The organism is Enterococcus sp. S53 (genome assembly GCF_016516865.1).
GTDB classification, from domain to species: Bacteria; Bacillota; Bacilli; order Lactobacillales; family Enterococcaceae; genus Enterococcus_D; species Enterococcus_D innesii.
This window is the reverse complement of record NZ_JACVUH010000006.1, coordinates 1-115,343: the sequence shown is the minus strand read 5'-3', so window position 1 is coordinate 115,343 and position 115,343 is coordinate 1. Positions and strand designations below refer to the sequence as shown.

Here is a 115,343-nt window from a genome sequence, read left to right as displayed (position 1 = left end):
GTTCTTGTTTTATACAAATTGTTTTATAAAACGAAACGCGCAGTTGCCGCCGTTGGTACGATGAAGCAGTCAATCAACGAAGAAGACTAACCTCAACCATTACAAAAAGGAGTGTTTCACCATGGATAATAATCAATTGATTATTGAAGCATTGAACAAATTAGTAACGAATATCAACGAATTGAATGAAGAAATGCATGCCATGAAAGAGGTCACCGCAACAATGACCCATGAACAGCTTGCTATCGATCATCAATTACGCGACATCAAATCGGTATTGATCAATGACAATCTGATTGGGTAAATTGTCATAAGGCTTGAAAGGAAACAAGAAACAGGAATGAACGCTTTTTTTTGAGAATGTTTCCTGCTCACTTACTGGTGGTAGAAAGATTCACATGAGAAAAGCGTTTTTTTGATGCACAAAAAAAGAAAAGCGAACATTGGCAGATTTTGTACAAGAAAATAAGCAAGAAAAATTGTAGCAGTCCGCGCTTGTATGCTATAGTGTGTCTGGGTAGCAATACCTAAAAAAAAATCAGAGTAGGAAATAAAGCGTCAAGTGCTGAAAGGATGGGATGTTGCCTTTCGGACGAAGAACGATCATTCGTTCGCGGTTTTATTTTCGCATTCGCTGCATGAATTTGTAGCAACTCTAAAAGGAGATGCTCGCTATGAAAAGAAAAGTCGATGCACACATGATTGCGGTCATGGGACTTTTGATTGCCTTAATGGTGGTCTTGTCGCAAATCTTGGGGTTTGAAACCTCCTATATCAAAATCACATTTTCCTTTGTACCACAGCTGATCATGGGTATGCTGTTTGGTCCGTTTTGGACAGCAGTTGGCTCCTCATTAGCCGATATCGCAGGAATGGTGATTTTTCCAAAATCAGCCTACTTTTTCGGCTTTACCATCAATGCCTTCGTTGGTGGACTGATTTATGGCTACTTCTTTTATCGGAAAGAAGTCACATTAAAACGAGCGGCGATGGTCGTCTTGTTAAATACACTTTTAATAACCTTGATCTTAACACCGATCTGGTTAGCTATGATGCTGAATATTCCTTTGACAAGCTGGGCGATCTGGTCGGTCCGCTTGCTAAAAGCAGTCATCATGTTCCCGATACAAACTGCGTTGATTTACATCGTAGGGCGTGCGGTACCATACAAACGGCTGATCCGACGGTTCGTTTAACGAGTAAAAAAGAACGATAACATCCATTGAAGTGAATCATCTGCGAATATTTCGTCAGTGGTTCACTTTTTTCTTTCTAAGGATTGGCTTAATCATTCTCAATAACTTGTTTAGAGGGGAAGGGGAACCTATGAATAAAAAAGGACTCGCTATGGGACTGTTTCTTTTCTTGGTCTTAGCAGCAATGGGAGGGATGAAGTGGATGATAGAACAGCAAAAACAGCAAACCGAAGAGCCAGCCATGATCCAGCAAAGCAGCTTGAGGGACGAAACACAGGAAGAAAGCAGGGAAAGTCAGGAACCCACCTCAGTTTCCACGTCAGCTTCTGTTTCAACTTCCACGCAAGAACAGCCAGAAGAGGCAATAGCAGAAAAAATCGCCACGATGAGTTTGGAGGAAAAGGTCGGGCAATTGTTTTTTGTGCGTGTGCCAGAAAGCAATCAAATCGAAGAGCTTCAAAAGTATCACTTTGGTGGCTATCTGTTATTCGGCCGTGATACCGAAAATGAGACGGCGGAGAGCTTGAAACAGAAAATTTCAGATTACCAAGCAGCCAGCGCCATTCCGCTGTTGATCGGTATGGATGAAGAAGGGGGCACAGTGACTCGCATCAGCCGCAATCCGAACCTTACGGATCAGCGTTTTCTCTCACCACAACAGCTGTATGCCCAAGGTGGATGGTCAGCGATCGAAGAAGATACAGCAAAGAAAGCGGAAATTTTAAAAGCTTACGGCATCAATGCTGGGCTGTTTCCCGTTGCCGATGTTTCCACTGATCCGCAGTCCTTTATCTACGACCGAACCATTGGCATGGATGCGCAGGGCACGAGTGCGTTTGTAGAACGTGTGGTTCATGTTTTACAGAAACACCACGTTGGGTCTACCTTGAAGCACTTTCCTGGCTATGGCAACAATCGTGACTCGCATGTCGAAATCGTCACCGATGACCGCCCGCTATCTGCACTGCGGGAAACGGATTTTCTGCCTTTTGCCGCAGGGATCAAAGCTGGTGCCGACAGTATTTTGGTCGCCCATACGATCGTCAATAGTATCGATAAGACCGTACCCGCCTCTATTTCAAAACCCGTGCATGAGCTGCTGCGAAATGAATTGCATTTTAAAGGGGTCATCATGACGGATGACTTGGATATGGCAGGACTTTCTGAGTTCATTCCGCAAAAAGAAGCCGCATTACAGGCGTTGCAGGCGGGAAATGATCTAGTGATCTCCTCTACCTATCAAGAACAGATTCCTTTTGTAGTACAAGCGGTTGAAGATGGCCGCTATTTAGAAGCTGATTTGAATGCTTCCGTCAAACGGGTCTTGCTCTGGAAAGAAGCATTGCATTTACTTTAAGAAAAAAATAAACCTGCTGTTTCCTCCGTGTAAGAGAGTCGTTCTCTTACTGAGAGGAAGCAGCAGGTTTTTTTAGATACTCTGAGCCAGTGCCTCTAATTCTTTGGCAAAGGCTTCTTGCCCAATAAAACGCAGATAATCCAGTGCTTTTTCAATCGTGGCCATTCCCAGCATACGATCTCCTTGAAACAAGGCGTAGATGCCTTCGAAATAACGAATCATCAAGCGGATACGATCATTGTCCGGCGGCAGGTGATCGGCTAGATACGTCAGCACATGCGCCAACTCGGCAGGTTTTTTGCGATCGATAAACAAGAAAGCCGCATTCGTCAGCAATTTTGTGTAGATTTGATAATTAATACTTAACGCATTGCTGTAAAAAATTTTTTTATTCAGGTGTTTCATTTGATACAAGATGTACTCGTCAGAAAAGAGGAAGAGCAGATTGGTAAATAAGGAGATTTCAAATTTTCCCCACGTGTCGATGCGTTCCAAGTATTTCTTGATGGTCGCTTCGATGATGCACCGTTCTTCCTCGTCGGTAACCACGCCTTTTTTCTCTAAAATCAAAAAGAATTGACTATACAGGACATAATAGAAGAAATCCTTCGTGGTTTTATACAGCGCTTGGGCTTTGTTAATCAAAGAGAGGACTTCAGAATACTTGCTTTCATAGTAAGCGGTGGTCAACTGTTTGGATAGCTGCTTTTTCTCGCTGACTTGATTGTCATCCAAGCGATACTCAAATTCCTCCAAAGTGACATTTAAGCGGTCCAAATACTGGTGCAAAATATCAAAGGCGATGCGGTGCCCTTTTTGTTCAAAGGTTGCCAGTGTACTGCGTTCTGAAATGTTCTCAACCAATTTTCGCTGTGAGATATTTCGTTCCGTTCGTAACTCTTTTAACAAGTCATTGGCCTTCAAAAAATCCCTCCTAAAAAAAGTGGACGGAAAAATAGTCCAAATATGTTACAGCTTTATTTTGCGGGTAAACTTGAAGAAAGTCAATTAAAGGAGGAGAAATGGATGTTTGATTTTTTTAGTTTTCCCTGGGAAGTTGTAGAACTAATGGCTAACGTTTTTTCTTTCTTCAAATAATCGATCCTTTGTGATTGGTTAGCAATTGATTTTTTAACAGGAAAAAAGTATAAGTGGTTTCACGTAATAAGTTACTGTTCATTCGTGCATTCAAACGCCCTCTCCCCAAACAGCTTACCCTGTCAAGGTGCGTAGGTTTGCCGAATCCCTTTTAAAAAAGGAGCAAACACAACAGCGAGTGATTGCTCTTTTTTTGTTGGTCAAAAAACCTGCATACGGCATCGCAACAGTCAGTTTTGTTTTTTCTTGAACATTGGTTCATTCGGATCAGAATAGTAATCAGGATTGAATTCATCATCGATCGATACCCCGAAAAGAGAGACGAGACTGGGAAGAACCCCAATCACGCCGAGGGCGACTGCAACTGGAAGGTAGAACTTTTTGCGCTTGTACCACGGAAGCTGCGATTTCTTTTCCATAGGAACTCCTCCTTTTTAAATAGTGTAGCATGTTCTGAGTTGAGTGTGTTAATAATTACCTTCAATATTTAAAAATATACTAAAACGGTATGTCTGATGGGATAAAAAGCTTCGCTAGGTAAATCTAGGGAGCGTTCGTTTTTGTCATTGTTGCCAGAATCAAGTTTTATAAAAAAGGAACCGAGTAAGAAAGCCATCCTTCTTACTCGGTTCCATTTTATTGTAAGTAATCCTTGGTTTGGTCCATCAAGGTTTGAAAGTCTGATTCGTTTTTTCTTATCGCCTCTGTTAGGGTAAACAAATAACCGTTGGGGTCTTTGATGGTCATTTCAAGGGCATTCCAAGGCTTTTCCATCAAAGGTTCCACGATCCACTTTTCGGGAATTTTCTGAGCGATATTCTGAAGATCAATCATCGCTACATTCAAAATTGCCCCATCGCCAACAGTGAACGAGTCTGCGGCAATCAGCATCAAATCTTGGTAGTCAGCAAGACGCAGATGGTCCATCGTCACTTGATTTTCTTGATTGCGAAACTGATACAATGACTGGAAACCCAAGATTTTTGCAAACCATTTTGATGATTGTTCAATATCTTTTGTCTTCAATTGATAAAACATTGGCATAACATATACTTTCATTTTGACACCTCCTCTTAATTAGAGGATACCGCTTGACGCAGCGTCAAAGTCAATAGACATTTTCGTATTGAAGCAAAGCTTGAGAATGGCGTTTCTTTGGCACTTAAGTCAAGGAAAAATGGGCAATAATTGTTTGACTCACTTCATCAGGTGATAAGTGGGTATTGTTGATTTTCAGCGAAGGAATCGTTGGAAAAAGGGTAGCTAATTCCTGTGGCAGACTTTCTAAGCGATAGTTTTCAAACGAAGACAAAAGCTCGTTTCTAGAAAAATCCAGCGCTCTTTTTGACGGCTTTGCGGCTAAACGGTCCTCATGGCAATTGCGCTTTAAGCGTTCCTCAATATCAGCCACTAGTTCGATAAAATAGACCTTTTGCTGGGCATCGGTAAATAGTTGGGCGATCTCTTGTAAAAAAGCTAAATCTCCCGCTTGATCGAAATCAATCAAGACCGTAAAAATGATTGATTTTGTCGTATTATTGGCTTCATTTTGAACAAAGGCTTTGAAGAGTTCGATCCGTGTTTGATTAGACAAAGCGAATGCTGCGGGACTATAGCCGAGAAAGTTCGCAAAAAGATCAATGGTCTGGTGATTGAATAAAAGCTTTGCATCCAATCGTTTTTCCAGTTCTTTGCCCACAGTCATTTTCCCTGCGGCTTGTGCGCCAATCAAGACGATCAATGACATCACAACACATCCTTTTTATCAATCGTAACAAAGGTGGTTTGCAATGTAAATCAGTTCTTGTGATCATTTAAATCATGACGTAGGCTAGGGGAAAACTGAGGAGCTTAAGTGTTCGTGGACCAAAACCCAGTTTCCTTCGATCTTTTCAAAAACATTCGTGGCTCTACCCGAGCCTTCAATAAATTCTTCTTTCAGAAAACCTTCATAGTGATACGTATAAAGACAGACTGCGGATTGAGCAGATTTGTGGAGCCATTGTACATCTGAAATATGATAATGTTCGTCTTTGATTAAGTCCCAAGCATTCTCAAAGTATTGGCAAATTTCCATAGGTGTTCGACAGGTTGCATCAGAAAAGTAATAGATCGCCTGTTTTCCAAGGAATGGCTGGACTTGACGAAAATCGTGGGTATTGGTTGCTTGAATATAGCCTTCAAGAGCTTGTTCCGGTGTGTGGATACGCGCACTTCCTTTCGCAAATGGATAAGGATAGTGTATCAAGGAAACCGAAAACTGTGAACCCTTCTTCTCACTGACTATGTAAATAAGAAACGTCGGAACTTCTCCGACAAAGGGAAGAAAACCATGCAGCACAAAAGCACAGTCTGGAACAACAAAATGACTAGTAGATTGATCGTTTCAAATCGTGAATAAAGATAGAAGTGGATCAGCCATTCGAAGACATTGACAAAGACTAAATAAAGGTAGTGCGCTTTTTTGACTTTGCAGTTTTTTAACCAATAATAGCTTAAGTAATAATCTAGCAAGATCATCAATAATAGAAAAAGTTTGCTGAAAGCCGTCAGATTGTCATGCTGCGAGGCGAGTTTTTGAAAAAACAGCAAAAGGGTTGGTGTCGGAATATAAATGATCAATAAGGATAGGAAAAAATAGACAATAAAGGGCATAGTCATTCCTCCAACCTGTTATTAAAAAAACATAGATAAACTAACAGATTTATTGAGAGCCGTCAACTGGTTTTTTATCGGAAAATTCGATAATGATAGGTAGCATTGCTTGGAGGAAAAGGTTCAAAGGATAGTCGTTGGTAGCAAAGGATGATCGCGAGATATCCAAAAGAAAGACTCCCTTTTACGAGAAAAGGGAGCGGAGGAGCTGCTTCATAGGGTATATTTATGCCCATGTCTCATTGAGTTTATCCGCATAAAACAAAAGTGCCTGTCGGTAAGACTGGATGTCTGGATCGCTAGAGGTTTCGGCAAGCAGGGTCAATAATCGTTTAGTGGCTTGCTCATACTCGGCGAGATTAAACAGTGTCATGGCATAGAAGGTTTGCAAAGCATGATTTTTTGGATACTGCTTCATCGCTTCTAAAAACACTTCTTCGGCTTTTTGATAATTGCCGAGGGCACGATAGGTGCTGCCTAGACCTAGGTAGGCATCTGGCAAGTCTTTTTCTGATAAACCTAACGCGATTGCTTGTTCATAGTAAGGAATTGCCTGTTGCTCTTCCCCTAAAAGATCATAGCTCCAAGCCGTTTGGTACTGCACAAAGGCATCTTGGGGATTTTCGGCAGCTAATTGAATCAATTGTTCATTTGATTGTTGCAGTTTTTTTTCAGTCCGCAGTTGGATCGCAGCAGCTAGTCGTTCATTCATTGGTTGGAAGCTCCTTTTCAAATAGTAGAAAATGACTTAGATAACTTGCAAGCATAGCTAAGGGGAAAGATCTGCCCAGCTTTCACCTGCAAAAGAAAAACCGCATGCTTCATACAGCTTGTAGGCTGGCTGGTTTTCAACCGTCACTACCAGATAAAGGTGAGTGAGGCCCATGGCTTTTGCTCGTTGGTTCACTTCCTTCATCATCAGCTTGGATAAGCCGTTGCCTTTAAAGGCTGCGCCCATAACAACAAATAATAGCAGGGGAAGCTCTTGAAACGTGCTGGTTACTACGGCACCGATAGGATGATCATCCTTTTGTAACTGAAAAGAAAGCTCTGGAATCAAGGGGCCGTATTTTCCGTCAGCGGTCTCTCTCAGCTCTCTTTGCCAGTCAGCAAGCGATTCCCCTTCGTCATCTGTCGTTTCATGATAGGCGGAATAAAAAAGTTCTGCGACACTTCGAGAATTCGGGAGAAACGGCTCAAAAGAAAGGGCGGATTCTTGTAAAGCTTTGGGGGCATGTTGTAAGTCACAAGCCATAATGATTCGTTTCATAGAAGCACTCCTCTCAGCTCGTTTCATTTATTATAGCAGAGCCAAGCTTTTTCACGCTCGTTTTTTTCTAATGAAAGCCCAGATCCAACGACTTCCTTCGTAGATTGCAGTGAAGACAGCTACCAGAAACAAAAACGACATGTAGTGGATCAAAAAAGCGAGCTGAAACCATAAGCCATAGACCATCGGCAGGACGACAAGCAAACAAAGAACCAATTCGATGTTTCGCTTTCTTCTAATTTGAAACCAACGTTCATCTGACATCCTTTTTTCCTCCTGTTCATTCTTTACACACACACTTCGTTAAATCTCCATCTTTATATAAAATAATCGATATAGTTGTGATATTTTGATTAAAAAACTAGAAAATTGATTTATTTTTTGGTAATCTTGAAGATAAGATTAGAAATAGCTGTTGTTTTTTATTTTGACTGATTTTCCCACGAAAGACAAGGTGAGCACAATGGAAAGAAAACCGATGTATTTAAAAAATGGGCTTCCTTTAACAATGGAACCAGGTAAAATTTACACATGCCTTTATCGAGGCGGTTATTTCATTTGTGAAGAAAAGGGCCAACCGCTGCCACCGATAAAAAGAGAAGCGAAATAAGCGAACTTCTCACTTAAGATTTGTCAGGGATCGAAAGGGTTGTTGGAACTGTTATCTCCTTTTGGGTACCAATCAAATGATGTCTAGCATTTTCAAAAAATCTCAACGTTCTTCATTCATACCATTCGAAGTCTTAAATTGATTTTGACCGATTTCAATTTAGTAAGAACAATCCGATCCCTGGCAAATGTTAGGTGGAAAGTTGGGCAGGTAGTAAGTGAATCAGTAATAGGTGAAAAACGGTTTTTTCTCACAAAAGATGATTTCACTTGAATAGAACGCCGTTTTTTGCTATAATAGTCCAGGAATTGAAAAATAAAATAGACAAAGGTTGAGCATTTTTTATGCTTCAAGGATCAGGTTTGCCAAGGGGTGAGGCAAACATTCTTGGAGGAATGCTGGCCTTTTTTCATATCAGCATACTTCTTCGTGAGGTATGCTTTTTTTGTTTATTTTTCAGTTGAGAATACAAATCATTATAGGAGGGGAATCGATGAGAGAAGCTTTGACTCGTTTACGAGAAGCAGAAGAAGCCAATGAACAGCAATTGCGCGCTCTGAAAAAAGAATTGCAGTCGGAAGAAGCGCAGCAGCAACAAGCATTGCAAGAGCGATCAGCCGCTTTGGAAGAGGCGCTTGCTCAAGAACAAGCAACAATCGAAGAGCAGTTGCAACAGTCACTAGCAGCACAAAAGCAGCAGCTGGCAAAAGAGAACCAGCAAGTGTTAGATCGTTACCAAAAAAATATGCAAAGCTTCCAAGAGCAAGCGGTTCAACAGATCGTTGAAGGAGTGATCGGGACTTATGGCAGTAACCAAACTAAATAAACTAACGTTGATCACCCCGAAGCACTACCAAGAAAGGTTATTGGCGAAGCTGCAGACGATGCAGTTTGTTGAAATCGAGAACGTATTTGAGCAGGAAGCCAACGAAACTTGGCTGCGGGAATTTTTTGCAGGAGCCACCCCAGAAGGTGCTTCTCATCAACCAATGATTCGTCGACTGCAAGAAGCGATCCGCTTTATTCGTCAAAATGGTGATGCGAAAAAAGGCACGGAATGGCAACGAGATGCCTTGCGGCTGTCGGACTTTGAAACAAGCTTCGATGAAGCCGCAGCATTAACGGAGCTGGTTGAAGTCGAGAATTTGCAGGAGCGCTGGGTAGAGACGATCGAAGCGATCGAAGCAGCGACGCAGTCGGAAGAATGGGCGACACAATGGCAAAATCTTGACGTACCCTTGGAGATCGAAGCGCCTGCACATACAACTTTTTTTGCTGGGAGTGTCGAAGGCCCACGCTGGGAAGATCTAGCTGAAGCCTTGCGTCAATTGGAAGAGGTTCATATCGAAGTGATCTATTCTGAACCCAAAAAAGTCAATTTCAGCTGCCTGTTTTTAACAGCGATCGAAGAGCAAGTGTTCCAATTGTTTCACCGATATGGGGTGAAGAAAGAAACTGGCTTGACATCCGAATCACCAAAAGTGGTTTTGCAAAATGCGAAACAAGCCTTGACCTCCTTGACGCAGCAGCGCAAAGAACTGATTACAGAAATCAGTCAGCACAAACAACGGCTGATCCTGCTGCAGCAAGCGGAAGAACTGTTTTTGACTCGTGAGAATCGGGCAATGATGCAACAGCGCTTAGCAGCTGGTCAGACCTTTGCCCTCTTGCGCGGCTGGATCGAAGAAAAGGATCAGCCGTTAGTGGCGGAAATGGTCCAAGAATCCTTTGCCAACGAGATTTACTATTCATTTGAAGAACCCACTGCAGAGGAGATCGCTGCCAATCAAGTGCCAACGAAGCTAAAAAACGCCTCGTTTATTCAACCCTTTGAAATGTTGACGGAAATGTACAGCTTGCCAAAATACGATGAGATCGATCCAACCCCATGGATGACGCCTTTTTACTATGTTTTCTTTGGTATGATGGTGGCTGACTTAGGTTATGGTGCATTAATGGCTGTCGCGACCACGATTGGGCTACACGCCTTGCGTTTGCCCAAAGGGACCAAACGGTTTCTGAAATTGTTCCAGATTTTGTCTGTGCCAACTATGATTTGGGGCGCAATCTACGGCTCCTTCTTTGGTGCTACATTGCCCTTCCAACTTTTATCGCCCTCCGAAGATTTTATGGCGATCTTTGGTCTATCCATGATTTTTGGTGGCATCCAACTGTTTACAGGCCTTTATTTAGCAGCCAAAGAAAATATCCGCAAAAAGGATCTTTTAGGTGCAGTCAACGAAGGCTTTGCGTGGCTAGGACTTTTGAGTGGTCTTTTAGTGGCAGCCGCAGGCAATCTTTTGATCGATGTCCCAGCACTAACAACCGTCGGCTTGATTTTAGCAGGCTTTAGTGCCTTATTGATCATCGTGGTACCAATTCTTAAAGGGAAAACCAAAGTGGGCGGCTTCTTTTTAGGCTTGTATGACTTATACGGTGTGACCAGTTACATCGGCGACTTTGTCAGCTATAGCCGCTTGATGGCATTAGGGATCTCTGGTGGGAGTATCGCAGCAGCCTTCAACTTATTGGTGGGCTATTTGCCGCCAGCCGCTCGTTTTTCTGTAGGCATTCTCTTATTGGTTGTCCTACAAGCTTTAAACATCTTTTTATCGTTACTGAGTGCGTATGTGCATGCCGCTCGTTTACAATATGTAGAGTTTTTCGGAAAATTTTTCACTGGTGGGGGGCGCCAATTTGAAACCTTTAAGCCAAGTGAGAAATACGTTGATTTTGATAAAGAAAATGGAGGAGACAATAAATGATTGATTACTTAATTAATAATAATGGTGGTATGGTGTTTGCAATTATCGGAATGGGGATCGCTACGATCTTTTCTGGGATCGGTTCAGCCAAAGGGGTGGGCCAAACTGGTGAAGCAGCGGCAGCCTTAACGACGAATCAGCCGGAGAAGTTTGGACAAGCCTTGATTTTACAATTGCTTCCCGGAACGCAAGGACTTTACGGATTCGTTATTGCGTTTATGATCTATGGTAGCTTAAGTGGTGAAATGTCGACAGTGACTGGTATGGCGTACTTGATGGCCTCACTGCCAGTTGCCTTTACTGGCTTATTCTCAGGAATGGCCCAAGGGAAGGTCGCTGCAGCTGGGATTCAAATTTTAGCGAAGAAACCAGAGCATTTCTTTAAAGGGGTCATGTTCTCAGTAATGGTTGAGATGTATGCCATCTTGGGCTTTGTTATTTCTTTCTTACTTTTAGGAACGATTTAAAGGGGGCGAAGGTATGGATGCAATCGACAAAATGATTGCTGAACTAGACCAAGAAGCGCAGACAAAACGGGAACGTTTGGCTGCCGCTGAACGTGCTAGGATCAGTGAAACGATGGCACGTGACTGGGCGAAAAAAGAGTCGGACTTGCAGCTTCGTGCCCAGCAAGCAAAAAAGCAAGCCGAAAAAAATTATCAGCAAGCGCTGAATCGCCAAGCAAGTGCCGCTAAGCAGCAGCAAATGGTGAAACAAAACGAATACCTGACACAACTTTTTGAGCAAGCGTATCAACAAATGGTTGCCTGGACGCCAGAAGAGCTGCAGTCATTTGCTGAAAATGTGCTGCAACAGCTGCCGATCAGCGGGACGGTGACCTTCCACGCTGGTCCTGAGCAAGCAGCCCATCTAGATGCCGCTTGGCTTACGGCTTGTCAATCAAAACTACCGTATCAAATCAAAGCAGGCGCACCATTGTCAGAAGCAGGCTTTTTGGTGGATGACAACGGCATTCAATACAATTTTACCTATCAGGTTTTGCTTGATGAATACAAGAAAGAAACCCGGGAACGGTGGTTGCAGATCATACAACAAGGAGGTTGATCCATGAGGAACTATCATCAATTGAATCCAATCATTCGGCTGAAAGAGATGACGTTGCTAAAGCCGCAAGAAGTCGAGCAAATGATTGCGGCAGAAGGGTTTGCTGAAGTCGAAGCTGTCTTGCAGCAGACCCATTATCAACGCTATTTGAAGCCAGATTTTCATGAACGATTCGAAACCTATCTCGATGAAGAATTGTTAAAGACGATCAAAGAATTGGCCGAGCTGGTTCCTGATCAAGAGATCCTCCGACTGTATATGATGCCTTTTACTTTCCATAATCTAAAAGTCTTGACCAAAGAGTCAGTCACTGGAAAAGATTATGATCATCTACTGATCGAAGATGGTTTTTACACGATCGATGAGTGTCGGACCGCCATCAAAACGGGAACCTCAGAGGTATTGCCTGAGAAAATCGTGACTACGATCCAAGAAGTGCGGGAGTACTTAGAAGGCGGCGCCGTGCTGCAAGGCATCGATATCATTTACGATCGCCGGTATTTACATGAACAACGGCGACTGGCAGATGAAATCAAGATCCCTGAGCTACAAGAAGCTGTCATCAAGATGATCGATCTGACCAATATAACGATTGCCGCTCGTTGTGTACTTCAAAAACGATCGCGCAGTTTTATGGAGGCAGTCTTAGTGAGTGTCGGTAGTATCCCGAAAGAAGAATTTTTAGCGTTTGCGGATGCGTCCTATAGTGACTTTTTAGCCTTCTTATTAGAAAGTGATTATCAGGAAGTATTGCGGCCTTTGATTCATGAACAGGTGATCGACTTTGCTGGCTTGGCACTTTTACAAGACAATTTGATCACAGAAAGCTATGGCCAAGCCCAAACGGATGCTTTAGGACCACTGCCTTTACTCGCATTTTTGAATGCTAAGGTTTTGGAACTGCAAAATCTGCGTATCTTGCTAGTAGGCAAACGCAGTGGCTTTACGGAAGAACAACTCAGAGAAAGGATGCGGCACTATGACTCATAAAATCGGCGTAATCGGCGAGAAAGAATCCGTCATTCCTTTTCAATTATTTGGCTTTCAGGTCTGCTATGCCTCGGAAGAAAAAGAAGTGAAGCAGGCGCTGGCAAAATTAATGAAGAACAGTACGATCATCTACCTGACTGAAAAATGTGCCGAGCTGATTCCCGATGAATTAGCAAAAGTCCAACAAAAAATGACACCTGCAGTCATCTTGATTCCTGATTATGATGGTTCCCGAGGAATCGGCAAGCGAATGATTCAAGAAAATGTCGAAAAAGCAGTTGGACAAAACATACTATAGAGAGGAGCCGATGTTGTGGAAAAAGGAACAATTATTAAAGTATCTGGTCCATTGGTGCTAGCCAAAAATATGGGCCATGCAAGTTTAGAAGATATCTGTTATGTAGGAGATTTAGGCGTGGTCGGTGAGATCATCGAAATGCGCGGCGACGTCGCTTCGATCCAAGTCTATGAAGAAACGTCTGGGATCGGACCTGGTGAACCAGTCGAAACCACCGGTGAACCGCTATCCGTCGAATTGGCGCCTGGGATCATGTCACAAATGTTTGATGGCATCCAACGTCCCTTAGAAACCTTCATGTCAGTCACCCAAAGCAACTTCTTGACGCGTGGGGTGCAATTGCCTGCGTTGGATCATGAGAAAAAGTGGCCCTTTGTACCGACAGTCGAAGTCGGCGAAGTAGTCAGTACCGGGATGGTCATCGGCACCGTGCAAGAAACACCGTTGATCAATCACAAGATCATGGTTCCTCATGGCGTTTCAGGAACAGTCAAGGCTGTTTATGCGGGGGAATTTACCATCGATGAAACGATTTATGTTTTAGATACACCCAAAGGAGAACGGTCTTTCACGATGCTGCAAAAATGGCCCGTTCGTCATAGCCGTCCAGTAAAGCAAAAACTGAATCCAGTCGAACCAATGATTACTGGTCAGCGAGTGATCGACACCTTCTTTCCAATCGCTAAAGGCGGGGCGTCAGCCGTTCCAGGACCTTTTGGTGCAGGGAAAACTGTCGTTCAGCACCAAATCGCCAAATGGGCGGATGTCGATCTGGTCGTCTATGTCGGCTGCGGCGAACGCGGCAATGAAATGACCGATGTAATGAACGAGTTTCCAGAGTTGATCGACCCTCGTAGTGGTGAATCTTTAATGGCGAGAACCGTGTTGATTGCTAACACCTCCAATATGCCGGTAGCCGCTCGGGAAGCGTCGATTTATACTGGGATCACGATTGCGGAATACTTCCGAGACATGGGGTATTCAGTGGCGATCATGGCGGATTCCACCTCACGTTGGGCAGAAGCACTGCGAGAAATGTCTGGTCGTCTGGAAGAAATGCCTGGGGATGAAGGGTATCCAGCTTACTTAGGCAGCCGCTTGGCGGAGTATTATGAGCGTTCTGGAAAAGCGATTTGCTTAGGTTCTGATCAAGAAGGCAGTATCACTGCCATCAGCGCCGTTTCACCATCAGGCGGCGATATTTCAGAACCAGTTACCCAAAATACGTTGCGGGTCGTTAAAGTCTTTTGGGGCTTAGATGCCACCTTAGCGCAAAAGCGTCATTTTCCATCGATCGATTGGTTGAAGAGCTATTCTTTATACGAAAATGAATTGGGTGCCTTTTTGGACCAACAAATGCAAGTGGATTGGTCCAAACAAGTAACAGAAGCCATGCGGATGCTGCAAAAAGAATCTGAGTTGTCAGAGATCGTTCGACTTGTCGGCATCGACGCTTTGTCCGAAAAAGATCAGTTATTGCTGGAAACCACCAAATCATTGCGAGAAGATTTCTTGCAGCAAAACGCTTTTGACGACGTCGATACGTTTACCTCTCGTGAAAAGCAGTTCAAAATGCTGGAAACAATCTTGCTGCTCCACAAAGAAGCGGAAGATGCGTTGACACTAGGTGCGTATCTTTCAGAAATCTATGCAGGAACCGAAGAATTGCGAGACAAAGTGGCACGTATGAAGTACTTGCCTGAAACGGAATTAGCAAAAATTCCTGCTTTGCATCAAGAGATCAAAGCAACGATGAAAGAAATTTTACAGAAAGGAGACCGCACCGATGATCAAGGAATATAAAACGATTGGAGAAGTCGTCGGACCATTGATGGCCGTCGATCGCGTCTCCGGTGTCAAATACGAAGAGTTGATCGAAGTCCGCATGCAAAACGGCGAAACGCGGCAAGGACAAGTACTGGAGATCCAAGAAGACAAAGCGTTGGTCCAAATTTTTGAAGGAACCGGCGGGATCAATTTGCGGGAATCTGCGGTGCGTTTCTTAGGACATCCTTTGGAATTAGGCGTTTCCGAGCAAATGATCGGGCGAGTCTTTGACGGTTTAGGTCGGATCAAAGATGGCGGAGTAGAGATCGTCCCAGAAAAATTTATGGACATCAACGGCGAAGTGATCAATCCAGCAGCGCGGGATTATCCTGATGAGTTTATTCAAACGGGGATCTCATCGATCGACCACTTGAATACGCTCGTTCGGGGACAAAAGCTGCCGATTTTTTCTGGTTCTGGTCTGCCTCATAAAGAATTGGCTTCGCAAATTGCGCGTCAAGCACAAGTGTTGAACTCGGAAGACGATTTCGCTGTTGTGTTTGCTGGCATCGGGATCACCTTTGAAGAAGCAGAATATTTCATGGAAGATTTTCGTCAAACTGGCGCCATCGACCATTCTGTCGTCTTTATGAATCTAGCCAATGACCCAGCGATCGAGCGGATCGCTACTCCCCGAATGGCACTGACGGCAGCCGAATACTTGGCTTATGAAAAGGGCATGCATGTCTTGGTGATCATGACGGATATGACCAACTACTGTGAAGCTTTGCGGGAGATCTCCTCTGCTCGTCGTGAAGTGCCAGGACGTCGGGGTTATCCTGGGTATCTTTATACCAATCTATCCACGTTATATGAACGTGCGGGACGGATTCGCGGCTTGAAAGGTTCAGTGACCCAGCTGCCGATTTTGACCATGCCAGAAGATGACAAAACCCATCCGATTCCCGATTTGACCGGCTATATCACCGAAGGACAAATCATCTTGTCTCGTGATTTGTATAAAAACGGCATCCAGCCACCCATCGATGTCTTGCCGTCATTGTCACGGTTAAAAGATAAAGGGACCGGTGAAGGAAAAACCCGTAAAGACCATGCCGCAACGATGAACCAGTTGTTTTCTGCCTATGCTCAAGGAAAGCAAGCCAAGGAATTGGCAGTCGTTTTAGGAGAATCGGCATTGTCGGAAGTAGATAAAACCTATGCCAAATTTGCGGAACGCTTCGAAAATGAATACTTGAACCAAGGGTATCGCACCAACCGCTCGATTATCGAAACCTTGGAATTAGGGTGGGAATTATTGGCGATGCTGCCAAAAGTCGAGCTGAAGCGGATCAGCGATGCCCTACTGGCGGAATACTTACCGGGAGAGGAGAACAATGGCGCAAAAAACCGTTAATCCAACCCGCATGGAGCTGTCGCGCCTCAGCAAACAATTGGCGACAGCCAAACGCGGACACAAATTATTAAAAGACAAACAAGACGAACTCATGCGTCAATTTATTGAGTTGATCAAAAAGAATGACCGCTTGCGTAAAGAAGTCGAAGAACAATTGCAGCGTGCCATGAAGGCATTTCGCTTAGCCAATGCCACAATCAATGAAAAATACATTGAAGAAATGTTTATTTTACCAGCAACTGAAGTCTCCCTTGAGTTATCCACGAAAAATATCATGAGTGTGGAAGTGCCAGTGATGCATTTTGATTACGACGATACGGTGATGCAAGCGCCGATCGAGTACGGCTTTTTGAATTCCAATGTTCCGTTAGATAATGCGGTCGCCCGTTTTACCGACGTTATGCCGAAGCTGTTGGAGCTAACGGAAATCGAAAAGACCTGTCAATTGATGGCAGGGGAAATCGAACGGACGCGCCGACGCGTCAATGCCCTAGAATATTTGACGATTCCCGAGCTGGAAGAAGCCATTTATGGAATCAAAATGCGGCTGGAAGAAAATGAACGAGCAAACGTAACAAGAATGATCAAAGTGAAGAATAAATCAAAATAAAATGGTATGATAAGAGAAAAAACAAATGCAATAAACTTGGATTACTAAGACATTGGTTTTTGCAAAAGGTCAAAGGAAATGAAAATGAAAAAAAGAAATCGTTTGAAAAAAAAGCTGGCATCGCAACGCTTTTTGATTCCGCAGATCGTCACACTGGTCTTCGTTTTGCTGATATTGGCAGGAACTGGCTTGCTAATGCTGCCGGCTGTCACCCAAAGTGGTGAAGGCACCAACTTTTTAGATGCGCTGTTTACTGCCACATCGGCTGTTTGCGTGACGGGTCTTTCGACCTTGACCGTAGCCGATCATTACAACCTGTGGGGCCAAGGGATCTTGCTGATGCTGATTGAGATCGGTGGGATCGGCTTCATGTCGATTCCCGTCTTCTTTTACATCTTGGCGAGAAAAAGAGTCCATCTTAGTACTCGGATGATTTTGCGGGAATCATTGAATCTGGACCGAATGTCTGGAGAGATCCATTTGGCATGGTACCTGATTCGGATCGCCTTTTTGATCCAAGTCAGTGGGATCATCTTGCTGGCTTTTGCATTCGTGCCCCGTTTTGGTTGGGAGCAAGGCCTTTGGTACAGTGTTTTTCATGCGATCTCGGCCTTTTGTAATGCTGGGTTTGATTTGTTCGGCAACAGCATGGTAGGGTTTCAAAACGACCCATTTGTTCTGGGGGTCGTCAGTTTCTTGATCATCGCAGGTGGTCTGGGATTTCTCGTTTGGTTCGATCTCCTGCATACGGCGTCCAAAAAACGGTCCTTGCATAGTCGCTTGGCATGGATCGCTATGATCGTTTTGGTGGTTTTTGGAACGGCAGGGTTCTTTTTGACCGAAGCCAATTCACAGTTGATCACGGGTGATTCGGTCATCGAACGTTTTTTCCAATACCTCTTCTTAGCAGTCACCCCAAGAACCGCGGGATTTTTCAGTATTGATTACGGACAAATGAGTCAAGCAGGCTTGATGCTGACGATGATTTTAATGTATATCGGTGGGACCTCTGGATCAACTGCTGGGGGATTGAAGACAACGACATTTGCGGTCTTGATCATCAAGATCCGCAGCTTATTGAAAGGGCGCAGTCGAGCGGAAGTTTTTGGTCGCACGATCAAAGAATCTGCTGTATCGCGTGCCTTTACGTTGTTCTTCCTTACCTTGACGTTATGCTTCGTAGCGATTTTCTTATTGTCGATCACTGAGAGTATGCCGCAAACCCCAAACTTTGGGTTGCCAACCATTGCCTTTGAAGTTTTTTCCGCTTTTGGAACGGTGGGGTTGACCATGGGGTTGACGCCTTACTTGTCGGTTTTTGGCAAACTTTTGATCATTTTTTTGATGTTCATTGGTCGAGTCGGCATCATGACCGTTGCTTTTTCATTGATGAAAAAAGCCAACAAACAAGAAGCTGGCTACAAATATCCTGATGAAACCGTGATGATCGGGTAACGAAACAGGGAAACGAAGCACGCTTCGTTTCCCTGTTTTTTCGTTTATTGAAGTACTTCTAACATCACATCTCGTTGGTCATCGCTGACATTTCCCGCATAGTTCGGTGTGATCAAAGATAGACCACCCTCCTTATTTGTAAATAGGTACAGGTTGTGGCTAAAATCAGGATTTCCATTGGAAGTGATCCCTTTTGCAAAGGTCAATTGAGTGTTCACTTTTACGGTGCGAATCCCATTGTCATTTGCTGAAAAGATGCGAATCTCTTTTGTTGCGATCGTATCGACTTGTGCTTCATAGCTTGCGCTGTCGTCGATCGAAATGATCAATGGGCTCGTATTTTGAATCGTGACAGCATCTGGAACATTGACGCCATGGAAATGAAAAGTCAGTGAAGGACCATATTGGGAAAGATCAACGGCATATGGAAACTCATTGGTGGATACTGAGCTTGCTGTCGTTTGCGATGCGTCAGAGTGGTCCGTCGATTGCTGGCTTGTGGTCGAAGTTTTTGAAGTAGTTGTTGACGCTAAGGAGCTGCTTTCAGTCGTTTGCGTCGACGTACTTTGTTTGCTTTCAGTAGACACACGACTCTGGCTTAGCTCGCTGGTTGACTGTGCAGTATCTTTTTCGCTGTTACAACCTGTCAAAAGCCCCAAACTGACGAGTGTTAGTGCCCCAATCAAAGAAAATGTTTTTTTCATCGTTTGCTTCATCCTTTCCTTAGAATACTAGAACATCTAAAACAAGCAAATTATTGTGTCGGAATGCACAATTTTGCTGATATAGTGCTTAAATATTCTTTGGTGTTAAAGCTATTGTAGTATATAATATTGAGAAAGAACAGGAAGATTTTGCTGAATTTTTCGTCAATTCTATCATAAAACGTTCATGAACGCCCGCAGTAGCTGGCTAATTTTGTATAATAAAGTGTCAGCCATACTGGTGAAGCTTTCTGACTGCTTGCGTAACACAGGGATCTAGATTAAAATACCTTGGTATAGAAGAATGGGTGGTGAAGAGGATGGAAAAAGAACGGATGGGGCAATGGTTAGCCTTTACGAATCAGCATCAAGCGATCGAAGCTCGTTTGGAGCAAGCCCTCAAAGCAGAAAGCAATCTGTCTTTGAATGAGTATTACGTACTTTATTACTTAGAAAAGACCCCCAATCATAGCATGCGCCTCAATGATTTGATCGCCCATTTTGATCTGAGTCAAAGTGCGATGTCACGTATGATCATGCGCATGGAAGACAAGCTGTGCGGTGTGATCGAACGGCATTCTTGTCAAGATGATAAGCGGGGGATCTATATTGATTTGACCCAATCAGGGGAAAAGAAACTGCAGCGTTCAAAAGTCGTTTTTGAAAAAGTCTTGGAGGAAATGCTGGACTAATGATGTTTTTCACTTGTTTTCTCCTTGATTCTTTTGTAATATAGATGCATGTGCATGTATATTTTAATGAAGGGAAAAAAGATGCACCGATTTGCTTTAAGGATCTCCTTGAAAAACTAAGCCAGTCAGATCTACAAAGCGAAATGAATCCAATGGAAAAGGTGGGAAACCCATGCGAAATGTAACAGACAAAGCAACATTTAAGCGCGGATTGCAGTTGAAAAATCGAATCATTATGGCACCAATGACGACCAAGATGTCCTTCTTTGATGGGGTGATTACGAAAGATGAGTTGGCTTACTATGGCTTACGCTCTGGGGAAGTCGGAGCAGTCATCACAGCTGCAGCCAATGTCCAAGAAGATGGCAAGGGCTGGGAAGGGGAATTAGGCGCTTACGACGATGCCTTTTTACCTGGATTAAGTAAATTAGCCAGCACCATCAAAACCAATGGGACCAAAGCTATTTTACAGATTTTTCATGCCGGTCGGATGACGGATGACTCGGTCCTACGAGGAACACAACCGATTTCTGCTAGCGCAGTTGCTGCCGAACGACCAAATGCCCAGGTTCCCCGAGAAGTCACAGTAGATGAGATTTTAACGATTATTGAAAACTTTAAAAAAGCTACCGAACGGGCGATCAAGGCGGGGTTTGATGGCGTAGAACTCCACGGAGCCAATACGTATTTGATCCAACAATTCTTTTCTCCGCACTCAAATCGTCGATCCGATGAATGGGGTGGCTCACTAGAGAACCGTTATCGTTTTATTGAGAAGCTCGTCGATGAAGTATTGGAAACAGTGGACCAATCAGGTGTGAAGGAGTTTATCGTCGGTTATCGTTTTTCACCGGAAGAATTCGAAGAACCAGGGATTCGCTTTGAAGATACGTTGTTCTTAGTGGACCAACTGGCAGAAAAAGGATTAGACTATCTGCACATCTCCCTTGCGGATTATACCCGCAAATCGATTTCAAAAGCGTACCAAGAAAAATCGATGTTGGCGTATGTCTATGAAAAAATCGCTCAGCGGGTTCCTTTGATTGGTGTAGGGGATGTCCGAACATCGAAAGATGCCGCGGGCTTGCTAGAACATGCAGACTTTGTAGCAGTGGGCCGGGCATTGTTGATCGATCCTCATTGGGGACAAAAAGTCTTAGACGGTCAAGATGAATTGATCCGCACCACGGTTTCTACTTACGAACGTGAGGAACTCGTATTACAAAACGGCGTTTGGGGTTTTATGGAAAATATGATGCCAGATCGCCTAAATGAAGAAAAATAAGCAGACAACCACCTTTGCCTTGGGCGAAGGTGGTTTTTTGGTAATACGAGAGGAACGATCCAATTATTTTCAATTATTAACATCATTCTTTATAATTGGTGTAATGGTAAGCGCTTACTTTATTTTTATGCTATCGGGGGATGAGGAGAGAATCATATTGGAGGGAGAAAAATGAAAAAAAGTAGCTTGTTCTTGCTAGTAATTGTCACAGGGGTGTTGTTCGCTGGTTGTGGAGGAAATCAAGAAACAGCAGATTCACAAGATTTTGCCAGTACAGATGAGAATACGCTAACTGTTTGGGCTTGGGACACAAATTTTAATATTCCAATTATGGAAAAAGCCGGGGAATATTACAATGCGGACAATGACGCAATCGACCTTAATGTCGTCGAGATGTCCAACGAGGATACCAAGCAAAAAATGGTTTCATCCTTTACTTCAGGGGTCTCCGAAGGTTTGCCAGACATCGTTTTGATGGATGACTATGACGTGCAGAACTATTTGCTGAACTACGAAGGGAAATTTGCAGAATTATCGGAAGACATTGACTTTGACCAATTTGCTCCTTACAAAGTAGCGAATGCGACCTATCAAGAAGGCGTTTATGCGGTTCCTTTTGATTCAGGTTCTGCTGGACTCTACTACCGCAAAGATTATTTAAGTGAAGCGGGGATTGATGAAAGTGAACTTACCAATCTAACCTGGTCCAAATTTGTGGAGATTGGTGAGACAGTTAAAGAAAAAACGGGGAAATGGTTCGTCGCGTTTATTCCAAATCGCGGCACTCATTATATCCAGATGGCGATGCAGTCAGCCGGATTATGGTATTTTTATAAAGACGGAAACATATTCTTGAAAGACAATCCTGCTATTCGTGAAATGCTGCCGATCCTGAAGACGATCGAAGAAAAAGAGTTGGCAAAACCAGTAGATTATTTTGCGCCAGAAGGGATCGGTGCAGTGACGAGTGGAGAAGTGGCAGCAGTCAATTCAGCCATCTGGTTTTCAGCGACGATCCGCTCCGCAGAAGATCAAAAAGGAAAATGGGGCTATACGAATCTTCCTCAATTAGAGACAGTGTCTGGAGCGACACCTTACTCGAACTTGGGTGGTTCTAGCTGGTTGGTGCTCAATGACTCACCAAATAAAGCGTTGGCCATTGATTTTCTTAAACAAGAATTTGCTGGGAATGATGAATTCTATCAAGAGATTTTAGTAGAAAATGGGGCAGTGGGGACTTACCTACCCTCACAAGAAGGAGAAGCTTATCAATATGAGGATCCTTTCTTTAATGACGCCTCAATCTATAAAGATTTTTCCAGTTGGATGGCGGACATCCCCGCCGTTGATTACGGGGTAAATACCCAAGCGGCAGTGGATGCCTTGCGTGGGGGAATGCAAAGCTATTTTGATGGTGCCATGTCCTTAGATGATATGTTGACGGAAGCAGAAAACACCTACAAGATGCAAGTCGGCGAATAGCCGACTTGTGTTGCTTAAGGAGTGATGAATATGCAAAATACGATCAGAAAAAAGCGCCCCAAAAACCAACAAGTCTGGGGATTTATTTGCCTTTCTTTAGTATTCAGTAGTGTCTTTTTGCTGTATCCCATCGTTTATTCCTTATACCTTTCCCTGCATCGTATGCAGGGACTGCAATCGGTTTTTGTTGGCTTCGGCAATTACCTGCGCATGCTGCAGGATACGATTTTTCAAAAAGCTTTACTTAATAATTTTATCTTTCTGATCTTTCAAGTACCAATCATGGTGTTATTGGGTCTTCTGCTAGCGTTTGTTTTGAACACGCCGAAGCTTGTAGGACGCTCCTTCTTTAAATTGGCGTTGTTTCTACCCTGTGTCACCTCGCTGGTTTCCTATGCAGTTTTATTTAAAATGATGTTTCAAATTGGCGGGATCGTTAATCAAGGGCTGCTGAACATTGGCTTGATCACGCAACCGCTAGATTGGCTAAATAATCCGTTTTTAGCAAAACTGACCGTTATTATTGCCCTGTGCTGGCGTTGGACAGGCTATAACATGATTTTTTATTTGGCAGGATTGCAAAATATCTCGGAGGACACTTTAGAAGCTGCTGCGATCGATGGGGCGAATGGATTTCAAAAGTTCTTTTTCGTAGTGATCCCGCAGCTGAAGCCGGTGATCGTTTTTACAACCATCACCTCCACCATTGGGACGATCCAACTCTTTGATGAAGTGGTGAATCTAACAGGTGGTGGCCCATCCAATGAGACGTTGACTGTCGCTCAACTGATCTATAATCACTCCTTTGTCTATACGTCAAATTTTGGGTATTCGGCTACGCTGTCGTGGGTCTTAGTGATCATCATCGCTCTTTTATCTGTGATCCAGTTGAAACTCGCGAAAACGAATCAATAAAAGCGATAGAAAGGAGCAGCTATGAAAGTTACTTTAAGTGGATGCATAAAATATGGATTTTTACTGATCGTCTCGTTTTTTTCGATTTTTCCGTTTTACTGGATGATGGTGGGCTCTACCAATACCGCCAATCAAGTTGCCGAAGGGAAGCTGACTTTTGGGAATCAGCTAGCAAGCAATTTTCAGGTGCTGTTCAGCAATTACGACATCCCATTGATCATGTGGAATTCCATCAAGGTTTCATTGATCACCGTCCTCGTCAGTCTACTGGTCACTTCTTTGGCTGCCTTTGGATTTGAGAAGTTTCGAACGCGGGCGAGCGAAGGGATTTATGCGGTTTTTCTGTTATGTATGATGGTGCCGCTGGCAACTTTGGTGATCCCTTTGTTTAAGATGATGGCAGGAATGCAGCTAGTCAATCAGCACGTGGCGGTCATTTTGCCATTGGTCAATAACCTGTTTCTGATTTTCTTTTTTCGCCAGAACTTCAAGTCTTTCCCTGACGGTATTTTAGATGCGAGTCGCATCGAGGGGGCAACAGAGTAAACGATATTTTTCCGAATCGTTTTTCCTATGATGCGCTCGACATATGCTGCCGCTGCCATCTACGCCTTTATGAACGCATGGAACAGTTATTTGCTACCCTTGGTCTTTTTGCAAAAGGAAAGTCGTCAAACCATGACATTGCTAATTTCCAATTTATCGTCAGCCAGTTACGTACCAAATTATGGCGTTCAAATGCTGGCGATCGTGATTGCAACGATCCCAACGTTGGTATTGTTTTTGTTTATGCAAAAAGGTTTTGTGAAAGGCATGACCGGTTCTTTGAAACTGTAAGTATCAATAACCAGCTTTGCTACTTTTCCATAAGGTTGGGGAAGGCTTGACGTAGGGGATGAAATAGCTTTCCTCAGATAAAAAACAATTGCCTTGAGAGGCATTATTTTAATAAATAGTCAAACAATTCAGAATCATTCATTTTTCTTACAAAAAGATAGCGCAAGTCGAGTTGATTGATAAAAAAACAATCAGTTGTTAGACTTAATTCAGGTTAAAAAAACAAAAAGGGGATGTAATGATGAAAAGAGGATTTAGAAATTATTTAGGTTCAGATGAGCGGGAGGCAGGCTATAATTTGTCTTGGGGGTCTATCTTTGCAGGAGTTGTAACATTTATCGCATTGTTCATGACACTGTCAATGATTGGCTCAGCAATCGGTTTTGGTATGGTGGAACCAACCTCTAATAACCCATTAGATGGTGTTGGGACAGGATTATTGATTTGGACAGTGATTACCTTCGTCTTGGCATTATTCGGTGCTGGTTTTGTTTCTGGTGTTGCTGCTCGACGTGTCGGATTGGTTCATGGTTTCTTAACATGGGCAACAAGTATGATCGTGATGATGGTTATGCTCTCTTACTTAACGATCGGTGCTTTTTCTGTAGTCGGTTCACTTCTAGGAAACGTTGCTTCTGCTGTCGGTAGTGGTGTTGAAACAGTGGCCTCTGGTGCTGGCGATGTTGCTTCAAAAGCCTTCGATGAAATAACAGGAAACATGGAAGACGTCAATACAGATGAATTACAAGCGAACGTCAATGATGTTTTACAAGATACCGATGTTCCTGAATTGCAACCAGACTATTTGCAAAATCAATTGTCTGATGCGACAAACGACATCAAAGATGCCGGCAAAGACATTGCAACCAATCCAAATGATGCTGATAAAATCATTGATGATTTAGCAAGCAAATTACAAGATCGTGCTACAACGATCGGTGATTCAGTGGATGAAGAAGCAATTTCAAATGCGGTCGCTCAAAATACTGATTTAAGCCAACAAGAAGCAGAAGAAGCAACCAATAACATTGTGACTGGTTTGCAAGATGCTTCTGATGAAGCGCAAAAACAAATCGAAAATGCACAACAAAATCTTGAACAAGCCAAACAAGACATTGACCAAGCAGTGGAAGACGCTCGTCAAAAAGCGGAAGAAGCAAGTGATGCAACAGCCAAAGCATCCATTTGGGGCTTTGTGGCAATGGTCTTAGGTCTCGTTCTTACGTCAATCGGTGGGTTGGTGGGAGCAAACTTAGTCAAAACTGCTGACCACGAAAATCGTATCTAATTCACTTCTCACAAAGAGAGTTAGTGAGCCATAAACCAGTGAACAGCGTTCTGCCAAAGACTCAAATGGCAGCAGCGCTGTTTTCTGCTTTTAAACAAGCGGTTAAAAATCCCCATTGACGAGTGATTTTTCTCATGCTACACTGGCTCTGAGGATTGTTACCGCTTTAGGCGGGCTATACCTATTTTTTTGTGTGAAGAAATCTAAAGAAGAATAGGGTCGTTAAAATGAACGTAACAAAAGTGATCAATAACAACATTGTGATTTCTGAGAATGAGGAAAAACAAGAATTGGTCGTCATGGGCAAAGGCTTAGGCTTTAAGAAAAAGCCAGGCGATGTGATCGACGATACCAAGATTGAAAAAGTCTATCTCAGTACACAAGAGTGGAATGTCACAAAACTAACCCAATTACTTTCTTCTATCCCTATCGAACATATTCAAGCAGCGAATGAGATCATCAGTTTTGCAAAAGTTTCCCTTGGGAAAAAATTGAGCGAAAAATTATTTCTGACGCTGACCGATCATATCAATTATGCTATCGAGCGCTATCAAAATGGCATGGAAATCAAAAATGCCTTGCTATGGGAAATCAAGCGGTTTTATAACCATGAATACCTCATTGGCAAAGAAGCGTTATCGATCATCAAAAATCGCTTGGCGATCGAGCTGCCAGAAGATGAAGCCGGCTTCATTGCATTGCACATCGTCAATGCGGAGTTGGATATGGCGCAGGTCAGTCAAGTATCGGAAATGGCGAAGATCATTCAGCATATCCTAAACATCGTCAAATATCATTTTTCAATGGAGCTTGATGAGTATTCATTGAACTACGAACGCTTTGTGACCCATTTGAAATTTTTTGTCCAGCGCTTATTCAGCGGAACAAAGCTCGATGATGCAGGAACCGGCAGTTTTATTTTTATGTTGAAAGACCGCTATATGAAGGAATATGCGTGTGCGCTGAAAATCAGCGACTACATCAACAAAGAATTCGGTAGACCGTTAGAAGAAGACGAATTGATCTATTTAACTATACACATCAAACGAATAACAAGTGCTTAGGATTGTTACTGGATTGGCAGGCTATACCTAAATGAACTCCCAAGGGGTTCGTTTAGGTTTTTTTTTGGTTTGACACACGAAAAGCAAACGAAGGACCAAAATAGGAGGAACGACATGAATTACAAAGAGTTAGCAAAAACGATCATCACCAATGTTGGTGGGGAAGAAAATATCCAAAGCTTGACCCATTGTGCGACCCGCTTGCGCTTCAACTTGAAAGATGACAGCAAACCACAAGAAAGTACCTTAAAACATACACCAGGCATCATGGGTGTGGTCAACAAAGGCGGACAGTACCAAGTGATCATCGGCAGTGATGTTGGCAATGTCTACAACGAAATCACTGCCCAAACCAATTTGACTAGTGATCAAGAAACAGAAGAAGACGATCGGGGACGTGTAGCGAAAATTATCGATACGATCACTGGGATCTTCACCCCGATCTTGCCAGCCATCACGGCAGCTGGGATGTTAAAAGCCGTCCTTTCGTTGCTGGTGGTCTTCAATGTCTTGACGGCAGAAAGTCAAAGTTACCAAATCCTAAACTTTATGGCAGATGCTGCGTTCTACTTCTTACCGATTCTACTGGCTGCTTCTTCTGCGCAAAAGTTCAAAGCCAACATGTATCTGGCGATGATGGTGGGTGGAATTTTACTGCATCCCAACTTCATCGGTATGGTGACAGCAGCCAATGAGTCAGGTGGCGGCATCCATTTGTTCGGTTTGCCGATTTCACCAGTGACCTATTCATCATCGGTGATCCCCATCATCTTAAGTGTTTGGTTCATGTCTTACGTTGAACCGATTGCTGATAAGGTCTCACCAAAAGCAATCAAATTCTTTAGCAAACCGTTGCTGACGATCTTCGTCGTAGGGACGGTAGCATTAGTTGCTTTAGGTCCTCTAGGCTATATGATCAGTGAAGCGATTTCCGCAGGGATCCAAGCCTTAGAAACGGTCAGCCCATGGATCGTTCCGTTATTGATCGGTGCCTTCACTCCATTGTTCGTGGCAACGGGTACCCACTATGGATTGGTTCCTATCGGTATCAACAACCGAATGACCACAGGTTATGATACAGTGATCTATCCTGGCATGCTGGCTTCAAACGTCAGTCAGGGAGCTGCAGCTATCGGCGTTGGTTTCAAATCAAAAGATTCTACGATCAAACAATTGGCATTTTCTGCAGGTCTGACAGGTCTATTCGGCATCACTGAACCAGCGTTGTATGGGGTCAACTTACGGTTTAAAACACCTTTGTATGCAGCAATGATCGGTGGCGGATTTGGGGGTCTGTTTATGGGAATCATGCGTGTCCGCAATTTCTCAGGCGGTTCACCGGGCCTATTGACTTTGCCAAGCTATATCGGCGATGACACCTTACGTCATTTGACCAATGCCTGCATTGGTGCGGCAATCAGTATCGTGGTCACATTTATTGCGACATTATTCTTATACAAAGACCCTGTTACAGAAGAAGCACCTGAAGCAACACCAGCAGACAAAGAGCAAGAACCAACCCATCAAATCAGCGGCGCGGAGATCAAAGCACCTTTAAAAGGGGAACTAAAAAGCCTGCAAGCAGTCAATGACGGCATGTTTTCAGAAGAAATTCTTGGACAAGGGGTAGCGATCGAGCCAACCGTTGGAGAAGTGCTAGCACCAGTCAACGGGACTGTCACAGCAGTCTTTGATTCCAAACATGCCATTGGATTGACCAGTGAGGAAGGCATTGAGCTGCTGATTCACGTCGGGATCGATACAGTGCAATTGAATGGCGAAGGCTATGCCTATCAAGTAGAAAAAGGACAAAAAGTGACAGTTGGCGATCCTTTGATTACATTTGATATCGAGTTTATCCAAGAAAAAGGTTATCCAGTGATCACGCCAATCGTTATCACTAACAGTGCAGAAGTGGGCGACATTTTGACAGCAAACAGTGGTCCGATCACATTTGGTGATCAAATCATCAAAGTGATCGGCTAAAAAAGGAGAATAAGACATGGGATTTACAGAAAACTTTTTATGGGGCGGCGCAACAGCCGCCAATCAATGTGAAGGCGGGTTTGATCAAGGGGGGCGTGGACTTGCCAATGTCGATGTGATTCCGACTGGCAAGGACCGACGAGCAGTCATTACCGGCAAGCGTGAGATGCTTGCCTTTGAAGAAGGGTATTTCTATCCAGCAAAAGAAGCGATCGATATGTACCATCATTTCAAAGAAGATATCGCCTTGTTTGCGGAGATGGGCTTTAAAACCTATCGTTTATCGATTGCTTGGTCAAGAATTTTTCCGAAGGGCGACGAAGAAACCCCTAATGAAGAAGGCTTGCGCTTTTATGAAGAACTGTTTTTAGAATGCCGCAAATACCAAATCGAACCTTTGGTGACGATCACGCATTTTGACTGTCCGATCCATCTGATCAAAGAATATGGCGGTTGGCGCAACCGTAAGATGATTGCCTTTTACGAAAACCTTTGTCGGGCGATCTTCACTCGCTACAAAGGATTGGTGAAGTACTGGCTGACCTTTAATGAAATCAATATGATCTTGCATGCCCCGTTTCTCGGTGCAGGGCTGACCTTTGCTGAGGGCGAAAATGAAGAACAAATCAAATACCAAGCTGCTCATCATGAGTTAGTCGCTAGTGCGTTGGCAACAAAAATCGCCCACGAGATCGATCCAGAAAACAAAGTAGGCTGTATGCTGGCAGCGGCTAGTTATTATCCTTACAGCTGCAATCCGAAAGATGTCTGGGAAAGCAAAAAAAGCGATCGCGGCAACTATTTCTTTATCGATGTGCAATCGCGAGGAGAATATCCAAATTATGGTTTGAAGATGCTAGCGGAAAAAGGAATCACTTTGGAACAAACCGCCGAAGATACGGCTTTATTAAAAGCCCATACCGTCGATTTTATTTCCTTTTCTTACTATGCCTCTCGGGTCGCTGCTTCAGAAGATTCCGGTGTTGAGAAAACGGAAGGCAACTTGTTCCCGACCATTAAAAATCCGTATTTAGAAGCGTCGGAATGGGGCTGGCAGATTGATCCGCTTGGCTTACGGATCACGATGAATGATCTTTATGATCGTTACCAAAAACCGCTTTTCATCGTCGAAAATGGTCTAGGAGCGGTGGATACACCAAACGAAGATGGAAAAATCAATGATGTGTATCGCATCGAGTATTTACGTGCGCATATTGCAGCGATGAAAGAAGCGATTGACCAAGACGGTGTGGAACTGTTGGGCTATACTTCATGGGGCTGTATCGATTTGGTTTCTGCAGGAACCGGAGAAATGAAGAAACGCTATGGCTATATCTATGTCGATCGCGACAATGAAGGCAATGGCACATTAGTCCGCAGCAAAAAACAATCTTTTTATTGGTACAAAAAAGTGATTGCCTCAAATGGGGAAGATTTGGCTTAAGCCAGTTCATTAATGATTATCATTAAGGAAAGAAACGCCAACGGAACAGAACTGCTCAAGGAAGCTGTCTGGTTCTGTTGGCGCTTTTCTTTTTTAATGAAAAAAATTACTCTGTTTCCTCCCGCTGGATCGGCAGCAGCAAGCGAACGGTGGTTCCTTCGTTGATGCGTGATTCTACAGTCAATCCATATTTCTCCCCATAGAGCAGCTTGATACGCTGATCAATATTGTCCAAGCCAATACCCGAATAGTGTTCAAAATGGTTGGCGGTGCTGGTTGGGTGCTCTTCATTGAACCCGATGCCCGTATCGATGATCTCAATTTTCAGACCTTCCTTACTGACGCGAGAAAAAATCTGGATCAATCCTGAATCCTCTTCGGGAAAGGCATGCAGGTAGGCATTTTCGATAATCGGTTGCAAAATCATTTTCGGTACAAGAATATCTTCGCAGCCATCTTCTGAAAAAATCGTTGATTGGATGCGATTGCCGTAACGTACGTTCATTAACACGAGGTATTCTTCCACGATCGCTAGCTCATCCTTTAAGGGGACGATCTCTTTGCGGTTAAAGGTGTGCCGCAACAATTGGACAAAGCTTTCAATCGCTTGGGTGGCGGCTTCTTGTTCGTTTTGCCAGATCAAAAACTTGATGGCAGTCAATGTGTTGTAGACAAAATGCGGTTGGATCTGCATTTGCAACGAGCGGATCTCGAACTTGCGTTTTTCGGCTTCTGTAACCATTAAATGATCGACATAAGATTCCAAGTCCTCTAGCATCAAGTTATACGCACGCCCCAATTCTCGCGTTTCGTACGTCCCGTTGATGGTAACCTTGTCGCTGAAATCGCCTTGTGTGACCGCAGGCAGCTTGGCAATCAGCTGATAAATCGGTTGGGTGATATTGCGGATGATCCAAAATGCCAGCAGACTAAAGAGTAAAATACTGACGACAGAAATCAAAAGAGCTGGCTTGATCAGATTCATATTGCGTACTAGATGCGATTCATCCAAAACATCGTAAAAAGTAAAATGATACGAATAAAGGGGCAGCTGATTGATGCTAGTATCTCTTTTGACCGTGACGAGACGATTTTCAAACGGCTTGCCTAAAAGGCTCGGATCAGAAGTGGAAAGAATTTGATTTTGTTCATTGACGATATAGATCGAGTGAAGACTGGTATCTAAGAGTTGACGATAGATCGAAGAAAAATCGGATTCTTTTAAGAAAATCAGGGCATAGCCGAAAATCGTTTCTTCTTTCATCAATTTGCGCACGTACATCAAGCCAGGGGAGTCGCTGGTGGAGGTGCTCAAGCCTTGATCTAAGAAATAATACTGACTGATGGCGTCATTGTCATTGATCTGCTGGATAAAGGCACTGGCGAGAAAATCATCTACTGATTGATTGCGAACCGCATCGTTTTGAAAGAAAGTGCCCCCGTTGACCCCAATCAACACTAAATTCGAGGGGATGTCTTGAAACAAAGAGCGGGTGTCTTTTAATTGTTCGTTTAATTCTAAAATCGTACGGCCTTGATTCATGTCGCCTTCTAAGTATGTTTCAACGGCTTTGCTTTCATCGACGATATCAAAAATCCGATGGATATTCTCGTTCAGACGCTCATAATCTTCTTGAATTTTTTCCAGTAGTAGCTGATTGGAACTCTGGTACGAGGCAACATAGGCATCTTTCGAGCGACCATAGATCACGACGACAGTTAGCAGACAAACACTAATGACCCCGACGACAACAAAGAGGAAGATCCGACTGAATAATTCATTTTTCTGAATCCATTGGTTGATTTTCATAATTGATTCAACCGCCGATACTTCGATGGGGTGACCTGACATTCTTTCTTAAAGATGCGAGAAAAATAGCTGATATCCGAATACCCGACCGCTTCACTGATTTCAGATAGATTCAGATCAGATTGTGTCAGTAGTTCTTTGGCTTTATCCAAGCGGGTTTTCTTTACATACTCAGAAAAGCTCATTTTCAGTTTCGCAGAAAGAAAAGCCGAAAGATAGGTGTAACTAAAATGAAAGGTTTCAGCTAGTTCAGACAAAGACAGACTTTTGGTGTAGTTGTCTTGAATAAAGCGCTGGATCGCAACGAGTAGATCATCTTCATCCAGCGGTGATAAGGTCGTCAGCTGTTGACGAATATCATCAATGGTCGCCAACAACAAATCAGAAAAATCTTCCAAATACTGCACGTGACCGATGGCATGCAAAAATTCGGCTTTTAAGCGGCTAAAGCGTGGAGCAGTGGGAAATTCTTCTTCCAAGCGGGACAGTAACGTGTAAAAAATACTGCTGGCCTGTTGTTTTAAGAATGTCGGATCGACATTGGATAAGATCATGTCATTAAAATATTCCTCAATTCTGGTGATTCCTAATAAAAAGTTGTTGTCTAACAAAGCCCGTAAGAACTTCTTCGTATCAAAGCGATCACTTTCAATGTACAAAAAGAGTTCTTGTTCTGGCACCAACCGTTGTCGTTTATAAAAAAACGATTGTCCTTGGCTTTTGGCTTTAAGGGTCACAAAATGGTCCCGCAACTGTTCAATCTTTTGAAAGGGCACACTGAGAGTAAAGAAGGCGTCTGGCTCGGTAAAACGCAATTGTTCCAGCGTTTCTTTCAAAGAGGAATAAACATCCATTCCTTCTGGATAACTGATCACTAAGCCGGCATCTTTGTTACTGGTTTGAAAAAAGAGCGTCTTTACCTGCGGTTGTGATTGAGTAAATTCCGTTAATGCATGCAGCAGCTGATCATTGGCACGAAAGCCGCTAAAATTGGTGGTCAAAATTTGGGCTTGCTGTTGCGACTGATCTAATGCAAGGTAGTCCGCCAAAGGAGCCAACGGTTCTTCATACCCTGCTAAATAGCGATTCAACGATTCTTGCAGCTGCGTCTCCTCAGTCACGGAGCCTTTTGTATGTGACAGCTTTTGTGAGATGTTGTGCAGCGTCTTCAACAAGAGTGTCGGTGTCAGTGTCGGTTTTAAAAGATAATCTACGGCCCCATTTCTAAAAGACTGACTGACGTATTGGAAATCATCGTAGCTGCTCAAGACCAAAAAATGGACTTCTGGATATTGTTGTTGAATGATCGTTGTGAGTTGAAGACCGTCCATTTGGGGCATTTTCAAATCCGTGATCACGATGTCGGGATTCAGTTCATGGATCAGCGTCAATGCTTCTTGCCCGTTCGCTGCATCGCCTAAGAGACGGAACCCTTCTTGCTCCCAACGTATCATATGTTTCAATCCATCTCGGATCGTTGCCTCATCATCAACGACTAAGACCGTGCGTAAAATAGTCATGGTATCCCCCCTATATCTCTTCTTTATTATAAACGCTTTCAAAAAAGAAAGGTATTGTAACTTTTTTTTATTTTTGGACAAATTTAGTAAGCTCTTTCATAATCATTGAATACGGTTACAAAATCAGTGTATAGTTAGCCATGTAAATAAAAGGAAAGAGGGATAAAAATGAAAAAACTACTTGCATCGATGGTAACGGCGGCTGCAGTGTTGACTTTGGCGGCTTGCGGAAACAGCAACACAAGCTCTGGGGATTCTGGCGAGTCCTCAAACAAAGTCACGGTCTGGGCATGGGATGAGACCTTCAACATCAAGGCAGTCAATGAAGCCAAAAAAGTATATGAAAATCAAGATGTCGATGTGGAAGTCGTGACGATGTCACAAGATGATATCGTTCAAAAATTAAATACGAGTCTGGCATCTGGAAATACGGACGGACTACCAAATATCGTTTTGATCGAAGACTACCGCATCCAAGGATACCTTTCTTCTTATCCAGATGCGTTTAGTGATCTAACGGATATCGTGAATGAGGAGGATTTCTCCAGCTATAAATTTGCGGTCAATAAAGTCGACGATGTCATTTATGGGGTGCCATTTGACAGTGGCGTCGCAGGACTATTTTACCGCACAGACTATTTGACCGATGCAGGCTATGAGCAAGCTGATCTCCAAGATATTACTTGGGATGATTTTATCAGCATCGCCAAAGACGTCAAAGAAAAAACGGGACACGCTATGATGTCGTTAGACCCAAGCGATCTTGGCTTGGCACGAATCATTATGCAATCGGCAGGCGAATGGTATACCGGTGAAGATGGCTCCACCGTAACCATCAAAGACAATGAATCCTTTAAAGCCGGTCTAACTGTCTTAGCAACATTGTTGAATGAAGGCTTAGTTGAACAAGTTTCTGATTGGGATGGCGGGGTCAATGCCGTTCAATCGGGGAATGTCGCTTCTGCGCCAACTGGTGCGTGGTATTCCAGCACGATTCAAGGCGCGGAAGACCAAAGCGGCAAATGGGCGATCGCTCCAATCCCATCTATCGCTGGCAACAGCAATTCAGTCAATGCTTCTAGCATCGGCGGAGCAGGCTGGTACGTGATCAAAGGGGTTGACGGCGAAGAAAATGCCAAAGACTTTTTAGCCAATACCTTTGCTTCAAATAAAGAATTGATGGGTACACTAGCTACCGAGATCGGTTTGGTTTCAACCATGAATGCTGCAGAAGAAACGGAAGAATATACGTCGGGTCTTGATTTCTACGGCGGTCAAAAAGTCTTCCAAGATTTCTCTCAATGGTCACAAGAAATTCCAGCCGTGAACTACGGCAATCACACCTATGCCATTGAATCTGTCTTGACTGAAAGCTTGCAACGAGTGATCAACGGTGAAGACATTGATAAAGTATTAGAAGAAGCACAATCACAAGTGGAAGCACAAATTGCAAACTAATCGAACAACTTTGCAGAAACTCGTGAGCGATCGCGAGTTTCTGTGTTAAGGGGGAATTACAATGAAAAACAAAACAAAAAATTGGTTTGCAAACGGCAATGCCTTTATTACCTTACCCGTCATTTTTATCACGATGCTGGTCTTTATTCCGATGGTCTCGGCATTGTTCACGTCATTCCAATCAGGACCACCGACAGCGATGACCTTTAACGGTCTTGGCAACTATCAGCGGATGTTGAGCGACTCAACCTTTAAAAAAGCCTTTGGCAATACGTTTTTATACTTATTAGTCCAAGTTCCGATCATGCTCTTTTTGGCGCTGATCGTATCGAACATATTGAATGACAAAAAATTGAAATTTAAAGGGCTGTTCCGCACCGCTTTGTTTTTACCCTGTATCACATCCTTGGTTTCTTATTCCTTGATCATGAAAAGTCTCTTTTCGGCAAATGGGTTAGTCAATAACTTTTTGACACAGCTACACCTGATCGATGCACCGATCCAATGGTTGACGGCCCCCTTCTGGGCAAAAGTACTGATCATTTTTGCCATCACGTGGCGTTGGACTGGCTACAATATGATCTTTTTCATCTCAGGCATGCAAAATATCGATCCAAGTATTTACGAAGCGGCAGAGATCGATGGTGCCACGAAATGGGATCAATTCTTCAAAATCACGATTCCCAACTTGCGTCCAATCATCTTATTTACCACGATCACCTCAACGATCGGTACGCTGCAATTATTCGATGAAGTTCAAAATATCACTGGCGGTGGACCAGCCAATGCCACGACGACCTTGTCGCAATATATCTACAATTTGAGTTACAAATTCACGCCAAACTTTGGGTATGCCGCTGCGGTCTCCTTTGTTATCGTGATTGCGATCGTGATTTTATCGATCATCCAAACGAAAATAGGAGGAAAAGAAAATTGAAAACAATCTCACTCACTTTAAAATACGTCTTTCTGGCGATTTTGGCTTTCATCTCTATTTTTCCATTTGTTTGGATGATTCTAGGGATGACCAATCAAACCTTTGATATCGTTGCTGGAAAAATCATGATTGGGGATCAATTGGTGATCAACTTCCAAAATCTCTTTTCTTCTGATTTGAATTTTACTCGAGCATTAGGCAATTCCGCAGTGATTGCCGTGATTACGACCGTCTTTGCGCTGTTGTTCTCCTCCATGGCAGGGTATGGCTTTGAGATCTATCGGACGAAAACCAAAGACCGCATCTTTAATATTCTCCTGCTGTCGATGATGGTGCCTTTTGCCGCGCTAATGATCCCCCTCTATCGGATGTTCAGCAAGCTTAGCGGCACACCGATCGGAATCAATACCTTCGCTGTCGTGATTTTGCCCTCAGTCTGTACCGCCTTTTTGATTTTCTTTTTCCGCCAAAACATCAAGGCATTCCCTAGAGAATTAGTCGAAGCTGCTCGGATCGATGGCTTGAATGAACTGAGTATTTTCTTTAGAGTTTACATGCCTACGGCTAAAAATACCTACGCAGCTGCTGCAATCATTACGTTTATGGGCAGCTGGAACAATTATTTATGGCCATTAGTTGCCCTGCAATCACCAGACAAACGGACCGTTCCACTGGTTCTTTCAGCAATGGGTGCTTCTTATACACCTGATTATGGCATGATGATGTGCGGCATCGTGATCGCCACACTGCCGACGGCCATCATTTTCTTCGTTTTACAAAAACAATTTGTCCAAGGGATGCTGGGTTCCGTGAAATAAGCGGGGCATCAGCAAACAAATACAAAGTAGAGGGTACGATATGATTCTTTTTGACAAACAATTAAACGTCTTTCATTTAAGCAACGATCAAATCAGCTATCTCTTACAGATAGAGGAAGGGGGCAATGTGGCGCACCTTTATTTTGGGAAAAAAATCGCCCATTATTCTGGTGGCTATCGCTACCCACGCCTTGATCGCTCGTTTTCACCCAATCCCCCAGACAGTAGCGATCGGCTTTTCTCATTAGACACCTCGATGCTGGAGTTTCCTGGTAATGGCTTCGGGGACTTTCGAGAAGCTGCCTACACGATTCGCCAGTCTGACGGTAGCCGAGTCAGCCATTTTGTCTTTAGTGATTACCAGATTCAGCAAGGCAAACCAGCCTTAGCAGGATTGCCTCAGACCCATGGGGCCGACGACGGCATCGAAACACTGATTCTGTTCTTAAAAGATGATGTGGCGGGACTCGAGCTGCAGCTGTTTTACACGATTTTTGAGGAGGCGGCAGTGATCGTCCGCTCAAGTAAAATAATCAATCACGGAATCCAGCCTGTTACCATCGAACAGCTGGCGAGTCAATCCCTGGATTTTCCTAACCGGCCCTTTGATTTGATCCACTTGCCAGGGGCGTGGGCGAAGGAACGCCAAATTACCCGAGAACCCATCCATCGCGGCATCAAGCGTTTAGACAGCAAGCGGGGTTCCAGCAGCCATCAGCAAAATCCCTTTGCCGTCTTGCTGGAACCTAATGCTACGGAGTTTGCTGGGGAGTGTTTTGGTTTTAGCTTGCTATATAGCGGCAATCATGAAACCATCATCGAAAAAGATCCTTACCAACAAACCCGTGTGATCATGGGGATCAACAGTCATCAATTTGCCTGGCAATTGCCGCCAACTGAAAGCTTTCAAGCCCCAGAAGCCGTGATTGCTTATAGTGAGACTGGCTTGAATCAGCTGTCAGCCACCTATCATGATTTTTATGACGAGCATTTGATTCGGGGCAAATACAAAAAGCAAGAACGGCCGATCCTGATCAATAACTGGGAAGCAACGTACTTTGATTTCAATGAAGAAAAGCTAGATGCCCTCGTTGATGAAGCCAAGGAGCTGGGAATCGAACTGTTTGTTTTGGATGACGGCTGGTTTGGTCAGCGAGAAGATGACCAAACCTCATTAGGCGATTGGTTTGAAAACGAAGGCAAGCTGGCTTCTGGCTTGGCAGGATTTGCCCAAAAAGTCCATGACAAAGGGCTGCAATTCGGGCTTTGGCTGGAACCAGAAATGATTTCTGGTGACAGTGAACTAAACCGACAGCACCCTGATTGGCTGTTACAAGTACCCAATCGCAAACCAGCGCTTAGCCGCAGTCAGTATGTGTTGGACTTTTCTCGGCAAGATGTCAGAGACCATCTCTATCACCAGTTAACCCAACTGTTTGATACGGTTGCCATCGACTATATCAAATGGGACATGAACCGCAGTCTGTCGGATGTCTATTCCTTGCTCCTCGATCCTGCCCAGCAAGGGGAAGTCGCACATCGCTATCTGCTGGGCTTGTATGAATTTCTGGAAAAACTGACCACTGCCTATCCAACGATCCTGTTTGAAGGCTGTTCTGGTGGCGGTGGGCGCTTTGATGCTGGCTTCTTGTATTATATGCCGCAGATTTGGACCAGCGACAACACCGATGCCATCGCCCGCCTGAAGATCCAATACGGAACCAGTCTGGTCTATCCGCCATCCACCATGGGTGCCCATGTCTCAGCGATCCCGAACCATCAGACCCAACGGGCAACGGATCTAGCGATTCGTGGCAATGCTGCAATGTCTGGCTTGTTGGGCTATGAGCTTGACTTGACACAGCTGACACAAGAAGAAAAAGCGCAGATCAAAGAACAAATCGCTTTTTATAAAAAACATCGGCGCCTGCTGCAGTTGGGTCGCTTTGTTCGACTGCTCAGCCCTTATGAAGGCAATGACACCGCCTGGCTGTACGTTTCCCCAGATAAAAAAGAAGCGATCGTCTTTTACTTCCGAGTCTTAGCCGAAGCCTCTGCACCATTGGTTACTTTAAAACTGGCTGGCTTAGATCCTGACCTTACCTATCAAAGTGGGGAAGAGACCTTCGGTGGCGATGAATTGATGCAGCTCGGGTTATATATCGATCCTCATTTAGCAGGGGATTACGCCACGCAGCGGTTTCATTTTGTTGCAAAAGCGCCTCACGAATGAAAATCAGCGTCCCGTCAAAGCAACATGTTTTGACGGGACGCTTTATTGTGCTGCCGCAAGCTTTTGGCTAATGATCGGCAACTGAGAGGTTATTTTTGAACAAATGATTTATTTTTTTCTCGAGAAGTCGTATGATGAAGGAGGAGGCAGGCAGTTTGCTTCTGACAATCAATAAGAGGAGGGTGTTCAACATGGACGAACAGCCACTAGGCAAGGAAACAGAAGCAGGGTTGATTGCTGCAGGATATCGGAAGTATCGTGGCGAAGCGATCGATATTTATTACAACAAAGAGATCTGCACCCACAGCGGCAACTGTGTGCGGGGCAATCCCGCTATTTTTGAAGTTGGACGGCGCCCATGGGTGATTCCTGATAACGGGGAAGCAGCGCAAGCGGCACAAGTGATTCACACTTGCCCCAGCGGTGCATTAAAGTACATATTAAAGGAGGAAGAACCATGGAAATCTTAGAAGAAAACACTCGATTTGTGTTAAAAGACGGCGACAAAGAAATCGGTGAAATGACGTGGTCGGAAGCGGGCGAAACGCGCTTGATCATTGACCATACCTTTGTCGATCCCGCTTATCGGGGCCAAGGTCTGGCCGAAAAATTAGTGGCAAAAGGGGTGGAAAAAGCCCGCAAAGAACAAAAGAAAATCATTCCATTGTGTCCTTTTGCCAAAAAAGAATTTGAACGCAAGCCAGAATATGCTGATGTTTGGAACCAATAAATAAAAAAGACCCCCGTCAGCTCAAGCAGGTACCTTTGAGCTGACGGGGGTTTGTGGTATGGCTGCTCAATGTTGGAATTGAGCATGGTACAGGCGATAGTAATAGCCTTGTTCTGCCAGTAATTCTTCATGGGTTCCTTGCTCCACGATTTGACCGGCATCCATCACCAGGATCTTGTCTGCTGCTCGAATCGTTGATAAGCGATGGGCGATCACAAAGCTGGTTTTGCCTTCCATCATTTTCAAGAAAGCATCTTGGATTTTTTTCTCAGTCAGAGTATCAACCGAACTGGTTGCCTCATCCAAAATCAGCATGGGTGGGTTGCTGATCATCGTACGGGCGATCGTTAATAGTTGCCGTTGCCCGTCAGAGATCTTGATCCCTTGATGACCGATCGGTGTATCTAGTGTTTCTGGTAGGCGCATCACATACTCATACATATAGGCATGCTTTAAGGCCTCGTAGATTTCTTCATCTGTGGCAGTGTCATTGCCGTATTGCAGGTTTTCTCGTAAAGAGGCATCAAAGAGCCACGTATCCTGCAAGACCATTCCGAAGCTTTGCCGTAATTCTTCTCGTTTCAACTGACGAATATCGGTGCCATCGATCTTGATTGCCCCTTTATCGACATCATAGAAACGCATCAGTAAATTGACCAGCGTCGATTTACCAGCACCAGTTTTTCCGACGATCGCGACGGTTTCTCCAGGTTTTGCGGTAAAAGTGAAATCTTCAATCAATTTTTGACCAGGATCATAAGCAAAAGAAACCTCCTCAAAGGCAATCTCGCCTTTGATCTCACCCAGTGATTGAGATTCTTGGTCATCGGCTGTTTCTGGCTCTTGATCCAATAGCTCAAAGGTTCTGGAAAGTCCAACTAATGCCGTTTGGATCTGGGTGGTAATTCCCGACAATTCAATGAATGGTTTCGAAAACTGACTGGAGTAGATCGTAAAGCTGGAGATCACCCCAACCGTGACAGCCCCTGAACCAGAAAAGTAAAGCAGACCGCCGACAAAGCCGACTGACAGATACGCCAAGTGATCGACGAATCGTGAAAGGGGATTGGTCAAAGAAGAAGAAAACTGTGCTTTTTGCCCCCGGACATTCAATTCTTGGTTGATCGTTTCAAAACGGTTTTGGTTGATGGTTTCTCGATCAAAGGCTTTGACGATTTTTTGATTGCCGATCATTTCCGTAACAAAGCCAGATATTTCGCCGACGATTTCTTGTTGGCGAGCAAAATGCGATTGAGACGTTCGTGCCACGATCCAGTTGACCAAAAAGATGATCGGGGTCGAAACCAATACGACCAACGTTAAGGGCACACTCATTTGCAGCATGACGACTAAGGCGATCAAGACGACCGAAATACCAGAGAACAACTGGTTAAAGACTGCAGCGACGGCAATGGAAATATTGTCCATGTCGTTGGTAAAGCGACTGACGATGTTGCCGTGGGAGTTTTGGTCATAATAGCGCAACGGCAATGTATTGAGATGGGCAAAGCCTTTTTTACGTAAGTCGGCGACGGATAAATACGCCACGCGGTTGCCTAGTCGCTGGATCAACCATTGACTGACCACAGTCACTAAAACCACTCCGGCAAACAAGAGCAAAATGCGATAGAGGGCGCTGAACTGCACTTGATCGGCACCTATCAGCTGATCGACGGCTTGACCGATCTGATACGTCATATAAACCGAGGAAACACCAGCAGCGATCCCGAGGACAACTGCTGCCCAAGTTTCCTTCGCGTAGGCAGTCAAATAAGGGAGGTAGCGACGAAAGGCCGACCAATCGAATGATTTCTTTTTCATGCTTCTTCCTCCTCTGCCTGTGATGCCACGATTTCTTGGTATTCTTTTGACGTTGCCAGCAGTTCTTCATGGGTCCCTTTGCCTACCAAATTCCCTTGGTCTAAGACTAAGATCTGCTGCGCATCTTGGATGGAGCGAACCCGTTGGGAGATGATGATGACCGTACCACGAATGCTTTCTTTTAAAGCCATCCGCAAATCAAGATCGGTTTGATAGTCAAGGGCACTTAGAGAATCATCCAAAATCAAGATATCTGGTTTAGCGATCAATGCTCTGGCAATCGTTAACCGTTGCTTTTGTCCTCCAGAAAAGTTCTTGCCGCCTTCAAAAATCGGGGTATCCAATTGCTGCGGCAAGGCTTCAACGAAGTCGCGGCTTTGAGCGATTTCTAGTGCACGCCAGCACTCTTCATCGGTGGCATCTTTTTTGCCCCATTGCAAGTTTTCTCGAATCGTTCCCGTAAACAGCACGGCGGTTTGAGGCACCATGGCGATTTTTTGGCGTAATTGCTGTAAAGGCCATTTCCGCACATCGTGTCCGTCAACGATCACTTTGCCATCTGCCACATCGTAGAAGCGGGGGATCAATTGGGTCAAGGCAGATTTCCCACTCCCGGTTGGTCCAGTGATACCTAAAATAGACCCCGGCGCGACTTGGAAATCAATGTTTTTCAAGGCTAATCCGTATTCTTTTGAAAAGCGGAAATCAACGTGCTCAAAGCGAATCGCTCCGACGTTGTTTTTCGGCTGATCCATGAAGACTTCTGAAAGCTCATCGCCGATCGACGGCTCAGTGGCTAACACTTCGTTGATCCGTGAACCAGATGCTGCCGCACGGGTAAAGATGATCACTAAGTTGGAAACCACGATCAACGCTAAGAGCATTTGATTCATGTAATTGACCAGTGCCAATACTTGTCCTTGCTGCAAATTGCCAATATTGACCTTGAATCCACCGATATAAAACAACGCGATAATGCCGACATTCATGATCAAGGTGGTGGCAGGCGTCAATAAAGCAGAGAGATTTGTGACCCGTAAATAGACGTCACTTAAATCATCAGTTGCTTTATCAAAACGTTTCGTTTCCGTTTTTGTGCGGGCAAAAGCACGAATCACCCGAATCCCGCTTAAATTTTGACTCACTAGTTCGTTCAATTCGTCGAGATGAATTTGAACTTTCTTATATAATGGCACGGTTTTGGCGATGATCCAGAATAAGACGATACAAAAGAGCGGTAAGACGAGTAGGAAAATCAAGCCAGCTTGCCAATCAATGACAAAGGCCATAATCACCGAACCGATACTTAAAAAGGGCGCACGGACCACCAGCCGAATCAGCATCGCCAAAGCAATCTGCATCTGATTGATGTCGTTGGTCATTCGGGTGATCAAGGTATCCGTCCCGAATAAGTTTAGTTCGCTATGGGAAAGGGTGTTGATTTTTTTCATCAAGCGATTGCGTAGTTCCGTACCGAAGCCTTGAGAAGCGACGGAAGCATAATACTGGCAGATGACGGCACAGACCATGCCTACCACGGACATCACGATCATCCAGATCGTCATTTCAACGACCTTCGACCAATTGTTTTGCCGTAGCCCCTCATCGACTAAAGCGGCCATCTGCAAAGGCAGGACCAATTCAAACACCGCTTCTAAAAATTTGAAAAACGGACCAAGAATAATCTGCTTGCGATAATCCTTGGCATAGCGTAACAAGCTAATCATAAAAAACCTCCTAAATTATTTCGGATGAGCAGGATGTTCACTGGCCAAACAGGCAAAAACCAAACTATCGGTCCATTCCCCCTTGTTCCACCAGTCTTGGATAAAATGTGCTTCTTGGCGTAATCCAATGCGTTGGCAAAGCTTAGCTGAGGCCTGATTGCGGGCGTCTAGCGTCGCTTGGACCCGATGGATCTTCTGACTGGCAAACAACCAGCCCAACAATTCATTCAATGCTTCTTGAGCAAACCCTTGTCCGCCAAATGACGGATGGAAGGCATAGCCGATTTCAACGGAAGACGGTTGACCAGTAGACCACACCGACAAATCGCCGATGACCGTTTGGTCGTGTAGTACTGCCAAAGAAAGACCTGCTTGGTCCGCCAAGGGTGCTGTTGACACTTTTTGGCAAAAGCCGCAGCTGCCGTTTCTTTCTGCCAAGGCTCATGAAGTAAGAAACGGCAGACTTCCGCTTGCTGATAAATAGCAAAGGTATCGGCAAAATCACTTTCTTCAAACGGACGGAGCAGTAAACGTTCACTTGCAATAAAACCCATAACAGCCTCCAATTCTTTAGGGACATCTTACCATAGAACGAAATAGCCGAAAACATCCCCTGAAAAATCTATTCATTTTCTTGCAAAAAAATGTAAATCACTTGAAAAGTCTTTTTCTAGGAAAACGAACCTTGCCAGTTGCTGCTCATTTACCACGACTGCCAGCGAGCAAGAAAGGTTTTTTGCCAATCTCCCAAGGGCAAGATCACTCGCTGCATTTGAAAACGGTAGGTTTCCCCTTTATAAGTAAAGCGAATCGGGACGAGCATCCCTACAACAGGATCTTTGTGCTGTTTTTTCAGCTCAGCAAGCGGTATGCTTTTGTGTTGCACGACTTTTGTCGAGAAAAGATTCAACGCCAAAATCGTCAAATGCTGATTATCTAGAACGAGCAGGCTACGGCTGGTGATGGCGTTGAAGGACTGCCATTTTGCATAGCCGATGGTAGCCCCTTCTGTCCTATAGGGGGCTGCCAATGATTGGAAGGTTTTTTTATTTAAAAGAAACATAGGTAGAAAACTCCTTATCAGTTAGAATCAGTTTCGCCGCAAGCAAGCAATCAGTAATCAATGCAGGAAAGCGGTCAGTCCGTTGCAAATGGCTGCAGCATTTGCCGAACGTTTTCAGTATACGCTTGTTTGAGGACTAACGGGTGGATTTCTTTAATAGTTGGACCAAATTGTAAGAGAAAATCAGCCAGAAAACCCAGCTCATTGTCGGCAATGTGCCCCTCTAAGCAAAGCTCGCTAGGACGTTCCACCACTGCCATGTCAGGATATTTTTCTTGCCACAAGCGTTCCTTTGCCGATAGATCAAAGCGGATGTGATAGCCCAGTGTTTGTGTCAACACTTGTTGCTGCAGCTGTTTTTCAGCTAACTGCTGCAAGGTATAGCCTGTTTTTTCAGTCGGAGCAAGTCCCTGCATTGCATCACAGCGATAGCGGCGAAAAGCCTGCTTTTGACAGTCATAGGCCAAACAATACCAGTAACCAGCACGAAAATCCAGCTGATAGGGTTGTACGGTCTTGTTCGTTTTTTGATAACGCTGATAGCTAAATTGGATGACCTGTTCTTGTACGATCGCTGAAAAAAGCGCTGAGAGGATCGGTGTACTCGTCAATTGAGGCACCCCTTGAAACGAAACCGCCGTCTCCATTTTTTCTAACCACTCGGTGTCTCCTTGATAAAAAGACTGCAACAGTTTTCGCCGTAGCCCTTGATAGCTCCGATCAAAAGGAGAATCGGTTAATTTTTGTAAGAGCTGCAAAGCAAAAAAAAGAGTATACCGTTCATTTTTGTCAAAGTACAACGGGGTCAGTTGATTTTTCAAAATCTGATAGCCGCCATAACGACCGGCTTCTACCACGAGAGGCAAGCCCAGCTCTTCCAATGATTGGACATCACGGACGGCTGTACGTTTTGAGATTGCGAAGGTTTCCATCAAATCGGCTAGATGAAAAGTGGTTTTTCCTTGTAAATACAATAGTTCCTGAGTTAAGCGTTCTGATTTTTTCATTTCTTTCTCCAATGGTGCCAAGTTTTGGCAATATTCACAGTTACACTTATGGTAACAAGAAAAGGAGGAACCAACAAATGATCGAACCAAAAATCGCTTTGTTTTTAACGTTAGACGGCAAAGCCCAAGAAGCCATTCAATTTTATCAAGAAACATTAGACGCAACCCTCTTATTTACCATCACCAACCAGGAGTATCGTGAGAGACTTGATCCAACGCTGGAGATTCTTGCGGGACAAGAACAGTATCTTTCTCACTCCATCCTACAGATCGGAGATTTTCAGTTGCAGCTGGCAGACAATCCATTAGTTGAAGGAGAGACGATTCAGCGAGGCAATCACTTGTCACTGAGTTTGACGCTAGCGGAGAGCCAAATAGCTCAGAAGCTTTATCAACGATTGAGGCAAAAAGGCAGTCAGACGATCCAAGCACCAAGTGAGAATGCTTTTGCGTTTTTTTATGCAAGTGTTCGCGATCCCTTTGGTGTAATTATTCAGCTGACTGTCGAAAAAGAAGTTGATCCCTCCAAAAAGGGTGAATGAAAAAACTCGTTTTTTAATAAAATATCCATAGAAGTTGACTAATTATCCAAGTTTCTTTTAATCCCAGAATTATTTTTAAGGAATGTTTAAAGGACTTCACAGAAAAAGAATAAAACTTCTTAAAAAAATAGGCGGATCGTAAAAATTCTGGTACAATCGGGGAGAGCAATTCAGGAGAAATGAAGGAGGCACTATGGATAGAAAGACGAGATATAAACAGCAAAGAGCCCACAAAGCGCGCAACAAACGCGTGATAATTGGAGGAATCTTTCTTTTCGCCATTGCAGGTATCGTTTTATTTGCCGGCTATACGTATTATGCAGCAAAAAATTCAGTGGATAAAATGTTTAAAGAATCCGCTGTGATCAGCTCTAATAAAAGTAAACAGGACAACTCATTAAAAGCTTCTGACGTGAATTCAAAGTTTGGGATCTTGTTAATGGGTGTTGATAATGATGCGGAACGTGAAAAGACAGAACATTTGGACAGTGCCCGTACCGACAGTTTGATTTACATGGTGTACGATGGCGAAAACAAGAAAATCGATATGGTCAGTCTCCCTCGAGACATTTGGACCAACATTTATGATGGAACAGGAACCGGGACGATTGCTGCTACCGCCAAGATCAATAGTGCATTCACGATTGGTGAGGAAGACGCAACGATTGAAACAGTCCAAAACTACCTGCAATTGCCAATTGACTATTACGTAAACATCAATTTTACCAGTTTTGAGAAAATCATCGATGCCATCGGAGGGATCACTGTTGATGTGCCTTACGACATCAACAAGAAATATACTTCAGACAACACGGGAGAAACATTGATTCCAGAAGGTCGTCAATTGTTGAACGGTGAACAAGCCTTGATTTTTGCCCGCATCCGTAAAATGGATACCGATGTGGATCGAGGAAATCGTCAGCAAGAAGTTATTGAAGCAGCGATCCATCAAGCTTTGAAAATCAATAATGTCACCAAGTACCAAGAAATTTTAGACTCAGTCAGCGAAGACGTGAATACAAACTTCAAGTTTGAAGACTTAGTATCTTTAGCAGGCAATATGTTGTCTGGATTCGATATTCAAAAACATACCTTTGAATGGTACGATGGGGAATCTTATGATGGACAATCGATCGTATATATTCAAGATTATTCTTACAATGAAATTCGTAACGATATGTTGAAAGCATTAGGTCAAGCACCCGCAGATACACAAGCAGATGCGAATACAGAAGCCCAAACCGGCGTAGGTACCGATACAGGAACCGAAACCGGTGCAGGAACTGGCGACGGATACGGCTCGGAAGTCGTTGATGACGGAACCGGCTACTAATCAAGAGAAAAAAGTCAGGAGCGATCCTGACTTTTTTTGTGCCCTCAGTCCTTTTTAAACCCCAGTGAAGACAAGGTCAGACCCGCAAGCCACTTTCGTTTTCATCTAGGAAGTGCAGTGCTATGCTTAAGAAAAGAGACAGATTGTTACAGCGAGTCCGACACCGAAGGAGGAAGTATGATGGAAAAACAGCAAGAGCAAAAAGCCCGTAGAATCGTTTTGCTGACCCATGTCTTAGGGTTGATCATGAAAGCCATCGGCTACTTCTTTAGCGGCAGTGCAGTCTTGATGAATGAAAGTATCCATAGTCTGATCGATTGCATCAATCAAGGACTTCTAGCCATCGGTGAAAACCGAGCACAGCGAGGACGCAGCGAACTGCATCAGTTTGGTGAAGGACGAGCGACCTATTTTTTTAGTACTGTAGTTGCCATGACAGTTTTTTTAGGTGGTGGGATTTTAGCGGTTGTTGAAGCCAGCCGTGATCTGCTAGACCCCACCCACGAAGTGGAACAGCTCCAGCTGGTGGCAGCGATCTTATTTGTCAGTTTGTTTATTGAAGTGACCGCCGTTCAAGAGGGGTGGCAAGAAGTCAAAGAACAAAACAAGCAAAACCAGCCCCTCGTCCGTTTCCTAAAAGAAAGCCGCGATTCCGATCTGCTTTTAGGTTTCACGGAAAATTTATTTGCCCTAGGTAGCGTGACGATCGCCATCGTAGGAATCTTATTGACCGCATTGACGGATAATCCGATATTTGATTCCCTCGGCGGCATTTTAGGTGGATTGTTGTTGATTGCTGCTGCTGTCTTTTTAGCCAAAGAATTTTATAGCCTCTTGATTGGAGAAGGCGCCTCTGCTTCTGATTTAATGACGATCAAACAAATTTTAGCCGACCCTGCCATCATTCAAATCAAAGATTTGCGAACCCTCCATCTAAGCCCAGAAGAACTTTTGATCGTCGCCGACCTTACCTTGAAGCTAGGACCCGAAGAACCAAGCGTATTTATCGATACGATCGAACAGCGGATCAAACAGGCTTTGCCTGATCTGCGAGTCTATTGCTACATCGAGAGTGAGGAAGTTCCCTCTTAAATTAGAATAGATACGAAGTATTCTTCGGTTGGTGATTTATCATTCAAACGAGGAATGCTTTTTTGGGGTATTGGCGTGCTTGTTTTATATGAACACAATGGATCATGACTTGTTTTGCTTCAACCTTTTCAGATGATCAGCAAGGAGAATGTCAGCGAGAGGTCGCAATTCAATTGTTTTTTTAGCAATAAACAATTTTTTTTGTTCAAAAGTTTGTTGTTTTTGTTAAAATAAAGTAAGGACAGCAAGCGTTCTCTTTTTAAAGTTATTTTTTTGCTAGAGTTGTAACATTGTAAATCACAACATAGCAAAAGCTTAGTTTATTAAGAAAACACCGAAACGAGTACCTGTTTGGCATTACTGACATGCTGCCCAATCGTCACCAAAAGCGGTGGTGCTAATTTTGTTACGACTGTTTTTTTACACCACTTGTGAAGCAAAATCCTTTGCGAACATCTTCATCCATGATAGGTTAGAAGTAGGCCGGATGGTTTTTTCACAAAGTACGTACATAGAAAGATCACTTGCGACGATTAAAAGCAGCTGCTTCATTGCTCGCAAAATGATCGATGCTCAACACACATACCTATTCCCTCAGCCAGTCAACCTGCGCTTGCTTTTCTTATTGGTTATATTCCCTTCACTCAGCAATTGCCTGAACCGATTCAAATCAAAAAATGACTGTGCAAGGTATCTGTACCGATTTATCCCTTCAGAAACGTGGAAACCCTCGGCAAGAAGTTTATAATTTAAAGGAGGAATTTGATGGAAAAATTTTACCAGCAAAAGACTGAAGAGACCTTGAAACATTTTGAAAGTGACCGCAAGCAAGGCCTAAGCGGGAAAGAAGCCGACAAACGCTTAGAAAAATACGGAGAAAACACGATCCAGCAACAAGAATCCCTTTCTGTATGGGAATTGCTGTGGCATAACTTGAACAACTTGATTGTTTATTTATTGCTAGCAGCTGCGTTACTCTCTTTTGCGATGGGGGAAACGATTGAAGGAATTGCAGTATTGATTGCCGTGGTGATTGCTGTAATGACAGGTTTTATCACAGAGTTACGAGCACAAAAATCAATTGATTCTCTTCAAAGCATGATTTACACTACCGCAAAAGTGATTCGTGATGGAGAAGTAATGGAGATCGAGTCGGCAAAAATCGTTCCAGGCGATATTCTCGTTCTGGAAGAAGGGGATGCCATTGCGGCTGATGCCCGCTTACTTGAAACGAGCAACTTTGCCTGCATCGAATCAGCGCTGACCGGTGAATCAGAAGCTGTTGAAAAAGATGCACGAGAAACCTATGAAGAAGATGTTCCACTAGGTGATCGCCGCAATGTCGTTTTCGCAGGAACTGCGGCAACTCGGGGAAATGCCTATGCTGTAGTGACAGAAACCGGTATGAAGACTGAGGTCGGAAAAATCAGTGACATGCTGACGGGTGACAAAAAGCGTCAAACGCCGTTAGATATCGAATTGGACAAGCTAGGAAAAGCAATCATTATTGCCGCGCTTTTTGCTGCGGTGGCAGTTTTGATCGCTGGGGTCTTGACGAATCAACCATTTGTCGAAATGATCCATATCTCGATTATTTTGGCGGTCGCAGCGATACCTGAGGCAATGCCAGCCGTTTCGACGATCACATTGTCCCGAGGCATGCGGACGATGGCCGAGCACAAAGCACTGGTCAAATCGTTATCAGCTGTTGAGACCCTGGGCGCCACCAGTATCATTGCCAGTGACAAAACGGGGACGCTGACAGAAAACCAAATGACGGTTGCTGAGATCATTTTAGGTTCAGGAGAAATGTTCAAAGTAACAGGAAATGGGTATGAACCCAACGGGAAATTTTACAAGGCAGACTCGAAGGATGAAACCGAGATCGATGCAGCCAATCATGATGCGCTGCAAGGGATGATCGAAAATGGTGCTTTATGTACCACCGCCACTTTACGTGAAAACGAAGGGCAATACGAGATCCTCGGTGATCCAACAGATGGGGCGTTCGTCGTTTTAGGTCAAAAAATCGGCATCGATCGCCAAAAAGAGCAGGACAGCGGGCTGAAGAAAATCGCAGAAATGCCTTTTGATTCCGACAACAAATACATGGTGACCGTGTATGAAGGAAAGCACAGGACATTGATCATCAAAGGGGCACCAGATGTCTTGATTGATTTAGCCGATGCTGATGCCCAAGAAAAAGAACAGCTTCATGAATACAATGACACGTTAGCCAGTCATGGGCAGCGGGTGATCGCTGTCGGTTGCATCAAGGATTATCAAGGTGGAACGGACGAAGCAGAGCTGAAAGCAGCACTGCAGGAAATCAAGATCCAAGGCTTTGCGGGCATCGTCGACCCGCCGCGAACAGATGTCAAAGAAGCAGTAAAGGTCGCACAAGAAGCGGGGATCCGAGTGAAAATGATCACGGGGGACCATCCGAAGACGGCGTCCATGATCGCCAAAGAAATTGGCTTAAAAGACCATGAAAAAACCATGACGGGTCGTGAGATCGATGAATTGGCAGGGCAAGAAGGCTTTAACGAAAAAATCGAAGAAGTCGCTGTCTTTGCTCGAGTTTCACCAAAAAATAAATTACAGCTTGTGGAAGCGTTGCGTGAAGAAGGCGATATCGTTTCAATGACTGGCGATGGGGTCAACGATGCGCCAGCACTCAACGGCGCCGATATCGGGATCGCCATGGGGATTCGGGGGACAGAAGTAGCCAAAGAATCTTCCGATATGATTTTGACGGATGACCGTTTTGGAACGATCGTCGATGCTATCAAAGAAGGACGCATCATTTTTGACAACATCAAAAAATATGTTTCCTTCCTGTTCTCTTGTAATATGGTTGAGATCGTGACGATCTTTCTAAGTGTCATTTTCTTGATGCCCATGCCGATCCAACCGCTGCATATCCTTTTCTTGAATCTAGTCATCGATATTGCTCCAGCCATGGCATTAGCCTTTGAACCAGCTGAAGACGACATTATGAAGCGCCAGCCCCGCACAAAAGCGGATGGCCTCGTTAACAAGCGTTTCTTAGGGCGCATTATTTTAAGTGGGGTCGTGATTGGTTTGGTGGCGTTTGGCTTCTTCAACTTCCTGATGCTGACGGATCACGAGTTGCTTTATGCACAAACAGCAACCTTTACCTTTATGGCAGTGGCGCAATTAATGCATATTTTCAACGTTCGTAAGAGCAGCGGCTTTGGTTTAGACAAAACCCTCTTGAAAAACAAACCATTGATGGGGGCATTGCTCCTTTCCGTCGGCTTACAGCTTTCAGCGGTCTATGTACCGTTTATGAATGAGCTATTGGATACGATGCCGATTCAAGCTGGCACGTGGGGCATTATCTTCGCTGCTGCAGCGATCTCTACATTGATCGTGATGGGCTTGAAGAAACTCTTCCAATTAAAATAAAATAAATTCTACCGTATTTTTTTCGATACTGGAGTCACGAAGACTCGCAGCCTGATGGTGTACCTTTATCAAAGACTTTCTGATTCGATTCTTGATGAGGTTCGCCTAGCTGCGGGTCTTTTTTGCTTACTCTTTACAAGCAAAAGAAAATGATTTATACTTGACTAGTCAACAGTTGATAAGTCAACGATGAAAGGAGCGGTTTATGCAATGAATTTACGTGAGCTAAGCGGATTGCTGTATCGGATGAAAATCGTAAATCAAGAATTAACGGCGATCTTTGAAAAAGAGACTGGCTTTAGTCTGACCCGTTATCAGTTGCTGCAGTTTTTGAATGAGCAAGGACGCTGTACCCAAAATCAAGTACAGAATGAATTGAAGATCGATAGTGCAGCGGTCACTCGGCATTTGAAGATTCTCGAAGAAAAACAATTTGTGACACGGGAACGAAACAAAGACAATAACCGCGAGATTTTTGTTTCTTTGACACCCAAAGCACAAACCGATTTGGCTAGTTGTGCTTCAAAGCATGCCAGCTCTGAGGAGTCGTTAGGCATCAATTTGACCGAAAAAGAAGAAGCACAGCTTCTAACATTACTTATGAAATTAGTTCCATGAAAGAAGGCAAACCCATGACAGAATACAGCAATAACAATTTTTCAGAGATCACCTTTGGCCGAAAATCGGTTCGTGTCTATGATGAAACATACAAAATCCCCCATGAAGAAATGTTGACCATGATCCAAGAGTCAACGACAGCACCTTCCTCAGTCAATATGCAGCCTTGGCGCTTTGTCGTTGTGGAAAGCGATGAGCAAAAAGCAAAATTGAAACCGTTGATTCGTTTCAACGTCCGTCAAAATGATACCTCTTCTGCAATGGTCTTGATTTTTGGCGATATGCTTTGTCATGAACTTGGGGAAGAAATTTATAACAAAGCAGTAGCAGAAGGCAAAATGCCAGCAGAAGTACGTGACCAACAATTAGCAGCGATCATTCCTCATTACGAAAATCTTACAAAAGAACAAATGAATGATGTGGTGAAGATCGACGCTAGTTTAGCTGCCATGCAATTTATGTTAGTTGCGCGGGCGCATGGCTATGAAACCAACCCAATCGGCGGCTTTGAAGCAGATCAATTAGCCGAAGCTTTTGGCTTAGACAAAGAGCGTTATGTTCCTGTCATGATCCTTTCAGTCGGAAAAGCCAAAGAATTAGGCTATGAATCCGTTCGGTTAGACGCAGAACAAATTACGACATTTCTATAAGAGGAGGGAAAACGATGGAAATCATCAATGCAACGTTTTACATCAAAGAAGAAAAGCGGGCAGATTTTTTAGCAGCTGTTACGCCATTATTAGCATCGGCGAGAGCTGAGGAAGGCTGCCACGGCTATCATCTCTATGAATCATTGGAAGAGAACAATCGGTTTGTCATGGTCGAAAAATGGGCGAATCAAGAAGCAATTACCGCCCACAATCAAAACCCGCTGCTGCAACAATTATTCCAACAAATGCCTGACTTTGCAGCCAAACCGAGCGAGATCGTTGTCGCTCATCAAGGAGAATAAAGATGACGATTTTATCGACGATTTTGATTGTACTGGTTGCCTTAGAATTTTTCTATATTCTCTATTTAGAAACATTTGCCACTACATCCAAAGCAACAGCGCGGGTCTTCAACGTGACGAAAGCAGAACTTGAACGACCGATCGTTGTGACCTTGTTCAAAAACCAAGGCGTTTACAATGGGCTGATTGGTTTGGGGTTACTGTATAGTATTACCTTTGCTTCAGCGCCATTGGAAATCAGTCGCTTGCTGTTGATCTACATTATCTTAGTGGCTGCATATGGCAGTGTGACTAGCGACAAGAAAATTATTTTGACCCAAGGCGGTCTAGCGATCCTTGCCTTGCTATCCACCTTTTTTTAACCAATAAAAGAAGAAGTCCCCCGATCGAAGAAAGCATTTCTATACAATAGAAGCTTTCTTCGATCGGGGGCTTTTAATGTTTGGGCAAAGAGTACTCAGAACGTGAAAAAAATGATAGGATAAGAGAAGGGACTAACGATTTTCTGGACGTAAGCTGGTTGCTGCAAATAAGGCTTTTACTAGAATGGGTGTTAAGATCGCAGCTGTGATCACCTCAGAGATTCCATTCGTTACAGCAATTCCACCGAGGGTCACGAATAAAGCCGAAGCATCGACACCATAGGTAGTGGCAACTAAGCCAGTATACAAGGTTCCCATTAACGTTAAGACCAAAACTGTATTGGTGATGGTCCCAAAGATTGCGGCAACAATCGAAGCAGCGACGACCTTTTTGGTCTTTTTGTAAATGATCGTAAACAACAGACCAGCCACTAAGCCAACCAACACACGGGGAACCACCGAGATGATTGGGTTGGTGAAAACGGCAATGTCTAAGGGTGTTGTCGGAGAGGTAAACGCACGGATCATGGTAAAAATCCCCCAGACTAAGCCGATGAACATCCCGTCTTTTATCCCTAAAACGATGGCAGCGACGATCACCGTGATATGGATGATCGTTAAACTAGTGATACCGATCGGAATAAATCCAAGGAAAGGCACCATCGTCTGTAAAATAATAATAGCAGTCAAAATGGCACGAATGACAAGGCGATAGGTTTTGCTTTTTGTATTCATTGTAAAAACTCCTTTTTTATAATGACACTCGTGTCATTTTTAAGTTAGGTTGATTATACAACAAAATGACACGAGTGTCATTAATAATGTGATGAAAGGAGCCAAAAAAATGGCAAAGAAGCAACAGAGCGAATTGACTACAGCGGAAAAGAAAAAACAACAAAAGCGTGATTTGATTCTTGAAAGTGCCAAAGTCGTCTTTAGTAAGAAAGGCTTGATCGATGCGACAATGAAGGACATTATCGAAGAGTGCGGCATTAGTCGTGGTGGCATTTATTTATATTTTCGTTCGGTGGATGAGATTTTTTTGGCAGTGTTAGAGCAGCGCTCCAAACGAAAATTTGATGATGTACGAGAGATGATCATGGAGCAAGTGCCCTTTGAAACGATTTTAAACAAATATTTTTCCGACCATCGCAAGCGTCTACTCCACAGCATTTCTGACGGTATGCTGCGAGCCGTCTACGAGTATTACTATACGCATAAAACCGAAGCCTCCAGTTCCCTGCAGCAAGCACAACTTTCTGAGACGAAACGGACGATCCATGAGATCTTTCAAGTCGGCGTTCAGCAAGGCGTGTTAAAAGATGAAAACTTGGCAGTGATTGCAGAAAACTATATGTTCGTGATTGAAGGATTGGGGATTTTGGCTCTGACCGGTCACATCACAGAACAGACTATTGATGACCAAATCGCTGTAATGAGACAACTACTCCCTTATCGCGAATAACTAAGACAAAAAAACTCGCTCTTTTCTAGAAAACACTAGGAAGGAGCTTTTTTCGTCTGTAAATATTTTGTGAATCAAGCATATTTTGCAGAAAATTAATGTAATCAAAGTGAAATCTACAACATTATTTATTTTTTCTTAAGAAAAAGGACTTTTTCTATGAAGTTTTCTTGAACAGTTGATAAATAGGGATTCACTAGGGGTGTCGATCGCAGAGGAGTGGGGAACATGCAATAAAAAAACAGAGTTTATTTGTGTAACTAAAATGTAAATCGCTTACGGATTGGGTTTGCTGCTGAACTATGGTAAAATGAAAATGGTCAAATAAATGAAAAAAAAGTTTTAAAATTGAATTTGGAGGATCAGATGAAGAAGAAAATCTTTGCAACAGTGTGTATGTGTGGCATTGTATTGTCATCATTCGGCGGACCTGTGACCGTTTTTGCTACGAATCACGATCAATTGATCGAACAAAAAAATAACGAGATTGATCAGTTGAGACAGCAACGTCAAAGCGTACAAGGGGAAATTGATGGATTGTCTGCAGAAATTGATTCATTAAATCAAGAAGCAGCAATCATTTTAGCGCAGCAAAGTGATTTGTTGCAAGCGATCGAAGGATTGGATCAGGAAATCAGTCAGTTAGAAGAGCGGATTGCCAAACGCTCAGAAAACATCGAAAAGCAAGCCAGAGAAACACAAGTCAATGGAAAAGGCGACAATTTTCTAACAGCCGTACTAGAAGCTGATTCTGTCAGTGATCTAGTGGGTCGGGTCCATGCCATGACGACGATCATTCGAGCGAATAATGAAGTGATCGAACAACAAAAAGCCGACCAACAAGCAGTGGAACAAAAGCGTGCGGAATCACAAGAAAAAGTGGCAGAATTGCAAGCAGCACAGAGCCATCTGGAAGCACAAAAAGGTGTCTTAGAAGCAAGCCAAGCAGAATTAAATGTCTTGGTTAGTCAGTTAGCCTACGAAGAAGCAACGAAAGAAGAAGAAAAAGAACAGCTGCGGGCGGAAAAAGAAGCCTATGAAGCGGAGCAAGCAAGAATCCGTGAAGAAGCTGCCCGTGTTGCTGCTTTACAAGCCCAAGCGGAACAAGCGGCGCAACAGCAGGCAGAACAAGCTGCAGCGGAAGAAGCAGCCTTGAATGAAGCGGCTGCTCAAGCAGAGGGCACCGAATCTGACGCAGAAGCAGAGAGCCCAGCGCCAGTGGAAGAGCCAGAAGCGCCAGCAGAAACGCAGCCAGAGGAAACGCAAGAATCTGAACCAGTTGAAACACCAGAGGCTCCAGAAGAAGCACCAGTAGATACACCAGAAATTCAAGAGCCAGAAACACCAGTGACAGCAGCACCAGAGACGCCAGCGGACAGTGCACCTGCAGTTCCTGCACCAACGCCAGTTACACCAACACCGGCACCAACGCCTGCTCCGTCACCTGCACCGATCGTGACGCCGCCAGCACCTTCTGCACCAGCATCAACAAATGGTGCTGCAATCGTGGCAGAAGCTTATAAGCATATCGGAAAACCCTATGTTTGGGGTGCCAAAGGACCGGACAGCTTTGACTGTTCTGGGTTTACTCGCTATGTCTTTTTACAAGTAACAGGGAGAGATATTGGTGGATGGACGGTACCACAAGAAACAGCGGGTACAGTGATTTCCGTTAGCCAAGCACAACCAGGAGATCTATTATTCTGGGGTTCATCAGGCAGCACCTATCATGTAGCCATTGCTTTAGGTGGCGGACAATACATTCATGCACCACGCCCAGGACAAAATGTTTCTGTTGGCAGTACCGCTCATTTTACACCTAGCTTTGCAGTAAGAATGTAAGAAGTAGCTAGCTGTAGTTTTAAGGAGAGACAAATGGAAGAAAGAAAACAGCTTCGTTATCGTGCGAAGAAACAAAAAAGAGGGCTTCTTTACCGTAAAAGTGCGGCGGCAACCGCTGCACTTGTTAGTACGGTGAATATTTTGCCGATGAATGTTTTAGCAGATACACTTGAGTCAGCAGAAACCCAAAATGGTGTTCAAGTAGTTGAAACAGCAGAGTCAACCCAAGACACATCGACGCATGATTCAGTGAGCATTGTAGAAGATCAAGAAGTGAACGAGGGATCACCAGCAACGCAAGATAGTACCGATCCATCAGAAACTGAAAGTTCGGATGTAGTAGAAAGTCAAGACGTACCCGAAAATGAACCAGCAGATGATGCTTCCGAACAGAATGAAGCAGAAAGCGATCGTGACATTCCTGTTCTGTCAGAAGAAGAGCGGATCGCCATTGAAACGAAGGTCATGCCCAACTACAACAATCCAATGGCACGATCCAATAATCAGCAAGCATTTATTCAGCAAGTAGGACCAATGGCACAAGAAGTGGCGGGGGCAAATGACCTCTACGCTTCGGTCATGATTGCGCAAGCAATCTTAGAATCAGGTTGGGGGCAATCCACACTGACCACTCTTGCCAATAATATGTTTGGTATCAAGGGATCTTACAATGGACAGTTTGTAGAGATGCAAACCATGGAAGATGACGGGAATGGCAATCTCTATCCGATTATTGCGAAGTTTCGTAAATACCCCTCATTAAAAGAATCTTTTCAAGACAATGCGCACGTTTTGAGAACCACCTCATTTTCGCCAGGTGTTTTCTTCTACCATGGGGCATGGAAGTCTAATACGAATTCTTATCGTGACGCGACACAATGGCTGCAAGGACGTTATGCCACCGACACGGCTTATGCAAGTAAGCTAAACAACTTGATTGAAACGCACAATTTGACCCAGTACGATACATCAAGTGGTGGCGGTTCAAATGATAATAACAATAACAACAGTAACAACAATAACAATTCTGAACAGGCGATCAATAAGCAATTCAGAACAAATGCAGCACTCAATATCCGTTCGGATGCTTCCACCAGCGCCTCGATCGTGGGTTCATTGGCTGCCAATGCAACATTTGAAGCAGTAGCGCAAAAAAGCGGCACCAGTGTGAACGGCAATACGACGTGGTACCGAATTCAAGGACGTGGCTGGGTAAGTGCCGCTCACGTGACGGAGATCTCATCGAATACGGGTGGGGATGATAACAACAATAATGGTAACAATGATAATAACAATGATAATAACAATGATAACAGCAACGGCAACGGCAACAATAGTGCCGAACAAAGCATCAACAAAGAGTTTCGCACCACCGCTGCCTTGAACATCCGTTCCGACGCATCGACTAGCGCTTCTGTCGTCGGCTCCTTGGCAAGCAATGCAACATTTCGAGCAGTCGCTCAAAAGACGGGAACGAGTGTCAATGGCAACAATGTGTGGTATCGAATCCAAGGACGCGGCTGGGTGAGTGCTGCGTACGTAATAGAAGTCAACGCTGGAAGTAATAGCTCTGAACAAAGTATCAACAAAGAGTTCCGTACAACGGCAGCTCTGAACATTCGCTCCGATGCGTCTACCAGTGCAAGAATTGTCGGTTTATTGGTGAACAATTCCTCTTTTCGCGCAGTTGCGCAAAAGACCGGAACCAGTGTCAATGGCAACAATGTCTGGTATCGAATTGAAGGGCGTGGCTGGGTAAGTGCAGCGTACGTTCAAGAAACGAACGCTTCCTCATCAAACAGCACCACCTATACTGTACGTTCGGGAGACACTTTATGGGGGATTTCGCGACGCTACGGTGTGACTGTGAATCAGTTGATGCAATGGAATAACCTTTCTGGCTCATTGATTCTGGTAGGGCAACGTCTTGTAGTCCGTAGATAAAAAGAAAAAACATCTGTACCCATGTTTGTGGCGATTAGCCAAACTGGGTACAGATGTTTTGTTTATTCTTCTTTAAAGCTGTTCATGATCGCTGTTAATTCCTCTTTTGAAGAGTCGTATAAGCTTTCTAACGTCCACCCATACAACTGAACGTAATTATTTTCGGTTTCAAGTACATAATAAATATAGTGGATATTTAGCCCTTCAACTGTCGCTGGGAAATCAACGAAATAGGACTTTGTGTCAGGAATTGGTAAAAAGGTGGCAGTCGTATCGAAGCTTGTTGCCAAATTTTCTTGAACCAATCCGAGGTAAGTTTCTAAATCGGCAAAATCCTGTTTCGATTCAACGACTGCAGCTAAATATTTCGTTTCTAACGCATCGGACAACATGAAATCATTGTCAGGGTTCAATGAAGTGAAATCAGGTACCTCTTGCCAATTGCCAGGCAAATCGATGGTATAGTTTGTTCCACTCACGCCTGTGATGGTCTGTTCCGAACTTGGTAAAGCCGCTTCGCTAGAAGAGACCGTCGATTCTTGGGCGACTTCGGTTGACGATGTCATAGATAAGCTTGTAGCGCTTGCGTTTTCCGTACTTTCTGAAGCTGGTTTCTCCTCTTTTGGCGTGCAGCCAGCAAAAAGAAGTGTGAACCCCAATAAACTAAAAACAACACTTTTTTTCATTATTCTCACGTTCCCCTTTGTTTTTTATTTTCAAATAACCAACATTATTTAGTTAATCGTATAATAGGAAAGGAAATAACGCAATAAAATATTCTCAGTTATTGCATGAATCGAAAAAAATAAAGGGTTGCTAAATAGTAAATTTAAAAAAATAAAGCGGAAATAACGGACTGTTACCGCTTATTTTCACTTTTTTCTTAGATTGATGCAAAAGTTGATTATAAATACGGGGCGACTTTTGCTATGCTTTAGAAAAGAAAGGAAGCATTAAAAGAATAGTGAAGTTAAAAATTGTGTCGGTTATATCTATAAAATAATAGTGTGTTTTTTATGTACCTATTTGTTTTGAATAATTGTCAGAATTTTGTTGCGAAATACTATGGCTTCTTTCGATACAAAAAAGGCGACATCAGTGACAGTTGGATAGAGAAAGATAGCTTAAAGTGGCGAAGAAATAGAAGAAACATAGGATCAACGTTTAAAAATAATGGAACTAGGGGGAAGGAAATTGTTTTATCAATCAGTAAATGAGTATCTAGTAAAAATGAGAGAAGGATTATCTGCTGAAACCATTAAAGATGAAATGCCATCAGTCTATGCGTACTGGTTAGCACAGGAAGCAGAATTGAAAAAAATATTGAAAAACAAAGACATGGCTTTTTGGATGGATATCCAAAGAGTTCTCTTGATCGATGCAAAATTAGTATTACTTCGAAGTTACATCAATGACTACGATTTTCATGGATTTTCCGAAGATGAGATCATTGCCAATGTGGAACAAGATCATTTTACCTTTAACAAAGAACTGTGTGGCTATAGTTTGAAAGAACAAGTGCATCCATCAATTATTTTTGGTGATCAATAAGCAACGAAAAAAAGAACGTTCAAACGAGGAATAAGCTCCTGCACTGATTCAAAATAAGACCGATTGATTTGTGGTATGATTGTGATGACAAGTACGATTGCACAAATCATTGTGATAGTTTGAAAAGGAGCGGAGAAGTATGGTTCAATTTGAACGGATCATTTTATTGTTTTTCTTGTACTCATTTATCGGATGGCTTTGGGAAACCATTTATTGCTCACTAAAAGCCAAGCACTTTGTGTATCGGGGGTTCCTTATTGGTCCGATCACACCCATCTACGGCTTTGGTATTCTTGGCGTTGTCTATTTGTTACGGCCATTGCATGAGCAAGTGATTCCACTGTTCTTTGCGGCAGCGTTGTTGGTCACCGTGCTTGAATATGTGACAAGCTATTTACTTGAGCGGTTTTTTCATGCCTCATGGTGGGATTACAAAGAAGTACCACTGAATATCAATGGACGGGTGGCATTGCCGATTTCTCTTTTTTGGGGCGTGTGTTGTGTGCTGATTGTTCGATTTGTTCATCCACAAATGCTGGAGGTCGTGCAAACCTTGAGTGCTCGGGTCGGATTCTTATTGCCCGTTTTCTTATTAATGGTTCTCTCTTTTGATATGGGCTATACCCTTGCTAACTTGGTTGCCTTTCAGAAAGCGGTGCAACAGGTCAATCAAGCCTTTGAACAGCACAAAAAAGAATTGGCTGAAAATATTGAGCAATATAAAAACGATTGGCAAGGGCGCTTCGCAGCGTTTCCAGAAGAATGGCGCGTTTTAAAACAAAATCTACCGAGATTGAATTTCCATCAAAGAAGACTCTTAAAAAACTTTCAAAAGTTAGAAATCAATCAGATAAAAAGCAGTCAGGAATTGTCTCGATTTATTGAAGCCATTCGTAAGAAAAAATAGGTTTGTTACGGTTAGATTACAAATAATAAACCCTTATCAATGCTGATTCTTCCCACTTCTGACTAATTTCAGTCGGAAAAGACGATGAAAACACCCACTTTTACGATAATTTGTAATAAATTGTAAAGGTCCTGCAATAAAATTCTTCTTAAGAATTTGTATAATAGGATATGTTGGAAACCATAGTGAGAAGTGAGGGAATTTTTTGAAGGCAAAGAAACTACGAACAATCGTTGTCGCTGTCTTTGCGGCAGGAATCGTTTCTCCAATCTTTGCGCAGGCTGAGTCACTTGAATCATTGCAAGAGCAAGAAAGTGCCGTCATGCAGCAAAGTCAGGAAATCAGTACGGAAGTACAGATTGCATTGACTGATGTGAATGCGAAATACAGTGAGGTAGAAGAGCTAAAAGCTCAAATCGCTGAAAATGAAGAATCATTAGCAACAACCAAAGCAGAAATCAAAACTGCACAAGAAACAATTGAAAAGCGTGAAGCAGTCGTTGCGGAACGTATGAAAGACATCCAAGTCAATGGCGGGGCAACCAGAGACTGGACGGTACTGTTGGAATCATCCAACATCCAAGATTTTATCAATCGTGCCTATGCAATGACGATGTTACAAAACTTGGAAAAAGAAAAGATCGATTCATTGACAGCAGAAAAAGAAAAGCTGGAAGCTTTAGAAGAAAAAGCACAGTCAACACAGCAATCATTGAAAGAAAATCAAACCGCATTAGAATCAGAAGCCAAAACACTGGATTCAAAAATTGCGAATCTACAAGCCCAATTGAAAGAAAACGAAGCAACTTTGGCACAAATTGCTTCCAGCAAAGAAGCTGAAACAGCTCGCTTAGCTGCTGAAAAAGCAGCAGAAGAACGAGCAGCCAAAGAAGCGGCGGAACAAGCAGCGAAAGAAAAAGCTGAAAAAGAAGCAGCCCAGGCTGCCGAACGTTCAAGCGCTTCTGAATCCCAAGCGTCTGCTTCATCGAGCAGCAATACGACTGAAAGCAGCAGCTCATCATCGAGCAGCTCTTCAAGCAACAACAATAGCTCAACTAACAGCTCAAGCAATACAACTAACAACAGTAATAACAATAGCAACAACAGCAATACTAGTAGTGGTCGAACATTGATGATGGAATCAACTGCTTACTCGTATAAAGAAGCTGGCTCTAGTTTCTTTACAGCAAGTGGGACAGACTTACGTAAAAATCCAATGGCAGTTGCCGTTGATCCAAGCGTGATTCCGTTAGGCACCTTAGTCAATGTTGAAGGCTATGGCGTAGCATTAGCGCTTGATACTGGTGGCGCGATCAAAGGAAACATCATTGATGTTCACTTTGATAACGTCGCACAATGTATCCAATGGGGCCGTCGTCAAGTAAAAGTAACGATCCTCGATTAATCAATCAACTAGCAAGAAGCAGCTCACTGAATGAAGTGGCTGCTTCTTTTTTTACTTTTAATGTAGGAAGGCATAAGAAGAGAGCGTATCGCTGCGTCAGTGCTGACACGAACGATACCGCTCTGGATTTATTGTTAAACTGCTCACAAGCTCTTACGATCGTTTTCAGGAGCATTTTTTGAACAACCTGGTCAGAAGGAGAAGAACAGAGGGTGCACGATTATCGAGGATTGAAATTGGCATTCAATTTCTCTTCTAATGCTTCCCAATCGTGCTCATCGGGAAAGGTTTTGAATAGCAAATAATCAATGTCTTGGGCATATTCGGTAATATATTCCGTATAGTTGGTAACGATCAAATCAATTCGATTTTTTTCCAAATAGCCTGCAGACAATTCATTGGAGTCCGGAAAATAAAAGGTCCGAGAGCTGCGCAAATAACGAACAGATTTGCATTTTAATAATTGGCATAAATAAAAGGGGCCTTCGAATAAAAAAGCGATATTTTTCTTTGCTTGCCAGTACAAAGATTTAATAGAAGTAACATACATCGTAAGACTCGTTCCTAAGTGTTCCAGTGTGTTACTGTCCCAAATTTCTCTGGCTAATGGTTGCGTCAACAGATAGTTTTTAAATAGATGGTAATCATCCGTATATGCCTCTTCGACAAATTGAACGGTATCAGAAATCATATGATTTAATAAGGGGGATAATAATTGCTTGATTTTTGCTACCGTAAAAAAGGACTCCACTAAGAGCCGGTCACGAGCGCTATCTTGTGTATCCGGCAAACAATCTTTGACAAAGGCTGCCGCAAGCTGCTTGATTTCAGGCCAATGATTATACTCTCTGCAAAAGGTTTGTTCGATCGCTAAATTGCTGATTGAGCGACGGGTTTTCACTAGTAAGAACAAATAAAGGACTTCCTCATAGGGAAGTTCTTTTTGGTATTGTTCACTCATTGCCTCGTTGATTTCAGAAAATAGCCGAAAATCATTATACTGCTCGAATATTTTTTTTATTTGCTTAGGCAACTCGATACGTTGACCTGCACAATGGCGCTCAAAGGTGATATACAAGTAATAATTGAATTCACCAAATGAACAAGCATGTTGGTCGAGTTGATAACATCTTGAAAAAGCACTAGCAGTGATATTTTGGATGGCGATCGGCGGAAAGATCGTATGGGCAGTAATTTCTGATTCATAATAGAAATCATGGAAAAACTTGCGAATATTGATCTCCTCACCGAGAAAGCAAATAGGATTGGTTTGAATCTCCAAACGATAGAAAGAAAAAATAGGTTGTACTTTCCGCAAATAGCGAAGAACAGTGCTTTCTGATATATGGTATTTCTCGGCCCATTCTGATGAGCTATAAAGATCATTGTGGAAAATACTTTCGATGATATGGAACAAAATCTCATCGGCAATCAGCGCACGTTTTTTCGTTAAATACACAGCGGAATGTTTGATTGAAAAAATATACCCCTTGTGAGAAGAGTCGATCGATAAACAGTCGCCAAAATACTCTTTTAGATCCGTCACGTCCGTAACGATTGTTCGCGTGGTACTTCCTGAAATCTTTGCCAAACCTTGAGTCGAACATTGATAATTTTTCTCGAATGCCATCAAAATTTTCAGCCATCGAATCGTTGCAGTGTTGGTAATAAAATTAATTTGAAAATTTCTCAAGACGTGGCTCCTTTCATGAATAAAATCGCAAATCTTACTTATTCATCTTAATGAAGATAGGGAAGAAAAAACAAATCACGTATTTCATCGGTTGGTGAAATCTATACCTGTTCCTGTGCAAGATTTTGTGCATTTTCTATAAATCAACTGTCGTTCGGCATATATATAGGTAGAAACACGTTTTTTCAGCATCTCAAATAAAATAAATTGAAAATAAATAGCAAAAGAGGTGTCAAGGAAATAACTTTTTGGCGTAGAAATAAAAGTTGAATGATTAATTATGTTTCGGGGGAACCAATAGAAGATGAAAGGGGACGGAAGTGAAGAGGAAAGTCACTTTACGGAAGATAACTTATAATTTTTACAGGAACGATTGGTGTAAATAAATAGTAACCGCGAAGGAAACCCTAATTGCCCCAAGAAAATTATCCAGTTTTGCCCAACCGATTTATAATAACAACAAAAGCATTTAACTTTTCTTTCTGAAATTCTTATATTTTCTATTTATAATGAAAAGATGTTGAGAAAATGAATGAATATAATCACTCGAGGTTATTTTTCTATGATGTGACAACTCTCAAAGACGATGAGATTAACGATTATCACTGAATTATTTATTATTTAAAATGAGGGTTTAAAAAAACTGTCAAGTATGCTACACGTTATTTATGTATATTTAAAATAACTGATATTTGCCATTATATAAGTCTTTTGTTGATGAAAAATATACCTTTAAAAAGAAAAAACAGGAATTTCCTTTATTTAATGATACATTTCTCTTATAATAAACTAGAATTGCCTTTATTATGTGAGACGAAGGCAGAATGCTTAAACAAGCACAATTGAATTAGGGAGTGTGTTCATGGGAAAGCCGTTAGTAAAGACTTTGACTGTTTTAGCCGTTGGTATTGGCGCAGTTGCAATATGTTTCATTGGTTACCGACAAAATAACCAAAGGCAATATCAGCAACGAGTGGAATACGCACAGACAGCGATTGCCAGCGAAAAAGATCGCATCAATGAGTTGTCTAATGAAATTGCTGAATTTTACAGCAACGAAGATCAAACGTTTTTGAGAAAAGATCTTAAAGAAGAAGACGTTCTTAAAACAGTCGCAAAACTTTCTGCAGTAAAAGTATCAGCAGACGATTATGGGATCGATGATGATGCACTGCCAAGTGAGTCAGTGGAGATCCAACAAGAAAAAACCGCCCTTGATGATCAGCTAAAAGACATCGAGGCAAAATTAAAAGTACAAGCGGATACGGAAGCCTTATTTACTGAAGGCGTTTCAAATTGGCAAAGTGCTGAAAATGATGTCATCATTAGAGCCGATCTAAAAGAAACGGATGTTGGGAATGTCCGTGAAAATCTGAGTTTTTTTGAGGATAGTAAATGGAAAGAGTTAGTTGTTTCCTATTTAGAATATGCGGATACTCAATTGGACCGCATTGCAAAGTTACAAGAAACTTTTGATGAAATGCTTGATGGGGATGAGGTGACCAGTGAAGTCACCTTAGAAAAATATCTGAGTGCAGTCGACAATATTAGCAAAGTTCGCAATGAAGAATTGAAAGAGAAATACACCGAATTAGCAGATAAAGTCGCTACCCAAATGGGGTACACAGGATACAGCACGTATACCCTCCCCGCTTCAACAGAAAGTTATTCAGAGGATACATCCGCAGGAGAGGGCACCTGGACAGAGTAAAGTTCAGACGTTGTCTACTAATGGATACATGTATCAAAGAAAATAGAGATAACTGGAGGAAAGCAAATGTCAAAAGGAAAAAAAATCTTTTTAATTATTTTTTCAATCGTCGCAGTGTTAGTCATCGGATTGATCGGTGTCGCTGCCAAACTATATTTTGATGTGTCAAACTCAATTAACGAAACCTATCAATCAGTTGAGCGTGATCGAGAAGATCGCCTACGTGAAAATGATGTCGATCTATCCCAACAAGAGTCCTTCTCGGTTTTACTGATGGGGATCGATACTGGTGATTTAGGGAGAGTCGAACAAGGCCGTTCTGATACAATGATGGTTGCGACCATCAGCCCACAAGACAATCAGACGACGGTGGTGAGTATTGGACGAGATTCCTATGTCGATATCGTTGGACACGGGACGACAGATAAAATCAACCATGCCTATGCTTTTGGTGGACCAGCGATGGCAATGAACACTGTAGAAAAATTCTTGGATATTCCGATCGATCATTATATATCAATCAATATGGCTGGGTTAAAAGATTTAGTCGATGCAGTTGGCGGCATTGAAGTTGATAATGAGATCACCTTTTCGCAAGATGGCTTTGATTTTGCTATCGGACGAACGTCATTAAATGGCGAACAAGCCCTTGCCTATTCAAGAATGCGTTATGAAGATCCAAACGGAGATTATGGACGTCAAGAACGCCAACGGAAAATCGTGGAAGGAATCGTTAAGAAAGTCTTGAGTCTTGATGGAATCACCCAATATCAAACGATCTTAAATGCCGTTGAGCAAAACATGAAGACAGATATGAGTTTCGATGACATGCGAACCTTAGCATTTAACTATCGTAGTGCCTTTCAAACGATCAAACAAGATCAGTTGCAAGGGGAAGGATTCATGCAAGACGGCATCTCATATCAGCGTGTAAGTGATGAAGAACTAGCAAGAGTTCAAAAAGAGTTGAAAGCACAACTAAATCTAGAGAATGAATAGGAAAGTGGAGAAAAGATGGAAGAAACAATTAGCTTAAAAGAAATATTCGCAATTCTACGGAAACACTTAGCTGCTATTTTTATTTCAATGTTTGCTGGTTTAGCTTTAGCAGGGATATTCACCTTCTTTGTCATTACACCCAAATACAGTTCACAAGCCCAATTGATTGTGACATTGCCTCAATCAGAAACTACTAATGCCAACGATGTGAATACAAATTTGCAAATGATCAATACGTATAAGGATATGATCGTCAGTGATTTAGTTATGACACAAGTAAAGGATCGTCTGGAGTCTGAAAATAATCTGGACATGACTGTACAACAATTGAAAGACTCTATTTCAATCAATCAATCGCAAAACTCACAAATGTTTTCCATTCAGGCAACTAGTACAAATGCAGTGTCAGCGCAAAATATTGCTAACACGACCGCATTGGTCTTTCAAGAAAATGCTCAAGATGTTATGAATGTTGATAAAATCTCAATCATTTCAAGTGCGGTAGCTAGTACTACACCAGTTTCACCTAACAACAAATTAAACTTAGCCATTGGTCTAGTATTAGGCATCATGGTAGGTGTTGGCTTAGCCTTTTTATTGGAGCTGCTAGATCGAACTGTCAAAGATGATAAATTTGTAACTGAAACATTAGGCTTCACCGTATTAGGTACCGTTCCGCAGATGTCACCAAAAGAATTGGCTGCAACGATTCAGAAAAAACCAAGTGCACCATTTATTAAGAAACCGCAAGGCGACAAATCGGCAGAATCACGTCGCAGTCGTAGTCGGGTCTAGGAGGGAACAATGATGGCAAAAAAACAAGAACGTACTGGGACGCAGACACATGCAGTAAGTTTGATCACGCTAATTGATCCTTCTTCACCAATCTCAGAGCAATATCGTACGATCCGTACAAATATTCAATTTGCGTCTTCCGCAGATAAACAAATTAAGACCATTGTTGTTACTTCTTCTGGTCCAGGGGAAGGGAAATCGACAACTTCAGCCAATTTAGCAGTTGTTTTTGCTAAATCAGGACAACGGGTATTGTTGGTTGATGCCGATATGCGAAAGCCTACTGTATACAAAACATTCAGTCTAAACAATGCAAGTGGATTGAGTACAGTATTAAGTACCTCAACGAGCGTCCTTGAAGCAGCCCAAAAAACGGTGATTGATAATTTATCTGTCTTAACAAGTGGACCAAAACCACCAAATCCATCTGAGCTTCTTGGATCAGCCCGAATGAACCAAGTGATGGAAGAAGCGAAAAACCTTTACGACGTAGTTATTTTTGATATGCCACCTGTTGTAGCTGTGACCGATGCGCAAATTATGGCATCTAAAGCAGATGGGACGATTTTAGTGGTTCGAGAAAATGTTGCACGTAAAGAATCCTTAACGAAAGCAAGAGATCTTTTGAATATGGTTCAAGCAAGAATCATTGGTGTGGTTTATAACGGTGCTGAACACTCGAAAGATTCAGGTTACTACTATTATTATGGAAATTAATTAATTTGAAGGAGACGAGAGAAATGATTGATTTACATTGCCACATTTTACCCGGAATTGATGATGGTGCAGAAGACATCAATGCGAGCATCGCAATGGCTGAAAAAGCAATTAGCCAAGGAATTACGCATATCCTTTGTACCCCACATCATAACAATGGAAAATACCGCAATCCGAAGTCAGAGGTCATTTCTCTCGTTACTTCTTTACAAGAAGAATTGGATGCACGGAACTTGTCCTTGACAGTACTTGAGGGACAAGAGGTGAGAATAACAGGAGATTTAATTGAGGATATACAGAAAAATGACATCCTTTTTACAGATCTTGATGATACGTATATCTTGATAGAATTTCCTACGATTGAAGTACCTACGTATACAGAACAAATATTCTTCGATTTACTACAGCTGGGAAAGATTCCAGTCATTGTCCACCCCGAGCGGAATGCTCATTTTAGAAAAGACCCTAATAATCTCATCCCTTTTTTAGATATGGGCTGTTTAGCTCAGTTAACTGCGCCAAGTTATGTCGGCGTATTTGGAAAAGAGATCCAAAAAACAGCAAAAACAATGGTTGAACATAATCTTGTTCAGATGGTCGCTTCTGATGCCCATGGCGTCACAAAACGCACCTTTAATTTGAAAGAAGCTTATGAGCAAATTGGAGAAGATTTTGGTTTGCAGAAAATAACATTGATGAAACAAGTAGCAAAAGATTTGATAAACGGGGATCAAATCAGTTTTCCAAGTTATATAGAAGTGAAAAAAAAGAAATTCGGGTTATTTTAGGGGGAGACTGGGTTGTTTGATTTAACGAGAAGAAGAAAAATTGTGATTTTGATTTTAGTGGACTGTATGTTGATTGTTGGAGCAAATTTAGTTGCGGCTTTATTTATGAAACCATTTGTTTCAATTCCGCATGAATTTACGCAAGTATCTATTATTTTGTCTATTGGTTTTTACCTTATTTACGGATGGTTTTTCCGAGTATTTTCTCGTATCAATCGGTACACAAATTTAAAAGAAATGATTGCTATCTTTTTTGCACTATCGTTGAGTGCTCTATCTTGTAACGTTGTCATGTTCTTTGGTGAAGAAACGTATAGTATTAGACTTGTCACATTTACTTACTTTCTTTCCTTGTTTCTGATCATTGCTAGTAGATTGATTTGGCGAATATACATTGAAAGAAAAAATATGAAATTTACAAATACAACACCGGTTAAAAACACCATCATTGTAGGTGCTGGAGAGGGAGGCCGTATTCTCTATAATAGTTTTTTAGGATCTAAAACGGCAAGTGATATCAACGTTATAGGATTTGTTGATGATGACCCTAACAAACGAAATACGTATCTTTCAGGAAAAAAAGTTTTAGGATGCATCAGTGATTTGCCAGAATTGATTCAAAAGTATGAAATCAAGATGATTACAATTGCTATTCCCTCTTTATCAAGAAAGAAATTAAGAAATATATTCAAACTTATTGAGCCTTTACATGTCAAAGTCAATACAATGCCTTCAATGGAAGAAATTGCATCAGGTAAAATCAGCACTACACGTTTGAAAAAAATCGATGTTGTTGATTTGTTAGGGAGAGACGAAGTCAAATTGGATATCGACTCCATCAAAGATCAAATTACGGGGAAGACCATACTGGTTACTGGCGCTGGCGGATCAATCGGTTCCGAAATCTGTCGCCAAGTGATTCAGTTCAATCCTAAAAAACTTGTTTTGTTAGGACACGGAGAAAACTCGATTTATTTAATTGACCGTGAGTTGAAAATCAATTTTAAAGACAATATTACCGAAATCGTTCCTGTTATAGCCGATATACAAGATCGTGAAAAGATGTTTGAAATCATGAATGAAGTCAAACCGGATATCGTTTATCATGCGGCAGCTCATAAACACGTGCCGTTGATGGAATACAATCCTAAAGAGGCAGTCAAAAACAATATTTACGGAACCAAGAATACCGCTGAAGCTGCTAAAGCCGCGAAAGTGAAGAACTTCGTTATGGTCTCTACGGATAAAGCTAATAATCCACCAAACGTCATGGGAGCGACAAAACGCATCTCTGAGATGATTGTTACTGGCTTAAATGAAAAAGGTTGCACGAAATTTTCTGCTGTTCGTTTTGGCAATGTCTTAGGTTCAAGAGGTAGTGTGATTCCAGTATTCCGTGAACAAATAGCAAAAGGCGGACCAATCACAGTGACTGATTTTCGCATGACACGCTATTTCATGACGATTCCAGAAGCTAGCCGCTTGGTTATTCAGTCAGGTGCACTTGCTCAAGGTGGCGAGATCTTCATATTAGATATGGGCGAACCGGTGAAAATCGTTGATCTTGCGAAGAATATGATTCGTCTAAGTGGTTATAGCGAAGAAGAGATTGAGATTATTGAAACAGGGATTCGGCCTGGTGAAAAATTATACGAAGAATTATTACTAGATAAAGAACGGAATGATGAAGCAGTCTTTGAGAAAATTTTTGTTGGTAATATCAAAGGATATTCATTGGAAGAGGTACTTTATTTTGTAGAAGCACTTCCTAAAGAGAGTGCTACATTGGCTAATGAAATCGTGAAATTTGCAAATGCTTCAAACAAATAGGAGTGGATTTTGTTGTATAAGGATGGATTGAAACGAATCATTGATTTTATTTTATCGTTAATGGGGATCGTTGTGTTATCACCAGTTTTATTACTTTTATGTTTAGCAATAAAACTAGATTCTAAGGGGCCAATTATTTTCAAGCAAAAACGGGTTGGTAAAAATAAAACCCATTTTAACATTTATAAATTTCGGACAATGAAGATTGATACACCGAAAGAAATGCCGACACATCTATTAGCAGACCCTGATTTTTATATCACCAAGGTCGGGAAATTTTTAAGAAAAACCAGTTTGGATGAGCTGCCTCAATTATTCAATATTATTAAAGGCGATATGGCTGTCATTGGGCCTCGTCCAGCGCTATGGAATCAATATGATTTGATCGAAGAACGTGATAAGTATGGGGCAAATGATATTCGACCAGGATTGACTGGGTTGGCTCAGATTAGTGGTAGAGATGAGTTGGAAATTAAACAAAAAGCTCTTTTAGATGGGAAATATACTGAAAGCATTTCACCATCTATGGATCTGAAGTGTTTTCTTGGAACGATTGTTTCTGTTTTTAAAAGTGAGGGTGTTATAGAAGGCGGAACAAGTAGTATTAAGAAGGAGGATGGGCAATGAAGCGTATCCTCATCACAGGAGAAAATAGCTATATTGGTACATCATTTAAAACATGGATAGAGCAATATAAAGATTATTATCAAATTGAAACGATTAGTGTTAGGGAGAGTACTTGGAAAGATGTTGATTTTTCTGTATATGATGTTTTGATTCATCTTGCAGCTATTGTTCACGTCAAAGAAACAAATGAAGAATTGTATTACAAAGTAAATCGTGATTTAGCTATTAAAGTAGCAGAAAAAGCAAAGAAAGAACATGTACAGCATTTTATTTTTTTTAGCACGATGTCTGTTTTTGGAGTAGAAAGCGGAGCTATTTCTGCAAAGACTAAAATAAATCCTAAAACACCGTATGGTAAATCTAAGAGAGAAGCTGAGATACAGATCGAAAGGTTAGCAACTGATTCTTTCAATGTAGCGATAATCAGACCTCCTATGATTTACGGTCCGCAATGTGTTGGAAATTACCAAAGATTATCAAATGTGGCAAAAAAAATTATTGTATTTCCTAAAGTAAACAACAAAAGAAGTATGCTGTTTATAAATAATATGAATTTTTTTTTAAAAACCATTATTGATTACAAGCTAGTAGGAATATTACATCCTCAAAATTCAAAATATGTTAATACAACAGAAATGGTATCATTAATAGCTGCAATAAATAAGTCTAATATTTTTGTTATTAAAGGATTTTCACCGCTTATAAAATTATGTGCGAAAAATATTACATTATTCTCCAAAGTTTTCGGTGATTTATTTTATGATCATTCGCTTTTAGGTTCACCAGGTTCTTATGTTGATGGAATCAAAATGGATTATTCCTATATAAATTTTGATACTAGCATAAAACTTACAGAAAATCAGGAGAATTATTATGACTAAAGTGTTGCTTATTGCAAATCATCCAAAATATGTATATAACCTTAGAAGAGAATTGATAGAAGAACTAATTAAAAAAGATTATTCTGTAGGAATCTGTTGTCCCTACGGAAAAGAAGTAGATTATTTTATTAGTTTAGGATGTATATTTTTTAACAGTAAATTAGACAGACATGGAAAAAATATTTTCACTGAACTTAAATTAAAAAAAGAATACGGTAAAGTAATGGACTCCTTTACGCCTGATATTGTTTTGTTGTATACAATAAAACCTAATGTTTATGCTGGTATTGAAGCAAGTAAAAGGAATATCCCAAGCATTGCAAATGTTACTGGGTTAGGGTCCCCGTTTCAAAATGATGGTTTACTAAAAAAAATTCTAATAAGAATGTATCGTTTAACTTTCAAAAAAATCAATACAGTTGTATTTCAAAATGAAGAAAATAAAAAATTTTTCTATCTTAATAAGATAAAAATAAATAACAGTATTTTATTACCAGGATCAGGAATCAATCTTGAGCATTTTAAGTACCTGGAATACAAATATGACAATATAATCAAGTTTGTTTTTATTTCGAGAGTGATGAAAGAAAAAGGTATTGATGAGTTTATTCTTGTAGCAGAAAAAATTTTGCAAAGCTACCAAAATGTAGAATTCCATATTGCTGGTTTTATTGATGGTGATTACCATAAGATAATTAGTGAAAAAGAATCACAGGGCATTATAACTTATCATGGTATGGTTGAAAATATTCAAGAGTTGTTAAAAGAGATAGATTGTGTAATTTTACCTAGTTATCATGAAGGGATGTCAAACGTACTTTTAGAAGCTAGTGCGTCTGGGAGAGTTTCAATTGCTTCCAATATTCCGGGCTGTAAAGAAATAATTGAGGATGGCGTTACCGGTTTTCTTTGTAAACCAAAAGATGAAGATAGTTTATTTAAATCAGTTGAAAAGTATTTAACATTAAATTATGAAATCCGTAAAAAAATGGGTCTTGCATCAAGAGAAAAAGTTTCACAATATTTTGATCGTCAAATTGTTGTCAATAAATATGTTGAAAGAATTGAGGAGATTTGTAATGGATAATTTATATGATGCAATAGTAAGCAAAAAAGAAAAAATTTCTGTGATAGGTCTAGGATATGTTGGTATGCCAATTGCTGTAGCTTTTGCTAAAAAAGCTCAGGTAATAGGTTTTGATTTAAATAAAGAGAAAGTAAAGCTATACAAAAATGGCATTGATCCAACTAAGGAGGTTGGTGACGATGTTATTAAAAATACTAAGGTAGAATTCACTTCTGAAGCTATTGACTTAAAAAATGCGAAATTTCATATTGTAGCTGTTCCTACACCAGTTAATGAAGACCACACACCTGATTTAACACCAGTAGAATCAGCAAGTAAAATTGTTGGTCAAAATTTGACTAAAGGTTCTATTGTGGTTTTTGAATCTACTGTTTATCCAGGAGTTACAGAAGAAATTTGTATACCTATTTTAGAAAAAGAGTCAGGTTTGATTTGTGGGAAAGACTTTAAAGTAGGTTATTCTCCAGAAAGAATTAATCCAGGAGATAAAGTCCATCGACTTGAGACAATCGTAAAAGTTGTTTCAGGAATGGATCAAGAGTCTTTGGAGATTATCGCAAAAACATATGAACTTGTTGTTGAAGTTGGGGTGTATAGAGCTGCCAGTATTAAAGTTGCTGAAGCAGCAAAAGTTATTGAAAATTCGCAAAGAGACATAAATATCGCTTTTATGAACGAACTTTCTCTAATTTTTCATAAGATGGGAATCGATACAAAAGAAGTTTTAGAAGCTGCCGGTACAAAATGGAATTTTCTTAAATTCTCACCAGGACTTGTTGGAGGGCATTGTATAGGAGTAGATCCATATTATCTAACTCATAAAGCGGAGCAGTTAGGATATCATTCACAGATTATCTTAGCTGGAAGACAGATTAATGATGATATGGGGAGAGTAGTTGCTGAAAGTGCTATAAAACTAATGATTAAGAATAAAAAAGATGTTACAAATGCAAAAGTAGGCATCTTTGGATTTACCTTCAAAGAGAACTGTCCTGATACTAGAAATACAAAAGTTATTGATATCGTGAATGAGTTGAGAGAATTTAATATTGAACCTCTTGTATTTGATCCAGAGGCAGATGCTGAAGAAGCTAAACAAATTTACGGATTGGAATTTGCAAAAGAAGATGAGATGAATGAATTAGATTTAATGATTATTGCTGTCAATCATGATACCTTTGTTAATCAAAACATAAATTATTGGTTTGATAGAATTAATAATAAAAAAGTTATTATGGATCTGAAAGGTATGTTGAATAAAGACGAAGTAGAATCATTAGATGTTGCATATTGGAGGTTATAAAATTGAGTTATAGCGAAGTTATTTTTCCAGAAAACAGTCGATTTTTAGTTACAGGTGGTGCTGGTTTTATCGGTAGCAATTTGTGTGAAGCATTGTTAAATATGGGGTATCAAGTAAGGTGTTTAGACAACTTGTCGAATGGCTTTTACGAGAATATCAAACCGTTTATAAATAATACAAATTTTGAATTCATAAATGGTACTATTACAGATTATGATGTATGTAATCATGCATGTAAAGATGTTGATTATGTTTTGCACCAGGCTGCATGGGGAAGTGTGCCTAGAAGTATTGAAATGCCTGTATTTTATGAAGAAGTAAATATCAAAGGTACTGTAAATATGATGGATGCGGCACTAAAAAATAAAGTCAAGAAATTTGTGTATGCATCTAGCTCATCTGTATATGGTGATAGCCCTATCCTGCCTAAAGTGGAAGGTATAGAAGGAAACGTTCTCTCACCCTATGCACTAACAAAAAAAGTTGCAGAAGAATACGGTAAAATATATTCTGATATATATGGATTAGAAACTATAGGATTAAGGTATTTCAATGTTTTTGGATATAAGCAAAACCCGAATGGAGCATATGCTGCTGTGATTCCAAGATTTATTCTCTCATTACTAAATGACAAGGCACCAATTATTAATGGAGATGGAAATCAATCTAGGGATTTTACTTTTATTGAGAATGTTATTGAAGCTAATTTGAAAGCAGCATCTTCTGATTCGTCCGTTAGTGGAGAAGCTTTTAACATTGCTTATGGTGGAAGAGTCTCATTAAATAATTTGTATGAAGAAATTTCAAATATTCTTTCAAAGAAACACATTAAACCTGTATTTGGGAATGAAAGAAAAGGCGATATAAAGCATTCTAATGCAGATATTTCAAAAGCAGCTAAAATGTTAAATTATAGTCCTTCATATGACTTCAGTGTAGGTCTAAAGAAAACGATTGAATGGTATAAAAATAATGAAGAAGGTATGTAATTATTTATGAAAAAAATTCTTTATGTTGGAGGTTTTGAACTTCCAGAAGGAAATGCTGCAGCTCAAAGAGTACTTCAAATAAGTAAAATTTTACGTGATTTAAACAATGAAGTTATTTTTTATAATAGAAAAAATTTATCTGAATCTGAAGATAATAGTCTTATTGAAACTGAATATTTTGGATTTAAATGTTATGAAGAAAAGAAAATAACTTCTTCACGTGAGTTACTGAACCAATATACCAATATTAAAATGATAAAAGAAATAATTGTAAAAGAGAAGATTAATTTGATTATTGCCTACAATTTTCCGTCGATAGCCACTCTTAAATTAATTAAGTATTGTAGAAAAAGAAATATAAAAGTTGTGGGGGACATTACTGAGTGGTATGGAACTAAGGGATTACCCTTACGAAGAAAAATTATAAAAGGTTTTGATTCCAATTTGCGAATGTTATATACGAATAAAAAATTGGATGGTTTAATCGTTATAAGTGATTTTTTAGAGAATTATTATTACAAATCTCTAAAAGTAAAGCTTCCTCCAATGGTCGATTTAAATGATAGTAAGTGGGAGGCAGTCTCTAAATTAAAAAATGGCAAGAATAAAGTGAGTTTTATCTATGCAGGATCACCCAGCTCAGAAAAAGAAAATCTAGATTTAATAGTTGAAGTAATGGATAAAGTAAGTCTCGACTATAATATTCATCTTAAGATAATTGGAATAACTAAGAACGAATATTTTAAAATGTATAAAAGAAAAATATACGCGAATAATTTGGCTCATGTTGAGTTTAAAGGGAGAATTGAACATTCTAAAGTAATAGAAAACATAACTAAAGCCGATTATTCAATTATTATCAGACCAATTAACAGGGTTACCCTAGCAGGATTTCCAACAAAACTTGCCGAGAGTATAACAGCTAGAACGCCTGTGTTAATCAATCAAGAAATGGAAGTAACTGAGTTTGTTGAAAATAATTATAATGGTTTTTATGTGAATCAGAGTAACTTAGAAAAGGAAATAGAAAGTATAATTTTAAAAAGAAAATCTATGATTTTTGATAATACAATTTTTAATTATACAAATTTTTATCATAAAACAGAAAAATTTATAGACGAGGTTTTTAATGAAAAAAGTAATGCTACATCAAATTATGCCGGATCAAGTAAGCGGTCCTAATATAGCTGCTGAAAGAATCTCTAAATCCTATTTGAGAGATAAGTATAAGTTTGAATTTTTGACTCAGAGCACATTGGCTGGTGGTAAAATAAACTTAAAGCTAATAATGGATTTAAAAAAACAAATCAAACAATTTGATCCGGATGTAATTCATATATCTGGAATGCAATCTTCTGGATTTCACGCCGTGATAGCGTCAAGACTAGCAGGTTATCGAAATATATTACTAACTGTCAGAGGGTTCGCCTTTGATGATAGCCAAGTTTCTTTCATAAAAAAAATTGTTTTTAAATATATTATTGAACCTTTAACTTTGAAACTTTCAAGAAAGGTTTACGTTGTTTCTAAGGAATCTGAGAATAAAGAAATGATAAAAAAACTAAATAAGAAGAAATATTTAGGTGTTATTCATAATGCAGCTCCAGAAATAAAATACTCTAGTACAGAATACACGAATTATAGGCAAGAATTCAGGAGAAAATTAGGCTATAATGAAGATGATTTTGTTGTTATTGTGGTAGGTAGAATAGTTATAGATAAAGGAATATTGGACATATGTGAGGCAGCTAGAAAGAGTAACGTTGAAAATATAAAATTTCTTATAGTTGGAGATGGTCCCTTAAAAGAAGAATTGCAAGAAGAATATTCTAAAGAAATTAGTAATCATAAATTATTGTTTTTTGGAAAAACAAGTAATGTTTTATCTTTACTTTGTGCTTCAGATGTGTTTCTTTTTGGAACTTATCATGAGAACCTGTCTAATGCGCTTTTAGAAGCTATGACAGTCGGACTTCCAGTAGTAGTGACAAATGTAGGCGGGAATATGGAGGTTGTCGAAGAAAATTATAATGGATATTTTATTAGTCCGAATGATCCGGATGATATCAATGCCAAAATCAATTCTTTAAATGAAAACAAAAAATTATGCAAATATTTTTCTAAAAATTCCAGAAACATTATTGAAAATAAATTTTCTCAGAAGGTAATTTATGAAAAAATTGATAGAATATATAAATCTCTTATGTAAGAATAAAACTTCAAGGCAGTACTCATTATTATTATTTTCAAATTTTTGCAGTATTGCTATTTCTTTTATATTAAACTTAGTTATAACAAGACTTTTAAATGTTTCGCAATTTGGAGAATATAAATATATTGTGAGTATTATTTCCATGTTTACAGCCTTTTTTAATTTTGGAATTTACTATTCAAGCGCAAGATTGTTGATTTCTAAAAAAAATAATAGTCAAATTTATGGTGCGACTTTATTACTGAATTTTTTTATCTATGTCACTGTCGTTATCTTAGTTTTCCTAATGAAATTACTTTTAGGGGATGCTATGAATGATTCATTTATGTATGGAGCCGTTCTTTTATTTACTCTATTCTTTCAAAGAACTTTTACATATATGCTTAGAGGCACTAATAAAATAAAAGATATTGCTTTTCAAACTTTGGCACCTAATGCCATAGCCGTAATAATCTATTTCGTCTTGTTAATTTTTTATAGCAATACTACATCGCTTTTTATTGTCTTGTTAATTTACGGAGCATCATACTTACTAGCAGATTTGCTAACAATAAAAAGGATTAAAGCTGTACTTAATAAAGACTCATTAGACTATGTTAAGTTAATTTTAAAGGAACAAAGAGATAATGGTTTTCAGATTTATAAAGGCTCTCTGTTTTCTGTATTTACAGGTGATTTACTGAATGTAATTGTTGGATCATTAGTGGGAAGTATGGAATATGCTTTTTATTCACTAGCAGTAAGTCTAAGTACAATGATAACTCAGATTCCAAGTATCATGGGTGTGATTAGTTTTAAAAAAAATGCTGAACTTTCATATATAGAAAAAAAAGATATCAAAGTAACTTTTTTGTTAACAGGATTTTTTCTTATTTGCATTTTTATTACAATACACGTTCTTTTTCCATTTGTATATGATAAAGAATACTTACCTGCATTGTCGTATTTGTTTTGGTTATTATTAACATATTCTTTTTATGGATTAGGTGACTATTTTAATAGCTTCCTAAGTGCACATGGAGAGGGTGTTAGAATAAAACGTTGTGCATATTATTCTGGGATTGTTCTTATAGTTTTAGCAGTATGTCTAGTACCTACTTTTAAAATTTGGGGCTTAACAATGACTCGATTAATTTCTAGCATAGTATATTGTGGTTTATTAATTATTGAATATAGGAAGTATATTAGGAGAGAGCTAAATAATGACGAAATTAAATAATTGGCCCATAAAAATCATTATAATTTATCTAATAACCACTCTTATGATGTTTGGTTTTTCTTATCCTATAACTAGTGATCGATTTTTTACTTTATTATATGTATTAATAAATTTTTTAGCTCTTCTTTTAGGCTATGTCACAACTTATCAGAAGAGTGTAAACTTGAAAAGTAAGTTCAATTGGAATCAAAATCAAAAATATATAATTTGGATTTGTTTAATTCTGACTTTAATGACTAGCATACAAGCTATTTTAACTTATTTTCCAAATATTAATACAATAATGGAATATATTACTCGACCTGGAGAGAGTTATGATTATGTAAAGCATATGCGGAACAATAATTTAGTCCCAAATCCTATAGTTTTTGGAAGAACAATAAGTTTATTACTTAACATTTTAAGTTTTTCTCGAACTCTCTTTTTTATTATGTCAATCCTTTATTGGAAACATATGTCTAAATTGCTCAAAATAATTTCCATCGTGACCTATTTTGTTTATCTTATACAGTCATTTTTAATTGGTGCGATGATAAATATTGGAGTAGTAATTTTTTTGCTATTACCTTTGCTTTATTTTATATGGAATAATAATAATAATAAGAAAGTTAAGCTTATGTTGTTAATATTCATTACACTTGGATTTTTAGGGATATTATTTTTTATGGGGAGCAGAGAGTCACAGTTTGGAACAAGTGAGACAAGCTGGATAATAAAAGGGTTCATTGGAATTAGTTTTTATATTTCTCATGGATATGAGGGATTAAGTCAAATGATTACAATGCCCTTTCAGTTTACCTATTTTCAAACCACTTTTAGAGGATTAGTAGAAACAATTGGACCATATTTTAACTACGCAGATTACTTTAATAATAGTTATTTAATGAGGAATGAATTTACAAACGGGCGACCTGCTTTACAGTTATGGAGTACAATTTTTCCATGGATTGCATCCGATTTTACGTTTTATTTTATCCCAGTAATCATGTATTTAGTTGGAAAAATTTTAAAGAAAGTTTGGATAAACGCTATTTTCAGAGAAAACCCCTATTCTTTTGCTCTAGTAGGCCAATTATTTATATTTTGCTTTATGATACCAGCAAATAATCAACTCTTTCATACATTTGGTAATAGTATGTCGTTTTTATTTATCGTGATTTTTTATTTCATTTCGAATAACTTTACTTTAAGGGAGAATAATAATGGAAAATAATAAGACACTTTTAATTACAGGTGGAACTGGCTCATTTGGTAATGCCGTCATGAAAAAATTTTTTAATAGCAGTATAAAAGAAATTCGTATATTTTCTCGCGATGAAAAAAAGCAAGATGATATGCGAAAAAAATATAATAGCGACAAACTAAAATTTTATATTGGAGATGTTCGTGATATAAATAGTGTGAAAAATGCAATGCATGGTGTAGATTACGTGTTTCACGCCGCTGCTTTAAAACAAGTTCCTTCATGTGAATTCTTTCCGATGGAAGCTGTTAAAACAAATGTCATGGGTACGGATAATGTTGTGACAGCTGCTGTTGAGATGGGGGTAAAAAAAGTTATTTGTCTTTCAACAGATAAAGCAGCTTATCCAATCAACGCAATGGGGATTTCAAAAGCAATGATGGAGAAGGTTTTTGTAGCAAAAGCAAAAACTGTGGCAGATGAAAATACAATGATTTGCGGAACGCGTTATGGTAATGTCATGGCATCCAGGGGTTCTGTGATTCCATTATTTATTGAGCAAATAAAAGCAGGAAAACCGTTAACTGTAACGGACCCGGGCATGACTAGATTCTTGATGAGTTTAGAAGAAGCAGTTGAATTAGTTGTTTTTGCATTTAAAAATGCAAAAGCAGGAGACATCATGGTTCAAAAATCTCCTGCGTCAACGGTCGGTGATCTAGCACAAGCAGTGAAAGAACTTTTTAAAGTCGAAAATGAGATTCAAATTATAGGCACACGTCATGGTGAGAAAAGATATGAAACGCTTCTTACAAAAGAAGAATATCTCGTTGCGAAAGATATGGGCGGCTTCTATCGTGTACCAGCCGATACTAGAGATCTTAATTACGAGAAATATTTTAGCGAAGGCAGTACCGAGTTGACACACGAAGGCGAATACAATTCTGATAATACGGAACGACTATCCGTAGAACAAATCAAGGAAAAATTATTAGCATTAGATTATGTTCAAGAAGAGTTGAAAGAGTGGAAAAATCGATGAATATTTTAGTTACAGGAGCCAATGGATTTGTAGGTAAAAATTTAATCGCAGAGCTTCGAAACGAAGGTTATGAAAATGTTTTTGAATATGATATAGATACTCCTGCACATTTATTAGATGAATATTGCTTAAAAGCAGATTTTGTTTTCCATTTAGCGGGCGTAAATCGACCCAAGGAAGAAGAAGAGTTCATGGAAGGAAATTTCGGTTTCACCTCAGTTCTTCTAGATAAATTAAAAGAATACAACAATACCTGTCCGGTAATGATATCATCCTCTATTCAAGCTGCTCTTAACAATGCTTATGGTCGCAGTAAGAAAGCTGGAGAAGATCTCTTACGAAAATATCAAAGTGAAACTGGAGCGAAAGTCTACATTTATCGATTTTCTAATTTGTATGGAAAATGGTCGAAACCAAATTATAATACGGTAGTAGCGACTTTTTGTTATAAAGTGGCTCGAGGTGAAGAAATAACCGTTAATGATAAAAATGCGGAAATTGAACTTTGCTATATTGATGATGTTGTTAAGGAATTGCTGCATTGCCTTCAAGCGAAACCATTTATTGTCGACGACTTTTGTTCAGTAAGAGAAACGGATACAGTAACTGTGGGCACTTTGAGAGATATAATTCTTTCTTTTAAAGAAAGTAGAATAAATCTATCTGTACCTCAATTGAATCGTAGAATAGAAAAAAATCTGTATAGTACATTTCTTAGCTTTTTACCAGAGGATGAGTTTTCATATCCTTTAAAGATGAATATCGATGATCGCGGATCATTCACCGAATTTTTGAGGACTGAAGATCGCGGACAAGTTTCAATTAATATTTCAAAGCCGGGGATTGTTAAAGGAAATCACTGGCATCATACCAAAAATGAGAAATTTTTGGTAGTAAGTGGAAAAGGCGTCATCCGCTTTAGAAAGATTGATTCTAAAGAAATCATTGAGTATTTCGTTTCTGGTGAGAATTTAGAAGTAGTCGATATACCTGTTGGCTATACCCATAATATTGAAAATTTAGGGGATACTGACATGGTCACTGTTATGTGGGTAAACGAAATGTTTGACCCTGAAAACCCTGATACTTATTACGTGGAGGTCTAGCATTGAAAAAATTAAAAGTTATGACAGTCGTTGGGACTCGTCCAGAAATCATTCGCTTATCTGCAGTTATTAATCGTTTAGAGTGTTCTGAAGCGATTGACCATGTACTTGTACATACTGGTCAAAACTATGATTATGAACTAAATGAAGTTTTCTTTGAAGACTTTAAATTAAAGAAGCCAGATTATTTTTTGAATGCAGCAACAGGTACAGCCATTGAAACCGTTGGGAATATACTGATCAAAATAGATCCAATTCTTGAAGAAGTAAAACCAGATGCATTTTTAGTCTTGGGAGATACCAACAGTTGTTTATGTGCAATTGCCGCGAAGCGAAGACACATTCCTATTTTTCATATGGAAGCTGGAAATCGCTGTTTTGATCAAAGAGTACCAGAAGAAACAAATCGAAAAATTGTTGACCATACAGCTGATATTAATTTAACTTATAGTGATATCGCCAGAGAATATTTACTAAGAGAAGGATTGCCAGCTGATCGAATTATTAAGACAGGTAGTCCGATGTTTGAAGTACTAAATTCTAGAAAAGAAGATATTGAGAATTCATCTATTTTGGAAAAACTAAATCTTAAGCAAAATGAGTACTTTTTAGTATCCGCACATAGGGAAGAAAATATTAGCTCAAAAGAAAATTTTCATGATCTAGTGGATTCGCTAAACTCAATTGCTGAAGTATATCAATATCCAATTATTATCAGTACTCATCCTCGGACAATGAAAATGATAGAATCAGAGGGTATTCAATTCCACGACTTGATTCAAACCATGAAACCTATGGGATTTAATGATTACAATAAGCTTCAAATGAATGCTAAAGCAGTTTTAAGTGATAGTGGTACGATTAGTGAAGAAGCATCGATTCTTGGATTCAAAGCTCTAAATATCCGTCAGGCACATGAAAGACCAGAAGCTATGGAAGAAGCTAGTGTGATGATGGTTGGCTTGAAGAAAAACAGAATTCTTGAAGGATTAGAAGTTTTAGAAACACAAGAAAATGATACTCTCCGACAAGTATCAGATTATTCAATGCCAAATGTATCTGCAAAAGTATTACGTATTATTATTTCTTATACAGATTATGTGAAACGTAAGGTATGGTATGAATAAATAAGACTGCTTATGTGATTAATATTTGTAGAAGAAATCAATTTTATTAAAATATCATTTTTAGTAATCCGTACAATATTATGAAGATTATTAAAAATTGTTGTTACTAATTCAGAATTGTATTTTAAAAATACAAATAAGCAATTACTTTATTAATTATATAGTGAAATTTAAGATTAAAGATTATGAGGAAAAAGCTTTTTGATTAAGTATATTTAGAAATTTTTACTTGAGGGATCTTTAAATTGGTACAACTATCAATTTAATATGCTAAATCTCAAACTTCCGCCAATCAAACAAATAAATCACCCCAATTGCTTTAAACGTCAAATAGATAAAATGACCATAATTATGGCCAATCAGATGTAACGCATCTGCGGAAGCTCCTTTATTCGACCAAAGAGTAAAACCTAATATAATGGCTAAGACCATCAGACCTTTTCCTAATGCAAAGACAATTGTTTTTGCAGGGAGGGGTCTTTTTTTTGTGAGGAAAAAGCCGAATAAAAGGACAAAGTTAACTAGTAACAAAAAATGTGCAGCAGCTGTCCATAGGGTCATTGTTCCTGTTGGTGTTAAGAAGTCGGTGAAAACGCAAGCGACGACTGCAGTTAAATTGAGCAAGTATAGAGGAAGGCGAAAGGTTGATTTCTTTTCGTCACTCTTTATTTCTGGTTCTTCTGCTAATTGTTCTGGTTTTAGTAGTGACTCTAAATCGATTTGATAGAGATCACTTAATTTGATCAATGTATCGATGTCTGGGGTACTTCGGTTGTTTTCCCAATTTGAGATCGTTTGTCTGGTAACAAATAATTTTTCGGAAACTTCTTGTTGGGTGAGTCCTAACTTCAAGCGACTCTCTTTTATTTTTTCAGCTATAGTCATTTCAATGCTCCTTCTGACATATCCTATCATAAAGCGGTTCAAAGAAACAATTGTAAAGCTCGATTTAAAGAAAAAATGCACAAGTTCTTTTCTTTATTCTTAAAAGATTAAATTTAAATGAGCTTATGTCGGGTATTTCTAAAAAATTTCCTGAAAGTGCTCGATTTTTTTCAGTGAATCCTTCACCTGTAATAGGTAACAATTGTCATATATGAACTGATAAATGTTCAAAGATAGAACATATTGAGAGTAGAAGATAGACTTGCTCGAATCATTCAAAAAAAGAATGCCACGATTAAGTAAAAAATAATTGGCTTTTTTGAAAATGAAATCATTGATAAAACAAGGATGCAAAGAAGATTTGCGCTGGTTTGCACTGGATTTGCTTGAAGGTAAGGGTGCTTGAATTATAAAATTCTGAAGAGGTGATGCAATGCGATGACAAGTGAATTAAGAATACATACGATCAATGGTATTTCATGTGTCCGCATAAAAAATTTTTGATAGGAATGGATGATACGCAAAATAAAAAATTGTTTGTAAATTAAAAATTAATAAATTATAATGATTTTTAAGCGTATAAAAAGTTTGGAAAAAAAGGTTTTAATTTTGAAAAAGAAGGTTAAGGTGAAAGTTTGTGAAAAAGAAGTTTAAATCTATTCTATCTTTAGTAATCTTATTAAGTGCTGCGGTGGTAACACCAGCATTTCAGGTAATGGCGGAAAGCCAAGTGTTTTCAGAATCTCCGCAGGTGGATCAGGAAGAAGTGAAAACTGTACAATCTGATGATACGAATGCTTCTGCGGATGCTGGACAAGCTACCTCTCAAGTAGAAAATCCTACGCTAACAACAACGACCTCAGCGCGCGTGGATGCTGAGAACGAACAAACACAAGCAAGTAGTGACAGTAAAGAAGCCATCAGCGGATCAGAAAATAAAGAAGAACCTGCTGCAAGCCCTGTAAATAATGTCCCTTCTTCTGTTGATCCGTCTTCTGCAAGAGCTGCCAATGCGCAACTGACGGTTCAAGTTTTAGATAGTAATTCAAACCAGCCAATCCAAGGCGCTTATTTCACATTGACCTCCTTGACATCTGGTGAAGTGACGTTATTAGTCACGGACAGTTCAGGAAAGGTAACGATTCAGGTTCCTTCAGGGGGCTATTTTATTAAGCAAGTGGGTACAACGAATCAAAGATTGAACTACGCATTTACATCGATTGGAAATTCTATCAATTTGCAAGCAGGAGAAAACAAAACATTGGCACTTTATGAGCGTCAAATTGTAGGCGAGTATGCTTTTGGAGAGAGCCCCGATACGATTCATATTCCTGTAAACAGTAACTTCGATTTCTCAACACAGGCATTAGGGATCGAGGCGTTTAAGTTAAATTTTAGCGGCAACATAGAAAAAAGTATTTCTGACTCACAGATCTTTCCGTACTACACAAATGTTGATCCGAGCAAACCGGGGACTTATGTAGCAATTTTTATGGCTAGACAAGCCTCATATAGTGTATATACAACCCATGTAGTCAATGTCATTGTTGACCCGGAGCAGGTGGGAGAGGTAACTGTCAAATATCTTGATACTCAAGGGCAAGAAATCCATGAAACGAAGACTTTATCTGGTACCATTGGTGCTTCATATGATGCTAGTACGGATGAGTATAAGTTATCAATTGACGGTTACACCCTAGACGAAAGCCAACTGCCAGAAAATAGTAAAGGTATATTTAGCGAAACAGCACAAACTGTCACCTACATTTACAAAAAAAATCCGATACCAGCTGCGGATGTAACTGTTGAATATGTGGATACAGAAGGCAACGAAATTCACGCTTCTCAAACGATTAATGGAAACCTAGGCGACTCTTACGATGCCAGCACAGATCAATATAAACTATCGATCGATGGCTATACACTAGACGAAAGCCAATTGCCAGAAAATAGTAAAGGTGTATTTGGCGAAACGGCGCAAACCGTCACCTATATCTACACAGAAAATCCGATACCAGCAGCGGATGTCACGATTGAGTATGTAGATTTAGAAGGCAACGAAATCCACGCTAGCCAAACGATTAGCGGGAATGTGGGTGACTCTTTCGATGCAAGCGCAGATCAATATAAACTATCGATCGATGGCTATACACTAGACGAAAGTCAATTGCCAAAAAACAGTAAAGGTGTGTTTAGTGAAACAGCACAAACCATCACTTACATCTATACAAAAAATCCGATACCAGCAGCGGATGTCACGATCGAGTATGTAGATAGAGAAGGCAACGAAATCCACGCTAGCCAAACGATCAGTGGAAACGTAGGCGACTCTTACGATGCCAGCACAGAAAAATACCAACTAACAATCGAAGACTACACTTTAGACGAAAGCCGGTTGCCAGAAAATCTTAAAGGTGTCTTTAGTGAAACAGCACAAACCGTCACCTATATCTACACAAAAAATCCGATACCCGCAGCGGATGTAACAGTCGAGTATGTGGACACAGAAGGCAATGAAATTCACCCTTCACAAACGATCAGTGGAAACGTGGGTGACTCATATGATACCAGCACGAAGAACTATCAATTAGTGATTGAAGGCTTCACTTTAGACGAAAGCCAATTACCAGAAAACAGTAAGGGTGAGTTTGGAGAAACAGCGCAAACCGTCACCTATATCTACACAAAAAATCTGATACCAGCAGCGGACGTCACGGTCGAGTACGTGGATACAGAAGGCAACGAAATTCACGCTGCTGAAAAAATTAGCGGTAATGTAGGTGATACATACGATGCCAGCACAGATCAATATAAACTATCGATCGATGGATACACTTTAGACGAAAGACAATTACCAGAAAATCATAAAGGTGTGTTTAGTGAAACAGCGCAAACCGTCACCTACATTTACACAAAAAATCCTGTACCAGCAGCGGATGTAACTGTTGAATATGTGGATACAGAAGGCAAAGAAATACACTCCTCTCAAACGATTAGCGGGAATGTGGGCGACTCTTTCGATGCAAGTACAGATCAATATAAACTATCGATCGAAGGATATACACTAGATGAAAGCCAATTACCAGAAAACAGTACTGGCGTATTTAGTGAAACAGCGCAAACCGTCACCTACATTTACACAAATAATCCCGTACCAGCAGCGGATATGACGGTCGAGTACGTGGATACAGAAGGAAAAGAAATACACTCCTCTCAAACGATCAGTGGAAAAGTAGGCGAATCTTACGATGCTAGCACAGAACAATACCAACTAAAAATCGACGGTTACACCATAGATAAAAGCCAATTACCAGAAAATAGTAAAGGTGTATTTAGCGAAACAGCACAAACAATCACCTACATCTACAAAGAAAATCCGATAACAGCAGTGGATATAACGGTCGAATACGTAGATACAGAAGGCAAAGAAATTCACCCTTCACAAACGATCAGTGGAAACGTGGGCGAGTCTTACGATGCCAGCACAAAAAAATATCAACTAACAATCGAAGGCTACATAGTAGACGAAAGTCGGCTGCCGCAAAATGCCAAAGGTACATTCGGTAAGGAAGAGGCAACTGTGACGTATGTTTATACAAAAGAAAACGCAGCAACCGTCGTTATTTCTGATAAAAAAGAAAAAGCACCAACAGCAACTGTTGTTTCGAAAAAAAGCGCTTCTGCACAAAGATTGCCGCAGACCGATGAACAGGGGACGTTGTTCCCATTTGTAGTTGGTTTGTGCTTTATCGCCACGGCAAGCTGGCTTTATTTCAGAAAGCGTAAATAGCGATTAAGTAAGCCATTGGGGAAAGGCGTTACTGACTATCAAAAAGGACAGCTAGGCTTCAGCTGTCCTTTTTGTTGCTTATTTACCTAAAAATGAAATGAATCCCAGGGAATCATAAAGAAAATGGCAGATCCAGCTGACCCATACGCTATTGGATTTTTTCCAAACGTAGTTGAGTACCAATCTGGCAGGCATCAAGGTGATCAATAATTGAGCTGGATGAAAGCCGTACGCTGGGATGTGCCATAAAGCGAACAGCACACTGCAAATGATGGATGACCAGGCAAAAGAAAGGCCTCTTTTCTGCAACGCCAACAAGAGGTTGGTACTAAGCAATTCTTCTCCCATCAGCATAAAGGGAACTTGCAAAAAGACCATTTGGACAGTGATGGTTTCGCTGATCGAGTTGGTTGTTGGTTGTCCAAAAATAGCGGCATAAATAAAGGAAAAGAACACGCCAGTCAAAATGACGAAAGGGACACCCCACAATAAAACGGTGAAACGAAAATGTTTGAACTGCTCCAAAAAGGTCGTTCGTAAGAGAAAATACCCTGCGCTAAATGCGAAGACCAGGTTCCAGATGGTACCGACGATCGATAACACGGAATCGTTTAGTGGAGTATATGGAAGTAATTGATAGGTTAACCCAATGATTAAGGTAAGAACGAATAAATAAACTGCTGATTTGTGTTTCATTTTGAACACATCCTTCATAGTAATTGCCACATGCTGAATTATAAACAGAAAAAACTTCAATGTACAAAAAGATATCTCTCATTATTTTTAAACAAAAAGAAAAAGCAGTGAACACGATATCATACTTGGCAGAATTGGTTTTCTTAAAAGCAGAATAAAGGATTTCTAAGAGCAATTCTCAAAATTTGTGAACAAAAAGAGAAGTTTATAAGAATCACTGTAACACTGTTGAAATATTATTACGCTTATGTTACGTTTTGTTTACGTAATTATGTTTGAGGGAGAATGTTTATGAAGAAATCAAGCAATGATTCAAATAATTCACAATATAGAGAAGCGACTTCTGAAAAACAAGCACCTATTTCGAGGGTCGAATCACATCAAAAGCAAACAACGGGAACGACAAGACACACGCCAACTGCCAATCGTCAAGTTTCTAAAAAGAAGCCAACCCATCGCAAATATCTCTTTTCATTGATGACGCTGCTGACAATCGTCATTATCGCCACTGGGGGCTATATCGCTTTTACTTTGAAGCAGCAAGAAGCATTGGCACGCGAAAAATATGAAGCTGCCGCGCAAAAGCTATTAGCATCGATCCAAGAAGAACAAGCCAAAGAGGGAATTCCAGCAAAACTTGAAACATTGTCTGATGGCGACAAAAAAGAATTGATTTTCCGACCAAAAGAAGAAAATGCCATCCCTGTAAAGGATGCAAGTAAGAAATTATCGACCATGGCGAACCAGCTATGCAAAAAACACGCCGACAAAGAGACCGTTACGATCGCCCGGATTCAAGCACAAGCAGTTGCATCAAAAGTGTCAACCTATTCCTTAAAAGCGGACAGCTATGTTTGGAATCGGGAGACTGGGCGGTTTGAAGATGCGGATAGCGTGGTTGCCGATCCAATTTTTATTTCCGAGAAAACTGGCAATGAACTATCCTTGAAGGAATTAGTACCCGATGAAGGCAGCTTGCTAGGAATCCAGCAAGTGATTCAACAAAAGCTTTTGGATCAAGCCAAAGAACCGACTAAAATCATTGATGCGGTTCTGGGGATGGACCGAATCACCTATGATTCAAAGTTTACTTATGATCCTGAAAAAATAACGCTCCAGTTGCCGCAAAATCAAACTGGCGTATCCGAGATCACTTTGGCTTACAAAGAGATTGCGCCGTTTATTGATCCAGAGCTTGTCAATGCAGATCAATTGAAAGAGCAACAAGCGATGTTAGACGAAAACAAAAAATATGTTGCGTTGACTTTCGATGATGGACCAAACGATACCTCGACATTGGATCTCTTAAAAATCTTGAAAGACAATGATGTGAAGGCAACGTTCTTTGAATTAGGCCAAATGGTGGATCGATATCCTGAAGTTGCGAAAAAAGTCCATGAGGAAGGGCATGAAATTGCCAGTCACTCCTATTCACATCCCCAATTAAACACGCTATCGCCAGAGGAGGTCAAAGCGGAAATAACCAAAACGGACAAAGCAATCTATCAGGCGACAGGGGTCTTACCGAAGAATTTGCGCCCGCCATATGGGGCGATCGATCAACAAAGCGCCCAAGCGGCAGGAAAATCGATCATTCAATGGAGTGTTGATACCGAGGATTGGAAGCTGAAAGACCCGAACAAAATTTTGAAAGTCGTTCAAAACAACGTCTATGATGGGTCGATTATTTTACTTCATGATATTCATCCAAAGTCCGTTCAAGCCGTACCAGGTATTATTCAAACGCTGAAAGCGCAAGGCTATGAATTTGTGACGGTGGATCAATTGCTAAATGGCAACCAAAAACCAATGTATCAATACTTTGGTGCGACAGACGAACGCAGTGTTAGCTAATAGCTGAAAAAGGAAGGGATGGCAATCATCACTTCCTTTTTTTAACGAACACTGCAGTTGCCGTTTTATCACTCGGAGGAGGCAAATGCTCGGAGGTAGTCATCATCCAGCAGCAAAGCAAATTCATCGGCAAGGGCACCTTGATCCAATTCTCGCATGATAGCTAGCATCTTTTGCGTGATCGTTTCACCAGCTTTATGATCACCGGTTCGTAAGAGCAACACGCCTTGGAAAAACTTGCAGTTGGTGGAAAAATTCTTTGTAGTCTGTCGCCAAAAGTTTCAATTGGACGACTAGAACCTCCGTCGCATCGTATTGCTGGTGTTTTAGCGTATATTCAATCAAATTGATCATTAGCGCGCAATAAATTTCCCGACCTTTTTCCATATCGATGTAGTACTCGAGCATCTTGGATACTTTTTTGAAAAAGAGGGAATTATGGTCGTTGTCCAAAAGATCGATGGTGTTGCCAAATAGTTGGATTTCTTGTAACGTCCAGCTCTCAACATCAACGAGATACGAAATAATCATTTGACGTTTACATTCCAAATCAGCACTTTTCCGATAGCATCTTTCATGACAGAAGATGGGGAAAATTGTTGGTGAAACGTTTTTGATTAGGGCGGAAGTCCACAACAGTTTGTCCTTTATAACAAGTTGATGGAATAGGCAGATAAAGGCAATGATGTTAGCGAAGTTGATGACTGGATATGGGGCTAGTCACGTCTGAGAGGGGAAAAAGCTAACCTGATTGTGGAAAAAAATTCACTGACGCCGATTGAAAAGAGATTGAGCAATACGTTCGAGAGCAACAAAATATTGAATTTTGGGGACAATAATAAATAAAACGCAAACCGTGCAAAAGTATAGACATCATACTTTCGCACGGTTGTTTAGAGAACAGTAATTAATTTTTAATTTGGTTTCCTGTAGACAAGAATAATACACACTCTATCAATTAGGGGAAAAGAAACTGTATAGTTCAGGACGTATAGCCAAAGCTTGACTCATAGGTCCTTGTTTATCAAGTGTTGTAGTTATTCCAACGATCGAGGAGTTTTGAATGATGGGAGCGCCAATGGAGCCGTGTGAAACAGTGACGTCATGGAAAATTAACTCTGGTGTGTTGATCGCAAATGTTTGATTTCCCCACATAATCTGTTGCATAAGATTACCAGTATAACTTACAACATGAGACAAAACCGCTCCTTCTGTCGGTACAGCATAGTTTAACCGACCTGCTAAATGCTCTGATGGGGTATTCATCGTGATATAACCCATGTCATATCGTGGATCTGCTGAGTTGATCCACCCATTCATTGAAGTAAAACTGATTCCAGCATTCATTCCAGAGTATGGATCATCTGTTAGCGTTCCTCGCCCATCTTGGCTCGCGATCCATATTGTACTTATGATCGGCCAGCCTTTAAAGTCTTCCTGAGCATAGACCATACTTCCAGCTGTAACAAATCGATCTCGATCTATCAAAGCACCTGTCCCTTGCTTCATATAGAGTGAAGATCCATCAAGAAAATGGGTTTCAAGATATCCGCATTGCTTATAAGGGGATATGGTAGGGTCTGCCTTTATACGATTGTCTTCACCCAATACGATTGTCGGTGTTTTAGAAATCGGGTGTGTTTTGTCATCCGTAATGAATCCTTCAAATGAAATATCTAGATTACCAGTGAAACGACGCATATATTCTGCCATGTCTTCTGCTCTTTCAATAGGTGTATTCCCACTAGGCATGTAATCAATTTCAGTCTCATAAGTTATTTTTTCATTTAGGTCATTGTCAAAGGCTTCTGCAGTTGCCACACTTGAATGAACAAATAATACAATGGGGATAATAAAAACACTCAATAAAAATTTGAGATTCTTCATTTTTTAATCTCCTTCTTCATAGTTTGACTTTGTTAATTACGTAAATTGCTCAAAATTTCGAGTGACTGTATCAATGTTAAATTTGAAAAATAAATAGCTAAAACCTTGAAATAACTGTCCATGGAAATTGTTAATAAACTGAGTAATAATGCATTGTTTGGTTGTGGTGTTAGTTAAGAAACGCTCTTTAGTCAGTAAATCTAGTACCATAAACAAATAATGTATTTAAAGTTGTAAAAGAATAGTTTCTATTTATTAGAATCTTTCTTTGTTATTCGTATCTTACTAACTCAATTCCCATCGTCCCAGAGTTTCCTTTCATACTCTCTATTGGGTTTCCCCTAGTCAGAAACAGATGCTTTGCATCAATTTCTTTCATCCCATAAGAAACAGTCTGTTCCTTGTTTACAGATCCAATCAGTAATTTTTCATCAAAACTGATTCCTGTAATATACCCATTATATATAGAGCCATTAACCTCAACGATTAGAAAATGATTGGTAATATTGATCGTATAATAAGTTATCTCATCATCTTCGGTATAGAGCCATGTACCATTAAAAAAGGCGAGTGCTTCCAGTTCATCTTCTGACAATGTCAAATACTCGATCTTCTTTTCTTGATAAGACCAAGTAGCATATACTATACCTAGGATTAATATCAAGAAACATAACGAGTAAATTTTTCTGTTTTTCATATATGCTCTCCTCAAAAAAAGATTATCAAATATCGAACATCAAACGTTCACATAAATAGATCTTTTCTTTCCTAATCTCTCAAGAGACTTTGTCAGTAGTGCCAAGAAAATAGTCCGGAATCTTGTTTCCATACTGATCCATGGGTTGAAATCAACTGACTATCAGGATTTAAAAGGTCGTATCCATAGCTTGCGGTACTCCATGGGTTCCATACTGAAATAGTTCTATAAAAATCAAAATTCGCATATCCTCTGACGACAAAAGCGTGTCTACCTTTTTTATAGTTTGAGCTTTGTCCTTCGGCAGAGACCCAATAGGGACGATTCGCATTGATTTCAGTAACAGTTTCCGTTACTGTTGCTATACCCCATCTATCTGTTATACCGCGGAACCCATGACTAGTTGCATAGCTAATACACTGAGCATTTGAAGCTGATTGGTTCGGTAAATTAGATGAATTAGGGTGCAGTGAACGCATCATTTGTTCAGCTGTCGGGGTTCTATTTTTTGTGTGATATCGAATAATTGACGTGGTAGCATAAGCGGCACACCAATTAGTTTGTCCTTGATTTTCCAAAAAATCTAAATGTAAATAATGCTGCCCTTGTGATCGTAATGATCTTTGCGTAGTTTCGTTTGTAACAGGCAAAGTAAAGATAAGAGTGTCTTCGTATTCTTCTGTAAGTTCTTGATAGTCGAATTCATCCCATGTTAAATCACTTGGGGTGGTTACTCCTTCGGAGACCGGTGAATCATAGAACAGAGAAACTATTGAATCCTCATCGACTAAGTATAAATCAGCGTTTTTTTGTAGAAAGCCGACACGCTCACTGTTTTCATTTTCGCCATTGAAGAAATCTGTTAACTCATCAATTAAATGTCCCGACATATTTGTTTCCCACTGATCAATATAAGAGTCGAAGTAACAAAAAATGGTTTTAATCAGTTCGTCTTGATGATACAAAGGAAAATAGTAATATGTTTCTTTTACATCATCGTCATAAACTGAAAATGGCATTCCCAGAGCTTTATCACCTGACGGTATTCCATCATCATTCAATAATATACTGTCAAAATAAATTAATCTCCCCTTGACTAGATCAATTAACTCCTCGGGAACCTCTTCTGATAAAAGTGTTGTATTATTTTCATTGTTCTGACCAACTGTGTCTTCCGCGTAAACGACATTAGTACCAAAAACGATAATAGCTATAGATAATAATGAAATAACTATTTTTTTTAAGTTTTTTCTTAACATAATAATTCTCTCCCTAATTAAACTAAAATAAGCTTAAGCATCATCCATTAATTCCGTTCCGCAGTGGCCATTCTTCTGTTTCTTATTCACATATCACTCCTTTCGTGATTAATCTTCAGTACTGTTTAATTGTATAATATATCACAAATTTAAGCAAACGCTTTCATTATTTTGCAGAATAAAGACGTATATACGGTAGTTTTCCTAAGGTGAATAAAAGAAGAGTTTTATTATCTAGTAGTCACTGTACAAAAAAGATTTACATAAAATATATTTGCGCCCACGCAAATATATTTTTAAATGCTATTTTGAATGCTGCTTGCTAGAAATTGAATGCTATTTAAAGATTTTTTGCCTTCTTATGAGCTATAAAAACTGATTTGACAAGTTTTTATAACTATTAAACAGAAAAAGCCATTAGTAGGAATAGAATCGTCCCTCTTTAATACTGTATTTATTGCTGGTTTATCAGGAACAGCATATGAAACTATCGTAGGAACTATCTTTTGCGCCACTTTACCTTAAGGTTTTGGGACAGCTGGGAGGTACGGCTTGTGGTGTTCTTAAGGGGTTTAAAGTTGGTGCCTGTTGCTGTGGTGGAGGTTTCACTTCTGGAAAACGGCGCCTGGTTCTTAGGAGCGGTTGAATGTTTTCTCGTTTTGTTTTTGCTGTGATGTTATCTGTTTTGATTCACATACTGTTTGTCTTTGCAAAGGAATTTGTATAGTCGGATGAGGATCGATCAAATATGATGCCTTTTTTCTTGAGCGAAGCAAGTTTTAATAGTGAAGGTTCCTAAAATTGCAATGGTCATTAAACTTGTTACTATTTCTTTTTCGTAATCTTCTCCCTTACATTTCTTTCTCAGACAAAACTAAGACAGATCATTACAAGAATCATTACTAGCCAATGCATCATCTCGTGCTCCTTGTGTAGTATTAGAAGAAGACGATTGGGCAGCAGCGTTTCCTTCTTAACAGCAAGTATAAACAAAAAGAAGCGAATGAACGCTTAGGTCCAAAATATAAGACCAAATAGCTACTGAAGAATTTCGTTGAAAGAAAAAAGTGAATGGCGATTGAAGAAATTTCATTTCATGATTGCTCATGCTCGATTTTAATAGGAGATTTTCATTCCTTTTTTCACAGAACGTTCTGGGAGCTTTTCGAGCCCATTTTTTTCGCCGGTAAGAGTTATTTTAGGCAATATCGTGAAAATCGTCTGTATTATTTTTGTTTTTTTATTTACAGAGGTAAAAAACGAGGTTGAATATAAGAAAAAACAACATCATCGTTTTTATCCTCTTTTGCGTTCAAAGAGACAAATGTAATCGTATTCATTATGTTGATTAAATATAAAAAAAGGCATGATTTTATGATGAAAAATGATAATATTTTATCGTTAGGCACTTATTTATCAGATAAATATAAATAATTTTTGCTCGTTTATAAAATAAACGTTTTATGTTTTGTAACGTTAATTTCAGTGTTTTTTTAATTATTTACCGTGTTTATAATTTGTTGGAAAGAAATAAATTTGCTAGAATTTTGTTATACAGTGTGTTCGATTAGTTATTTTATCTCTTGGTTTTCACAAGCGCATGCTAATGTGCTGCGAAACTATTTGAACAAAGATCACTGGGTTTTTCAGAAAGCATGCGAAAAGATGTTCGCTTTGCGATCAATAACTTTTGTTTTCTCTCTATGCCTTTGGGTGTTGGGTTGAAATAGATTTTCATCTGGTTTAAAAGGGGGCAGGAAACATTCCAGAGATCATCAGTTTTATCTTTTGTCGGTTAAATTTTTTTCGAACAGGAGGAGAATGAATGAAAGGCATTAATTACAAAAAGCTCATGGATTCAAAGAAAAACACACGCGTTCGAACAAAGAAAAACATTATTGCGAATTTAACTGTCAGCGGGATGTTGTTGACGAGTACGGTGGTCGTGCCAGCAAGTTTGTTATGGGCACCAACGACGGTTGAAGCTGCTTTGGTTTCAGCTGAACTTTTCTCAGATATCACAGCGTCTAATAACTCAGGTACGAGTGCGTCTGCACCTTATGCAACTCCTGGTGCAACGAACCAAGTCAATTTCTCGATTTCTGGATCAAATGCAGTAACAGTTGATGTCTTGAATGGGGATAAAGTCGCGGTTGTTGGGGTTCCTCAAGGACTTACTGGTTTGCTTCAACCGGCAGGAAATGCATCGATTTCCACCAATGTGACACTACAACTGGGGAATTTCCCAGCCTTGCAAACCTTGATCGGGACAGTCACACCAGCAGTCAATACCTTGATCAGTACGGTGGATGGGATCGTCAATCAAAATTTAGCTGACGCATTGGATATTCCGCCAACAATCGTTGGTGGCTTGCCGAATCCATTGTATACGGCGGCTTCAATCGTGGATGTCAGCCAAGTGATCTCCGTCAATTTAGATGAAATTACGACCCAGTTAGACTTACTAAACCAACTTGGACAATTTGGTCAAGCGAATTTTGAAGTTCCAGCTGGACTAACCGAAAACGAGCGTGCCCTGATCGCCAATGTGGATGATGGTTTATTTATCGTTGTCAATCAGCGCATCAATCAAATTCTTGATAATTTACAAGCGGCACAGGTTCAAGTCAGTATTCTAGATGGTGCCAGCGGCATCCCAGGAATTGGTACCTTGATCAGCGGGATCAATACACTGGTACAAACGACGGTCAATACCACCAAAGCGACGCTAAATGGCACCGTTGAAACTGCTCAAAATGTCTTAAATGCTACGACCAATCTAGCAGATCAAGTCGCTTCTGCTTCTGTTTTAGGTCAAACCAATGTGGTGATTCCAACGAATGTTACCAGTCCAACCTATGCGCAATTGGTTGAAAATGGTGTGGCGAATCCTTCCACTCCTTACGAAGCTCGTTTCGAAGCAACGATGTCTCAGCTTGACCTCATCACCATTGATTTATTTACGGATGCTGACGGCAATAACTCGATTTGGTTTGCACCAGATACACCAGAAGATCAAACCGATACACCAACGATCAATCCATTGACAGCAGGGGAAACGACGATCAGCGGAACAGCTGAGCCAGGCGCAGCCATCACATTGGCGATCAACGGCGGTGCCCCTATTACCACAACCGCAGATGGTGAGGGCAATTGGACGACCGATGTCCCTGAATTGGTAGAAGGCGCTACAGTCACAGCAGTAGCGGAAGCGGATGGGGAATCGGCGAGTGAACCTGCAACGGCAACGGTAGCAGCACCAGTGGTCAATGCCCCAACGGCTTCGATTACAGGAAACAGCACCGATGGGTATCCTGTGACGGGGACAGCCGCAGCAAATGCAGCCATTGAAATCACCAATGACGAGGGTGAAGTCGTTGGCACTGGGACGGCAAATGAGAACGGCAACTACAGTATCACGTTGAACCCAGTAGATGTAGCAGAAAATGAAAACTTGAATGTTGCTGCAATCGTTACTGCTGGCGGTCAAACTTACCGCAGTGGCAATACGCCAATCGTCGTTCCAGCAGACGATGCCGAGCAACAAACGGGAACACCAACGATCCAACCAGTGACTGCCGGGGATACAAGCGTCAGCGGAACGGCTGAGCCTGGTGCCTCGATTACTGTGACCGTCAACGGTGCAGATCCGATCGTGACGGAAGCCGATGAAGAGGGCAATTGGCGTGTTGATGTGGACGAAGTGTCAGAGGGCGATACGGTTTCAGCTGTCGCCGAACTAGAAGGACAAACACCAAGTCAGCCAGCAAGTACCACCGTGTCCGCCTTGACGGTCAATGCTCCAACGGCTTCGATCACAGGAAATAGTCAAGAGGGCTATCCAGTGACTGGAACAGCTGCACCCAATGCGGCCATTGAGATCACCAATGCGGATGGCGAAATTGTCGGAACAGATACTGCCAATGAGAATGGCGTTTATACGGTGACGTTAGATCCAGCAGATGTTGCCGCGGAAGAAACCTTGAATGTGACGGCGGTTGTGACCGCTGGCGGCGAAACCTATCGAAGCAACCCAACACCTGTTGTGGTGCCTGCAGATATCCTGCAGACGGAAACACCAACGATCGATCCAGTCAGTGCTGGAGATACGACTGTTAGTGGGACCGCCGAACCGGGGGCAACGGTAACGATCACGCTTCCTGAAGGCGACCCAATCACGGCTGAAGCCGATGATGAAGGCAACTGGGAAGCAACGGTTCCTGAATTGGCAGAAGGCGATTCCGTGACGGTCGTAGCTGAGTCTGAAGGCAAAGATCCGAGTGCCCCAATCACCGTGAGTGTAAACGGTTTAACCGTGGCGGCGCCAACAGCTACGATCACTGGAAATAGCACAGATGGGTATCCAGTAACGGGAACAGCGACTGCCAATGCAGCGATTGAAATTTTGAATGAAGCAGGCGATGTCGTTGGTAGTGGAACAGCCGATGATGAAGGCAACTTCACGATCACCATTGATCCTCAAGAGGTGGCAGCTGGTGACAACTTGCGGGTGGAAGCGATCGTGACGGCTGGTGGTGAAGACTATCGCAGTACAGGCACACCGCTTGTAGTTCCTGCAGATGATGTAGAAAACTTGACGGAAACACCAACGATCAACCCAGTAACAGCTGGGGATACGACTGTCAGCGGAACGGCTGAACCAGGGGCAACAGTGACGATCACGCTGCCTGAAGGCGATCCGATAACGGCAGAAGCCGATGACGAAGGCAACTGGGAAGCGACGGTTCCTGAATTATCAGAAGGCGATACGGTAACAGTCGTTGCCGAGGCCGAAGGCAAAGATCCAAGTGCACCGATTACCGTGACCGTTGATGGTGTTACGGTCAGTGCACCGAGCGCTTCCATCACAGGCAATAGCACGGATGGCTATCCAGTCAGCGGAACAACGACACCGAATGCGGCAATTGAGATTTTGAATGAAGCAGGCGATGTTGTTGGTAGCACGACGGCGGATGACACGGGTGCTTATACCGTGACCTTAGATCCAGCCGATGTGGCGCCAGAAGAAGCCTTGCAGGTGGTGGCAGTTGTGACAGCAGGCGGTCAAGACTACCGCAGTAATGCCACACCAATCACGGTACCAGCAGACATTGAACAAACAGGGACACCAACGATCGATCCGGTTACAGCGGGTGATACCACGATTAGCGGAACGGCAGAACCAGGGTCGACGGTTACTGTGACGATCACGGATCAAGAACCAGTAACGGCTGAAACGGATGACGAAGGAAACTGGCTTGCAGAAGTGCCAGCAGTTTCTGGTGGCGATACAGTCACAGTCGTTGCGGAAGCTGAAGGCAAAGAGCCAAGCGCGCCAATCAGCGTCGGGGTCGCAGGAGTGACGGTGGCAGCACCGACAGCGATCATCAGCGGCAATAGTACCGATGGTTATCCAATCACGGGGACTGCACCAGCGAATGCAGCGATCGAAGTACTGAATGAAGCAGGCGATGTGATTGGTACTGGCACAGCCGATGGGGATGGAAACTATACGGTAACCATCGCACCAGCCGATGCAGCACCAGAAGAAACCTTGTCTGTCGTTGCGATCGTAACAGCTGGCGGGGATGAGTACCGCAGTCCTGCCACACCAGTGACGGTCCCAGCAGATGAGCTTGAACAAACAGCATTACCAACCATCGACCCAATCAATGCAGGGGACACGACGATCAGTGGGACTGCCGAACCAGGCGCTACGGTGACGGTAACGATCCCAGGTGAAGAACCTGTGACTGGTGAAGCCGATGACGAGGGCAACTGGACGGTTGAAGTTCCTGAAGTTTCTGAAGGAGAAACCGTCACAGTGGTCGCACAAGCACCAGACAAATACCCAAGTGCACCAATCAGTGTTGGGGTCAATGGGTTGACGATCGCTACACCAACCGCGACGATCAGTGGCAATAGTACCGATGGGTACCCGATAACGGGAACGGCACCAGCCAATGCAGCCATCGAAATCTTGAATGCCGATGACGAGGTCGTAGGTACTGGCACCGCCAATGACGAAGGCCAATACACGATCACGTTGACGAGTGATGATGCGTCTCCAGCTGAAACTTTACGGGTGGTGGCGGTAGTCACAGCTGGTGGTCAAGCTTACCGCAGTGCGGCTGCCCCAATCACAGTACCATTGGATCAAACTGCAGTCCCAACGATTGAATCAGTGACAGCCGGCGACACGACCATCAGTGGTACAGCTGAACCTGGCGCAACAGTCTCGGTAACGATTGGTGACGCAGAGCCAGTCACTGCCGAAGCAGATGACGAAGGCAATTGGACGGCAACGGTGCCCGAGGTTTCTCAAGGAGAAATAGTTTCCGTGGTAGCGACCCTTGATGGGGAAACACCAAGTGATGCAGCAACGGTCGTCGTAAATCCACTTAGTGTGGCGACACCGACAGCAGCGATCAGCGGCAATAGTACCGATGGGTATCCAGTTACAGGAACGGCCACGCCGAATGCAGCGATTGAGATCTTAAATGCAGCCGATGAGGTTGTCGGCAGTGGCGAAGCAAATGGGGAAGGTGCCTACAGCATCACCTTGAGCAGTGACGATGTTGATCCTTCAGAACCACTTCAGGTGGTAGCAGTGGTAACCGCTGGCGGCGATGAATACCGCAGTGCGCCGCTTTCCATCGTGGTCCCAGCAGACCAAACGACCGCACCAACGATCGATCCAGTGCAAGCAGGGGATACATCCGTCGGAGGAACGGCCGAACCTGGTTCAATGGTGACGGTGGAGATTTCTGGAGAAGATCCAGTGACTGCCGAAACGGATGAGGAAGGCAATTGGACGGTCACCGTACCAGAGCTTTCAGAAGGTGACACGGTCACAGTGGTTGCGGAAGCTGAAGGCAAAGACCCAAGTGAACCAATCAGTGTCGGTGTCGGTGCCTTGAACGTGGCAGCACCAACCGCAACGATCACTGGCAACAGTACTGACGGCTATCCAGTTACAGGGACAGCACCAGCCAACGCAGCGATTGAGATCTTAAATGATGCGGGTGAAGTGGTGGGCAGTGGGACTGCCAATGGAGAGGGTGAGTATACGATCACCTTGACAGATGGTGTGTCTCCAGCAGAAACCTTGCGAGTGGTGGCAGTGGTAACAGCTGGCGGACAAGACTACCGCAGTCCAGCAACTACTATCGTGGTGCCAGAAGATAACGCAGAAGACCAAACAGCAGCACCGACTGTCGCACCCGTGGTTGCTGGGGATACAACCGTTAGCGGAACGGCTGAACCAGGAGCAGAGGTAACCGTTGAACTGCCAAGCGGCAATACTTACACTGCAACAGCGAATGACGAAGGTGAGTGGACGGCAACTGTGCCGACGGTTTCTCTAGATGATGTTTTGACCGTTACTGCCTTGGCAGACGGTAAAACAGAAAGTTTACCAGTTACAGTGACGGTGCAAGGGCTGATCGTGGCAGCACCAACGGCAACGATTTCTGGCAATAGTTCAGATGGCTATCCAGTCACAGGGACAGCACCAGCCAATGCGGCAATCGAAATCTTAAATGCTGATGATCAAGTGATTGGCACAGGGGCAGCCAATGAGAATGGCGTTTACACCGTTACCTTGACCAGTGAAGAAGTATCAGCGGGGGAAACGGTTCGTGTCGTTGCCATCGTTTCAGCAGGTGGGGATGACTTCCGTAGTCAACCAACGGCTGTCGTGGTGCCAGCGGATCAAACGGCGACACCAACGATTAATCCAGCAGTGGCTGGCGCAACAGAAATCAGCGGAACAGCCGAACCAGGAGCAACAGTCAGCGTGACGGTCGGTGAGGAAGATCCAATCACCGCTGAAGTTGATGATGAGGGCAATTGGCAAGCTGAGGTACCAGCGCTTGCAGAAGGAACGACTGTTACGGCAGTGGCAGAAATAGAAAATGAAACACCAAGTACACCAGCAACGATCACGGTCGGGGCATTAACGGTGACAGCACCTAGTGCGTCCATCAGCGGCAATGCAGCCGATGGCTATCCAGTGACTGGAACAGGACCAGCGAATGCGACCATCGAAATCTTGAATGAAGCTGGCGAGATAGTTGAAACGGGTACGACCGATGATGCAGGGCTTTACACGATCAATTTGACCAGTGAAGACGTCTCTCCTGAAGAAAACTTGACGGTGGTTGCGGTGGTCACAGCTGGTGGCAAGGATTATCGCAGTCCAGCGACACCGATCATGGTGCCAGCTGAACCGGGTGAAAATCAAACAACGGCACCAACGGTTGATCCAATCAAAGCAGGCGATGAAACAGTTAGCGGAACCGCCGAACCAGGCTCAACTGTAACTGTAACACTACCGGATGGCACAGAAGAAACCGCCGAAACAGATGACGAAGGCAACTGGAGTGTCGATGTGCCAGAATTGTCTGAAGGGGATACCATCACAGTCGTCGCAGACAGTGACGGCAAAGACCCAAGTGATCCAATCACTGTCATCGTTGAAGGAGTGACAGTCGAAGCACCAACAGCTTCCATCAGCGGCAACAGCACGGATGGCTACCCAGTGACAGGTACAGCACCAGCCAATGCAGCGATCGAGATCTTGAACGCAGCCAATGAAGTCGTAGGAACAGGCACTGCTGATGGAGACGGCAACTATACAGTGGCCTTAACTGCTGAAACTGTCGATCCAGAAGAAACCTTAAACGTCGTTGCCATCGTTACAGCTGGTGGGAAAGAGTATCGCAGTAATCCAACAGCGGTCATCGTACCAGCAGATACGGTAGTGGATCAGACAGCAGCACCAACGATCGATCCAATCACGGCGGGGGATACCAGCATCAGCGGAACGGCTGAACCAGGTTCAACCGTGACGATCACCGTACCAGATGCGGAACCAATCACGGCTGAAACGGATGACGAAGGCAATTGGACGGCAGAAGTACCAGAAGTTTCTGAAGGCGATGCAGTCACTGTTGTGGCACAATCACCTGACAAAGAGCCAAGCGCTCCAGTCACAGTTGGTGTAGGTGCGTTGACGGTCACTGCTCCTAGTGCAACGATCACAGGCAATAGCACGGACGGCTATCCAGTAACTGGAACGGCACCAGCCAATGCCACTGTACAAATCTTGAATAGCGATGGACAAATCGTCGGTTCAGGAACTGCAGACGCAGAAGGAAACTACAGTATCACTCTTGAACCAACAGCTGTTGCACCAGCGGAAAGCTTAACCGTCGTTGCAGTTCTGACAGCTGGCGGCAAGGAATACCGCAGTAACGCGACACCGATCGTGGTACCTTTGGATCAAGAAGAGCAACAAACTGCAACACCAACGATTGATCCAGTCAAAGCTGGCGATACGACGATCAGCGGGACTGCCGAACCAGGTTCAACGGTGACGGTAACGATTGGTGAAAATGAACCGATCACGACCGAAACGGACGAAGAGGGCAATTGGACAGTTGAGGTACCTGAAGTTGCGGAGGGTGATACCGTCACTGTTGTGGCCCAATTACCTGAAAAAGATCCTAGTGCACCAATCACAGTGAGTGTGGATGGCATCACGGTTTCAGCACCGACCGCGTCCATCACTGGCAATCCAGAGGATGGTTACCCAGTGACGGGGATGGCAGCACCAAATGCAGCGATTGAAATCTTGAATGAAGCGGGAGAAGTCGTTGGATCAGGCACTACCGATGAAAATGGCAACTACACGATCACGCTTTCTGGTGAAGCTGTTTCTCCTGAAGAATCATTGAATGTCGTTGCGATCATCACTGCTGGCGGCAAAGACTATCGGAGTAATGCGACACCAATCGTAGTGCCCGTTGAGAATACGATCGATCAAACCGCTACACCAATCATCGAACCAGTCACAGCTGGTGACACGACCATCACTGGTACTGCTGTAGCGGGAGCGATGGTCACCGTGACGGTAACAGGAGAAGAAGCGGTTGAAACCGAAGCAGATGAAGCAGGAAATTGGTCAGTGGACGTTGCGGAAGTTTCTCGAGATGAAATCGTAACAGCAGTGGCGCAAAGCGAAGGAGAAACCGCCAGTGAACCAGCAACGACCGTTGTTAATGGCATCACGGTCAACGCACCTTCAGCATCCATTACTGGGAATTCCCAAGAAGGCTATCCAGTAACTGGGAACGGGCCTGCCAATGCAGCGATTGAAGTTTTGAATGAAGCGGGGGATGTCGTTGGAACAGGCACGACCGATGAAAATGGTGACTACACGATCACATTGACTAGTGAGGATGTCGCACCAGAAGAAAACTTATCGGTTGTGGCGATCGTCACTGCTGGTGGGGATGACTACCGCAGTAATGCGACGCCAATCGTCGTACCTGTCGATGATGAAAGCATCAAGACAGATACACCAACCATTGACCCAGTCACGGCTGGTGATACAACGATCAGCGGAACGAGTGAGCCAGGTGCTACGATCACCGTTACCATCAGCGATCCGTTAACAAGTAGATTCCTGACCATTTTCGCGGCTGAAGGACCTATCACAACGATCGCCGATCAAAATGGCGACTGGCGTGTTGAGCTATCCGCAGAAGCGACGGAAGGTGAAACCGTTACGGTTCTTGCTTTAGCAGATGGCGAAACCCTAAGTGATCCGACGACGACCGTAGTCGATGCTTTGACGGTTGATGCACCGGTTGCTACGATCACTGGCAATCCTACCGATGGCTATCCAGTCTTCGGGAATGGACCAGCCAATGCGACAATCGAAATCTTGAATGAAGCGGGTGACGTTGTCGGAACAGGAACGACCAATGGAAATGGTGCGTTTAGCATCACATTAGATCCAGAGGATGTTTCACCAGAAGAAACCCTTAACGTTGTGGCGATCGTGACAGCAGGTGGCAGAGAATACCGCAGTGCAGCAACACCAATCGTGGTACCAACGGGTGACAATGGCACGGATGGTTCAGATGGTACTGACGGTACGGACGGAACCAATGGTTCTGATGGTACGAATGGTACCGACGGAAGCAATGGCGCTTGGGGCAACTGGGGCAATTGGGGAAACAATAATTGGAACAGCAACAATAACAACCAAAGCTGGTGGGGAAGTAAATTCTTACCGAAAACGGGATCAGAAGGAACTTGGTATGCTTCAGTGATTGGAGCAGCAGTCTTCGTTGTCGGAGGAATCGGCTTGTTCTTCAAAGCAAGAAAGAAAAAAGACCAGCAAAAATAGCATGACTTTACCAGCGGAGTGGACATCCTCCGCTGGTATCTCTAGTGAATCAAAACGTTGAAGCATTGATCATCGTTTCGTAAAGAAAGGGTTAGAAATGGTATGGAAAGCAGAAGGAGGGAAAAACGTTTTTACAAATGGACGATCGCTCAGTTGATTTTCTTGTTGACCAGCATCAGTTTCGTCAATTTGTATCTATTAACAACGACCAAAGAAGCCGAGGCGGCTGTGAACGTATTAGATGTGGAAATTTTAAGCAATTTAACAAGTGCCAATACAAGTGGTACTTCAGCAAGTGCTCCTTGGCCAGGCAGTGTGACAAATCGACCAGTGACTTTTTCGATCAAAGGGAACGGGGGGGTGAACGCTTCTGTCAATGTCAACGGTGAGGATAAATTTGCTTTGTTGGCGATCCCCACAGAGTTGAGAACTAGCATCAGTGCCAATGGATCAGCAGCTATCAAAACGTCGACCACAGTCAATATTGCCAATGTCCCGCTTTTGAATGCGATCTTAACAGCGCTTGATTCCTTGACCAGCTCATTAAATCTCAATCTCGGGATCGTGCAAATCGATTTAACGGCTGTCAATCAGCAAATTTCCTTGCTAAAAACCGTTGGTAATTTAGGAAATGTAGAAATAAGCAGTCCGTTGCAGTTCACCACCCAAAGAGAAGCGTTGTATGCCAATATGAGTTCGAACCTCGGTGTCGTTTTAGGAACCAATGTCCCGCAAATTTTACGGAATTTAAGCACGGCGATTCAAAATACCCAGATCCGAGTGATCGGCATCGATATTGGTGGTGTCGTTCGTGCATTGCTGCAAGGGTTGCTGAATACCTTGCTTAGCACCGTAACGTCAGCGTTGAACAATTTGGCAACCGTCCAAGAACAAATGGCGGATGCAGCCGTTTTAGGAGCAACGGATGTTCAAATTCCTACGCTACTTTCGGGTCCAGGACAGTTGTCCGCAAATTGGACCGCCAATTTTTCGGCTTCTGTGTTGAAGGCAAAGCCGACGGACATCAATCTCTTGAACTTTAGTGCGCTAAATATCAGCAGTCGCCAAACCATGATTTATTTCATGGTCGAAGCACTGACGATGGATCGGACGAATCTGCCGACTCAGCTGAATTTTGGCCGACATGCCATTCAAACGAAAAAGAGTGAGACATGGCGGGCAACCGCCGACGGCGACCAAAGCGCAGCAGCTACAACTGGGATTTTACGGATCAATGATACCCGCAATCGTCAGAAAAAATGGCAAGTCAAGGTCAGACAATCCACCAACTGGGTCAATGGCACGCAAACATTGCCAGCTGCCGAATTAAGGGTTCAGCTTGGAACTGTCAATTCGACATTTGCAGATGGTCGAGTGGTTTTACCTGATAATGCAACGATTGCCCTGCAGCAAAATGTCGAAAAAAATGTGGTGACGTTGGAAAATGCGGCATCGACTGGTGGACTGACTGTTAATTTTTCCCAGTTCAATTTATTTGTACCTGAGAAAACACCGAAATTTCAAGGTCAGTATCGCGCCACAGTCGTGTGGACCGTTTCTGATACACCTTGAAAAGGAAGAGCAGAATGAAAAAAAATTCCCTTGTGCTGCTTCTGATTTTGATGATCGGCAGTTTCTACAGTATCGTTCCATCAGCAGTAGCCAATACGACGACCGGCAACATTGAGTTTTATGAAGGACCAACGGAAACAGCTAGCAGTGATTCCATTGATGAAGAAATTGAACCACCGACCAGTCAAGAAACGGTCACTAACGCAGAAGAACCGCTGCCACAGCTTGCAGAAACCAATCACTTTTGGCTGCCCGTAATAGGCGGATTCTTCACTAGTCTGACATTGATCATTTTCATCAAAAAAAGGAGGATGGCAAAATGATTTCAAAGAAAACGATAATAGGCGCATTGGGGGTATTGACTGCCCTTAGCATTGGTGCGACAGTGCAAGCAGATGATACGACCGGTGTCGTAGAATATACCTCTGGGGGCATCGTGTTTGACCCGGATAAAGGCGGGAGTGATCCCAATACGCAGCTACCAACGAATTTAGATTTTGGTGCCCATGAAATCCAAACAGAAAATGCCGAAACGTGGGTAGCTACTACGGATGGAACTGGACTACCTGGGGATGGGTCAACGCTGCAAAGAGGGGCAGTTGCGGTCAGCGATAACCGAGGACAGGCGAACTCTTCTTGGGCGATCAAAGTACGGCAAGCAACCCAATTTACGGCAGGAGACAGCACATTGGACGGTGCGGTATTAACGGTAGATACGGGGACGTTGACCAATAACTTGAGTTCGCCGCCAACAGGAACCAGTGATATTGCCAATGGCGAGCTTGATTTTGCGGCGATCAACAATGAGTATGCGTTCTTGACCGCCAATGCTGGCGAAGGGATCGGTGAAACGTCGATGCCATTAGAACAATTCACCCTTTCGATCCCAGCCAATACGGAAAAACAATCAGCAACCTACCAAACGACCCTCGTTTGGACGATCAGCAGTGCGCCGACGACCCCATAGGGCAGTAGTCATTGCGTAACAGTTAGCAGAAAAAAAGCAGCTTGCCTGAGCGGCTGCTTTTTATGCTAGCTGATTTTTCTTTCCTATTTTGTGTAGAAAGGATCTGACAGGATGCATCAGAAGAAAGTTCGAGGCAAAGGATTTCAGTATTGGGTAGTAAGTATTCTAACGGTCTTATTTTTCATTGGTACGAGCAGTACGGGGGCAGCAGATTCGCTTGATACCTTCGATGTTCAAATCAAATTGCCAGAGTCACAGCAAGACAAAGAGCTGATGTACTATGATTTGTTGCTGGAGCCCAAGGCAGAAGAAAAACTAGCGGTCATGGTTTCCAATAAAAGCGAGCAACCAATCAATCTACAGCTATCCTTTAATCGAGCGGTCACGAATATGACGGGCGTCGTTGAGTATTCTGGGGCAAATGAGGAAGCAACGCCTTCTGCTCCATACGCGATCGAAGAACTCGTCACTTTAAGTGATGAAACTCTTTCGTTAGCCCCTAGTGAGCAAAAAGAAATCACCTTGACAGTCCAGATGCCATCTAAATCCTTTGAAGGGATTTTGGCAGGGGGACTATACGTCCAGCAAACCGGCAGTGAAGAATTTCAAGGAAATGTCCAAAACCTACTAGCCAGAGAAGTGGCGGTGTTGCTCCGTAACAAAGAGACCGACATCCCACCAGCGGTTCGGATTGAGGAAGCTCATCTAGAAGAAATCAATCGCCGCAATGTCATCATCGTAGCGGTGGAAAATACAGCGGCAAATTATCTTAGTAAGGCCACGCTTGCTTATGAAGTGTTTCATGATGGACAAGCAACAGCGATCAAAGGGGAAAAAGAGGTCCAATTAGCGCCCAATGCGTTAATGAATTACGCACTGCCATTAGATGGAAACGAACTGCAATCAGGAGAGTATGAGATAAAAACGACCCTCAAAGCAGCTGATCAACAATGGCAAGGAGAGCCTACCTTCCAAGTTGCAAGGCAAGAAGCGCAAGAAAGAAACGAGCAAGATGTCAGTATTAAAGAAACCTCCTCACCGATCCTTCCCTATTTATCGATTGGGGGTGTTTTATGTCTGATCATCGCCTATTTGATTTGGCATAATCGTAAGCTGAAGCGAGCATTGAATAAAAGTGATGATTAGTAGGTAGTGGAAATCAACGGTGGTTGCAGGAAAAGTCTACTATTATAGTAAAAAATGTTTTCAAATAGCTAAAAGCAGCACCACTCATAAAAAGAATCAGGAAAGAAAACCATTTATCATTGAGAATAAATGGTTTTTTCGTGTTCCGCACATTTTGTTGAGAACAGTGAAGGGGAAATTTTGACATTCACCAATAGGAGGTCATGTCATCACTGATGAATAATTGTTCTTCAATCGTTGAAAGGAAAGAAGCATCCAGTGAAAAATAAATAACGTTTGTGATGTTGGGTTCTGATCGTTTTTTTTCACATGAAATTATCATAAAACTTTACATAATAATGTTTCCGCTTCCCTTGGAGTCTTTCGTAGATATTGTTAAAAAAACATAATATTTTTCTGATGGCTACGCTTACTCCCTTATAAAAGCTTTAAGAAAACTCTTTAGCGTGTCTTTTTATCTATAATAGGTTTAGACCAATTACAGCGTCTTTTCTTACTTTGTTTTTAATTTAAACTACCTTTTTTGCATGAATGTTTCGTTAATTCGTTTGAAAGTGCAAGCAGGCATTTTTGATTAAGAATACAATTAGAAATGATGCAAAAAGGAGAATTAAGATGTCTGCAAATTTGAGCAATTTCGCTGTTTATATAGTAGATGACAACTTTTTTAATGGGAATTTGATGAAGAAAATGATTACGGAAAGTCGTGTTCCGCATTCTTTAGTTGAGATTCTTTCGCCTGAAGCACTAGCCCCTTTTCTTGACGGATACCTAACAGATGTGAACGATCTCTTCTTATTTTCCATTGAAATGAAAGGATTTGATCGAAGTTTTCAATTAGCAGGAAGCTTGAGAGAACAATGCAAAAAGTGTCAAATCGCTTTTTATGGTGCCTATGCCTCCAAAATCGAAATCAAGAAGCTGAATCTTATCTGTCCTTTAGGGATCATCGATACAAAAGAAAAGGAGGTGGCAATGCAGCTAAGAAATTTATTAACGGAAGCGATCGAAGTCAAACGATCATTACTCGGAAAAAAGCACTTATTAAAAATCGTCAGTAAAAGAGAGTTGATGGTGGTTGATGCAGAAGCAATCAACTATATTACAACGATCAAAGGAGAGCGAAACCGAATCGCTTTTCACCAAAAAAAGTCGATCGAATTCCTCGAAACTTCCTTGAAGGTGATCAAACAATTAGAGCTGCCAGAGTATTATAACGTCTTCAAATCTTACATTATCAATGCGCGACAAATCAAAATGATCGATCGAACAAACAATGTTTTGTGCTTTTTTAATGGCGAAGAGTTAGAAGTCGGGAAAAAAATCCGTAAGGCAATCAGTTAAAACTACATACATTTATTGGAGGAAAAAATGAATAAGAGAAGCAAAAGAATTCGTCATGGCATCGTTGTTACCGCACTAGGAATCACTCAAGTGATCACTCCGATCATGGCGATAGCGGAAACAACCGAACAAGAACAGACCGTCAACACGCTAGACAAATCCGATCAACTACTAGAAACGATGACTGAATCGACAAATGAAGCTAACGGAAACGAAGCACAAGCAGCTGAGGATGCTCAAACAGATTATTCTTCCGAAGCGAGCAAAGAGGAATCATCAGCTGGTTCAGAAAACACGGAACCAAGTGAAACGACCACATCCGCTTCCTCAAATAGAACGGAAGATTCTAGCCATGCGAGACAAGAAAGTTCTTCAACATCCGATTCAAAAGAAACCAAAGAAGAGCAACACACACCTCGTGTCAGCACGCGCATCAATGACCAAGAACTTTTGGAAAAAGGCACCCTGCTGACCATTGCTGGCGAAGAATTCAGCCGAACGGAAGAAACACGAATCTTAAACAATAGTCCAGTGAAACTGAAATTGGATTTTGAAATCAATGACAAAGATTATTTCGCTGGCACCACTGCTGTTTTTGACTTGCCGCAAGGCCTTGGCTTTAGTGATGTGCAAGGAACCAATGAAGCGATCAATGCATCGTGGGCTGTAGATAGTGCAGTTCATCAACTGATGATCACGTTTAATCAATCGGTTCATGATGCCTCTTTTTCGATCGAGTTGACTAGTTATCTATATTCAGAAGATAAGCCTCAGCTAACGATTGAGATCGGCGATCAAAACCAGACAAGCTATGCGATTGATTTGTATGAAGAGGTCGATCCGATTCAATATGTGTCAGAAAAAAATGTCTTTGGGATGGAAGGAATGGTCTACTATAATACCGATCGGACATTATCTGGAACGGAAACTCTTTCACTGAATTTGGTTGATACGCCGGGAGCTTCCTTCAAAAAGATTGAGACCCAACCGTTAAAAGTTTTCAGCTATGAGGTGGATATCAAAGGAAAGATCAAGCCAGAAACACAGACAGCATTAGTCGAAGGGACGGACTATATGATCACCTCAAATAGTCTTTACAATACTGCTGTTGAAATCAAACAGATGGACAAACAAAAGGCTTATGGGGTTTCTTATCAATTTACGATGAGCCTGACCGAGCTGACGGATTATACTGCTTCTTTTTCAAAAGGGTATCCAACGACCGGATTTGGTTCGGTACAGCTAAAACAAACAACTGCCCAAAACAGAGGGTTTTCCTTTATCGCAAAAACCAGCAAAGATGAAAAAGAAGTCGATTCTAGGTATTATATGGGGCTTGCTTCTGCCAGTTTTATGAATGGCCTTTCTAAAGGAAACTACTATGTATCAATTCATCAAATGCCGACGGAGATGAAAGCTGGTCAACAAATCATCCTTTCGAGTCAAAACGGACAGCCGATCACGGCGAAACAGTTAACAGCAAGAGATGCCTTCTATCAAAATGTGACTTTTGCGGATTATTTTTCTGTCGAAAATAACGGGGACAAACTGATTGTGACCGCTACAAAAGACAGCAATCTCACTCTTGGTTCCACGAACGTAACCGTACCCTTTGATCAGAAAGATATCATTCTTAATGTCTCGACACCGTTGATCGCCAATAGAGAATTCAAAATCGTTGAAGACAACTATGTCGAACCAATCAGTGTTCTTAATCCCAACAATGCTGAAACGGCTTGGGGAAATTATGATCAAAATGGTGCTTACATGAGTGATACTTCCATCAACATCGAAGGCAGTAACTCACAACCAATCGAAAATTTACAAATGTTTATTGAACACCCAGAGTATCTTTCTTTGAGAAAGGTACCAAAAGTCAGTTTTTATTACACTTTAGGAAAAGATTATACGATTGAAGAAGTAGCAGGCGGAACGATGGTCACTTTTACGTCGCCCATTACCTATTCCGTTCAATTTGATATTGGCTTCAATTACGTGCCAGACAGTTTAGCACCGACAAAATCGATTCCTAATGATACAATTCCAATCACGATTTCCGCAACGGGACTTGACACGGTTCATACCTCCGTCTATACAGGAAGAAAGCTGTATTCTGAACGCACGCTCCAAAGCAGTAAGAATCAGTTTTTAGTCAACGCGCGTCAAGATACCATCAGTGATTTGACTGTTGAAACTCATGTACCGAAAAATACCGATGTCGTGTTTTCGATCATCGATGTTTCCAATGAACAAGTCAGTGGCATTTATCCACAGTATTGGGATCGCGGTTATTATGATAACCAAGCTATGAAGGAAAGCGATCCGAATTATCCAACGATCACCCATGATGAAGAAACCAACTATTATACCTTTGATTTTGGGACGACCAATCGGCGCTACATTATTGCTTATCAATACGCCAATGGATGGCAGGAAATGAGTACGATTTATGTACCTGGTTATGCAAAAGAACCGTTATCTAATAATCAACAAGGCACAGCCACAGTTTCAGTATCCAATACGGCGACAGATATTATTGGCATTACGCAAAATACCGTCAATAATACGAAAAACATGACGCAGGTCAAGGTCACGACAAAAAATATCGATGATGGCTCGAAAAAAGTAGCAAATCCAACGATCCTTCTAAAATCGTTAGGGAACACCAATGGCGAAATCGATTTAGGATCGATCACTGTTTCGAATGTGCCAGATGACAGCTATGAAGTCAAAGAAGTTGATGGGAACGTACAGCTTGTCTTTTCAAACTATGTTCTAACGAAAAATATCGAAATCAGTTACAACGTCCTTTCACAAAACGCCGGCCAAATCTCAGCCTCAGCCACGATCGTTTCTGATACGATCGATACCTTGTCGGAAGCCAAACGGACGGCTACCTCGACGGTGGCCAATCTGCAATTTTCGGCAGGCGATTCCAGCGGAATCATCTACAAAACCAATGCGACGCTTGATGTTTATAATACCGAAGAACCAACTGAGAAGATTGCGGGGGTTACTTTGACGCTTTGGAATCAATTGACTGGAGATATCGTTTCTGTCGTAACGGATGAAAATGGAGAATATCAATTAACTGATATTTATACGGGGAACTATACGCTTTATGTTTCCTACGTCCCAGAAGGTTACGTCATACCACAGGAACTTCAGCTTGGTAAAGAGGTGCAAGTGAACCGGACGGGCAATCATCTTTCTGTCGGCATCACACCAGAAGAAGACTTGTCGACGATCGACGCCAAGGATAGCACGATCTACGTGGGAGATGAATGGCATGCTGAAGACAACTTTGTTTCAGCGACAGACAAACACGGCAATGCCATGACCTTCTCGGAAATTACCGTCAATGGCGAGGTCGACACATCTAAAGTCGGCACTTATGAAGTCAAATACATGAATGGCAACGTGAGCGAGACAGCGACGATCACCGTGGTTGCCAATCAAGAAACGGTAACAGCCAAAGACAGCACGTTATATGTAGGCGATGCATGGACAGCAGCTGATAATTTTCTATCGGCAACGGATAAAGACGGTAACACAGTGACAATCACAGAAGTGACCATCACCGGTGAAGTTGACACGGATACACCAGGAGAATACCAAGTCATTTATCGCAATGGCAAAGCCGAAGCGACAGCCACGATTACCGTGTTAGCTGATCAAACATCGGTCAAAGTTAAAGATAGCACCTTATACATCGGGGATGACTGGCATGCGGTTGATAACTTTGTTTCGGCAACGGACAAATCAGGAGCGAATTTACCATTTTCAAATGTGACCGTTAGTGGATCAGTTGATACTTCCAAAGAAGGTCAATATCCAGTGGTTTATCAAAACGGGAATCAAAAAGCAACAGCGACGATCACCGTGGTTGCCAATCAAGAAACAGTCGTTGCCAAGGAT

At 41.8% G+C, this 115,343-nt stretch carries 94 protein-coding genes, 3 pseudogenes, 1 riboswitch and 1 other annotated feature (1 of these 99 running past the window's edge); of the genes and pseudogenes, 71 read left to right on the top strand and 26 right to left on the bottom strand.

Annotated elements, in window-relative coordinates:
- The 4 genes from IAE45_RS09830 to IAE45_RS09815 all read left to right on the top strand — a co-directional run.
- Positions 1 to 90: the 3' end of an MFS transporter gene (locus IAE45_RS09830; RefSeq protein WP_200126319.1), read on the top strand. It extends 1,176 nt beyond the left edge of the window; the window shows 90 of its 1,266 coding nt (coding positions 1,177-1,266); the start codon falls outside the window, past its left edge; the stop codon is at positions 88 to 90.
- A 31-nt stretch (positions 91 to 121) separates the two neighbouring features.
- Positions 122 to 304: a hypothetical protein gene (locus IAE45_RS09825; RefSeq protein ID WP_005225550.1), complete on the top strand. Its 183-nt coding sequence runs from the start codon at positions 122 to 124 to the stop codon at positions 302 to 304.
- Positions 305 to 537: 233 nt separating this feature from the next.
- A riboswitch (THF riboswitch) is annotated at positions 538 to 639 on the top strand.
- A gap of 26 nt (positions 640 to 665) precedes the next feature.
- Entirely contained in the window at positions 666 to 1,196 is a 531-nt protein-coding gene (locus IAE45_RS09820; protein WP_005225551.1) for a folate family ECF transporter S component, read from the top strand.
- Positions 1,197 to 1,326: 130 nt separating this feature from the next.
- The gene (locus IAE45_RS09815; protein ID WP_200126317.1) at positions 1,327 to 2,553 is read left to right on the top strand and encodes a glycoside hydrolase family 3 protein; all 1,227 of its coding nucleotides are present in this window, start codon (positions 1,327 to 1,329) and stop codon (positions 2,551 to 2,553) included.
- Between the two features lie 72 nt (positions 2,554 to 2,625).
- Here the strand turns inward: IAE45_RS09815 and IAE45_RS09810 are convergent, their stop codons facing one another.
- From IAE45_RS09810 to IAE45_RS09770, 9 genes are all read right to left on the bottom strand, one after another.
- Positions 2,626 to 3,477 carry an Rgg/GadR/MutR family transcriptional regulator gene (locus IAE45_RS09810; RefSeq protein ID WP_015509338.1) on the bottom strand — a complete coding sequence of 284 codons (852 nt, stop codon included), beginning with the start codon at positions 3,475 to 3,477 and terminating at the stop codon, positions 2,626 to 2,628.
- A gap of 404 nt (positions 3,478 to 3,881) precedes the next feature.
- Complete coding sequence (locus IAE45_RS09805; RefSeq protein WP_200126315.1) at positions 3,882 to 4,070, bottom strand: hypothetical protein; 189 nt, start codon at positions 4,068 to 4,070, stop codon at positions 3,882 to 3,884.
- A 217-nt stretch (positions 4,071 to 4,287) separates the two neighbouring features.
- Positions 4,288 to 4,710 carry a VOC family protein gene (locus IAE45_RS09800; protein WP_200126313.1) on the bottom strand — a complete coding sequence of 141 codons (423 nt, stop codon included), beginning with the start codon at positions 4,708 to 4,710 and terminating at the stop codon, positions 4,288 to 4,290.
- 103 nt (positions 4,711 to 4,813) lie between these two features.
- Entirely contained in the window at positions 4,814 to 5,398 is a 585-nt protein-coding gene (locus tag IAE45_RS09795; RefSeq protein WP_087627182.1) for an AAA family ATPase, read from the bottom strand.
- 84 nt (positions 5,399 to 5,482) lie between these two features.
- Entirely contained in the window at positions 5,483 to 5,899 is a 417-nt protein-coding gene (locus tag IAE45_RS09790; protein ID WP_200126311.1) for a YybH family protein, read from the bottom strand.
- A 35-nt stretch (positions 5,900 to 5,934) separates the two neighbouring features.
- A complete protein-coding gene (locus tag IAE45_RS09785; protein WP_074535041.1) occupies positions 5,935 to 6,306 on the bottom strand; it encodes a hypothetical protein in 372 nt (123 codons plus the stop codon).
- 226 nt (positions 6,307 to 6,532) lie between these two features.
- Entirely contained in the window at positions 6,533 to 7,018 is a 486-nt protein-coding gene (locus IAE45_RS09780) for a tetratricopeptide repeat protein (RefSeq protein ID WP_200126309.1), read from the bottom strand.
- A gap of 57 nt (positions 7,019 to 7,075) precedes the next feature.
- Complete coding sequence (locus tag IAE45_RS09775; RefSeq protein WP_200126307.1) at positions 7,076 to 7,603, bottom strand: GNAT family N-acetyltransferase; 528 nt, start codon at positions 7,601 to 7,603, stop codon at positions 7,076 to 7,078.
- 24 nt (positions 7,604 to 7,627) lie between these two features.
- The gene (locus tag IAE45_RS09770; protein ID WP_086338467.1) at positions 7,628 to 7,840 is read right to left on the bottom strand and encodes a hypothetical protein; all 213 of its coding nucleotides are present in this window, start codon (positions 7,838 to 7,840) and stop codon (positions 7,628 to 7,630) included.
- 675 nt (positions 7,841 to 8,515) lie between these two features.
- Positions 8,516 to 8,569: a sequence feature (sodium ion sensor (DUF1646 type); this cis-regulatory element may regulate processes involved in with the transportation of sodium ions), on the top strand.
- Between the two features lie 110 nt (positions 8,570 to 8,679).
- On the opposite strand from IAE45_RS09770, the gene IAE45_RS09765 reads away from it, so the two are divergent.
- From IAE45_RS09765 to IAE45_RS09720, 10 genes are all read left to right on the top strand, one after another.
- Complete coding sequence (locus IAE45_RS09765; protein ID WP_015509344.1) at positions 8,680 to 9,012, top strand: hypothetical protein; 333 nt, start codon at positions 8,680 to 8,682, stop codon at positions 9,010 to 9,012.
- On the top strand, positions 8,990 to 10,951 hold the full coding sequence (locus IAE45_RS09760) for a V-type ATP synthase subunit I (protein ID WP_200126305.1): 1,962 nt from the start codon (positions 8,990 to 8,992) through the stop codon (positions 10,949 to 10,951). Before IAE45_RS09765 ends, IAE45_RS09760 begins: the two co-directional genes overlap by 23 nt.
- Positions 10,948 to 11,418 carry a V-type ATP synthase subunit K gene (locus IAE45_RS09755; protein ID WP_005225567.1) on the top strand — a complete coding sequence of 157 codons (471 nt, stop codon included), beginning with the start codon at positions 10,948 to 10,950 and terminating at the stop codon, positions 11,416 to 11,418. Before IAE45_RS09760 ends, IAE45_RS09755 begins: the two co-directional genes overlap by 4 nt.
- Positions 11,419 to 11,431: 13 nt before the next feature.
- Positions 11,432 to 12,016: a hypothetical protein gene (locus tag IAE45_RS09750; RefSeq protein WP_200126303.1), complete on the top strand. Its 585-nt coding sequence runs from the start codon at positions 11,432 to 11,434 to the stop codon at positions 12,014 to 12,016.
- Between the two features lie 3 nt (positions 12,017 to 12,019).
- Complete coding sequence (locus IAE45_RS09745; RefSeq protein ID WP_074535045.1) at positions 12,020 to 13,006, top strand: V-type ATPase subunit; 987 nt, start codon at positions 12,020 to 12,022, stop codon at positions 13,004 to 13,006.
- On the top strand, positions 12,996 to 13,304 hold the full coding sequence (locus IAE45_RS09740) for a V-type ATP synthase subunit F (RefSeq protein ID WP_005225570.1): 309 nt from the start codon (positions 12,996 to 12,998) through the stop codon (positions 13,302 to 13,304). The genes IAE45_RS09745 and IAE45_RS09740 overlap by 11 nt, the downstream gene beginning before the upstream one ends.
- Before the next feature lie 15 nt (positions 13,305 to 13,319).
- The gene (locus tag IAE45_RS09735; protein ID WP_086292067.1) at positions 13,320 to 15,107 is read left to right on the top strand and encodes a V-type ATP synthase subunit A; all 1,788 of its coding nucleotides are present in this window, start codon (positions 13,320 to 13,322) and stop codon (positions 15,105 to 15,107) included.
- Positions 15,091 to 16,488, top strand: a complete 1,398-nt coding sequence (locus tag IAE45_RS09730) for a V-type ATP synthase subunit B (protein ID WP_200126301.1) — start codon at positions 15,091 to 15,093, stop codon at positions 16,486 to 16,488. The genes IAE45_RS09735 and IAE45_RS09730 overlap by 17 nt, the downstream gene beginning before the upstream one ends.
- Positions 16,469 to 17,098: a V-type ATP synthase subunit D gene (locus IAE45_RS09725; RefSeq protein WP_010747829.1), complete on the top strand. Its 630-nt coding sequence runs from the start codon at positions 16,469 to 16,471 to the stop codon at positions 17,096 to 17,098. The genes IAE45_RS09730 and IAE45_RS09725 overlap by 20 nt, the downstream gene beginning before the upstream one ends.
- Before the next feature lie 78 nt (positions 17,099 to 17,176).
- On the top strand, positions 17,177 to 18,553 hold the full coding sequence (locus IAE45_RS09720; RefSeq protein ID WP_034868417.1) for a TrkH family potassium uptake protein: 1,377 nt from the start codon (positions 17,177 to 17,179) through the stop codon (positions 18,551 to 18,553).
- Positions 18,554 to 18,597: 44 nt separating this feature from the next.
- Here IAE45_RS09720 and IAE45_RS09715 read toward each other — a convergent pair whose 3' ends face one another.
- Positions 18,598 to 19,257 (bottom strand): hypothetical protein, encoded by a 660-nt coding sequence (locus IAE45_RS09715; protein ID WP_200126299.1) that lies wholly within the window; start codon positions 19,255 to 19,257, stop codon positions 18,598 to 18,600.
- A gap of 320 nt (positions 19,258 to 19,577) precedes the next feature.
- Here IAE45_RS09715 and IAE45_RS09710 point away from each other — a divergent pair, with 320 nt between their 5' ends.
- The 10 genes from IAE45_RS09710 (at position 19,578) to IAE45_RS09670 (ending at position 30,250) form a co-directional block, all read left to right on the top strand.
- Positions 19,578 to 19,949, top strand: coding sequence for a MarR family winged helix-turn-helix transcriptional regulator (locus IAE45_RS09710; protein WP_010747832.1), 372 nt, complete (start codon positions 19,578 to 19,580; stop codon positions 19,947 to 19,949).
- Positions 19,950 to 20,121: 172 nt separating this feature from the next.
- Complete coding sequence (locus IAE45_RS09705; RefSeq protein ID WP_086373150.1) at positions 20,122 to 21,234, top strand: NADH-dependent flavin oxidoreductase; 1,113 nt, start codon at positions 20,122 to 20,124, stop codon at positions 21,232 to 21,234.
- A 171-nt stretch (positions 21,235 to 21,405) separates the two neighbouring features.
- Positions 21,406 to 22,716 (top strand): ABC transporter substrate-binding protein, encoded by a 1,311-nt coding sequence (locus tag IAE45_RS09700; protein ID WP_200126297.1) that lies wholly within the window; start codon positions 21,406 to 21,408, stop codon positions 22,714 to 22,716.
- A 30-nt stretch (positions 22,717 to 22,746) separates the two neighbouring features.
- A complete protein-coding gene (locus IAE45_RS09695; protein ID WP_200126295.1) occupies positions 22,747 to 23,631 on the top strand; it encodes a carbohydrate ABC transporter permease in 885 nt (294 codons plus the stop codon).
- 21 nt (positions 23,632 to 23,652) lie between these two features.
- Entirely contained in the window at positions 23,653 to 24,177 is a 525-nt protein-coding gene (locus tag IAE45_RS18900; protein ID WP_233619002.1) for a carbohydrate ABC transporter permease, read from the top strand.
- A gap of 3 nt (positions 24,178 to 24,180) precedes the next feature.
- Positions 24,181 to 24,468, top strand: a complete 288-nt coding sequence (locus IAE45_RS18895) for an ABC transporter permease subunit (RefSeq protein WP_325123419.1) — start codon at positions 24,181 to 24,183, stop codon at positions 24,466 to 24,468.
- Between the two features lie 241 nt (positions 24,469 to 24,709).
- Positions 24,710 to 25,756, top strand: coding sequence for a hypothetical protein (locus IAE45_RS09685; protein WP_010747834.1), 1,047 nt, complete (start codon positions 24,710 to 24,712; stop codon positions 25,754 to 25,756).
- A 227-nt stretch (positions 25,757 to 25,983) separates the two neighbouring features.
- A complete protein-coding gene (gene licT, locus IAE45_RS09680) occupies positions 25,984 to 26,820 on the top strand; it encodes a BglG family transcription antiterminator LicT (protein WP_010747835.1) in 837 nt (278 codons plus the stop codon).
- Between the two features lie 114 nt (positions 26,821 to 26,934).
- The gene (locus tag IAE45_RS09675; RefSeq protein WP_200126293.1) at positions 26,935 to 28,806 is read left to right on the top strand and encodes a beta-glucoside-specific PTS transporter subunit IIABC; all 1,872 of its coding nucleotides are present in this window, start codon (positions 26,935 to 26,937) and stop codon (positions 28,804 to 28,806) included.
- Positions 28,807 to 28,822: 16 nt separating this feature from the next.
- Positions 28,823 to 30,250, top strand: a complete 1,428-nt coding sequence (locus IAE45_RS09670; protein WP_200126291.1) for a 6-phospho-beta-glucosidase — start codon at positions 28,823 to 28,825, stop codon at positions 30,248 to 30,250.
- A gap of 106 nt (positions 30,251 to 30,356) precedes the next feature.
- Here IAE45_RS09670 and IAE45_RS09665 read toward each other — a convergent pair whose 3' ends face one another.
- Together IAE45_RS09665 and IAE45_RS09660 are read right to left on the bottom strand one after the other, a co-directional pair.
- Complete coding sequence (locus tag IAE45_RS09665) at positions 30,357 to 32,060, bottom strand: sensor histidine kinase (RefSeq protein WP_200126289.1); 1,704 nt, start codon at positions 32,058 to 32,060, stop codon at positions 30,357 to 30,359.
- The gene (locus IAE45_RS09660; RefSeq protein ID WP_200126287.1) at positions 32,057 to 33,580 is read right to left on the bottom strand and encodes a response regulator transcription factor; all 1,524 of its coding nucleotides are present in this window, start codon (positions 33,578 to 33,580) and stop codon (positions 32,057 to 32,059) included. Before IAE45_RS09660 ends, IAE45_RS09665 begins: the two co-directional genes overlap by 4 nt.
- Positions 33,581 to 33,748: 168 nt before the next feature.
- On the opposite strand from IAE45_RS09660, the gene IAE45_RS09655 reads away from it, so the two are divergent.
- From IAE45_RS09655 to IAE45_RS09630, 6 genes and pseudogenes are all read left to right on the top strand, one after another.
- Positions 33,749 to 35,038: an ABC transporter substrate-binding protein gene (locus IAE45_RS09655; RefSeq protein ID WP_016608159.1), complete on the top strand. Its 1,290-nt coding sequence runs from the start codon at positions 33,749 to 33,751 to the stop codon at positions 35,036 to 35,038.
- Between the two features lie 61 nt (positions 35,039 to 35,099).
- Positions 35,100 to 35,975, top strand: a complete 876-nt coding sequence (locus IAE45_RS09650; protein ID WP_200126285.1) for a carbohydrate ABC transporter permease — start codon at positions 35,100 to 35,102, stop codon at positions 35,973 to 35,975.
- Between the two features lie 2 nt (positions 35,976 to 35,977).
- Positions 35,978 to 36,793, top strand: a pseudogene (locus tag IAE45_RS09645) (carbohydrate ABC transporter permease); the annotation flags it as partial.
- A 40-nt stretch (positions 36,794 to 36,833) separates the two neighbouring features.
- The gene (locus IAE45_RS09640; protein WP_200126283.1) at positions 36,834 to 39,026 is read left to right on the top strand and encodes an alpha-galactosidase; all 2,193 of its coding nucleotides are present in this window, start codon (positions 36,834 to 36,836) and stop codon (positions 39,024 to 39,026) included.
- 191 nt (positions 39,027 to 39,217) lie between these two features.
- The gene (locus IAE45_RS09635; protein WP_015509363.1) at positions 39,218 to 39,496 is read left to right on the top strand and encodes a (4Fe-4S)-binding protein; all 279 of its coding nucleotides are present in this window, start codon (positions 39,218 to 39,220) and stop codon (positions 39,494 to 39,496) included.
- On the top strand, positions 39,484 to 39,756 hold the full coding sequence (locus IAE45_RS09630; protein ID WP_010747845.1) for a GNAT family N-acetyltransferase: 273 nt from the start codon (positions 39,484 to 39,486) through the stop codon (positions 39,754 to 39,756). Before IAE45_RS09635 ends, IAE45_RS09630 begins: the two co-directional genes overlap by 13 nt.
- Before the next feature lie 66 nt (positions 39,757 to 39,822).
- Here the strand turns inward: IAE45_RS09630 and IAE45_RS09625 are convergent, their stop codons facing one another.
- The 5 genes and pseudogenes from IAE45_RS09625 to IAE45_RS09605 all read right to left on the bottom strand — a co-directional run bounded on the left by IAE45_RS09625 (position 39,823) and on the right by IAE45_RS09605 (position 45,374).
- A complete protein-coding gene (locus IAE45_RS09625) occupies positions 39,823 to 41,577 on the bottom strand; it encodes an ABC transporter ATP-binding protein (protein WP_200126281.1) in 1,755 nt (584 codons plus the stop codon).
- Positions 41,574 to 43,304 carry an ABC transporter ATP-binding protein gene (locus IAE45_RS09620; RefSeq protein ID WP_200126279.1) on the bottom strand — a complete coding sequence of 577 codons (1,731 nt, stop codon included), beginning with the start codon at positions 43,302 to 43,304 and terminating at the stop codon, positions 41,574 to 41,576. The genes IAE45_RS09625 and IAE45_RS09620 overlap by 4 nt, the downstream gene beginning before the upstream one ends.
- 15 nt (positions 43,305 to 43,319) lie before the next feature.
- Positions 43,320 to 43,858 (bottom strand): annotated as a pseudogene (locus IAE45_RS09615) (GNAT family N-acetyltransferase).
- 149 nt (positions 43,859 to 44,007) lie between these two features.
- On the bottom strand, positions 44,008 to 44,367 hold the full coding sequence (locus IAE45_RS09610) for a hypothetical protein (protein WP_200126277.1): 360 nt from the start codon (positions 44,365 to 44,367) through the stop codon (positions 44,008 to 44,010).
- A 74-nt stretch (positions 44,368 to 44,441) separates the two neighbouring features.
- Positions 44,442 to 45,374 carry a helix-turn-helix transcriptional regulator gene (locus tag IAE45_RS09605; RefSeq protein WP_200126275.1) on the bottom strand — a complete coding sequence of 311 codons (933 nt, stop codon included), beginning with the start codon at positions 45,372 to 45,374 and terminating at the stop codon, positions 44,442 to 44,444.
- 77 nt (positions 45,375 to 45,451) lie between these two features.
- Between IAE45_RS09605 and IAE45_RS09600 the strand changes: the two genes are divergently transcribed.
- The 8 genes from IAE45_RS09600 (at position 45,452) to IAE45_RS09565 (ending at position 53,705) form a co-directional block, all read left to right on the top strand.
- Entirely contained in the window at positions 45,452 to 45,916 is a 465-nt protein-coding gene (locus tag IAE45_RS09600) for a VOC family protein (RefSeq protein WP_200126273.1), read from the top strand.
- A 193-nt stretch (positions 45,917 to 46,109) separates the two neighbouring features.
- Positions 46,110 to 47,249, top strand: coding sequence for an LCP family protein (locus tag IAE45_RS09595; RefSeq protein ID WP_086292080.1), 1,140 nt, complete (start codon positions 46,110 to 46,112; stop codon positions 47,247 to 47,249).
- Between the two features lie 177 nt (positions 47,250 to 47,426).
- Positions 47,427 to 48,341, top strand: a complete 915-nt coding sequence (locus IAE45_RS09590) for a cation diffusion facilitator family transporter (RefSeq protein WP_128431860.1) — start codon at positions 47,427 to 47,429, stop codon at positions 48,339 to 48,341.
- A gap of 765 nt (positions 48,342 to 49,106) precedes the next feature.
- A complete protein-coding gene (locus IAE45_RS09585; protein WP_200126271.1) occupies positions 49,107 to 51,773 on the top strand; it encodes a cation-translocating P-type ATPase in 2,667 nt (888 codons plus the stop codon).
- Positions 51,774 to 51,983: 210 nt separating this feature from the next.
- A complete protein-coding gene (locus tag IAE45_RS09580; protein WP_200126269.1) occupies positions 51,984 to 52,391 on the top strand; it encodes a MarR family winged helix-turn-helix transcriptional regulator in 408 nt (135 codons plus the stop codon).
- Positions 52,392 to 52,405: 14 nt separating this feature from the next.
- Complete coding sequence (locus IAE45_RS09575; protein ID WP_008378805.1) at positions 52,406 to 53,041, top strand: nitroreductase family protein; 636 nt, start codon at positions 52,406 to 52,408, stop codon at positions 53,039 to 53,041.
- A 14-nt stretch (positions 53,042 to 53,055) separates the two neighbouring features.
- Entirely contained in the window at positions 53,056 to 53,343 is a 288-nt protein-coding gene (locus tag IAE45_RS09570) for a putative quinol monooxygenase (protein ID WP_016608137.1), read from the top strand.
- 2 nt (positions 53,344 to 53,345) lie between these two features.
- Positions 53,346 to 53,705 (top strand): DUF1304 domain-containing protein, encoded by a 360-nt coding sequence (locus tag IAE45_RS09565; protein ID WP_016613516.1) that lies wholly within the window; start codon positions 53,346 to 53,348, stop codon positions 53,703 to 53,705.
- 132 nt (positions 53,706 to 53,837) lie between these two features.
- Here IAE45_RS09565 and IAE45_RS09560 read toward each other — a convergent pair whose 3' ends face one another.
- Complete coding sequence (locus IAE45_RS09560) at positions 53,838 to 54,440, bottom strand: ECF transporter S component (protein WP_200126267.1); 603 nt, start codon at positions 54,438 to 54,440, stop codon at positions 53,838 to 53,840.
- 109 nt (positions 54,441 to 54,549) lie between these two features.
- Between IAE45_RS09560 and IAE45_RS09555 the strand changes: the two genes are divergently transcribed.
- From IAE45_RS09555 to IAE45_RS09545, 3 genes are all read left to right on the top strand, one after another.
- Complete coding sequence (locus tag IAE45_RS09555; protein ID WP_015509375.1) at positions 54,550 to 55,170, top strand: TetR/AcrR family transcriptional regulator; 621 nt, start codon at positions 54,550 to 54,552, stop codon at positions 55,168 to 55,170.
- Between the two features lie 366 nt (positions 55,171 to 55,536).
- Positions 55,537 to 57,012 (top strand): C40 family peptidase, encoded by a 1,476-nt coding sequence (locus IAE45_RS09550; protein WP_200126265.1) that lies wholly within the window; start codon positions 55,537 to 55,539, stop codon positions 57,010 to 57,012.
- A gap of 33 nt (positions 57,013 to 57,045) precedes the next feature.
- On the top strand, positions 57,046 to 58,956 hold the full coding sequence (locus tag IAE45_RS09545; RefSeq protein ID WP_200126263.1) for a glucosaminidase domain-containing protein: 1,911 nt from the start codon (positions 57,046 to 57,048) through the stop codon (positions 58,954 to 58,956).
- Positions 58,957 to 59,018: 62 nt separating this feature from the next.
- Here IAE45_RS09545 and IAE45_RS09540 read toward each other — a convergent pair whose 3' ends face one another.
- Positions 59,019 to 59,642: a hypothetical protein gene (locus IAE45_RS09540; protein WP_200126261.1), complete on the bottom strand. Its 624-nt coding sequence runs from the start codon at positions 59,640 to 59,642 to the stop codon at positions 59,019 to 59,021.
- A gap of 487 nt (positions 59,643 to 60,129) precedes the next feature.
- Between IAE45_RS09540 and IAE45_RS09535 the strand changes: the two genes are divergently transcribed.
- The 3 genes from IAE45_RS09535 to IAE45_RS09525 all read left to right on the top strand — a co-directional run bounded on the left by IAE45_RS09535 (position 60,130) and on the right by IAE45_RS09525 (position 62,819).
- Positions 60,130 to 60,507, top strand: coding sequence for a DUF7006 family protein (locus tag IAE45_RS09535; protein ID WP_016608130.1), 378 nt, complete (start codon positions 60,130 to 60,132; stop codon positions 60,505 to 60,507).
- 139 nt (positions 60,508 to 60,646) lie between these two features.
- Complete coding sequence (locus IAE45_RS09530) at positions 60,647 to 61,414, top strand: putative ABC transporter permease (RefSeq protein ID WP_121261807.1); 768 nt, start codon at positions 60,647 to 60,649, stop codon at positions 61,412 to 61,414.
- Between the two features lie 205 nt (positions 61,415 to 61,619).
- Positions 61,620 to 62,819, top strand: coding sequence for a 3D domain-containing protein (locus IAE45_RS09525; protein WP_200126259.1), 1,200 nt, complete (start codon positions 61,620 to 61,622; stop codon positions 62,817 to 62,819).
- Positions 62,820 to 63,039: 220 nt separating this feature from the next.
- Here IAE45_RS09525 and IAE45_RS09520 read toward each other — a convergent pair whose 3' ends face one another.
- The gene (locus tag IAE45_RS09520) at positions 63,040 to 64,512 is read right to left on the bottom strand and encodes a helix-turn-helix domain-containing protein (RefSeq protein WP_200126257.1); all 1,473 of its coding nucleotides are present in this window, start codon (positions 64,510 to 64,512) and stop codon (positions 63,040 to 63,042) included.
- An 862-nt stretch (positions 64,513 to 65,374) separates the two neighbouring features.
- On the opposite strand from IAE45_RS09520, the gene IAE45_RS09515 reads away from it, so the two are divergent.
- From IAE45_RS09515 to wecB, 18 genes are all read left to right on the top strand, one after another.
- Positions 65,375 to 66,223: a hypothetical protein gene (locus IAE45_RS09515; protein WP_200126255.1), complete on the top strand. Its 849-nt coding sequence runs from the start codon at positions 65,375 to 65,377 to the stop codon at positions 66,221 to 66,223.
- A gap of 66 nt (positions 66,224 to 66,289) precedes the next feature.
- Positions 66,290 to 67,222, top strand: a complete 933-nt coding sequence (locus IAE45_RS09510) for an LCP family glycopolymer transferase (protein WP_233619000.1) — start codon at positions 66,290 to 66,292, stop codon at positions 67,220 to 67,222.
- 15 nt (positions 67,223 to 67,237) lie between these two features.
- Complete coding sequence (locus tag IAE45_RS09505) at positions 67,238 to 68,017, top strand: YveK family protein (RefSeq protein ID WP_200126253.1); 780 nt, start codon at positions 67,238 to 67,240, stop codon at positions 68,015 to 68,017.
- Between the two features lie 9 nt (positions 68,018 to 68,026).
- Positions 68,027 to 68,734: a CpsD/CapB family tyrosine-protein kinase gene (locus IAE45_RS09500; protein WP_005234973.1), complete on the top strand. Its 708-nt coding sequence runs from the start codon at positions 68,027 to 68,029 to the stop codon at positions 68,732 to 68,734.
- 23 nt (positions 68,735 to 68,757) lie between these two features.
- Positions 68,758 to 69,522, top strand: coding sequence for a tyrosine-protein phosphatase (locus tag IAE45_RS09495; RefSeq protein WP_200126250.1), 765 nt, complete (start codon positions 68,758 to 68,760; stop codon positions 69,520 to 69,522).
- Positions 69,523 to 69,534: 12 nt separating this feature from the next.
- The gene (locus IAE45_RS09490) at positions 69,535 to 71,352 is read left to right on the top strand and encodes a polysaccharide biosynthesis protein (protein ID WP_200126249.1); all 1,818 of its coding nucleotides are present in this window, start codon (positions 69,535 to 69,537) and stop codon (positions 71,350 to 71,352) included.
- Between the two features lie 12 nt (positions 71,353 to 71,364).
- Positions 71,365 to 71,979 carry a sugar transferase gene (locus tag IAE45_RS09485; protein WP_200126247.1) on the top strand — a complete coding sequence of 205 codons (615 nt, stop codon included), beginning with the start codon at positions 71,365 to 71,367 and terminating at the stop codon, positions 71,977 to 71,979.
- Positions 71,976 to 72,860: an NAD-dependent epimerase/dehydratase family protein gene (locus IAE45_RS09480; RefSeq protein ID WP_200126245.1), complete on the top strand. Its 885-nt coding sequence runs from the start codon at positions 71,976 to 71,978 to the stop codon at positions 72,858 to 72,860. Before IAE45_RS09485 ends, IAE45_RS09480 begins: the two co-directional genes overlap by 4 nt.
- On the top strand, positions 72,853 to 73,947 hold the full coding sequence (locus IAE45_RS09475) for a glycosyltransferase family 4 protein (protein WP_200126243.1): 1,095 nt from the start codon (positions 72,853 to 72,855) through the stop codon (positions 73,945 to 73,947). The genes IAE45_RS09480 and IAE45_RS09475 overlap by 8 nt, the downstream gene beginning before the upstream one ends.
- Positions 73,940 to 75,250, top strand: a complete 1,311-nt coding sequence (locus IAE45_RS09470; protein ID WP_200126241.1) for a nucleotide sugar dehydrogenase — start codon at positions 73,940 to 73,942, stop codon at positions 75,248 to 75,250. Before IAE45_RS09475 ends, IAE45_RS09470 begins: the two co-directional genes overlap by 8 nt.
- Before the next feature lie 2 nt (positions 75,251 to 75,252).
- Complete coding sequence (locus IAE45_RS09465; protein ID WP_200126239.1) at positions 75,253 to 76,239, top strand: SDR family oxidoreductase; 987 nt, start codon at positions 75,253 to 75,255, stop codon at positions 76,237 to 76,239.
- Positions 76,240 to 76,245: 6 nt separating this feature from the next.
- Positions 76,246 to 77,421: a glycosyltransferase gene (locus IAE45_RS09460; RefSeq protein ID WP_200143126.1), complete on the top strand. Its 1,176-nt coding sequence runs from the start codon at positions 76,246 to 76,248 to the stop codon at positions 77,419 to 77,421.
- A complete protein-coding gene (locus IAE45_RS09455) occupies positions 77,369 to 78,448 on the top strand; it encodes a glycosyltransferase (RefSeq protein ID WP_200127563.1) in 1,080 nt (359 codons plus the stop codon). The genes IAE45_RS09460 and IAE45_RS09455 overlap by 53 nt, the downstream gene beginning before the upstream one ends.
- Positions 78,411 to 79,670, top strand: a complete 1,260-nt coding sequence (locus IAE45_RS09450; RefSeq protein ID WP_200127571.1) for a lipopolysaccharide biosynthesis protein — start codon at positions 78,411 to 78,413, stop codon at positions 79,668 to 79,670. Before IAE45_RS09455 ends, IAE45_RS09450 begins: the two co-directional genes overlap by 38 nt.
- A complete protein-coding gene (locus tag IAE45_RS09445; RefSeq protein ID WP_200127573.1) occupies positions 79,654 to 80,883 on the top strand; it encodes a hypothetical protein in 1,230 nt (409 codons plus the stop codon). The genes IAE45_RS09450 and IAE45_RS09445 overlap by 17 nt, the downstream gene beginning before the upstream one ends.
- Positions 80,873 to 81,895, top strand: coding sequence for a polysaccharide biosynthesis protein (locus IAE45_RS09440; protein ID WP_200127575.1), 1,023 nt, complete (start codon positions 80,873 to 80,875; stop codon positions 81,893 to 81,895). The genes IAE45_RS09445 and IAE45_RS09440 overlap by 11 nt, the downstream gene beginning before the upstream one ends.
- Positions 81,892 to 83,001 (top strand): capsular polysaccharide biosynthesis protein CapF, encoded by a 1,110-nt coding sequence (locus tag IAE45_RS09435; RefSeq protein ID WP_200127591.1) that lies wholly within the window; start codon positions 81,892 to 81,894, stop codon positions 82,999 to 83,001. Before IAE45_RS09440 ends, IAE45_RS09435 begins: the two co-directional genes overlap by 4 nt.
- Before the next feature lie 2 nt (positions 83,002 to 83,003).
- Positions 83,004 to 84,128 (top strand): non-hydrolyzing UDP-N-acetylglucosamine 2-epimerase, encoded by a 1,125-nt coding sequence (gene wecB / locus IAE45_RS09430; RefSeq protein ID WP_200127577.1) that lies wholly within the window; start codon positions 83,004 to 83,006, stop codon positions 84,126 to 84,128.
- A gap of 270 nt (positions 84,129 to 84,398) precedes the next feature.
- On the opposite strand, the gene IAE45_RS09425 is transcribed toward wecB, so the two are convergent.
- Positions 84,399 to 85,013: a helix-turn-helix domain-containing protein gene (locus tag IAE45_RS09425; RefSeq protein WP_200127579.1), complete on the bottom strand. Its 615-nt coding sequence runs from the start codon at positions 85,011 to 85,013 to the stop codon at positions 84,399 to 84,401.
- A gap of 637 nt (positions 85,014 to 85,650) precedes the next feature.
- On the opposite strand from IAE45_RS09425, the gene IAE45_RS09420 reads away from it, so the two are divergent.
- Positions 85,651 to 88,803 carry a MucBP domain-containing protein gene (locus IAE45_RS09420; RefSeq protein ID WP_200127581.1) on the top strand — a complete coding sequence of 1,051 codons (3,153 nt, stop codon included), beginning with the start codon at positions 85,651 to 85,653 and terminating at the stop codon, positions 88,801 to 88,803.
- Between the two features lie 78 nt (positions 88,804 to 88,881).
- Here the strand turns inward: IAE45_RS09420 and IAE45_RS09415 are convergent, their stop codons facing one another.
- On the bottom strand, positions 88,882 to 89,499 hold the full coding sequence (locus IAE45_RS09415) for a CPBP family intramembrane glutamic endopeptidase (protein WP_200127583.1): 618 nt from the start codon (positions 89,497 to 89,499) through the stop codon (positions 88,882 to 88,884).
- 291 nt (positions 89,500 to 89,790) lie between these two features.
- Here IAE45_RS09415 and IAE45_RS09410 point away from each other — a divergent pair, with 291 nt between their 5' ends.
- Positions 89,791 to 91,353, top strand: a complete 1,563-nt coding sequence (locus IAE45_RS09410) for a polysaccharide deacetylase family protein (RefSeq protein WP_200127585.1) — start codon at positions 89,791 to 89,793, stop codon at positions 91,351 to 91,353.
- A gap of 68 nt (positions 91,354 to 91,421) precedes the next feature.
- Here IAE45_RS09410 and IAE45_RS09405 read toward each other — a convergent pair.
- From IAE45_RS09405 to IAE45_RS09390, 4 genes and pseudogenes are all read right to left on the bottom strand, one after another.
- Positions 91,422 to 91,884, bottom strand: a pseudogene (locus tag IAE45_RS09405) (Rgg family transcriptional regulator).
- Between the two features lie 423 nt (positions 91,885 to 92,307).
- Positions 92,308 to 93,240: a trypsin-like serine peptidase gene (locus IAE45_RS09400; protein ID WP_200127587.1), complete on the bottom strand. Its 933-nt coding sequence runs from the start codon at positions 93,238 to 93,240 to the stop codon at positions 92,308 to 92,310.
- 271 nt (positions 93,241 to 93,511) lie between these two features.
- On the bottom strand, positions 93,512 to 93,937 hold the full coding sequence (locus IAE45_RS09395; protein WP_200127589.1) for a hypothetical protein: 426 nt from the start codon (positions 93,935 to 93,937) through the stop codon (positions 93,512 to 93,514).
- 92 nt (positions 93,938 to 94,029) lie between these two features.
- Complete coding sequence (locus IAE45_RS09390) at positions 94,030 to 95,196, bottom strand: C47 family peptidase (RefSeq protein WP_233618997.1); 1,167 nt, start codon at positions 95,194 to 95,196, stop codon at positions 94,030 to 94,032.
- Between the two features lie 1,825 nt (positions 95,197 to 97,021).
- Here IAE45_RS09390 and IAE45_RS09385 point away from each other — a divergent pair.
- From IAE45_RS09385 to IAE45_RS09355, 7 genes are all read left to right on the top strand, one after another.
- Entirely contained in the window at positions 97,022 to 106,396 is a 9,375-nt protein-coding gene (locus IAE45_RS09385; RefSeq protein ID WP_200143125.1) for an Ig-like domain-containing protein, read from the top strand.
- Between the two features lie 102 nt (positions 106,397 to 106,498).
- Entirely contained in the window at positions 106,499 to 107,968 is a 1,470-nt protein-coding gene (locus IAE45_RS09380) for an adhesive domain-containing protein (RefSeq protein WP_200127701.1), read from the top strand.
- Between the two features lie 14 nt (positions 107,969 to 107,982).
- The gene (locus IAE45_RS09375; protein WP_200127703.1) at positions 107,983 to 108,291 is read left to right on the top strand and encodes a hypothetical protein; all 309 of its coding nucleotides are present in this window, start codon (positions 107,983 to 107,985) and stop codon (positions 108,289 to 108,291) included.
- Complete coding sequence (locus IAE45_RS09370) at positions 108,288 to 108,935, top strand: WxL domain-containing protein (protein WP_074535099.1); 648 nt, start codon at positions 108,288 to 108,290, stop codon at positions 108,933 to 108,935. Before IAE45_RS09375 ends, IAE45_RS09370 begins: the two co-directional genes overlap by 4 nt.
- 111 nt (positions 108,936 to 109,046) lie before the next feature.
- Positions 109,047 to 110,081, top strand: a complete 1,035-nt coding sequence (locus IAE45_RS09365; protein WP_200127705.1) for a DUF916 and DUF3324 domain-containing protein — start codon at positions 109,047 to 109,049, stop codon at positions 110,079 to 110,081.
- A 615-nt stretch (positions 110,082 to 110,696) separates the two neighbouring features.
- Positions 110,697 to 111,425 (top strand): LytTR family transcriptional regulator DNA-binding domain-containing protein, encoded by a 729-nt coding sequence (locus tag IAE45_RS09360; protein WP_200127707.1) that lies wholly within the window; start codon positions 110,697 to 110,699, stop codon positions 111,423 to 111,425.
- Positions 111,426 to 111,452: 27 nt separating this feature from the next.
- Positions 111,453 to 115,343: bacterial Ig-like domain-containing protein (locus tag IAE45_RS09355; RefSeq protein WP_200143124.1), on the top strand; the 3,891-nt coding region annotated here is incomplete at its 3' end.

Coding starts and splice junctions, on each gene's coding strand:
- IAE45_RS09470 (WP_200126241.1), top strand. CDS start 73,940: ATGGATAATTTATATGATGCAATAGTAAGCAAAAAAGAAAAAATTTCT.
- IAE45_RS09825 (WP_005225550.1), top strand. CDS start 122: ATGGATAATAATCAATTGATTATTGAAGCATTGAACAAATTAGTAACG.
- IAE45_RS09495 (WP_200126250.1), top strand. CDS start 68,758: ATGATTGATTTACATTGCCACATTTTACCCGGAATTGATGATGGTGCA.
- IAE45_RS09705 (WP_086373150.1), top strand. CDS start 20,122: ATGCGAAATGTAACAGACAAAGCAACATTTAAGCGCGGATTGCAGTTG.
- IAE45_RS09365 (WP_200127705.1), top strand. CDS start 109,047: ATGCATCAGAAGAAAGTTCGAGGCAAAGGATTTCAGTATTGGGTAGTA.
- IAE45_RS09745 (WP_074535045.1), top strand. CDS start 12,020: ATGAGGAACTATCATCAATTGAATCCAATCATTCGGCTGAAAGAGATG.
- IAE45_RS09560 (WP_200126267.1), bottom strand. CDS start 54,440: ATGAATACAAAAAGCAAAACCTATCGCCTTGTCATTCGTGCCATTTTG.
- IAE45_RS09695 (WP_200126295.1), top strand. CDS start 22,747: ATGCAAAATACGATCAGAAAAAAGCGCCCCAAAAACCAACAAGTCTGG.
- IAE45_RS09605 (WP_200126275.1), bottom strand. CDS start 45,374: ATGAAAAAATCAGAACGCTTAACTCAGGAACTATTGTATTTACAAGGA.
- IAE45_RS09760 (WP_200126305.1), top strand. CDS start 8,990: ATGGCAGTAACCAAACTAAATAAACTAACGTTGATCACCCCGAAGCAC.
- IAE45_RS09755 (WP_005225567.1), top strand. CDS start 10,948: ATGATTGATTACTTAATTAATAATAATGGTGGTATGGTGTTTGCAATT.
- IAE45_RS09390 (WP_233618997.1), bottom strand. CDS start 95,196: ATGTTAAGAAAAAACTTAAAAAAAATAGTTATTTCATTATTATCTATA.
- IAE45_RS09460 (WP_200143126.1), top strand. CDS start 76,246: ATGAAAAAAATTCTTTATGTTGGAGGTTTTGAACTTCCAGAAGGAAAT.
- IAE45_RS09725 (WP_010747829.1), top strand. CDS start 16,469: ATGGCGCAAAAAACCGTTAATCCAACCCGCATGGAGCTGTCGCGCCTC.
- IAE45_RS09625 (WP_200126281.1), bottom strand. CDS start 41,577: ATGAAAAAGAAATCATTCGATTGGTCGGCCTTTCGTCGCTACCTCCCT.
- IAE45_RS09730 (WP_200126301.1), top strand. CDS start 15,091: ATGATCAAGGAATATAAAACGATTGGAGAAGTCGTCGGACCATTGATG.
- IAE45_RS09510 (WP_233619000.1), top strand. CDS start 66,290: ATGTCAAAAGGAAAAAAAATCTTTTTAATTATTTTTTCAATCGTCGCA.
- IAE45_RS09670 (WP_200126291.1), top strand. CDS start 28,823: ATGGGATTTACAGAAAACTTTTTATGGGGCGGCGCAACAGCCGCCAAT.
- IAE45_RS09635 (WP_015509363.1), top strand. CDS start 39,218: ATGGACGAACAGCCACTAGGCAAGGAAACAGAAGCAGGGTTGATTGCT.
- IAE45_RS09800 (WP_200126313.1), bottom strand. CDS start 4,710: ATGAAAGTATATGTTATGCCAATGTTTTATCAATTGAAGACAAAAGAT.
- IAE45_RS09395 (WP_200127589.1), bottom strand. CDS start 93,937: ATGAAAAACAGAAAAATTTACTCGTTATGTTTCTTGATATTAATCCTA.
- IAE45_RS09795 (WP_087627182.1), bottom strand. CDS start 5,398: ATGTCATTGATCGTCTTGATTGGCGCACAAGCCGCAGGGAAAATGACT.
- IAE45_RS09445 (WP_200127573.1), top strand. CDS start 79,654: ATGACGAAATTAAATAATTGGCCCATAAAAATCATTATAATTTATCTA.
- IAE45_RS09685 (WP_010747834.1), top strand. CDS start 24,710: ATGAAAAGAGGATTTAGAAATTATTTAGGTTCAGATGAGCGGGAGGCA.
- IAE45_RS09455 (WP_200127563.1), top strand. CDS start 77,369: ATGAAAAAAGTAATGCTACATCAAATTATGCCGGATCAAGTAAGCGGT.
- IAE45_RS09600 (WP_200126273.1), top strand. CDS start 45,452: ATGATCGAACCAAAAATCGCTTTGTTTTTAACGTTAGACGGCAAAGCC.
- IAE45_RS09370 (WP_074535099.1), top strand. CDS start 108,288: ATGATTTCAAAGAAAACGATAATAGGCGCATTGGGGGTATTGACTGCC.
- IAE45_RS09770 (WP_086338467.1), bottom strand. CDS start 7,840: ATGTCAGATGAACGTTGGTTTCAAATTAGAAGAAAGCGAAACATCGAA.
- IAE45_RS09710 (WP_010747832.1), top strand. CDS start 19,578: ATGGAAAAAGAACGGATGGGGCAATGGTTAGCCTTTACGAATCAGCAT.
- IAE45_RS09400 (WP_200127587.1), bottom strand. CDS start 93,240: ATGAAGAATCTCAAATTTTTATTGAGTGTTTTTATTATCCCCATTGTA.
- IAE45_RS09550 (WP_200126265.1), top strand. CDS start 55,537: ATGAAGAAGAAAATCTTTGCAACAGTGTGTATGTGTGGCATTGTATTG.
- IAE45_RS09540 (WP_200126261.1), bottom strand. CDS start 59,642: ATGAAAAAAAGTGTTGTTTTTAGTTTATTGGGGTTCACACTTCTTTTT.
- IAE45_RS09610 (WP_200126277.1), bottom strand. CDS start 44,367: ATGTTTCTTTTAAATAAAAAAACCTTCCAATCATTGGCAGCCCCCTAT.
- IAE45_RS09620 (WP_200126279.1), bottom strand. CDS start 43,304: ATGATTAGCTTGTTACGCTATGCCAAGGATTATCGCAAGCAGATTATT.
- IAE45_RS09535 (WP_016608130.1), top strand. CDS start 60,130: ATGGAACTAGGGGGAAGGAAATTGTTTTATCAATCAGTAAATGAGTAT.
- IAE45_RS09675 (WP_200126293.1), top strand. CDS start 26,935: ATGAATTACAAAGAGTTAGCAAAAACGATCATCACCAATGTTGGTGGG.
- IAE45_RS09805 (WP_200126315.1), bottom strand. CDS start 4,070: ATGGAAAAGAAATCGCAGCTTCCGTGGTACAAGCGCAAAAAGTTCTAC.
- IAE45_RS09450 (WP_200127571.1), top strand. CDS start 78,411: ATGAAAAAATTGATAGAATATATAAATCTCTTATGTAAGAATAAAACT.
- IAE45_RS09630 (WP_010747845.1), top strand. CDS start 39,484: ATGGAAATCTTAGAAGAAAACACTCGATTTGTGTTAAAAGACGGCGAC.
- IAE45_RS09700 (WP_200126297.1), top strand. CDS start 21,406: ATGAAAAAAAGTAGCTTGTTCTTGCTAGTAATTGTCACAGGGGTGTTG.
- IAE45_RS09500 (WP_005234973.1), top strand. CDS start 68,027: ATGATGGCAAAAAAACAAGAACGTACTGGGACGCAGACACATGCAGTA.
- IAE45_RS09740 (WP_005225570.1), top strand. CDS start 12,996: ATGACTCATAAAATCGGCGTAATCGGCGAGAAAGAATCCGTCATTCCT.
- IAE45_RS09505 (WP_200126253.1), top strand. CDS start 67,238: ATGGAAGAAACAATTAGCTTAAAAGAAATATTCGCAATTCTACGGAAA.
- IAE45_RS09750 (WP_200126303.1), top strand. CDS start 11,432: ATGGATGCAATCGACAAAATGATTGCTGAACTAGACCAAGAAGCGCAG.
- IAE45_RS09595 (WP_086292080.1), top strand. CDS start 46,110: ATGGATAGAAAGACGAGATATAAACAGCAAAGAGCCCACAAAGCGCGC.
- IAE45_RS09515 (WP_200126255.1), top strand. CDS start 65,375: ATGGGAAAGCCGTTAGTAAAGACTTTGACTGTTTTAGCCGTTGGTATT.
- IAE45_RS09765 (WP_015509344.1), top strand. CDS start 8,680: ATGAGAGAAGCTTTGACTCGTTTACGAGAAGCAGAAGAAGCCAATGAA.
- IAE45_RS09715 (WP_200126299.1), bottom strand. CDS start 19,257: ATGAAAAAAACATTTTCTTTGATTGGGGCACTAACACTCGTCAGTTTG.
- IAE45_RS09780 (WP_200126309.1), bottom strand. CDS start 7,018: ATGAATGAACGACTAGCTGCTGCGATCCAACTGCGGACTGAAAAAAAA.
- IAE45_RS09640 (WP_200126283.1), top strand. CDS start 36,834: ATGATTCTTTTTGACAAACAATTAAACGTCTTTCATTTAAGCAACGAT.
- IAE45_RS09785 (WP_074535041.1), bottom strand. CDS start 6,306: ATGCCCTTTATTGTCTATTTTTTCCTATCCTTATTGATCATTTATATT.
- IAE45_RS09570 (WP_016608137.1), top strand. CDS start 53,056: ATGGAAATCATCAATGCAACGTTTTACATCAAAGAAGAAAAGCGGGCA.
- IAE45_RS09375 (WP_200127703.1), top strand. CDS start 107,983: ATGAAAAAAAATTCCCTTGTGCTGCTTCTGATTTTGATGATCGGCAGT.
- IAE45_RS09385 (WP_200143125.1), top strand. CDS start 97,022: ATGAAAGGCATTAATTACAAAAAGCTCATGGATTCAAAGAAAAACACA.
- IAE45_RS09660 (WP_200126287.1), bottom strand. CDS start 33,580: ATGACTATTTTACGCACGGTCTTAGTCGTTGATGATGAGGCAACGATC.
- IAE45_RS09480 (WP_200126245.1), top strand. CDS start 71,976: ATGAAGCGTATCCTCATCACAGGAGAAAATAGCTATATTGGTACATCA.
- IAE45_RS09720 (WP_034868417.1), top strand. CDS start 17,177: ATGAAAATGAAAAAAAGAAATCGTTTGAAAAAAAAGCTGGCATCGCAA.
- IAE45_RS09410 (WP_200127585.1), top strand. CDS start 89,791: ATGAAGAAATCAAGCAATGATTCAAATAATTCACAATATAGAGAAGCG.
- IAE45_RS09475 (WP_200126243.1), top strand. CDS start 72,853: ATGACTAAAGTGTTGCTTATTGCAAATCATCCAAAATATGTATATAAC.
- IAE45_RS09360 (WP_200127707.1), top strand. CDS start 110,697: ATGTCTGCAAATTTGAGCAATTTCGCTGTTTATATAGTAGATGACAAC.
- IAE45_RS09585 (WP_200126271.1), top strand. CDS start 49,107: ATGGAAAAATTTTACCAGCAAAAGACTGAAGAGACCTTGAAACATTTT.
- IAE45_RS09415 (WP_200127583.1), bottom strand. CDS start 89,499: ATGAAACACAAATCAGCAGTTTATTTATTCGTTCTTACCTTAATCATT.
- IAE45_RS09435 (WP_200127591.1), top strand. CDS start 81,892: ATGAATATTTTAGTTACAGGAGCCAATGGATTTGTAGGTAAAAATTTA.
- IAE45_RS09665 (WP_200126289.1), bottom strand. CDS start 32,060: ATGAAAATCAACCAATGGATTCAGAAAAATGAATTATTCAGTCGGATC.
- IAE45_RS09815 (WP_200126317.1), top strand. CDS start 1,327: ATGAATAAAAAAGGACTCGCTATGGGACTGTTTCTTTTCTTGGTCTTA.
- IAE45_RS09555 (WP_015509375.1), top strand. CDS start 54,550: ATGGCAAAGAAGCAACAGAGCGAATTGACTACAGCGGAAAAGAAAAAA.
- IAE45_RS09655 (WP_016608159.1), top strand. CDS start 33,749: ATGAAAAAACTACTTGCATCGATGGTAACGGCGGCTGCAGTGTTGACT.
- IAE45_RS09380 (WP_200127701.1), top strand. CDS start 106,499: ATGGAAAGCAGAAGGAGGGAAAAACGTTTTTACAAATGGACGATCGCT.
- IAE45_RS09425 (WP_200127579.1), bottom strand. CDS start 85,013: ATGACTATAGCTGAAAAAATAAAAGAGAGTCGCTTGAAGTTAGGACTC.
- IAE45_RS09530 (WP_121261807.1), top strand. CDS start 60,647: ATGGTTCAATTTGAACGGATCATTTTATTGTTTTTCTTGTACTCATTT.
- IAE45_RS09575 (WP_008378805.1), top strand. CDS start 52,406: ATGACAGAATACAGCAATAACAATTTTTCAGAGATCACCTTTGGCCGA.
- IAE45_RS09545 (WP_200126263.1), top strand. CDS start 57,046: ATGGAAGAAAGAAAACAGCTTCGTTATCGTGCGAAGAAACAAAAAAGA.
- IAE45_RS09590 (WP_128431860.1), top strand. CDS start 47,427: ATGATGGAAAAACAGCAAGAGCAAAAAGCCCGTAGAATCGTTTTGCTG.
- licT (WP_010747835.1), top strand. CDS start 25,984: ATGAACGTAACAAAAGTGATCAATAACAACATTGTGATTTCTGAGAAT.
- IAE45_RS09650 (WP_200126285.1), top strand. CDS start 35,100: ATGAAAAACAAAACAAAAAATTGGTTTGCAAACGGCAATGCCTTTATT.
- IAE45_RS18900 (WP_233619002.1), top strand. CDS start 23,653: ATGAAAGTTACTTTAAGTGGATGCATAAAATATGGATTTTTACTGATC.
- IAE45_RS09775 (WP_200126307.1), bottom strand. CDS start 7,603: ATGAAACGAGCTGAGAGGAGTGCTTCTATGAAACGAATCATTATGGCT.
- IAE45_RS09565 (WP_016613516.1), top strand. CDS start 53,346: ATGACGATTTTATCGACGATTTTGATTGTACTGGTTGCCTTAGAATTT.
- IAE45_RS09440 (WP_200127575.1), top strand. CDS start 80,873: ATGGAAAATAATAAGACACTTTTAATTACAGGTGGAACTGGCTCATTT.
- IAE45_RS09820 (WP_005225551.1), top strand. CDS start 666: ATGCTCGCTATGAAAAGAAAAGTCGATGCACACATGATTGCGGTCATG.
- IAE45_RS09580 (WP_200126269.1), top strand. CDS start 51,984: ATGAATTTACGTGAGCTAAGCGGATTGCTGTATCGGATGAAAATCGTA.